At 49.0% G+C, this 94,487-nt stretch carries 84 protein-coding genes and 3 tRNA genes (1 of these 87 only partly in view); 44 read left to right on the forward strand and 43 right to left on the reverse strand.

All coding sequences use genetic code 11. From position 1 onward, the window contains the following. The 3 genes in view from ygfZ to HUX64_RS08225 are tightly spaced (at most 37 nt apart) and all read left to right on the forward strand, a layout consistent with a single transcriptional unit that may run on beyond the window. Window positions 1-90, forward strand: the 3' portion of a protein-coding gene (gene ygfZ / locus HUX64_RS08215) for a CAF17-like 4Fe-4S cluster assembly/insertion protein YgfZ (RefSeq protein ID WP_246246959.1). Its footprint begins 864 nt before the window's first position; the window shows 90 of its 954 coding nt (coding positions 865-954); its start codon lies beyond the left edge, outside the window; its stop codon occupies window positions 88-90. Between the two features lie 37 nt (window positions 91-127). After that, window positions 128-970, forward strand: coding sequence for an HDOD domain-containing protein (locus HUX64_RS08220; RefSeq protein ID WP_174625751.1), 843 nt, complete (start codon window positions 128-130; stop codon window positions 968-970). 21 nt (window positions 971-991) lie between these two features. After that, window positions 992-1,984 (forward strand): COX15/CtaA family protein, encoded by a 993-nt coding sequence (locus HUX64_RS08225; RefSeq protein WP_174625752.1) that lies wholly within the window; start codon window positions 992-994, stop codon window positions 1,982-1,984. A gap of 52 nt (window positions 1,985-2,036) precedes the next feature. Here the strand turns inward: HUX64_RS08225 and HUX64_RS08230 are convergent, their stop codons facing one another. The 3 genes from HUX64_RS08230 to HUX64_RS08240 are packed head-to-tail and all read right to left on the reverse strand — an operon-like array spanning window position 2,037 to window position 4,593. Next, window positions 2,037-2,930, reverse strand: coding sequence for a 5'-nucleotidase (locus tag HUX64_RS08230; protein WP_174625753.1), 894 nt, complete (start codon window positions 2,928-2,930; stop codon window positions 2,037-2,039). A gap of 47 nt (window positions 2,931-2,977) precedes the next feature. Next, window positions 2,978-3,163, reverse strand: a complete 186-nt coding sequence (locus HUX64_RS08235) for an SPOR domain-containing protein (protein ID WP_174625754.1) — start codon at window positions 3,161-3,163, stop codon at window positions 2,978-2,980. 5 nt (window positions 3,164-3,168) lie between these two features. Further along, window positions 3,169-4,593 carry a hypothetical protein gene (locus HUX64_RS08240; protein WP_174625755.1) on the reverse strand — a complete coding sequence of 475 codons (1,425 nt, stop codon included), beginning with the start codon at window positions 4,591-4,593 and terminating at the stop codon, window positions 3,169-3,171. A 161-nt stretch (window positions 4,594-4,754) separates the two neighbouring features. Here HUX64_RS08240 and HUX64_RS08245 point away from each other — a divergent pair, with 161 nt between their 5' ends. The 5 genes from HUX64_RS08245 to cmoA all read left to right on the forward strand — a co-directional run bounded on the left by HUX64_RS08245 (window position 4,755) and on the right by cmoA (window position 8,931). After that, complete coding sequence (locus tag HUX64_RS08245; protein WP_174625756.1) at window positions 4,755-5,279, forward strand: glycine cleavage system transcriptional repressor; 525 nt, start codon at window positions 4,755-4,757, stop codon at window positions 5,277-5,279. A gap of 7 nt (window positions 5,280-5,286) precedes the next feature. Continuing rightward, entirely contained in the window at window positions 5,287-5,763 is a 477-nt protein-coding gene (locus tag HUX64_RS08250) for a peroxiredoxin (protein WP_174625757.1), read from the forward strand. Between the two features lie 6 nt (window positions 5,764-5,769). After that, a complete protein-coding gene (locus tag HUX64_RS08255) occupies window positions 5,770-7,188 on the forward strand; it encodes a PhoH family protein (protein ID WP_174625758.1) in 1,419 nt (472 codons plus the stop codon). Between the two features lie 190 nt (window positions 7,189-7,378). Next, window positions 7,379-8,101 (forward strand): methyltransferase family protein, encoded by a 723-nt coding sequence (locus HUX64_RS08260; RefSeq protein WP_174625759.1) that lies wholly within the window; start codon window positions 7,379-7,381, stop codon window positions 8,099-8,101. Between the two features lie 89 nt (window positions 8,102-8,190). Next, window positions 8,191-8,931 carry a carboxy-S-adenosyl-L-methionine synthase CmoA gene (gene cmoA, locus HUX64_RS08265; protein WP_174625760.1) on the forward strand — a complete coding sequence of 247 codons (741 nt, stop codon included), beginning with the start codon at window positions 8,191-8,193 and terminating at the stop codon, window positions 8,929-8,931. Between the two features lie 68 nt (window positions 8,932-8,999). Here the strand turns inward: cmoA and HUX64_RS08270 are convergent, their stop codons facing one another. Together HUX64_RS08270 and HUX64_RS08275 are read right to left on the reverse strand one after the other, a co-directional pair. Then, window positions 9,000-10,100, reverse strand: coding sequence for an AI-2E family transporter (locus HUX64_RS08270; RefSeq protein WP_174625761.1), 1,101 nt, complete (start codon window positions 10,098-10,100; stop codon window positions 9,000-9,002). A 237-nt stretch (window positions 10,101-10,337) separates the two neighbouring features. Further along, window positions 10,338-10,952 (reverse strand): septal ring lytic transglycosylase RlpA family protein, encoded by a 615-nt coding sequence (locus HUX64_RS08275; protein ID WP_174625762.1) that lies wholly within the window; start codon window positions 10,950-10,952, stop codon window positions 10,338-10,340. A 463-nt stretch (window positions 10,953-11,415) separates the two neighbouring features. Between HUX64_RS08275 and HUX64_RS08280 the strand changes: the two genes are divergently transcribed. Then, window positions 11,416-12,165, forward strand: coding sequence for a Crp/Fnr family transcriptional regulator (locus HUX64_RS08280; protein ID WP_174625763.1), 750 nt, complete (start codon window positions 11,416-11,418; stop codon window positions 12,163-12,165). Between the two features lie 87 nt (window positions 12,166-12,252). Here HUX64_RS08280 and ppnN read toward each other — a convergent pair whose 3' ends face one another. Continuing rightward, window positions 12,253-13,623 carry a nucleotide 5'-monophosphate nucleosidase PpnN gene (ppnN, locus tag HUX64_RS08285; RefSeq protein WP_174625764.1) on the reverse strand — a complete coding sequence of 457 codons (1,371 nt, stop codon included), beginning with the start codon at window positions 13,621-13,623 and terminating at the stop codon, window positions 12,253-12,255. Window positions 13,624-13,790: 167 nt separating this feature from the next. Here ppnN and HUX64_RS08290 point away from each other — a divergent pair, with 167 nt between their 5' ends. Then, window positions 13,791-14,099 carry a hypothetical protein gene (locus HUX64_RS08290; protein WP_174625765.1) on the forward strand — a complete coding sequence of 103 codons (309 nt, stop codon included), beginning with the start codon at window positions 13,791-13,793 and terminating at the stop codon, window positions 14,097-14,099. A 322-nt stretch (window positions 14,100-14,421) separates the two neighbouring features. Here the strand turns inward: HUX64_RS08290 and HUX64_RS08295 are convergent, their stop codons facing one another. From HUX64_RS08295 to HUX64_RS08315, 5 genes are all read right to left on the reverse strand, one after another. Then, window positions 14,422-14,856: a GlcG/HbpS family heme-binding protein gene (locus tag HUX64_RS08295; RefSeq protein WP_174625766.1), complete on the reverse strand. Its 435-nt coding sequence runs from the start codon at window positions 14,854-14,856 to the stop codon at window positions 14,422-14,424. A gap of 182 nt (window positions 14,857-15,038) precedes the next feature. After that, window positions 15,039-15,248, reverse strand: a complete 210-nt coding sequence (locus tag HUX64_RS08300; protein WP_174625767.1) for a hypothetical protein — start codon at window positions 15,246-15,248, stop codon at window positions 15,039-15,041. A 40-nt stretch (window positions 15,249-15,288) separates the two neighbouring features. Further along, window positions 15,289-15,963, reverse strand: coding sequence for a chemotaxis protein CheB (locus HUX64_RS08305; protein WP_174625768.1), 675 nt, complete (start codon window positions 15,961-15,963; stop codon window positions 15,289-15,291). Between the two features lie 81 nt (window positions 15,964-16,044). Beyond that, window positions 16,045-16,914, reverse strand: coding sequence for an SDR family oxidoreductase (locus tag HUX64_RS08310; protein WP_174625769.1), 870 nt, complete (start codon window positions 16,912-16,914; stop codon window positions 16,045-16,047). Window positions 16,915-17,040: 126 nt separating this feature from the next. Beyond that, window positions 17,041-18,213 (reverse strand): zinc-dependent alcohol dehydrogenase, encoded by a 1,173-nt coding sequence (locus HUX64_RS08315; RefSeq protein ID WP_174625770.1) that lies wholly within the window; start codon window positions 18,211-18,213, stop codon window positions 17,041-17,043. A 527-nt stretch (window positions 18,214-18,740) separates the two neighbouring features. On the opposite strand from HUX64_RS08315, the gene HUX64_RS08320 reads away from it, so the two are divergent. From HUX64_RS08320 to HUX64_RS08410, 18 genes are all read left to right on the forward strand, one after another. Continuing rightward, window positions 18,741-19,223: a chemotaxis protein CheW gene (locus HUX64_RS08320; protein WP_217426472.1), complete on the forward strand. Its 483-nt coding sequence runs from the start codon at window positions 18,741-18,743 to the stop codon at window positions 19,221-19,223. Window positions 19,224-19,230: 7 nt separating this feature from the next. Continuing rightward, window positions 19,231-20,676: a CheR family methyltransferase gene (locus tag HUX64_RS08325; protein WP_174625772.1), complete on the forward strand. Its 1,446-nt coding sequence runs from the start codon at window positions 19,231-19,233 to the stop codon at window positions 20,674-20,676. After that, complete coding sequence (locus HUX64_RS08330) at window positions 20,673-21,338, forward strand: chemotaxis protein CheW (protein ID WP_217426473.1); 666 nt, start codon at window positions 20,673-20,675, stop codon at window positions 21,336-21,338. Before HUX64_RS08325 ends, HUX64_RS08330 begins: the two co-directional genes overlap by 4 nt. A gap of 25 nt (window positions 21,339-21,363) precedes the next feature. Then, window positions 21,364-23,373: a TOL_0244 family TonB-dependent receptor gene (locus HUX64_RS08335; protein ID WP_174625773.1), complete on the forward strand. Its 2,010-nt coding sequence runs from the start codon at window positions 21,364-21,366 to the stop codon at window positions 23,371-23,373. Then, window positions 23,361-23,957: a TOL_0243 family YfiR-like periplasmic protein gene (locus HUX64_RS08340; protein WP_174625774.1), complete on the forward strand. Its 597-nt coding sequence runs from the start codon at window positions 23,361-23,363 to the stop codon at window positions 23,955-23,957. The genes HUX64_RS08335 and HUX64_RS08340 overlap by 13 nt, the downstream gene beginning before the upstream one ends. Then, window positions 23,958-25,496, forward strand: a complete 1,539-nt coding sequence (locus HUX64_RS08345) for a methyl-accepting chemotaxis protein (protein ID WP_174625775.1) — start codon at window positions 23,958-23,960, stop codon at window positions 25,494-25,496. A gap of 33 nt (window positions 25,497-25,529) precedes the next feature. Beyond that, window positions 25,530-27,845: a hybrid sensor histidine kinase/response regulator gene (locus tag HUX64_RS08350; RefSeq protein ID WP_174625776.1), complete on the forward strand. Its 2,316-nt coding sequence runs from the start codon at window positions 25,530-25,532 to the stop codon at window positions 27,843-27,845. 17 nt (window positions 27,846-27,862) lie between these two features. Then, the gene (cheB, locus tag HUX64_RS08355; protein WP_174625777.1) at window positions 27,863-28,936 is read left to right on the forward strand and encodes a chemotaxis-specific protein-glutamate methyltransferase CheB; all 1,074 of its coding nucleotides are present in this window, start codon (window positions 27,863-27,865) and stop codon (window positions 28,934-28,936) included. A gap of 141 nt (window positions 28,937-29,077) precedes the next feature. After that, window positions 29,078-29,296, forward strand: a complete 219-nt coding sequence (locus tag HUX64_RS08360) for a hypothetical protein (protein ID WP_174625778.1) — start codon at window positions 29,078-29,080, stop codon at window positions 29,294-29,296. Next, window positions 29,281-32,628 carry an EAL domain-containing protein gene (locus HUX64_RS19205; protein ID WP_217426474.1) on the forward strand — a complete coding sequence of 1,116 codons (3,348 nt, stop codon included), beginning with the start codon at window positions 29,281-29,283 and terminating at the stop codon, window positions 32,626-32,628. Before HUX64_RS08360 ends, HUX64_RS19205 begins: the two co-directional genes overlap by 16 nt. 253 nt (window positions 32,629-32,881) lie before the next feature. Further along, entirely contained in the window at window positions 32,882-33,190 is a 309-nt protein-coding gene (locus HUX64_RS08375) for a (2Fe-2S) ferredoxin domain-containing protein (protein ID WP_174625779.1), read from the forward strand. A 718-nt stretch (window positions 33,191-33,908) separates the two neighbouring features. Then, complete coding sequence (locus HUX64_RS08380; RefSeq protein WP_174625780.1) at window positions 33,909-34,847, forward strand: EF-hand domain-containing protein; 939 nt, start codon at window positions 33,909-33,911, stop codon at window positions 34,845-34,847. Window positions 34,848-34,968: 121 nt separating this feature from the next. After that, on the forward strand, window positions 34,969-35,787 hold the full coding sequence (locus HUX64_RS08385; RefSeq protein WP_174625781.1) for a catalase: 819 nt from the start codon (window positions 34,969-34,971) through the stop codon (window positions 35,785-35,787). Window positions 35,788-35,805: 18 nt separating this feature from the next. Further along, window positions 35,806-37,134 (forward strand): cation:proton antiporter, encoded by a 1,329-nt coding sequence (locus HUX64_RS08390; RefSeq protein WP_174625782.1) that lies wholly within the window; start codon window positions 35,806-35,808, stop codon window positions 37,132-37,134. Window positions 37,135-37,351: 217 nt separating this feature from the next. After that, entirely contained in the window at window positions 37,352-37,621 is a 270-nt protein-coding gene (locus tag HUX64_RS08395; protein ID WP_174625783.1) for a glycine zipper domain-containing protein, read from the forward strand. A 9-nt stretch (window positions 37,622-37,630) separates the two neighbouring features. Next, window positions 37,631-38,062, forward strand: a complete 432-nt coding sequence (locus HUX64_RS08400) for a phage holin family protein (RefSeq protein ID WP_174625784.1) — start codon at window positions 37,631-37,633, stop codon at window positions 38,060-38,062. Next, window positions 38,062-38,466, forward strand: coding sequence for a hypothetical protein (locus tag HUX64_RS08405; RefSeq protein ID WP_174625785.1), 405 nt, complete (start codon window positions 38,062-38,064; stop codon window positions 38,464-38,466). The genes HUX64_RS08400 and HUX64_RS08405 overlap by 1 nt, the downstream gene beginning before the upstream one ends. Next, the gene (locus tag HUX64_RS08410; RefSeq protein WP_246246960.1) at window positions 38,459-39,460 is read left to right on the forward strand and encodes a YihY/virulence factor BrkB family protein; all 1,002 of its coding nucleotides are present in this window, start codon (window positions 38,459-38,461) and stop codon (window positions 39,458-39,460) included. Before HUX64_RS08405 ends, HUX64_RS08410 begins: the two co-directional genes overlap by 8 nt. A 106-nt stretch (window positions 39,461-39,566) precedes the next feature. Here the strand turns inward: HUX64_RS08410 and smbP are convergent, their stop codons facing one another. The 3 genes from smbP to HUX64_RS08425 all read right to left on the reverse strand — a co-directional run bounded on the left by smbP (window position 39,567) and on the right by HUX64_RS08425 (window position 40,646). Further along, window positions 39,567-39,911 carry a small metal-binding protein SmbP gene (gene smbP / locus HUX64_RS08415; protein ID WP_174625787.1) on the reverse strand — a complete coding sequence of 115 codons (345 nt, stop codon included), beginning with the start codon at window positions 39,909-39,911 and terminating at the stop codon, window positions 39,567-39,569. 37 nt (window positions 39,912-39,948) lie between these two features. Next, the gene (locus tag HUX64_RS08420) at window positions 39,949-40,386 is read right to left on the reverse strand and encodes a PRC-barrel domain-containing protein (protein WP_174625788.1); all 438 of its coding nucleotides are present in this window, start codon (window positions 40,384-40,386) and stop codon (window positions 39,949-39,951) included. A 71-nt stretch (window positions 40,387-40,457) separates the two neighbouring features. Further along, window positions 40,458-40,646, reverse strand: coding sequence for a CsbD family protein (locus HUX64_RS08425; RefSeq protein WP_174625789.1), 189 nt, complete (start codon window positions 40,644-40,646; stop codon window positions 40,458-40,460). 313 nt (window positions 40,647-40,959) lie between these two features. Here HUX64_RS08425 and HUX64_RS08430 point away from each other — a divergent pair, with 313 nt between their 5' ends. After that, window positions 40,960-42,243, forward strand: a complete 1,284-nt coding sequence (locus tag HUX64_RS08430) for an HDOD domain-containing protein (protein WP_174625790.1) — start codon at window positions 40,960-40,962, stop codon at window positions 42,241-42,243. A gap of 32 nt (window positions 42,244-42,275) precedes the next feature. Here HUX64_RS08430 and lptG read toward each other — a convergent pair whose 3' ends face one another. Both lptG and lptF read right to left on the reverse strand, forming a co-directional pair. Beyond that, on the reverse strand, window positions 42,276-43,343 hold the full coding sequence (gene lptG / locus HUX64_RS08435; protein ID WP_174625791.1) for an LPS export ABC transporter permease LptG: 1,068 nt from the start codon (window positions 43,341-43,343) through the stop codon (window positions 42,276-42,278). After that, window positions 43,340-44,485: an LPS export ABC transporter permease LptF gene (gene lptF / locus HUX64_RS08440; RefSeq protein WP_246246961.1), complete on the reverse strand. Its 1,146-nt coding sequence runs from the start codon at window positions 44,483-44,485 to the stop codon at window positions 43,340-43,342. Before lptF ends, lptG begins: the two co-directional genes overlap by 4 nt. Before the next feature lie 113 nt (window positions 44,486-44,598). On the opposite strand from lptF, the gene HUX64_RS08445 reads away from it, so the two are divergent. The 3 genes from HUX64_RS08445 (at window position 44,599) to HUX64_RS08455 (ending at window position 47,256) form a co-directional block, all read left to right on the forward strand. Then, the gene (locus HUX64_RS08445; RefSeq protein ID WP_174625792.1) at window positions 44,599-46,086 is read left to right on the forward strand and encodes a leucyl aminopeptidase; all 1,488 of its coding nucleotides are present in this window, start codon (window positions 44,599-44,601) and stop codon (window positions 46,084-46,086) included. After that, window positions 46,079-46,513: a DNA polymerase III subunit chi gene (locus tag HUX64_RS08450; RefSeq protein WP_174625793.1), complete on the forward strand. Its 435-nt coding sequence runs from the start codon at window positions 46,079-46,081 to the stop codon at window positions 46,511-46,513. Before HUX64_RS08445 ends, HUX64_RS08450 begins: the two co-directional genes overlap by 8 nt. Window positions 46,514-46,716: 203 nt before the next feature. Beyond that, window positions 46,717-47,256: a gamma carbonic anhydrase family protein gene (locus HUX64_RS08455; RefSeq protein ID WP_174625794.1), complete on the forward strand. Its 540-nt coding sequence runs from the start codon at window positions 46,717-46,719 to the stop codon at window positions 47,254-47,256. 15 nt (window positions 47,257-47,271) lie between these two features. Here HUX64_RS08455 and aroE read toward each other — a convergent pair whose 3' ends face one another. Together aroE and HUX64_RS08465 are read right to left on the reverse strand one after the other, a co-directional pair. After that, entirely contained in the window at window positions 47,272-48,114 is an 843-nt protein-coding gene (gene aroE, locus HUX64_RS08460; RefSeq protein ID WP_174625795.1) for a shikimate dehydrogenase, read from the reverse strand. Continuing rightward, window positions 48,114-48,644 carry a hypothetical protein gene (locus tag HUX64_RS08465; protein ID WP_174625796.1) on the reverse strand — a complete coding sequence of 177 codons (531 nt, stop codon included), beginning with the start codon at window positions 48,642-48,644 and terminating at the stop codon, window positions 48,114-48,116. Before HUX64_RS08465 ends, aroE begins: the two co-directional genes overlap by 1 nt. Before the next feature lie 310 nt (window positions 48,645-48,954). Here HUX64_RS08465 and HUX64_RS08470 point away from each other — a divergent pair, with 310 nt between their 5' ends. Continuing rightward, window positions 48,955-49,578, forward strand: a complete 624-nt coding sequence (locus tag HUX64_RS08470) for a DUF2238 domain-containing protein (protein WP_246246962.1) — start codon at window positions 48,955-48,957, stop codon at window positions 49,576-49,578. A 197-nt stretch (window positions 49,579-49,775) separates the two neighbouring features. Here the strand turns inward: HUX64_RS08470 and HUX64_RS08475 are convergent, their stop codons facing one another. From HUX64_RS08475 to HUX64_RS08520, 10 genes are all read right to left on the reverse strand, one after another. Then, on the reverse strand, window positions 49,776-50,231 hold the full coding sequence (locus HUX64_RS08475) for a DUF411 domain-containing protein (protein ID WP_174625797.1): 456 nt from the start codon (window positions 50,229-50,231) through the stop codon (window positions 49,776-49,778). 30 nt (window positions 50,232-50,261) lie between these two features. Then, window positions 50,262-51,326 (reverse strand): uroporphyrinogen decarboxylase, encoded by a 1,065-nt coding sequence (gene hemE / locus HUX64_RS08480; protein ID WP_174625798.1) that lies wholly within the window; start codon window positions 51,324-51,326, stop codon window positions 50,262-50,264. A gap of 120 nt (window positions 51,327-51,446) precedes the next feature. Then, complete coding sequence (locus HUX64_RS08485; RefSeq protein ID WP_174625799.1) at window positions 51,447-53,027, reverse strand: AAA family ATPase; 1,581 nt, start codon at window positions 53,025-53,027, stop codon at window positions 51,447-51,449. Next, window positions 53,014-54,096, reverse strand: a complete 1,083-nt coding sequence (gene aroB, locus HUX64_RS08490; RefSeq protein ID WP_174625800.1) for a 3-dehydroquinate synthase — start codon at window positions 54,094-54,096, stop codon at window positions 53,014-53,016. Before aroB ends, HUX64_RS08485 begins: the two co-directional genes overlap by 14 nt. Window positions 54,097-54,099: 3 nt before the next feature. Next, complete coding sequence (gene aroK / locus HUX64_RS19660; RefSeq protein WP_174625801.1) at window positions 54,100-54,624, reverse strand: shikimate kinase AroK; 525 nt, start codon at window positions 54,622-54,624, stop codon at window positions 54,100-54,102. A 72-nt stretch (window positions 54,625-54,696) separates the two neighbouring features. Continuing rightward, on the reverse strand, window positions 54,697-56,970 hold the full coding sequence (locus HUX64_RS08500) for a type IV pilus secretin PilQ (protein ID WP_246246963.1): 2,274 nt from the start codon (window positions 56,968-56,970) through the stop codon (window positions 54,697-54,699). Between the two features lie 41 nt (window positions 56,971-57,011). After that, complete coding sequence (locus HUX64_RS08505) at window positions 57,012-57,560, reverse strand: pilus assembly protein PilP (protein WP_174625829.1); 549 nt, start codon at window positions 57,558-57,560, stop codon at window positions 57,012-57,014. Between the two features lie 8 nt (window positions 57,561-57,568). Continuing rightward, window positions 57,569-58,189, reverse strand: a complete 621-nt coding sequence (locus tag HUX64_RS08510; RefSeq protein WP_174625830.1) for a type IV pilus inner membrane component PilO — start codon at window positions 58,187-58,189, stop codon at window positions 57,569-57,571. Further along, a complete protein-coding gene (locus HUX64_RS08515; protein ID WP_174625803.1) occupies window positions 58,170-58,760 on the reverse strand; it encodes a PilN domain-containing protein in 591 nt (196 codons plus the stop codon). Before HUX64_RS08515 ends, HUX64_RS08510 begins: the two co-directional genes overlap by 20 nt. Continuing rightward, on the reverse strand, window positions 58,760-59,821 hold the full coding sequence (locus HUX64_RS08520) for a pilus assembly protein PilM (RefSeq protein WP_174625804.1): 1,062 nt from the start codon (window positions 59,819-59,821) through the stop codon (window positions 58,760-58,762). The genes HUX64_RS08515 and HUX64_RS08520 overlap by 1 nt, the downstream gene beginning before the upstream one ends. Before the next feature lie 263 nt (window positions 59,822-60,084). Here HUX64_RS08520 and HUX64_RS08525 point away from each other — a divergent pair, with 263 nt between their 5' ends. After that, a complete protein-coding gene (locus HUX64_RS08525) occupies window positions 60,085-62,421 on the forward strand; it encodes a penicillin-binding protein 1A (RefSeq protein WP_246246964.1) in 2,337 nt (778 codons plus the stop codon). Between the two features lie 159 nt (window positions 62,422-62,580). On the opposite strand, the gene rpmE is transcribed toward HUX64_RS08525, so the two are convergent. Continuing rightward, window positions 62,581-62,781, reverse strand: coding sequence for a 50S ribosomal protein L31 (rpmE, locus tag HUX64_RS08530; RefSeq protein ID WP_174625805.1), 201 nt, complete (start codon window positions 62,779-62,781; stop codon window positions 62,581-62,583). A 793-nt stretch (window positions 62,782-63,574) separates the two neighbouring features. On the opposite strand from rpmE, the gene HUX64_RS08535 reads away from it, so the two are divergent. After that, complete coding sequence (locus HUX64_RS08535) at window positions 63,575-63,826, forward strand: hypothetical protein (RefSeq protein ID WP_174625806.1); 252 nt, start codon at window positions 63,575-63,577, stop codon at window positions 63,824-63,826. A 216-nt stretch (window positions 63,827-64,042) separates the two neighbouring features. Here HUX64_RS08535 and HUX64_RS08540 read toward each other — a convergent pair. The 5 genes from HUX64_RS08540 to cysS form a co-directional block, all read right to left on the reverse strand. Next, a tRNA-His gene (locus HUX64_RS08540) sits at window positions 64,043-64,118 on the reverse strand. Between the two features lie 22 nt (window positions 64,119-64,140). Then, window positions 64,141-64,217: transfer RNA gene (locus tag HUX64_RS08545), tRNA-Arg, on the reverse strand. Window positions 64,218-64,220: 3 nt separating this feature from the next. Further along, window positions 64,221-64,297, reverse strand: a tRNA-Pro gene (locus HUX64_RS08550). 208 nt (window positions 64,298-64,505) lie between these two features. Continuing rightward, complete coding sequence (gene fchA / locus HUX64_RS08555; RefSeq protein WP_174625807.1) at window positions 64,506-65,135, reverse strand: methenyltetrahydrofolate cyclohydrolase; 630 nt, start codon at window positions 65,133-65,135, stop codon at window positions 64,506-64,508. Between the two features lie 93 nt (window positions 65,136-65,228). Next, window positions 65,229-66,665 (reverse strand): cysteine--tRNA ligase, encoded by a 1,437-nt coding sequence (gene cysS / locus HUX64_RS08560; protein ID WP_174625808.1) that lies wholly within the window; start codon window positions 66,663-66,665, stop codon window positions 65,229-65,231. Between the two features lie 168 nt (window positions 66,666-66,833). Between cysS and HUX64_RS08565 the strand changes: the two genes are divergently transcribed. The 4 genes from HUX64_RS08565 (at window position 66,834) to HUX64_RS08580 (ending at window position 71,536) form a co-directional block, all read left to right on the forward strand. Further along, complete coding sequence (locus HUX64_RS08565; protein WP_174625809.1) at window positions 66,834-67,415, forward strand: peptidylprolyl isomerase; 582 nt, start codon at window positions 66,834-66,836, stop codon at window positions 67,413-67,415. A 70-nt stretch (window positions 67,416-67,485) separates the two neighbouring features. Next, a complete protein-coding gene (locus tag HUX64_RS08570; protein ID WP_174625810.1) occupies window positions 67,486-68,217 on the forward strand; it encodes a UDP-2,3-diacylglucosamine diphosphatase in 732 nt (243 codons plus the stop codon). A 240-nt stretch (window positions 68,218-68,457) separates the two neighbouring features. Then, window positions 68,458-70,314 carry a PQQ-dependent dehydrogenase, methanol/ethanol family gene (locus tag HUX64_RS08575; RefSeq protein WP_174625811.1) on the forward strand — a complete coding sequence of 619 codons (1,857 nt, stop codon included), beginning with the start codon at window positions 68,458-68,460 and terminating at the stop codon, window positions 70,312-70,314. Between the two features lie 352 nt (window positions 70,315-70,666). Further along, window positions 70,667-71,536 carry a quinoprotein dehydrogenase-associated putative ABC transporter substrate-binding protein gene (locus HUX64_RS08580; protein WP_174625812.1) on the forward strand — a complete coding sequence of 290 codons (870 nt, stop codon included), beginning with the start codon at window positions 70,667-70,669 and terminating at the stop codon, window positions 71,534-71,536. 59 nt (window positions 71,537-71,595) lie between these two features. On the opposite strand, the gene malQ is transcribed toward HUX64_RS08580, so the two are convergent. The 3 genes from malQ to glgC (HUX64_RS08595) are packed head-to-tail and all read right to left on the reverse strand — an operon-like array spanning window position 71,596 to window position 76,050. Then, window positions 71,596-73,074: a 4-alpha-glucanotransferase gene (gene malQ, locus HUX64_RS08585; protein ID WP_174625813.1), complete on the reverse strand. Its 1,479-nt coding sequence runs from the start codon at window positions 73,072-73,074 to the stop codon at window positions 71,596-71,598. Window positions 73,075-73,091: 17 nt separating this feature from the next. Further along, window positions 73,092-74,792 (reverse strand): glycoside hydrolase family 57 protein, encoded by a 1,701-nt coding sequence (locus HUX64_RS08590; protein ID WP_246246965.1) that lies wholly within the window; start codon window positions 74,790-74,792, stop codon window positions 73,092-73,094. After that, complete coding sequence (glgC, locus tag HUX64_RS08595; protein ID WP_174625814.1) at window positions 74,782-76,050, reverse strand: glucose-1-phosphate adenylyltransferase; 1,269 nt, start codon at window positions 76,048-76,050, stop codon at window positions 74,782-74,784. Before glgC (HUX64_RS08595) ends, HUX64_RS08590 begins: the two co-directional genes overlap by 11 nt. 332 nt (window positions 76,051-76,382) lie before the next feature. On the opposite strand from glgC (HUX64_RS08595), the gene glgB (HUX64_RS08600) reads away from it, so the two are divergent. Beyond that, window positions 76,383-78,521 (forward strand): 1,4-alpha-glucan branching protein GlgB, encoded by a 2,139-nt coding sequence (gene glgB / locus HUX64_RS08600; RefSeq protein WP_174625833.1) that lies wholly within the window; start codon window positions 76,383-76,385, stop codon window positions 78,519-78,521. A 50-nt stretch (window positions 78,522-78,571) separates the two neighbouring features. Continuing rightward, complete coding sequence (glgA, locus tag HUX64_RS08605; RefSeq protein ID WP_174625815.1) at window positions 78,572-80,005, forward strand: glycogen synthase GlgA; 1,434 nt, start codon at window positions 78,572-78,574, stop codon at window positions 80,003-80,005. Window positions 80,006-80,057: 52 nt separating this feature from the next. On the opposite strand, the gene HUX64_RS08610 is transcribed toward glgA (HUX64_RS08605), so the two are convergent. The 6 genes from HUX64_RS08610 to glgC (HUX64_RS08635) all read right to left on the reverse strand — a co-directional run bounded on the left by HUX64_RS08610 (window position 80,058) and on the right by glgC (HUX64_RS08635) (window position 89,568). Beyond that, window positions 80,058-81,650 (reverse strand): phospholipase D-like domain-containing protein, encoded by a 1,593-nt coding sequence (locus tag HUX64_RS08610; RefSeq protein ID WP_174625816.1) that lies wholly within the window; start codon window positions 81,648-81,650, stop codon window positions 80,058-80,060. Window positions 81,651-81,736: 86 nt separating this feature from the next. After that, entirely contained in the window at window positions 81,737-83,239 is a 1,503-nt protein-coding gene (locus HUX64_RS08615) for an endonuclease/exonuclease/phosphatase family protein (RefSeq protein WP_174625817.1), read from the reverse strand. 93 nt (window positions 83,240-83,332) lie between these two features. Further along, window positions 83,333-84,943, reverse strand: a complete 1,611-nt coding sequence (locus HUX64_RS08620; protein WP_174625818.1) for a glycoside hydrolase family 57 protein — start codon at window positions 84,941-84,943, stop codon at window positions 83,333-83,335. Window positions 84,944-84,955: 12 nt separating this feature from the next. Next, window positions 84,956-85,549, reverse strand: coding sequence for a DUF4912 domain-containing protein (locus tag HUX64_RS08625; RefSeq protein ID WP_217426475.1), 594 nt, complete (start codon window positions 85,547-85,549; stop codon window positions 84,956-84,958). A gap of 530 nt (window positions 85,550-86,079) precedes the next feature. Then, a complete protein-coding gene (gene glgX, locus HUX64_RS08630; RefSeq protein ID WP_174625820.1) occupies window positions 86,080-88,167 on the reverse strand; it encodes a glycogen debranching protein GlgX in 2,088 nt (695 codons plus the stop codon). A 132-nt stretch (window positions 88,168-88,299) separates the two neighbouring features. Beyond that, window positions 88,300-89,568: a glucose-1-phosphate adenylyltransferase gene (glgC, locus tag HUX64_RS08635; RefSeq protein WP_174625814.1), complete on the reverse strand. Its 1,269-nt coding sequence runs from the start codon at window positions 89,566-89,568 to the stop codon at window positions 88,300-88,302. 332 nt (window positions 89,569-89,900) lie between these two features. Between glgC (HUX64_RS08635) and glgB (HUX64_RS08640) the strand changes: the two genes are divergently transcribed. The 3 genes from glgB (HUX64_RS08640) to HUX64_RS08650 all read left to right on the forward strand — a co-directional run bounded on the left by glgB (HUX64_RS08640) (window position 89,901) and on the right by HUX64_RS08650 (window position 94,462). Then, window positions 89,901-92,039: a 1,4-alpha-glucan branching protein GlgB gene (gene glgB, locus HUX64_RS08640; protein WP_174625833.1), complete on the forward strand. Its 2,139-nt coding sequence runs from the start codon at window positions 89,901-89,903 to the stop codon at window positions 92,037-92,039. A gap of 50 nt (window positions 92,040-92,089) precedes the next feature. Beyond that, window positions 92,090-93,526 (forward strand): glycogen synthase GlgA, encoded by a 1,437-nt coding sequence (gene glgA / locus HUX64_RS08645; RefSeq protein WP_174625821.1) that lies wholly within the window; start codon window positions 92,090-92,092, stop codon window positions 93,524-93,526. A 132-nt stretch (window positions 93,527-93,658) separates the two neighbouring features. Then, complete coding sequence (locus tag HUX64_RS08650; RefSeq protein ID WP_174625834.1) at window positions 93,659-94,462, forward strand: hypothetical protein; 804 nt, start codon at window positions 93,659-93,661, stop codon at window positions 94,460-94,462. Window positions 94,463-94,487: the final 25 nt, after the last annotated feature.

The following is a 94,487-nucleotide window of genomic DNA, read 5'->3' on the forward strand; positions in this document are numbered from 1 at the left end:
CTGATTGTTCTCCAACTGTCGGAGACGAAGACATACAATCTCAAATTAATGGGTCAGAACCAGGGCAAAGTCAAGCTATTAACGCTATAATTCCAGGCCTATAATTTTCAACCCGAATTCGACAATAATGCAATTCACTTCAGTGCAGAGCTTTCTCGATCATGTTCAGGAAGAACTCGATGCAAACCGGCTGGTTTTGCCTACCTTGCCTGACATTGCTTTAAAAGTCAGGGATGCTGCATCCAGAGGCGATGCTTCGGCCAGGGAATTAGCGGAAATGATAGCGACCGACGCCTCGCTGTCGACCCGCCTGATCTATGTCGCAAACAGTCCTTTATACCGCGGCGCCACGGGAATTAATACGATACAGATGGCTGTTTTGAGGCTGGGCAATAATACTGTCGGGGCTCTGATTACCAGCCTGGCAATGAAGCAAATGTTTAAGCCGAAATCAAGGCTTTTGGAACACTATTTCAGAAAAATCTGGGAACACAGCATTAACGTGTCTTCTATCAGCCGGGCGCTGGCTGCATTTGCTCCTCATTTAAATCGCGATGAAGCCATGCTTGCAGGCCTTATCCATCAAATAGGCAAGCTTCCCATTCTGGCTCTGGCCGAGAATATTGCGGAATTCCGGGACAGTCCATCACGAATGGATATATTGCTTGAAAAAGCCCATTCGGCTATCGGCAAGCTTATAATGGACTCCTGGAATTTTCCGCAAGCATTAAAGTCCGTAGCTTCGTCTTATGTTAACTTTCGCTACGACTCAGCCGTCCATGCGGATTATGTCGATGTGGTGCAAGTCGCCTTCCTGCAGAGCATCGCGGGAAGCGATCACCCGGCCTGCCGCGTCGATTGTTCGAAGGTGCTTTCCTTCGCCAAGCTCGGGCTTGCAGCAAATACCGACGTACTGGAAATCGAAGGGATTTCCGATGACGTCGAATTAGCACGAAGCATGCTTTCATAACCGGCCAAAACCTATTTTACTATGATTGATACCCAGGCCGCCTTGCGTTTTCGACGTCTAGGCACGCTTACAATTTTCGCCGTTTATTTCGTCATTCTTGTGGGCGGGATTGTACGGGCTTCAGGCGCAGGCATGGGATGCCCGGACTGGCCGACCTGCTTCGGGCAATGGTTTCCTCCCACAGATGAATCTCAATTGCCAGCCAATTATCATGAGATTTATGCGCAGCGCGGCTATGAAAATACCCATTTTAATCCGGTAAAAACCTGGACTGAATATACCAATCGACTGGTCGGCGTAACCATCGGCTTGTTAATTTTTCTGACCGCATGGGCATCGCGCATCTACCTCAAGACCGACAAGACCATCTTTTATTTATCCGTAAGCGCTTTTTTTCTGGTGGCCTTTCAAGGCTGGCTGGGTTCGACGGTTGTCGCAAGCAACCTGAAACCCTTCATGATTACTTTACATATGCTGCTGGCTTTATTCATTGTCGCCTTGCTTATTTATACGATTGCCCGCTCGCAGCGGCATTTTATCGGTCAAATTGATACGCGTTTACTGCCCGCTAAATTTAAAGCCGTTTTAATCGTCGCCATGATCATGACCTTGCTGCAAGTCGCGATGGGCACGCAAGTCAGAGAAGCGGTGGATTTTATTGCTCACGAACACGCCTATATTGATCGCCGCTACTGGCGTGATGACTTTCCGGTAATCTTTTATATACACAGATCGTTCTCCTCCGTCATTCTGTTTACCAATCTTTGGCTGGCCTGGAAAATTTATCAGGCTGCTGACAAGAAAAGTCTGCTATTCCGGGCCGGCCTGGCCCTTGCCGCATTGATAATTATCGAGATCATCGCAGGGATTACCCTGGATAGGCTTGGCGTGCCGCCTATTGTTCAGCCTGTTCATTTATTAATGGCCAACCTGATTTTTGGCTTGCAGTTTTTTATTTTTATTTGTCTGAGTTACTCTTCAGGAACTCAGCCCCGGACTGAAGAACGAGCTTAAAACAGCCTCCGAGAAAATACTTTTACTATTCAGAATTGCATAAAAAAGTAAATTATTTTTTATTGGCAATGCCATGCGGCACATGCGCGGATGTAACATGCCTGGCCGCAGATTCACAATGCCCCTGCTGATCATCAAAGAAAATATCGGCGCCGAATGCCTTTAAAAAGGCGCCTTTAGCCATACCGCCCAAAAACAGCGCTTCATCAATGCGAATACCCCAGGTCCGCAAGGTTCTGACTACCCGCTCATGAGCGGGGGCTGCACGCGCAGTCACCAATGCTGTTCTGATCGGTGAGGACTGTGAATCAAATTGCGTTTGAATATGATGCAGGGCGCTCAAAAACTCCTTGAAAGGTCCGCCGGGCAATGGGGTTTTGGCTTCTTTACGCTCATTTTCGGTAAATACAACCAGGCCGCCTTGTTGATAAATTCTTTCCGACTCATCGGAAAACACCACGGAATCGCCGTCAAAGGCTATGCGCAACTGGCTGGCATGGCAGGTTATCGAAGAACCGCAAAGAATCGTTGCCGCAGCAAAACCGGCATTCAATGCCTTGGCGACATCATCGGCATTTATCGATAAAAACAGATGCGCACCAAATGCCGGAATATAACTGTAAGGCGATACGCCGCTGGTAAAAGCCGCGCGAGTAATATTTAAGCCGTGGTGGGCAATCGAGTTGAAAATCCTCAAGCCTGTATCAGCGCTGTTTTGCGAAAGCAGGATAATTTCCACGAGAGGATCATCCAGGCGGCTTTCATTCAAGCTCAGGAATTTTTTGACCAGCGAAAAACCGTAGCCCGGCTCCAGAATTTCATCTTCATGATCTATTTGATAGCGGCAGAAGGCCTCTTTGCCTTTGGCTTCAAATATGGCATGCGAATCATCCAGATTAAATAATGCTCTGGAAGAAACTGCCACCACGAGTTTTTGTTTTTTCATAAGGTCTTTAGGTTATGGATTTTATATATTGCCCACCCAAGTCGCACTCAGATTAAGCGCTTTTTTACCCTTGCTGAATGGGAAGTCGCTTGTTCCTTATTTCTAAAGCCGTTCACCCGCAGCCGATACCAGCTGGCGCCATCAATATTGACTGCTATAACTTCGGCAGGGATGCCTTTTTGGACAAACTCGTCCGCCTTGCTTTTGGCGTACCTTTGCTGTTTAAAAGCCACGAGATTTACCGACCAGTCCGCGCCAAGGTGTGTTTTTTTAATTTTTCCGCTTGCTTTTTTACAGGCGCGGTTTTGGCAAGCGGCCGTAGAGATTTTTTCACTGCTGCCCTTTTGGTCCTGGTATTCTGGATATCGGTTGAGTTGTTTATAGTTTCGGCTTTCGCGGCGCTAGCTGGTGTTGCATTGTTCAATAAATCAGCGGCAGCGCCGTATTTTTCCGATGATTTTCGCTTTTCCAGCACATCGATTTTAGTTTGCAGATGCTCAAGCGCTTTGGATAAGGCTTCCTGCTTCGCTATCACATTCATTATCTCATCCGTTACTCTATCTGTTGGCGACCGGGATTTTACTTGCCATTGCTCTTGCAATTCATCCACCTTCTCGTTTAACTGTTCAATGGATAAATTATTACTGTTGGCTTGCCTGGCGGCATTTTCTCCGCCACCGGCTCCCATATCTTCGGTAATAACTGCGACTAATTTCGTCAATTTTGCAACTTCAGTTTTCGCATTATAGGTAATCCATCCCAGTCTGATTGCAGCACACAGGGCAGCAATACCAAAACCCAGCGCTGCGTAAGTAAAAACCGCTGTTTTTTTAATTTTATTTTCATACTCCTTTAGCAGTTTTTCCTGTTCGGACCTGAACCGGTTCAATAAAGCATCAGTGTTATTTATAACAGCGCCATGATGAGCGGAAATTTGTTCAGGCTCAATGTCTTCGGCGGTCGCACTGATGTAGCTGTCCGCTTTTACTTCTTCCTCTATCGATTTTTCGGCCACGGCATCCTTTGCCCCTGACCCATCCTCTTCAATGTTCGGATGGATACCCATACCGGAAAGGCCGGCATCAGAAGTAATATTTAAATCAGCCAAAAGAAAATCATCATCCTGATATTCCCTTGACGATGCCTCAGTGTCCGCTGGTTGCTTTATCGGGTTAACGGGTTCAACAACATACCTATCATTCTGCGGCTCGACAAAATCATCAACAAATTCATCAATTTCCTTCCCGCCTTGATCCTCCCTCGTTAACTCGCCTGTTATTTCAGCACCTGTATCAGCAATAAAAGCGGCTTGCTGAACAGCTTTAATAAATTCCGCTGCGTCAGCGGCAATCCGGTCATCCTTTTCAACAGCCAAGGCCTGAAGTGTTTCAAGTTGCGCTGCCCTACTCTGCTGGTCAAACCCGGAAACATCATCAAATCCATCCTCTGAAATATCTTCAACAATTGCATATTTATCAGCTGCCTGCCCGGCTTCAGGCAAATCAAAGCCATCATTTCTGAGCAGTCTGTCGATAGCGTCTTCTTCATCCAGCCATTCATTTCCAGGCCTGAGGGATAAGTCTCCTTGATCGAGGATTGCATTCAAATTATCATCGTTGTTATTTTGTTTCTCTCGTGGCTTTCTATGTATGGGATCTGTCATTTGGGCTCTTGACTGGAAGTATGATAAACATAAAGCTTAGCTATGGTAGTGGTTGTATGCCGGCCTTAACACAATTTTCTTTATTTTAATGGCTGTAAAGCTTAATGTTCGTAACGAGTTATTCATTAATGATAAACTTCCAAAAAATTTAAAAAATAATAATGCAAATAACCATCACTGCCTTAGGTAACATTCAGAGTAATTTTATTGCCGAAATATTGCCGGCCATACGCGACTGTAAATGCGCGATTCTGGAAATAAGATTATCCCGGCTGGCTCAGTCTACTGCCGCCTATCTGCTTGTTCAGGGCAACTGGAATCAGGTCGCCAAGCTTGAAAACACCCTCGATTCCATCCAGAAACGCCTGGAAATCAAAATTCATACTTTCCGGCCCGAGCAAAAAGATAAAGGCAAGGAGTGCATTCCCTATTCATTGGAAACAATATCGCTGGATCGCTGCAACGTTACTGAATCCATTACCTCTTTTCTGTTTGACCGGGACATAGAGATTGAGGAAATTTCGGGCAGCTGCTACCAAGCTCCCTATATTCAAACGTCAGTATTTTCGACCAAGTTTATCATTTTAATCCCTCCCCAACTCCCGTTGCTTTCATTGCGGGAAGAATTTTTGGAATTTTGCGATCACTCCAATATAGACGCCATTCTTGAACCCATAAAACGATAAACTATTAATGACCTCAATAAATATCGGCAGTACCGTACCTGATTTTGAAGTTCCGTCCACCGGCAATAAAATAATTAAGCTGACTGAATACCTGGGCAAATACCTGATTCTTTATTTTTACCCCAAAGACAATACCTCCGGCTGTATTCAGGAAGGCCAGGGTTTTCGTGACCTTATGGAAAAGTTCGAGGCATTAAATGCGGTCATATTAGGCGTCTCTCGTGATACTGTGCGCAGCCATGAAGGCTTTAAAAGCAAACAGCAACTGCCTTTTGATCTTTTGTCAGATCAGGATGAAAAGCTGTGCCGAGCATTTGCTGTTATCAAAACGAAAAACATGTACGGCAGGCAGGTTCAGGGAATAGAGCGCAGCACCTTTCTGGTCGGCCCGGACGGCCGGCTTGTTCATGAATGGCGCAAAGTAAACGTTAAAATCCACAGTGCAGAAGTTCTGCAAGCTTTAAATAAACTCAAAGGCAACTAGATCGTGATGAATATTCAAACAACGCCGGATAAGAAGCTGTTTGTTTTAGATACCAATATCCTCATGCATGATCCTGCCGCTATTTTCCGCTTCCAGGAGCATGATATTTTTATTCCGATGATTGTTCTGGAAGAACTGGATCATTACAAAAAAGGCTTAACCGAAGTAGCCCGCAATGTAAGACAAGTCAGCCGATTCCTCGATGAATTAATCAGGGATGCGAATCAGCAAACTCTCAAGGATGGCTTGCCCTTGTCACGCCTGGACTATGGAGCGAATACCGAGGCCGCTAACAGTGCCGGACGTTTGTATTTTCAAACCAGCGTTATGACTTCGCTGCTTCCCGACAGCATGCCGGGTAATCTCGCCGATAACTCGATACTCAATGTGGTTCTGGCTCTCACCAAGGAACTGCCTGAAATAAAAGTTATTCTGGTATCCAAAGACATCAATATGCGCATCAAGGCAGCCACTTTGGAACTGCCTGCCGAAGATTATTATAATGATCAGACAATTGACGACATAGACTTGCTGTATAGCGGCGCTACAGCCCTGGACAAGGATTTCTGGAACGAGCATGGGGCAAAAACGGAATCATGGCAGGAAAAAAACCGGACTTTTTACAAGCTGGAAGACCCGGTGGTTGCCGAATGGTACCCGAACCAGTATTTATATATTGAAGATGAATCGAATTTTGAAGCCATCGTCAGATCCTGCTCGGGTCAGGTCGCCCTACTGGAACTGGCAAGGGATTATCGGACCAAATACAATAATGTCTGGGGAATTATGGCGAGAAACCGCGAGCAGAATTTCGCCCTCAATGTTCTGTTGGATCCGGAAATAGATTTTGTTACCTTGCTGGGCACCGCAGGCACTGGTAAAACCTTGCTGGCTTTGGCTTCAGGACTGACCATGACGATGGAGCATAAAATTTATCACGAAATTATCATGACCCGGGAAACCGTGCCTATCGGCGAAGATATCGGCTTTCTGCCCGGCACTGAGGAGGAAAAAATGGCGCCCTGGATGGGCGCCTTAATGGATAATCTTGAACTGCTGGGCAGCCGTTCCGGACATAATGAATGGGAGCAGGGCGCGACCAATAATATACTCATGAACCGGGTTAAAATCAGATCGCTTAATTTTATGCGCGGGCGCACTTTTCTTAATCGGTTCATGATTATTGATGAGGCCCAGAATCTGACGTCAAAGCAAATGAAAACCCTGATTACACGGGCCGGTCCCGGCACCAAAATAGTCTGCATCGGCAATCTGTCGCAAATAGACACGCCTTATCTAACTGCGACAACTTCCGGGCTAACCTATGTAGTCGATCGCTTCAAAAGCTGGCCGCATGGAGCCCATATTACTTTACGCCGGGGAGAGCGGTCACGACTGGCGGATTTTGCTTCCGGAATTCTATAACAGACTGTGTTGAGTTAACCGGGCAGGAATCCCGTCCAAGCAAAGCCAGCCAAGGCTTACAGAAAAAATTAAAGACTTGGACATAGGGTTAATAGCAACACTGGATTTGTAGCGGAAAGCGATTGGACTTCAAGCGACCCTACTTCTCGCACTAATAAAACTAACGTTTCCATAATAAAACTAAAAGCAAATGACTGATCTATTTATTCAATGGGGAAATTTTCTTTTTCATACCCGCAACGTCCTTTTTCCTGCTTTTGTTGCCGTGCTTTTGTTTATAGCGCCTCCCGTTGCAATTAATAATGTTCCCGGCATTTACTTTATGATTATCGGAATAGTAATGATCCTACTAGGGCAGGGACTGCGAATACTCACTATAGGCCTTGTTTATATTGTACGCGGTGGGCAAAAAAGACGAATTTATGCCGATCAATTAGTTACAGAGGGTATTTTTTCACACAGCAGAAACCCCTTGTATGTTGGTAATATATTGATTACTATGGGTTTTATGTTCATATCTGGCAATTTGACAGGAATTCTTGCGGGTTCAATAGGTTTTATGGCTATTTATCGACTCATAATTCTTAGCGAGGAACACTTCCTACGCCAAAAATTTGCTGATGCCTATGTCGCTTTTTGCGCACGTGTTCCTCGCTGGATACCCAGGTTTAAAGGCCTGCTGGCGACAATCAGACACTATAAATTTGATTGGTCCACCGTCGCTGTTAAGGAGTATGGCACCATAATGACTTCGTTCATGGTCCCATTAGGCCTGATAGCCTGGAAGTTGAATTTAGCGCATAAACTGGGCGATTATCAGCCCTTATTGATTGGCCTGGCCTTACTGGTAATGACCGCTTATGCCGTGGTGCGCTATTTAAAGAAAACCGAGCGTCTCAGATCGATGCGCTAAGCCGTTTGGCAGTGCTATTATTGTGCCTGCTCATCCTGTACACTTTACTCATATAACAAAAAAGTAGCTAATAACTCACAACACAGCATATGACTGAACAAGATAATATTTTTCAAAAGACAGGCCGGGCAGAGGATTTTGTTTTCGATGAGCGAGTCGCCCAGGTATTTGACAATATGGTCTCAAGGAGCGTGCCTTTTTACAATGAAATACAGCGTATTCAGGCCGATCTTATTATGGATTTTTTGCCCGACGAATGCGGCGTAGTTTGCGATTTGGGCTGTTCTACAGGGACTACAATAGAACATCTTACCAGGCATTCAAGATGCCCTGTCAATGCGCGCTTTATCGGTTATGACAACTCCGAGTCCATGCTGGATAAAGCCCGGATAAAATTATCCGGGCAAATAACGGCAGAGAGAGTATCGCTGAATTTTGCCGACCTGAGTTGTCTGCCTGAATTGCCTCATTGTCATGCGGTAATTCTTAACTGGACATTGCAGTTCGTCCGGCCCATTGACAGGGAATATTTGCTGAAAAATATTTTTGCGGCCCTGAGGCCCGGCGGCATTTTACTGTTATCGGAAAAGATTCTCGGCACTGATCCTGTTTTAAACCGCTTGTATATAGACCACTATTTACAGTTTAAAAAATCCCAGAGCGGTTATACCGATGCTGAAAATCAGCGCAAGCGCGAAGCATTGGAAAATGTCTTGATTCCTTATCGTCTCGATGAAAACTATGCATTACTGCAACGCGTCGGATTCAAGCGCATGGATACTTATTTCCAGTGGTTTAATTTTGTTTGTATTATTGCTGTCAAAGTTTAAAAGCCAAGCAGGACGATTTTTTCGCCCCTGCCAATAATTATTGGCCCCCGTGAAGCAGCCTTTTTTTATTAACAAAGCATATCAGGGCTTTTATCGCCGATTCTGGGCCAGGCAGTCAGGACTGCCTTAACCACTGTCGCCAGGGGAATGGCGAAAAATACTCCCCAGAAACCCCAAAGTCCGCCAAAAAACAGAATGGCAACGACAATTGCGATAGCATGTAAATTAACCGCTTCAGAAAATAATACCGGCACTAATATTACCCCGTCCAAGGCCTGGATAATGGAATAAGCAATGACAATATACATAAAGTTATCATTGCTTAATCCCCACTGAAAATAAGCCACTGCAAACACCGGAACAGTAACCAAAGTGGCGCCTACATACGGAATAATTACCGACAAGCCCATCAAAACCGCCAGCAGCATGGCATAGTTCAAATCCATCGTGGCGAAAGTGATATAACTGACAAACCAGAGAATGAAAACCTCGACAAATTTTCCGCGCACATAATTACTCATCTGTACATTGACCTCTTCCCAGACCCGCACGGTCAAATGCCTATCCGTGGGCATGAATTGCAAAAACCACTCTACCAGCAAGCGCTTGTCTTTTAAAAAGAAAAACACCATCATCGGCACCAGGAAAAGGTAAATCAGGGCGCTGACCAGGCCCACTACGGAGGCCGCCGAGACCGATAACATATTTTGTCCATAGGTTAACAACTCCTTTTGTACCGCAAACATTATTTCCTGAATTTTGTTCTCTGAAATAAATTGCGGATACATTTTAGGTAATCGCAGGATTTCAGTCTGCGCTCTTCTGATAATATCTGGAATCTGCTGGATAAGTTCTACAGCCTGTTGGGAAACAATCGGCATCAAATAAAATAATAAAAATATCAGACCCGTCATAAAAACTGAAAATACCAAGCATACTGCGGGCAAACGCGGTAAATTCAGTTTTTCCGCCTTAGCCACGAGGCCTTCAAGCAGATAGGCCAGAATAATGGATGCAAAAACCGGCATTAATACGCCGGACAAAGAATAAATCAGGGCAAAACTGACAATTAAAATAAATGCCAGTGAAATAGCCTGGGAGTTTGGCAAAAAACGCTTGAAGCGTTCTCTAAAAAAATGCAAATTTACAAATTCAGCTTGTGTTGACATTACTAATGAGCCATCTTTCATATGCGCTATTTTATCTCCAATAAAACCCTGTACCTATAATCATTTAAATGATTAATTTGCGTACAGGCCCACTGTCATTATGACTCATGCAAATTAATTTCTGCCGAAGCATCGGCCAAAGGTTGACTCACCGTTTTCGCTGATGGGTTTAAACTGCCCCCGCACAGAGAATATTGTCGGCCAGGAAGCAATTCGCCGGCAATGACATTTTAAAGGCTATTGGACTTTTCGGGAGCGGGCGCTGGAGGTTTTCTTCCTGGCAAGGGATTTTTTCTTGTTGACAGCCCTGGACTCAATTTTTACTTTGGCGGTGCCGTCTTTTACCATGCCCAGTTTTTTAGCCGCGGCGCGGGAAAGATCAATGGCTCGATCATCGGCGTAGGGTCCCCGATCGGTGATTGTGACACTGACTTTTTTGTCATTTTCAAGGTTGGTGACTTGGGCTTTGGTTCCCAAAGGTAATGTCGGATGTGCAGCCGTCAACTTTTTTTGGTTGAAAATTTCGCCGCTGGCTGTCTCCCGGCCATGAAATCCAGGCCCGTACCAGGAAGCCTCGCCGACTTCCTTATGGGCCGGTTTAGCAATACTGTTTTCTTTAGTTTCTTTTTGTTGCCGGGCATGATCTCCAGGCCGTTCCGAAGTGCAACTTAATAATAATAGTAGAGCGCCAGTCAGGACAAGCCGTGAATAATCGAAAAGCCGCCTCTGAAGCAGCCTTTCACGGCTGGCCCCTGACCTGATTCTCCCGCCAGGACGGTAATAAGGTGGAATGGGCGGGCATTGATTGCCCCTATACAACTCTGCATACTGATGCCTTAGTAAATATGACATGAATCTCTCCATTAAGTAAGTTTTAACGGCGTCAATTATTCTTGTAATTTTCAAAAGCCGCTCAGGTTACGAGAACACAGTCAAATAGAGCGGCGTCCTTCTGGTTGCCTTCATAAAAACACACTATCCTCGACGTAAAAAATAGGCTTGGCATAAATTTAAGCTTACTGGGTTTTTGTAAAGAATTCCACAGGCTGGGCGATTGCAGGTTGCCGGAAGTTAATTCACTGCCCAGATTAGGCGGAGCCTGTTTCAAAATTATGTTATGTAGCATAGTAAGGTTGCCTCTCTTATCTCTGTGTGCCAGCGTACAGACCTCGGCAAGTTACTACGGTAGTTTTGTTACGCAATCAAGATACAGCCATACCGTTCAACATGAGTCATTATTCGGCATAGGGATGGCGGGGGTTATCAGCCCTTATGCTTTCAACCTGGAATTTTCCAACTCCGCTGGAGGGTGCCCGTGCCATTTAGCCACTATGTCAATACTACTAATCGCCTGCTGGCGGCTCTGCCCGCTAAAGAGCGTGAGCGGCTGCTTGCGCAATGCGAGCCGGTCGAGCTCAGGTTCGCCGATATCATTAACAAGCCCGGAGAGTTTGTTCTCCACGTTTATTTCCCGATTAACAGTTCGATTTCGTTAGTGACCCCGCTTGAAGGAAGCACCAGCCTGGAAGTGGGATTAATCGGCAATGAAGGCATGCTCGGAATCCCACTCACCCTCGGCGTCGATGAATCGCCTTTTCTCGCCCTGGTCCAAAGCGCAGGCCTGGCATTACGGATGAATGGCGCAGCGTTTCTTCATGAACTTAAACGCAGCGCAGCCTTGCAACGGGAATTAAACCGCTACCTCTATGTATTAATAAGTCAAATCGCTCAAACTGCCGCTTGCAGCCGCTTTCATGTCGTAGAAGCACGCCTTGCCCGCTGGTTATTAATGACTCAGGATCGCGCGCACTCCGACAGCTTTCATGTTACGCACGTGTTTCTGGCCTATATGCTGGGCGTGCGTCGCGTCGGCGTCACCAAAGCAGCAAGTTCTTTACAGAGGCAAAAGCTTATCAGCTATCATCGAGGCGATGTTACCATTCTCGACCGCAATGGCCTGGAGGCTGCGGCCTGCCCCTGTTACCGGGCAGAGAAAGAAACCTACGAACGTTTTCTCGGCTATAACCGCGCTATCCATCATCAGAATGATCTTGCTCACAGCTAACCTTTTAAATCCGGTACGGACATAAAATTTTCCTGTCAGGCCGCTCATTGGCTTTCAGGATGAGAATTTAAAAAGCCAAGTGCCCATTTATTTAATAATGCGGTAACAGGGTGAATATTTTTTCCCGGGCAGTTTCATTCGGTGTTGCTCAACAAAAGATGTCAATAAGGCATCCATCAGCTTCATGATGTGGGGATCGCCGTATATTTCAAAATGGCCATTTTGCTGAATGGCGCGAATTCCTTCGTTTTTAACGTTGCCCGCTACAATACCTGAAAATACGCGCCGCAGATTAGCGGCAAGCAAGTGGTTATCCTGATTTTTATGCAAGGCGAGATTTCTCATATTGTCATGAGTGGGAATAAAAGGCTCTTGAAATATTTTATCGGTCTTCAACAACCAGTTGAAATAATAGGCATCGCCTGTTTCCTTGCGAAAATCACGCACCTGTTTGATGCCTGCCTGCATTGCCAAAGCCACTTTAACGGGATCGTTAATAATGATTTGGTAACGCTCCCTGGCTTTCCTGCCCAAGGTGGCGTCAATAAATTGATCAATCCCGGTAAAATAATCTGCAGCGCTGTCAGGCCCTGAAAATATCAGCGGAAACGGCATGCCTCTATTATCGGGATGCAGCAATATCCCCAGTATATAAAGGATTTCTTCAGCTGTACCCGCGCCGCCGGGAAACACGACAATGCCGTGGCCGGTGCGGACGAAGGCTTCCAGACGCTTCTCAATATCAGGCAAAATAACCAGATCATTGACAATCGGATTAGGTGATTCGGCCGCAATAATCCCCGGCTCTGTTATGCCCAGGTACTGGCCGTTTTTAATACGCTGTTTGGCGTGGCCAATGGTAGCGCCTTTCATCGGCCCTTTCATGGCGCCAGGCCCGCAGCCGGTACAAATATCCATACCGCGCAAACCCAGTTCATGGCCGACCTGTTTGGTATATTCATATTCCTTACGGCTGATCGAGTGCCCGCCCCAACACACCACCAGATTTGGATTAGCCAGCGGCCGCAAAATTTCGGCATTGCGCAGAATATGAAAAACGGCATCGGTAATTCCTGCCGAGGTCTCCATTTTGAACCTTGGATTATCATTGATTTCGTCGCTGACATAAATAATGTCCCTGAGCACTGCAAACAGATGCTCGCTTATGCCCTTGATTATTTTGCCGTCAACAAAAGCATGAGCAGGTGCATTCCTGACTTCCAGCTTGATGCCCCGCTGCTGCTGAATAAGCCGGATATCAAAGGCGGGATAACGATCCAGCAGTTCCTTGCCATCATCCATAGCACTGCTGCTATTCAAAACCGCGAGTGAAGAATTGCGAAAAACTCGATATAGACCGCCCTGGCTGGTATCCAGCAGCTTACTGACTTCAAGCTTCGATAAAACATCCAGACGGCCTTCAGGCGTAACTTGTGCATCAACTACTTGATATGTCATCGTATCCTTTAAACACCTTGTTTTTAAACTATTCATTCTATCGCAATTCATTCGACATTCAGTGTTCCCCGGATATTATCCGGTTGAAACTATAGTAGAGGAGATAACAATGAATTCATTGACTATTAAAATACTGCCTGCAGGTTTTCTGCTATTGGCGAGTGCCTGTGCCCCTTATCCTTACTATGCAAATACAGGGTTTTATGGCGGCGGCTATAGCGGCGGACACAAAAGTTATTATGGCGGTGCGCCTGATCATTATACCCCTAATTATTATCCCGGCAGATATGGCAGCCATCATCGGCATAATGGCGATAATGGAAATCGAGGCTGGAATAATAGCTGGAGACAGCCGTATCAATCTCACGGAATCCGCTCTCACGGAGGCCATCGACCGGAGTATAAGGGCGATCGCGGACATCATTGGCATTGAATACCTAAGCGATCCGGCTTCTTTATGGCCTGATACACATTGACCGCATCAGCTGCATAACGACAGACAGGGGATAAATAAAGATCAGAAGGTCTAATGCTGCAACAGTCAAAAAACAGCGCCGGGTAAAATATCGGATAGGGCGGCGTAATGAAGTCTTGCATGTCAGACACTATAAATGGCTGTCCGCAATGATCAGGAAGATTTTATGTTCTTGCACTTGCTTCGGCCCTGCTTGTACTGCTCGGACGCTGGGGTGGTATTTGTTGACTGTCCGCCCTGGCCTGAGCGCTCATGAGCGTGCTTATTGCCGCTTGATCAAACCTACTCCTTCTACAATAAGCCCGAACTGTCCTGTGACTAGTTCAGGTTCGCCAGGGATGCCGGGGCAAATCGCAAACACCCACCACCTTGACGCCAGCTTGAGCTACCAACTGGTCGTTTTCTACGGTGCCTCCACTGACGCCAATAGCGCCGATTAATACGCCCTCCTGATCTACAATCGGAAGCCCGCCCGGAAAAGTAATCAAGCCTTCATTAGAATGCTCTATGCCATAGAGAGAGCCGCCAGGCTGCGAAAGTTTGCCTATTTCGCCGGAAGGCATGGCGAAATAGCAGGCGGTTTTAGCTTTTTTTATGGCAACATCAATACTGCCGACCCAGGCGCCATTCATGCGCCGAAAGTTTTTAAGATTGGCCCCTGAATCCACAACTGCTATACAACTCGGCACGCCGGTTTCATCGGCCTTTTTAACAGCGGCATCAATAGCCTGTTGCGCTTGTTCATAAGTCACATGCATGGGTTTCTCCTTGCCGCTTTTTTATTAAATGCCTGATATTGCAGGCGCCGTTGACGCCTCATCGCTAGCCCGGGCGGAAATCAGTAAAATAGAGGCGTGTTTGAATTTTCAGTCGTTCCTTCTGCCCGCCATAAACGAGTCCGTTTATGGGTCCGGATACCCACCTTCTTTGAACTTCTGATTTAGACTTCCGGCGACGAATACGGAGGCTCTTCAACCGGTATATTGGCCGGAATCTCACTTGGCGTATCGAGAGGTTCCTCAACAGGGGTATTGGGGAGTATTTCATCGGGGCTTCGCTCCGGAACCTCGGTTGGCGCAGGATCCGGCACTTCATTGAACGAATAGGCGAATATTTCTTGGTAAGCCCTTTTTGGTAAATTAATGTTCACTTTGGTTTCTCCAGTAAATTTTTTTATCAAACGACAGCTATTAATTTTTACTCCGAAGCTCTGAATATACAGGTTTAATCTCTGGATCAGATCTGCCTTCGGACTTTTTTAGACGAGTACGCTCCTTGGCAATGGCGCATAATTTTTCGGCAATTTCAACGGGCGATAACAGAAAATCAACATAGCCGGTATTGACAGCGTGCAGCGGCATATCCGGTTGTTTTGCGGTATGAAGATCCTGGGCAATAACAATTCCACCGGCCTCCTTGATAGGCTTGAGCGCAGCTACGCCATCTGCATCCAGGCCTGACAAAATCACGGCTATGGCGTTTTTTGATTGATTAGCCGCCAGTGAATGCAAAAAAACAGAGATATTCTGCGGCCAGCCTGACTTTCTCACAAGCGGAGAGAGGCTGAACCGGTCGGCATTTAAATGAACCTGCATTCCTGAAGGCGCAATATAAACATGGTCGGGTTTCACAATCTCCCCCTCTTCCACAAGCACAACCGGCATGGCGGTGTAAGAGGAAAGAATTTCAGTCAATAGCGTTTTCCACTTCGCAGGCTGATGTTGAATAATAATAAACGCAAAGCCGGTATCGGCGGGCAATATTGAAAGAATCTTGATGTAGCTTTCCAGTCCACCTGCAGATGCACCCAAACAGACAATGGACAGTTCATTATTTTTCTGTTTGGATATTTGACTATCAGTCATTATTTTTCCATTGTTGCAATTAAGGTTAAAAGAAAAATACTCGGTTTTGGGGCAAGCCATATCCCGGTTTTACGGTCACCGCTATCCATTAACTACGGTGCCTCCATTGGGATGAATGACCTGGCCGGAAATATAGGATGCATCATCCGAAGCCAGAAAGACAAAGCAATTGGCGACTTCTTCGGGCTGCCCGGGCCGCCCCATCGGTACGTCCTGACCAAAAGATTTTACATGCTCAGGCGGAAAAGTAGAAGGAATGAGAGGCGTCCAGATCGGCCCAGGCGCGACAGCGTTGACACGGATTTTTTGTTCGGCCAGCGCCAGCGACAAGGAGCGGGTAAAAGCGACAATAGCGCCCTTCGTAGCCGAGTAATCGAGCAGCTTCGGACTGCCTTTATAAGCAGTAACCGACGTAGTATTGACAATTGTGCTGCCGGGCTGAAGGTGTTTAAGAGCTGCTTTGGTTAGATAAAACATGGAAAAGATGTTGGTGCGAAACGTCTTTTCCAACTGCTCTGAGCTTATGTCCCCAATACTTTCCTGAGGATGTTGCTCAGCAGCGTTGTTAATCAGGATGTCAAGCCGGCCCAATTCACCGAGCGTTTGCTCAACCGCCTGCCGGCAAAAATTTTCCTCACCAATATCGCCTCCGATAAGCAGGCATTTTTGACCGCACTCGCTGACCAGGCGTCTGGTTTCTTCGGCATCGTCATGCTCGTTGAGATAAACAATGGCTGAATCAGCCCCTTCCTTGGCAAAAACCACGGCTATAGCCCTTCCAATCCCCGAATCTCCGCCGGTAATAAGAGCTACTTTGCCTTTGAGCTTGCCGGAGCCTCGATAAGTTGGATCGTGGGATTGCGGTTGAGGCTGCATTTGGGATTCCCGTCCCGGTTGGTTATCCTGATTTTGAGGCGGATTGGGTGGAGTGGGATGCTCGATGTCGGCCATGAGACCTCCTGTTAAGTTTCTAGTTAAATATTAAGTTGGCAGCCTGCTTTTTCAACTTCCACGGTATCAGAAGAATTTTGAAATATGCGCAGGAGCAATATTCTAGTCTTGCTTTGACTCTGACTTTTAGGGTTTCAGCACCACCTTGATGCAGTCATCTTTTTTTTCCTTGAAAATATTATAGGCTTCAGGCGCATCATCAAGCCGCAATTCATGGGTAACGACAAAGGACGGATCGATCTCGCCTTTTTCAATTTTCTCAAACAGAAGCGGCATGTATTTCTGCACATGAGTCTGGCCGGTCCTGAAGGTAAGACCTTTATTCATGGCCGCGCCCAAGGGAATTTTATCGCCGAAGCCGATATAAACGCCGGGTATGGAAATTGTTCCACCCTTGCGGCAGCTCATAATCGCCTGTCGCAACACATGGGGACGATCAGTAGCAAGAAAAGTCGCGGTTTTCACGGTGTCCACAATTCCATCCAGGGTTCCGCCTGCATGAGCCTCGCAGCCTACGGCATCGATACAGCGGTCAGGCCCGCGTCCGCCGGTCATCTGCATTAATTGATCGTAAATGTCCACGTCATCAAAATTAACGGTCTCCGCCTTGCCTTGCTGTTCCGCCATTTTCAGACGTTCGGGCACATTGTCAATGGCAATCACGCGTCCTGCGCCGAACATCCACGCGCTTTTGATGGCAAACTGCGCCACCGGACCGCAGCCCCAGATGGCGACCGTATCGCCGGCTTCAATGCCGCAATTTTCCGCGGCCATATAGCCTGTAGGAAAAATATCCGAAAGAAACAGGACTTTTTCATCGGCAATGCCGGGGGGAATTTTAAAAGGCCCGACATCGGCAAACGGAACCCGCAAATATTCGGCTTGACCGCCGGCAAATCCCCCCAGCATATGGGAATATCCAAATATTCCGGCAGTAGCATGACCCATGGCCTTGCGCGCTAATTTTGCGCCGGGATTGGAATTGTCGCACAAGGAGTACAGTTGTTTTTGGCAAAAAAAGCATTCGCCGCAGGCAATCACAAATGGCACAACGACGCGGTCGCCGACCTTCAGTTTTTTAACGGCGCTGCCAATCTCAACAACTTCACCCATTGGCTCATGACCCAATATGTCGCCTTTTTCCATAGTAGGCAGGTAGCCGTCCAGAATATGCAAGTCAGAGCCGCAAATTGCCGTAGAAGTGATTTTAATGACGGCATCGTGCGAATTGATAATTTTAGGATCGGGCACATTTTCAACCCGGATATCGTTCGTGCCGAACCAACATAATGCTTTCATTTCAATCCCCTGATACATATCTGCCGTCTTTTTAATCAGCCCATTTTGCGCAGCTAATTGTCTATGTTTAACTTACTATCATGAGGAAAGTTCTTCTGTGGCTTAACGTACAAACAAGCGGTTTTATTTTCAGGCATTGTCAGGCCATAAGGAAATCACGCGCCGGGGATCAGTTAAACTGACAGGGACAGGCTTTTACAGCGGGAATGCCCGGAATTAATAGCCCGCAGACTTGCTTGATAGAGCAATTAGTGGCCGTGCTCTGAATTAAATGCTCTGGTCCATAATTTTTCTCCCGGCTTGCAAAATAAGTTTCTTGAACTAGTTTTAAGTAGACTTAATTTCAAATTACCAGAGGGGGAAAAGGACAATTGTGTATGCGAAGCTGCATCATCCTATTTAGTAAACTGCTGATGCCTTTTGCCCCGGTAAATTTTTTTCTTTCATATGCTGCTAGCTGTCGGCTCCGGTATATGGCAGGTCTTGCAAGTCATTCAATATGAATGATTATGTCAACTTTGTCATCTGTGAACATTACGTCCGCCCCGGTAACCGATCAAGTCAGCCACTATGTTGTCTTCTGTCTGGATGACCAACGCTATGCCCTGCCTTTGCCCTCTGTGGAAAAGGTGGTGCACATGGTAGACATAACTCCACTTATGGATGCCCCGCAAATTATTGTCGGTGTAATTAATATGCAAGGGCGGGTGCTTCCCGTCTTTAATATACGTCGGCGTTTTCAACTTACTGAACGCGACATTGCTATGGATGACCAGCTTGTCATAGCGCATGCGGCGCACCGGACTGTAGCGCTGGTGGTCGATGCAGTAGATGGCCTGGTTCAATGTCCTGAACAGGATCTGCTTGTAACAGGCGATATACTTCCCAGTCTCGAGCATGTTGAAGGCATCATAAAACTTCAGGATGGGTTGATTCTGATCCATTGCCTCGACGCGTTTCTTTCGGGCCCGGAAGAAAAGTCTTTGGACATGGCTCTGCAAACTTCCTGAAGCAAGCATGCAGCCCGGTCTTTCTCCTTTACTGCTGTCCCGCTTGAGTGAGTTTATCGCTATCCACATGGGTCTGCACTTTCCTCCGGCGCGCTGGAATGATTTGCATCGTGCGATTTCCAGCGCAGCCTATGAACTCGAGTTCACCAACGTTGAAGCTTATGTTCGCGGGTTGTTGTTCGCTCCCTGGACGAATACCACGATTAAAACCCTTGCCGGCCATTTGACTGTGGGCGAAACCTATTTTTTCCGCGATATCCGAAGTTTTGACGTGTTGGAGGACTTTATTCTGCCGCAGCTTTTGCGTTCCCGCTGCGCCCCGAAGCAGCCTTTGCGCATCTGGAGCGCCGCCTGCTGCACCGGGGAAGAACCTTATTCCATCGCCATGCTTCTGGACAGACTCATGCCGGATTCCGGAGCATTGGACATTTCCATCCTGGCTACAGATATCACGCCACAGTTTCTGCAGAAGGCGGCCGATGGCCTGTTTAATGAATGGTCATTTCGCGGGACGCCAACCTGGATACGAGATCGTTATTTCAAGAAGAGAAAAGACGGTCGCTTTGAATTAGCTCAAAAAATCCGCGATAAAGTAGCGTTTTCCTACCTCAACCTTGTTGATGATGATTATTCACTGCAAGGAAAGCATATTCCTGCAATGGATGTGATTTTTTGTAGAAATGTGCTGATGTATTTCACTCCTGAGCAGGCAAAAAAAGTAATCGAAAAACTTTATCATTCACTTGCTGATAAAGGCTGGCTGATTGTCAGCCCTGCCGAGGCTTCCCATACCTTATTCTCTTCTTTTACGCCTGTCGAACTTCCGGGTATCGTGCTTTATCAAAAGATAGCGCATTCCGAACTGACAGATTCAGCTCCCGGCTCCCCTATTCCTTCCAGTGCAGCCTCAGCTGATTTTTTATCTACGCTAGAACGCCTGTCCGCGGCGTCCTCCTCAGTGCTTCCCCAAGCCGCGCTTTTACCGGAGCCGCCTGCTATTAGTGCGGGCTCTCAACCTGACGACTGTGAAACGGTCTCACGCATAGCCCGAAATTATGCCAACCAGGGCAGGTTTACAGAAGCGGTTGAATGGGCTGAAAAGGCATTGGCCGTTGACAAGCTTAATCCGGCCCATTGTTATTTGCTCGCCACCATTCGACAGGAGCAGGGAGAGGGGAAGATCGCCATGCAGTTACTGATGCGCGCGCTCTATCTGGACCCTGATTTCCTCCTCGTACATTTTGCTCTGGCTAACATGCACCTGTCGCAGGGCCGACGTGACAAGGCTGACTGGTATTTTAACAAGGTGCTGAATTTGCTGGAGGCCTATTCGCAGGATGACATCTTGCCGGAATCGGAAGGCCTGACAGCAGGCCGGCTTGGGGAAATTGTCGTGCTTATGCAATTAAATTTACCTCGCCCGACAATGCTGTATAAAAGTGAGGCCGTATGAAGCGCAAAGAATCCATGGCAGTAAAAAAGAAAACCACCGGCATCGACTGGCAGGAGATTGGGCAGCGTATGAAAGCCGCTCGCGCCGCTATCGAGCATGACTGGTCGCCCTCCCCCGACGAAAGCAGACAGATTCTGAAGACGCGGGCGCAGCAGCTGGCCCAGGAGCCGATGCCGGCGGATAACGCCGGTGAGCGCATCGAAGTAGTGGAGTTCAGGCTGGCTTATGAGCACTATGCGGTTGAATCCCGATATGTACGCGAGGTGTGCCCTTTGGAAAACCTGACTCCCTTGCCGTGCACGCCGGCGTTCGTGCTTGGCATTGTCAATGTACGAGGAGAAATTGTTTCCGTGATTGACCTCAAAAAATTTTTCGCTCTGCCCGAGAAAGGGCTGACCGACCTTAACAAAATCATCGTACTCCAGTCCGACGCTATGGTATTCGGTATTTTAGCTAATGCGATCTGCGGCGTGCGCAGCCTGGCCCTATCTGCTCTTCAAGGATCGCTGCCCACCTTTAGCGGCCTCCGCGAAACCTATCTGAAGGGGGTAATGAGTAAAGAAGGTATAGTGATTCTTGATGCCGGCAAGCTGCTCACGGATGAGAAAATCATCGTCCGTGAACAGGTTGACGGCGCCACAGCTGATGGTTGTAAAAGCTGATGAAAAGCAATAAAGGAATCGATGAATGAATATAATCAACCGACGTCCACCGGCAATACGAAAGTTGGAATTGAATAAAAGGGCATTTATGGCCAATAAAAAGATTACGGTTCCATGCCGGCCCCTTGTCATCCCTTTGATGGCTTTGGCTATCTGGCTTGCGTTTATTTTCGTTTGCGCAGCCGCCGCGGCTGCTGATTCGGCAGAATCCATAGCGCCGGCTGATCTTTCCCGCATGAGTTTGGAAGAACTGACCAATATCGAAATATCTTCGGTATCCAAACGTGCGGAGCCGCTGATCGACGCGGCCGCCTCGGTTTATGTCATAAGCCGCGAGGACATACGCCGCTACGGCGCCACCAGTATTCCCGAAATACTGCGGCTTGCTCCAAACCTCCAGGTCGCCAAAGTGGATTCAAGCCAGTATGCGATCTCGGCGCGCGGCTTCAACAGCACCACAGCCAACAAGCTGCTCGTGCTTATCGACGGGCGCAGCGTTTATACGCCCTTGTATTCAGGCGTATTCTGGGATGTTCAGGACACCATGATCGAGGATATAGAACGTATTGAAGTGGTCAGCGGCCCCGGCGGCACTTTATGGGGCGTTAATGCAGTCAACGGCGTCATCAATATCATCACAAAATCCGCCGGCGACACCAAAGGCGGCCTTTTAAGCGCCGGCGCCGGCAATTACGAGCATGGCGGAGGCGTCCGCTACGGGGGTCAAGCGGGTGAAAATATCGCTTATCGCGTTTACGCCAAAGGCTTTGAACGGGATAATACTTTTAACCCGAAAGGCGGCAATATTGATGACTCATGGAGAAAAGGGCAACTGGGCTTTCGTCTGGACTGGGGAAAAAACAATGATACTCTAATGCTTCAGGGCGATGCGTATGAAGGATCTATCGACCAGAAAATCCTGGATGACAAGTCGCTTTCCGGCGCGCATTTGCTGGCGCGATGGGATAAAACCCTGGCGGCCGGCTCGGCTGTCCAGATTCAGGCTTATTTCGACCAGACGCGGCGCATCTATCCAGGCACTTTCGGTGAAGTGCTTAATACCTATGACATTACCGCGCAACATCGCTTCAGTCTGGGCCGGAGCCATGATATCGTCTGGGGCGGCGGCTACCGTTATGCGCGCGATGATGTCAGCAACAGCGACGTGCTGGCCTTTCTTCCCGGCCAGCGCGACCTGGCCCTGGCTAATGTTTTTGCGCAGGATACTGTTACGCTCACCGAGCAATTAAAGCTGACCCTCGGCGCGCGGCTTTCCTACAACAATTACACCGATCTGGAAGTCCAGCCCAATATACGGCTTGCCTGGAAACCTAATGAGCAGGTTCTGCTGTGGTCGGCCATTTCTCATGCCGTGCGCACGCCGTCTCGGCTGGACAGCGATTTTTTTATTCCGGGCAATCCGCCTTTCATACTTGCCCTTGCCGGCGGCCTCGATTTTCAATCCGAAAAGCTGACGGCCTTTGAGCTCGGCTACCGCATGCAGCCGACGCCGAAATCGGCGTTTTCAATCTCGGCGTTTTACAATATCTATGATGAGCTGCGCAGCCTGGAGCCCGTGAGCGCCAGCTCCTTCGTAATAGCCAATATGATGGAAGGCGATACCTACGGCCTTGAACTATGGGGCAGCTACGCGGTAAGCGACTGGTGGCAGCTTAAAGCCGGCTATACCTATCTCAGGAAGCATTTACGCCTGAAGCCCGGCAGCAACGATCCTTTCGGCGCGCCATTGGCGGGCAATGATCCTCAAAACCAGTTTTCAGCACGCTCGATCATGAATCTTTGGCATAACGTTGATCTCGATTTAGTTCTGCGCACGGTGGACAGCCTGCCTGCTCCCGCTGTTCCGGGATATGTCACGATGGATGGGCGCCTGGGCTGGAAGTTTTTAAAAAACACGGAGCTGTCGCTGTCAGGGTTCAACCTGCTCGATAATCGGCATCCGGAGTTTGGCAATGCGCCTGGACGCAGCGAAATTGACCGGACCTTCTATGTAAAAGTGCTATGGAATTTTTAACGATTCTGCAACGCATAGTGACTCGTTCCAACCGCGCCCATCTGTGGCTATTCGTCTTTATGGCGCTGACATCCGGCGCCGTTGCCACGGCCCATGCCGGCGTAGAGGAATATGCCTTGAAAGCCGCCTTCCTGTATAAGTTCGGACTATTTGTCGAATGGCCCGGCTCAGCGTTTTCATCTCCGTCCAGCCCGGTAAACCTGTGTATTGCCGGAGAAGATCCTTTCGGCGAAGCTCTTGATAAAGTGGTAGCCGGGGGGCGTATCAACGGCCGGAATGTCATGATCCACAGACTCAAAGAGATGGAACCGGATTCAAGCTGTCACATTCTTTTTATCGGCGGTTCCGACGCTGAAAGCAAAGCCAGGATGATTAAATCTGTTCGCGGCCGCAATGTGCTTACGGTAACCGATGCCGGCAACTCTGAAACGAGCGCAGCGATCATTAACTTTGTAATTGCCGATAACCGCGTACGCTTTGACATTAATGATGAAGCGGCAGCGCAAAACGGCCTGGTTCTCAGTTCCAAACTAATGAGCCTCGCGCTCAATGTCAAAAAAAGAACATCCAAGGAAAACCGATAAATGAACTGGCTGGCTGATTTACGTATCCGGGCAAAACTGACGCTGGTGACTGTGCTGACCAGCGCCATCTCACTGCTTTTGGCTAGCGCCATCATTATTGTCTATGACAATTATGCTTATCATGCTCAAAAAACCGGCGAGATTTCTGCGCAAGCCGGGGTGATAGCCGCCAGCGTGAATGCCACGCTGGAATTTAATGATCCCAAGGCAGCGCAGGAATATCTGAATCCGCTCGAAGCCAACCCGGCAATTTCTGCGGCCGGCGTATATGTGCGTGACGGCTCGCTTTTTGCCGCCTACTCCCGCTCCGGAGCCCGCCCGCCGCCAGCTTCAATCGAATCTCAGACGCAACCGCTTGAAGATAGCGAGCTTGCCGTTTTCTGGCCGGTGCAACAAGGCCAGCGACGGATTGGCACCGTTTATCTGCGCGCCAGAATTGAGCCCCTGGCAGTTCGCATCACGCGCTTTGGCGGCATTATTCTGCTAGTAATGGTAGGCTCGCTGTTGATTACGCTGCCGATTGCCATGCGTTTGAATTCAGTCATTGCGGATCCGGTGCGCGATATTGCCGAGGCTGCATCGCGCATCGCCGGCGGCGATCTCAGTGCCCGGGTCGAAGCTGTGCAACGGGCCGATGAGATTGGCGTGCTGATAAATACTTTCGCTCATATGATAGTCAATTTGCGTAACATGACTCAGGAGATCAGCGAAGTAGCCCAGGTGCTTGCCGGCACCACAGGTGAGATTCTGGCCAGCACTGCGCAGGTATCCGCCAATGCTACCGGCACAGCCGCCGCCGTAAAAGAAACGACAATCACGGTGGAAGAGGTAAAACAGACCGCTCAGGTAGCCAGCCAGAAAGCGAAATACGTTTCCGACAGCGCCCAGAAGGCGTCGCAGGTTTCCAAGACCGGACGCAAATCGGTTGATGATACCATTCAGGGCATGCACCGCATCCAGGAGCAAATGCAATACATCGCTGAAAGCATCGTGCAGCTGTCCGAACAGAGTCAGGCCATCGGCGAGATTACTGCTACTGTCAATGGCCTGGCGGAACAGTCAAACCTGCTTGCGGTCAATGCCGCTATCGAGGCGGCTAAGGCCGGCGAGCAGGGCAAGGGCTTCGGCGTGGTGGCCCAGGAAATTAAAAGTCTGGCCGAACAATCCAAGCAGGCGACGGCGCAAGTGCGCGCTATTTTAGGCGATATTCAGAAAGCCACCAGCGCCTCGGTACTCGCTGCAGAACAAGGCAACAAGGCTGTTGAGTCAGGCATGAAGCAATCCACTGAAACCGGCGAAGCCATCCGGCTGCTTGCCGACAGCATCAGTGAAGCCGCACAGGCGGCTACCCAGATTGCTGCGTCCAGCCAGCAGCAGATGGTGGGCATGGATCAGGTAGCGTTGGCAATGGAAAACATCAAGCAGGCCAGTTTTCAGAATGTCTCAGGCACCAAACAAGCGGAAGTGGCCGCTCAAAGATTGCATGAACTGGGACAGAAGCTGAAGCAACTGGCCGCGCAGTACAAGGTTTTATGCTAACTATGCGGCGACGTTTGTCAAGCTAATTGGATCATGCCCGGGCAGAGTGAGGAATTTCTAAAGAGACTGGTGCCGATTTTCCGAATCGAGGCGGATGAGCATCTTAAAATAATGACTTCGGCACTTATCGAGCTGGAAAAATCGCCGCCGGAAAATCGGCAAGCCGAAATCATTGAAACCATATACCGGGAAGCGCACAGTCTGAAAGGGGCTGCCCGCACGGTTAACTTCAGAGAGATTGAGTCGATCTGTCAAACGCTGGAAAGCGTATTTTCAGGGTTAAAAAGCAGGCGGCTGACTATCACCGGATCTTTATTTGAGCTCCTGTATCAGGTAATCGATGGCATTGCCGGCCTGCTTGCGCCGGTGCCGGATGGAAACAAGCGGGAAACGGCTGGAACGCCAGGCGCAGCGCTGGTTCGCCGGCTCGAGGATGCCCTGCGCGGAAGAGATAGCATGGCTGCAGCTGAAGAATTAATGTCACCCGATGACTCCACCTCATCCGAACAACTCCCGCATGCGCCGGCCCAGACGCGTGACGCCGATGTGATGCATACGCCCTATCAGGCATTCAGCTTTTCAGCTGACACCGTCAGGGTCTCTACAGTGAAGCTCGATGCCATGATAAGACAGGCGGAAGAGTTCCTGTCGCCGCGCTTGGCTTCAGCGCAGCGCGCCAAGGAATTAGGCGAAGTCACTGCTGCTCTGGCAAGCTGGAAAAAGCAGCGCTCTGGACTTCGCCCTGCATTGCGGCAAATCGAGCGCTATGTCAACGAAACGGGTGCCAATAATGGCGCAGCTAAAGAGCTCCAGGAGCTTCCCAAGCTGCTGGAATATATGGAAGCGGAAAAGCTTTTCCTGAAAAACCTTGACGAACAGCTACTGAGGATAAGCAAGTTAATCAGTCATGACCAGCGCATTCTTGAAAATATGACCGATAGCCTGCTGCACGATGTAAAGGCAATACATCTGCAGCCGTTTTTTTCTTTAGTCGAGATTTTCCCCCGCTTTACCCGCGAACTGGCACGGGATCAAGGCAAACAAGTGGAACTGATCATCCAGGGAGGCGAACTCAAGATCGATCGGCGTATTCTGGAAGAGATGAAGGATCCGCTGATTCACATATTGCGCAATTGCATAGATCACGGCATCGAGCCGCCCGCCCTGCGCCGGAACAAAAGCAAGCCGGCCAAGGGCACTATTACTCTTGCCATTGCTCAAACAGACAATGGCAAGGTTGAAATCCTCATTGCTGACGATGGAGCAGGCATTGAAGCCGCCAAGCTAAGGGCAGCCGCGTGTAAACTCGGCTTTGTTAGTGCCGACGAAGCCGAGCAATTAGGCGACGCCGAAGCGATGGCGCTTGTTTTTCAGTCCGGCATTTCCACCAGCCCTATTATTACCGATGTGTCGGGACGGGGACTGGGCCTTGCGATTGTGCGGGAAAAAGTCGAACGCCTGGGCGGGGCTGTATCGCTTGCGTCAAATCCTGTTACCGGCACATCCTTCAGAATTACCCTGCCGCTCACCTTGGCCACTTTCAGAGGCGTTCTTGTTTGCGCAGGCGAACAACTTTTCGTCATTCCTGCCGCCAGTGTCGAACAGGTGATGCGAATAGAGGAAAAAGACGTCCGAACGATGCAAAACCGGGAAACGATCCTGCACGATGGCCAGGCAGTTTCACTCGTATGGCTCAGCGAGGTACTGGAATTTCCTGCCAAGGCAGCCTCAGCACAGACCTGCGTGGTTATTCTCTGCCTGGGCATGATCCGGGTTGCGTATCGGGTGGAAGATATACTTGGCGAGCAGGAAGTGTTGGTTAAATCGCTGGGAAAACAACTGATGCGGGTACGCAATGTCACCGGCGCCAGCGTTCTCGGAACTGGCCAGGTAGTGCCGGTGCTGAATGTTCCTGACTTGCTGAAATCGGCCGTAAAATGCGCTAAGGGGCCCTTCATTGCCGCCAGCGAAAAACCTGAACCGGAAAAACCCTCCATTCTGGTGGTAGAGGATTCGATTACTTCAAGATCCCTGCTCAAGAATATACTGGAGGGTGCAGGTTATCAGGTTACGACTGCCGTGGATGGAGCGGATGCCTATACTGCAATAAAAGCCGGAACCTTTAATCTGGTAGTATCCGATGTGGAAATGCCGGGAATGGACGGTTTTGAGCTTACTGCCAGGATTCGCGAAAATAAACAGCTGGGAGAATTACCAGTTATATTGATAACGGCGCTGGATTCACGTGAGTATCGCGAACGGGGCATCGATGCCGGCGCCAGCGCCTATATAGTAAAAAGCAGCTTCGACCAGAGCAATTTGCTGGAAGTTATCCAGCGGCTGATTTAACCGAATCACGGAAATTTATGCTCAAAGTCCTGATTATAGAAGACTCTCCTCCGAAACGTGAATTCCTCATCCATCTCCTGGCCTCGGCCCCCGATATTCTTATTATCGGGGCGGCCAGGAACGGTGATGAGGCGCTTGAAGCGGTGCAGCGCTATCGTCCGGATGTAATCATGATAGATATTAATATGCCGAAAATGGGCGGCTTGGAAACGGCGCGCCGCATTATGGAAACCCATCCCACACCGATTGTCGTCGTTAGCGGCAGCGCTGGTTTACAGGAAGCTTTAACGACATTTCGGGCTATGGAGGCAGGCGCTTTGGCTTTAGTGGGTCTGCCCTCGGGACTCGCTGATCCGAATCACGACATTATGGCCGGAGAATTGCTGCAAACAGTGAAGCTGATGGCGGAAGTCAAAGTGGTGCGGCGCTGGCCGCAGGCCAAATATCATACGACAGCAGCCCGGCAGCCGGGAAATATAAGCCTTACTCAGGAAACTTCACGCAGCAAGGTGATTGCAATCGGCGCTTCAACCGGCGGACCGCCTGTGCTCCAGTCTATTCTCGCAGCATTGCCAAAAAATTTCTCGCTGCCATTGCTGATTGTTCAACACATGGCTCCCGGTTTTGTTCAGGGTTTTGTAGACTGGCTGAGCCAGTCATGCAGTATGCCCGTTCATGTGGCCAGACATGGCGAGTACATAATTTCCGGCCATGTCTATGTGGCTCCTGATGAATTTCAGATGAAAGTGGAATACGGCGGAAAAATCCTTCTCACCCGGGATGAACTTAAAAACGGGCTGCGTCCTTCGGTTGCGTATCTGTTCAGGTCAATTATGGAAGTTTACGGTAGCGGTAGCGTAGCCTGCCTGCTTACCGGCATGGGCCGCGATGGCGCGGAGGAATTACGGCTATTGAAGGAAACAGGCGCAATAACCCTTGCCCAGGATAAGGAAAGTTCGGTAGTACACGGCATGCCCGGCGAAGCGATTAAACTTGATGCAGCTAGGTTTGTTTTACCGCCCGAAAAAATAGCCGCATTCTTGATCGAGGCGGCGAAAAAATATGAAAAAGTTCCATTAAAAAACTTATAAACACTGATCACATCTGGAACCCAAGCCCGTTTCCTTAAATGCCGGCTATTATGTTGAAATTGACTATACTTGAAAATATTTGTTAATCAGGCTGTGCCAAGAAACCCAAAGCAAGGTTAAAAAAATCAGGTCGGAGGTTAAGTGGAAACAAAAGGCTTTACTGAGGGAAATAAACCCACAGCCAATAAGCGTGAAATTGCGTTTAAACAAATACTGCGCCACCTGGCGGTGTTTTATTATAGCTTTAACGCCGAATTTCACTGTTGGAAATCGTTAATGTTGTTTGGACCTTCTTTATTGAAATGCCTGAGCTGTATGACTATGGAGGGTGAAGGGATTAAGGCATGGACAATCACATAAGAAGAGATAATTCGAATAATAATATCGAAATCCTTATTGCCGAAGACAGCAGGACGCAAGCCGAACAACTGCGTTTTTTACTTGAGGAGCGCGGCTATAAAGTAACTGCCGCAGCTAACGGCAGGGAAGCCCTTGAGTCGGCGCATACGCGCATGCCCTGGTTGATTATCAGCGATATCATTATGCCTGAAATGAACGGCTACGAACTGTGCAAGGCAATTAAATCCGATATTACTCTGAAACAAATCCCCGTTATTCTGGTAACCACGCTGTCTGATCCAAAGGATGTAATTAGCGGTCTTGAATGCGGCGCGGACAATTTTATCCGAAAACCCTATGATGATTGCTATTTGCTCTCGCGCATTGACTATTTGCTGATGAACCTGCAAATGCGCAAAAATCAGAAAATGCAGTTGGGGGTGGAAATCGACCTTGGCGGCAGCAAGCATTTTATTACCGCCGAGCGCCAGCAAATCCTGGATCTGCTTATCTCCACCTATGAACAGGCTATTCATATCAATAGCAAGCTAAAGCAGCGTGAACAGGAACTGGCCTGTTCCAACCTGGTACTCAATGGACTGTACCGTATCGCAGAGGGTCTCAACCAGGCTTTTAGTGAACAGGACGTGGTAGAAATAGCCCTGGAAAGAACAATGCAAGTACCGGGCATAGAATACGGCTGGATTTATTTGCGCGAAGACACTGCCCATTTCCGCCTTGCCGCCACTCGTAATTTACCCATTACCCTGAGAATACCCGAGATACTGGATGAAAATTGCATCTGCTGCCGCCAGCTTGCTGCAGACCAGATTAAAGAAAATATCAAGGTCTTTACCTGCGAGAAATGTGAACTGTCGGGCAAGGCTGATGTTGCTAGGGACAAACTGTCCGGCCATGTCTGCGTGCCGCTGTGGAATGGCGGACGCATTATCGGACTGATGAATCTGGCCGGCTCACGGGACAGCTTGTACAATGAAGAGAAACTGAAGGTTCTGGACAATGTCGGCAATCAAGTAGCTGTGGCGCTTGAACGCGCGCGCTTACACGAGCACCTCGAGCAACTGGTTAAGGAAAGAACCCGGGCGCTCACGCTCGAGATAGAGGAACGCAAACGCATCCAGGAAGACCAGGCGCGTCTTGTCGCTATTATAGAGGCCACGCCCGATCTGGTGGTTACCCTAACACCCGAGGGCGGCATGCTTTATGCCAATCAGACAGGCCAGCAAATACTGGGATTAAAGAAAAATAATGACCTGTCCAGACAGTCCCTGCATGGCGGCTTTCCTGAATGGATGGGCAAGCGGGTGATGAAGGAAGGCATTCCGCATGCGATTCGGCATGGCGTCTGGAGCGGAGAAACGACCGTCTTAAGCTATGATGGCCGCGAGATGCCCTTTCTTCAAGTCATCATTGCGCACAAGGATAAGGACGGATCGCTACAATATTTATCCACTATCGGCCGCGATATTACCCAGCTTAAGGCGGACAAAGCCAGAATTGTCCGTCTAAACCGGATTTACAGTTTACTCAGCGGCATTAATACGACCATCGTACGTGTCCGCAAGGCAGAAGAACTGTTCGTTGAGGCCTGCCGCATCGCTATTGATCTGGGTAAATTTATGTTCGCCTGGATCGGGATGCTTGATAACAGCACCCTGAAAATTAAGCCCATTGCAACAGCAGGGTATGACGACGGCTATTTGGCGCAACTAAATTTAAGCGCCGCAGCCGCAAGTTCAGACGCCTGCCGCTTCGTAACAGAAGTTATTGCACAGGCAAGGCCGTTTATTTGCAACGACATTGCTACGGATGACCGTGTGCAAGCCTGGCGCAGCGCTGCATTAAAGCGGGGTTACCGCTCAGCCGCAGTGCTGCCGCTGATCCTGGAAATGCGGACGGTTGGCGTATTTGTGCTATATGCAGCGGAGGCAAATGCGTTTGACAAGGAGGAAATGGCGCTGCTAGTCGAAATGGCGGGCGATATTTCATTTTCTCTTGATCATCTTGAAAAAGAGCAACTGATCAATTATCTTGCCTGCTTTGATGCCGTTACCGGACTGCCGAACCGCGCGCTGTTTCAGGACCGCGTGGATCAGTGGATAGGTACTGCAAACCTTGATCAAAGAGAGTTTTCCTTAATCATGCTGGATCTGGAACGGTTCAGCAACATTAATGAATCTTTCGGCCGCCGAGCTGGTGATGATCTATTATGCCAGTTTACCCGGCGGCTGACTGCAATATTGGATGAAACCGATATTCTGGCGCATCTTTCAGGCGACTACTTTTGCATTGCTACCCTTCGCGGCGATAAAAGTCTCGAGGTCGCCCATATTCTTGAAATGATTTTATCGGGCATTCAAAATCAACCGTTTCGTATCTGCGAAGCCGAGTTGCGTGTTTCGGCCAGGGCAGGAATATCTTCCTATCCTGCCGATGGACAGGACATGGAGACGCTGTTACGCAATGCCGAGGCAGCTCTGAAAAAGGCTAAACGCTCGGGCGACAAATATCTGTTTTATACGCCTGAATTCAATGCGCAGGTTTCCGAGAAGCTGTCGCTGGAAAATAAATTGCGGCGGGCGCTTGAACAGGAACAACTGGTTCTGCATTACCAGCCGAAAATTGAGCTTATTAACGGCAGGATTATCGGACTTGAGGCCCTGCTGCGGTGGAATGATCCTGAAATCGGCCTGGTCCCGCCCATGAGATTCATACCTCTGCTTGAAGAAACCGGACTTATTATCGAGGCAGGACGCTGGGCACTTGAAAAAGCCGTAGCGGACTCGCTGGTCTGGCAGGCAAAAGGATTCCGCTCGCCGCGAATAGCGGTCAATGTATCGCCGATTCAGCTTCGGCAGAAGGATTTTGTCAATACAGTGGCGAGTGCCCTAAGCGGCGCCGGCAAGGGGATGGTTGAACTGGAGCTTGAAATTACGGAAAGTCTCATTATGCAGGATATCGAGGCCAATATCCAAAAACTGCGCCGCATTCGGGAGATGAATGTAGAAGTATCCATAGACGATTTTGGTACCGGCTATTCTTCTCTCAGCTATCTGTCCAAACTACCTGTAAACACCTTGAAAATTGACCGCGCCTTCATCACCCACATGAGCACTAACAGCGATGACCTGTCTATCGTCTCAACCATCATTTCCCTGGCCCACACATTAAATCTGAAGGTCGTCGCGGAGGGTGTGGAGACTGATGAACAGGCTAATCTGCTGCGACGGCTCAAATGCGACGAAATTCAGGGATTTCTGTTCAGTCCGGGCGTTCCCGCACCGCAGATCGAAAAATTTTTGCTTGAAGAAAAAGCCTTGATCAACAAATAGCTCATCAGCATTCTGTTTCCATGCAAGGAGTAAGTGGTAAATTTTTATGAGATGAAGCCGTATAATACTAACCTGAAAAATAAAAGTTATGTAAATGTCAGGCTTGGCTGTCTGATCGTTCTTCTTAGCGTAATTATTACAGGCATGGCCCTATGGAAACTTGCCGCCTTTATCCTATCGAAATTATAAATTTTATTGTAAGCTATGGACAGCTGACTCCCTGAACCGCCTGCCCAGCGGCAACCAAAATATTATGAGCTATTATAAATACCATGTGTTCTTCTGCACCAATCAGCGCCAAGACGGCAGAGCCTGTTGTGCAGATAAGGATGCCCGGGCAATGTGCGATTACGCCAAGGATCAAGTTAAGAAACTGAAACTGCACGGCCGCGGTAAATGCCGTATCAATAGCGCAGGCTGTATGGACCGATGCGGTCAAGGGCCGGTACTGGCGATTTATCCGGAAGGAGTATGGTACACCTATGCGGGCAAAGCCGATATTGATGAAATTATCGAAGAACATCTGCAGCAGGGACGCATTGTAAATCGGTTGAAAATCTGATTACCGGCTTGCTGACTAATCCGCATTAATTTAGTATGCTTTTTAGCTAAGCGCTTGCCTGAACGAAAGCACTTCCCTCCCTTTCTTCGCCGGGTTCACCACGCTATAATTTTTTATGAGCCTGTATATTTATATATTCCTCATCACCCTTAGCTTCATCTTCTAGCCGGACTCTTGCTGAAAAAATTTCAGCGGGCTTCTGGGTTTATCCACCACGGGCCTTTACCCATAAAAGATTTCCTTGATAGTTGCTTTACTATCCCCTTCGAATAATCGAATACACAGCCATTCTTTGGCCTTATTATTGCGGAAAAAAATCCTGGCCTTCTCCCCTTTCTCCTGAAGTCTGCCCAGGGCGATATGTGTGACAGCGCACCGACTAGAGTCACCCAAGCATTTTATTATAGATTTGAAAGAATTCATTAATTTCTGGAGTGGTTCTTAAACCTGATTGAGGCGAATACGGCGATAGGCTCACTCTCCATCGACCCTAGACAATAGGAGGAAATAAAGCAGGCATGACGACTGTAGCATCAAGCCGAAGATGAGCGTTATTGCCATAGTTGGGTTTTTTATTATTTCATCATTAGCTGTCCAGAGGCCTTGAGCAACTATTAACAGTTATCTCGAAATAGATTCTTCAAATTGAATTCCTGTTGGAATTATTTTCAAGATCAAATTGATCCTGGTAACCATTTTAAAATTAAAGGAATATTTTATGAAAACTAAAAAAATTATACACGAAGCAAGTAACTCTATAAAAATTGACCGGTTAGAGGTAAGAAGCCTGCAATTTTTTAAAATTTTCACTCTACCGGTATGGGTGGCTATTGTTATAACTATCGGTCTTGGTTCAATTGCCAAACCTGTACGGTCACAAACTGCCGGAACCGAAGATGTGAAGCGGAATTATCGCTATATCAAACCTCAGGGTGTAGAAAATAAAACGGAAACCGGTAACTCAGGCACCAAGAAATCCACCTCGGCAAAAACTGCTGATGAAGCTAAAAAAACAAATCAGCCAGAGCACGGAGCCACTTCAGGCACAGGCGGAACTGAGAAAAGTGCCCAGCAAGGTGCAAAGGAGAGTTCCGGCACAATGAAGGAGCCTAAGAAAGCACAGCCAGGCGAACAAACCAGAAGCTCCGGCACAGAAACCGCTCCTTTAAATTCTAAAGAGAGTTCGGCTGATAAACGCCCTGATGTTAAAAAACCCCTTTCAGGTTCTGAGAATACTGCCACAGGGGGAACTGTCGGGCAAGAACCTAAAGGATCATCTGCTGCAACAGTCAAAGAACCCAGCGGTCAAACACCGCCATCAGCCAACCCGCCTGCTACTACCGGCCAAAACCCTCCGCCAATAACGCCCCCAGCTAAGCAAACAAAAGCCGCAAGCTCAACTTCTGAGGATCAAAAACCCCAAATTGATCATAAAATTGATCCGGTCAGTAACGCTGCAGAAGGTGAAAAGGCATTCCTCACCTTCGATAAGGCAGATAAAAACGGCGATCACTATGTAACTAAAGATGAAATCCAGGATTTCCCGGAGTTGCTGGAAGTATTCGACAAGGTAGATGCGGGCAAGGACGGCAAACTGGAACAACATGAATACCAAAATTTGGGTATGGAAACCAAACGTGAAGGAGAAATTCCCTAACGAATGAGTATGAGGCGGCCTGCTGCGCTTACCGTAGTTTAAATAAGCGAGTCATAGGAAATATATATACCGTTAATTACTAACATGCCGCATTTACAAGTGTTTTAGCGAAGGAATAATCATGAGCACAACAGATGGCAGCTACGGTCTTAAAGAAGCTTCGGGCCGAATGGAAAGCTTGGAACCTTTTAAATCCCAGACCAGTGTATGTCTGGCTATAAATCGGGGATTACACATCCTGGGTAATCAAAACTGCCTGAAATCCGGAACTCGGATACCTACGCTGCCAGATAATTTTATTGTGCCGAGAAAAATAGCCCGCTTCGCCGGTAAAGGCAGCTCTGAATGCCTGGAGCATGCGAGTGACGAAGCGGCTGTTCAGTGCTGTCAGGTTTATCGCTCGAAAGTACTTTATACCAAGGCTAAATCGGCAAAATCTGTTCAATATTCCGCTAATAAAACGCCCGTGTTTGGGCGTTTTTTTGCGGTTATTGCTCTGGATTCAGCCGGTACGATACATCAGGGCAGGCGTTTGGCCGTCAAGTTCTATACCGGGAATGAAGCCACTGCGCTTAAAATCGTAATTTTTGCTGCCGCATGGATAGGTATAGAAGCTTTTTTAATAATGAAGTCCACGCTGGAGAAAGTCGGCGTTGCAACTAAAATAGCGTCCCCCAGTCTGGGTAAAGTATTCGATGCCCAGAGCAAGAGCCTAGCTGTCGACCAGGCTGAAGATTTTTTACTGAAGATGGGCATTAAAACTAACAAAACTTCTATGCCTTCAGAAATAATTATAGGCAGCAAGACTGCTATGCCGGCAAGCTTGGCGGAGAATTTTATAGCCGCAATTGCTGCGTACCGGCAGGGGGAGCGGTTTGCGCTAACCCGAGTTAATGAAGCAACTACTATAATTAGAGCCGTTCTGCAGAGAGAAGCTTAAGCGGCCGTTTCAGAGGCTATGTCATTCGCAATTTGGGCTCTTATTATCGGCGCGCTGCTTATAGTCGCAGCTTTGTCGAATACTTTGCTGAAAAGGCTTCCTGTCAGTACTGCCATGGTTTATCTGGCAGTAGGTTACGGACTGGGGCCGGCAGGACTGAGACTCATGGAGCCCAATCCGCTCACCTATTCCATACTTCTGGAAAGAATGGCGGAAGCTGCAGTGCTTATATCACTTTTCGCTGTGGGCCTGAAATTGGGGCTTCCCCTATCCAACAAAGTTTGGCGTCTGCCCGTGCGATTGGCCGTTATCTCTATGGTGGTAACCATAGGACTGATCGCTATAATCGGAATTTTGGCTTTCAGTCTCCCTTTGGGCGCGGCAATTCTGCTAGGCGCCATTTTGGCGCCGACCGATCCGGTTCTGGCTTCCGATGTGCAGGTCGAAGAAGCAAATGATCAGGACCGGTTGCGCATAAGTTTGACTGGCGAAGGGGCATTGAATGACAGCTCCGCTTTTCCTTTTGTAATGTTGGGCCTGGGCTTACTGGGTTTACACGATTTAGGCATAGGGGGCGGGCGCTGGCTATTAGTTGATGTGCTTTGGGCCGCGGCAGGCGGTCTGCTTATAGGAACCGTCCTGGGCTCCTTGATCGGGCGCCTGGTCGTTTATATGCGCAGCCATCACAAAGAGTCAGTGGGTCTCGATGAATTCCTTACCCTGGGTCTTATCGCCTTTACCTATGGAGTAGCCGTCCTCAGCTATACCTATGGTTTTTTGGCTGTTTTCGCCGCCGGCTTTGCTCTGCAGCGAATAAAGCAGCCCGGCAAAATCGATCCTGCCTCATCTGTATCCATTGAAGCCACCTATTTGCAGAGCAAACAGGTTCAGGAAGAGTTGGCAACCCATTCGGAATATGCAGGTCTTTATATGATGCATGAAGTGCAGGGCTTTAACGAACGCCTGGAACGCATTGCTGAAGTGGCGATTGTGCTAATAGTAGGGGCGATGTTGCCATTTATTTCTATTGCGTCTGGCTCAGTATGGTTTCTTGCAGTATTGTTTCTGCTAATACGCCCTCTTTCAGTATGGGTTGGACTGCGCGGTAATGCTATAGACCAGGATCAATGGATTTTAATGTCATGGTTCGGGATTCGGGGAATCGGTTCAATTTATTACTTGATGTATTCAATTAACCATGGCCTGCCACCTGCGATAGCCCACGAAATTACTTCCCTGACAATTACAACGGTAGCGGTTTCGATTGTACTTCATGGCATATCAGTAACGCCGCTAATGAGTCTTTATGCCAAAAGAAAAGCTCGAAGATCTCAGGCAAAAATTTAACAATTTTTGGATAGTTTACTAATTGGGACATGAAAAATAATTAAGTGCGCTACCGCACTGACTAAAACCGCTTGATTTGATATTCTTTTTTTAAATTGTGAATAATTTTTCTGTTACACAATGAAAAAGCCAAGCTGAAAAATATTCTGTATATTTGAATTGTTCTTTAAATCGAAGTAAATAGCTCTTGTTACTACTTTCAATCGAGGATACACCTATGACCGCATCTAGTGCAGAACAACTATCCAAAGCCGCCGGCAAGACTGTCGAGCGCGTTAAAGCCGATGCCCATGAAGCGGTGGAAACCGCCGCGAACGTCTCCCGCCAGGCCGCCAAAGTTATGGGTGAAAAAGGCGAGCAAATGAAACACCTGGAAGAGCAATTTGTCGAAAATTGCCGCAACTATGTCCATGACAAGCCGGTGACCTCTCTCGGCGTTGCCGTAGCTCTGGGTTTTTTACTTAGCCGCTTGGTTAGCACACGCTAACCTTGCGTCATGATATCTTCTTCTGTAGATAAAAGCCCGCCCCGGCCCGCCTCTGCGGGCGACGGACTGGGAGCGGACGATTTGATCCGGGATGCGGGAGCGCTTTGGCGCGAGCTAACCGGACTGGCGCATGAGCAGATGGAACTGGCTTCGCTTGAAACCCGACAGGCAGGCAAAAGCTTGGTCAGGTTGCTCATTTTTGCCGTCCTTTTAGCAGTCTTTTTGTTGGGAGCGTGGTTGGGTTTGCTGGGCGCAAGTGTAGTCTGGCTGCATGAACAGGGACTGCCGGTTAGCTTAGCCTTGGCGGCCGGTGTTGGTCTGAATTTGCTGGGGGCATTACTAATTTACGGAATGATCGGTTACCACAGCAGGCGTTTGCAATTTTCCGCTACCCGTCGCAGTCTGCAGGCCTTGTCAACACAGCTTAGGGGAAGCCGCTAATGGCTGGACCGTTGGCTAAAGCACCGCCCTTTCGTTCTTTAGCCGCGCATATCCGCTATCACGAGCAGCGGCTGGATGAGCGGCGGCAGGTGTTGCGGATGCATGCTTCCACTTGGGCCGGCAAGCTTCGCTACACATTCAGACAACCTTCTTCGTTGCTATGTGGAGTGGCTGCAGGCTTTATTGCAGGAGAGTTAACAAGAAGGCCTACGAACTCGGCTAAAAATGCCTCTCCTCCGCGCGTTAAACGGCCTACGGCTTTGGAGCAGGTTATGAAAGTCATTACTCTTGCCCAGACCGTATCCGCCGGGTGGCCTTGGCTGGCCCCTTCTCCTGCTTCAACAGAGCCTGACGCGGCGGTTAAGGTCAACTCCGATGCCGGCGGATACGCGCCGATTGACTAAGGCTGTGGAAACCTCCGCACGATTCAGCAAGCAGGCCCTAATTTGGCTAAAAGAAGCGTTGCCCCTATGGCAGCGCCGCAGCGCCGCCATAGGGGCACAGGCGATACGCGAACTGCCCCGCTGGAGGCGCTGCGGCGCTGCCTTGTTGTCCCAGTCGGTACGGGAATGGATGGCCCATAGGGCGATTAGTAAAGGCGCGGCAGTGGCCTTTTACGCATTGTTTTCTTTAACCCCCATTCTGGTGCTTGCAATTGCCGTGGCAGGCTATTTTTTTGGCGCCGAGGCCGCGCAGGGGCGAATCATTGCCCAGATGCAGGCATTAATCGGGCCTAATGGTGCCCAAGCCGTTAATGCCTTGCTGGCGGCAGCGCGTAACACCGAGTCTGGCATTATTGCTTCGGCTGTGGCTACGGGGCTGTTGCTAGTCGGCGCTACTAGCGTGTTCGTAGAAGTCAAAGACAGCCTGGATGAAATGTGGGGTACGAATAAACCGGAGGCCTCGCCGCTTGGCATGGTTTTAAAAACCCGCCTGCTGTGCTTCGGCCTGGTGCTGGTGCTGGCGTTTTTACTGCTGGTATCGCTGGTCATCAGTGCTATCCTGGGCGTACTTCATGATTATGTAGGCGGACTCTGGCAGGTGGCCGCGCTGCTGTTATCGCCGTTGGCCTCGCTGCTTTCCTTTGCTGTCATTGCCAGCCTGTTTGCGGTGATTTATAAAATGTTGCCGGAAGCGCCGTTGACCTGGAAAGAAGCCTGGTGGGGGGCGGCTTTCACGGCGCTGTTGTTCAGCCTTGGAAAATACGCCATTGGCGCCTACCTGGGCAACAGCGGCGTAACTTCCAGTTTTGGGGCCGCCGGCTCGGTGATTGCTTTGTTGTTGTGGGTTTATTATTCGGCGCAGATCTTCTTTTTTGGCGCCGAGTTCACGCGCCAGTTGGCCGTGCAGATCGGCAGTCTGCAGCCTGCGCATCAACCTGCGCCCGAAAGCGCCTGATCCGGACCGGACGGGCAAAAAAAACCCTCGTTAAACGAGGGGTTGCAGCCTTGCGAAGAGGAGGTTTTCTACCCCGGCGGCTGATAACGCCGGGGTAGTGCAGCTATCAGTCATTGACGGCTTTCAGATGCATCCTGGCTTCATCAGCGGCTTTTTTGGCCCTATCGCCCTGGCCGAGCTTGCCCTGCTCAATGGCGCTGCCCAGACTCTTGATGGCGGCATCCAGATGCTCATCGGCGGTTTGGGCATGGCTTCTGGCCAGATGCTCATCGGCGGTTTGGGCATGGCTTCTGGCCAGCTCGGCATGCTTGGCAATACTCGGGCCATCGTCGGCAGCGGCGGCTTCTTTCACATGTTTCATGGCTTCATCCAGATGCTCTTCGTCAGCGGCCTGGACGGCAGGGCCTGCGCCTAGCGCCGCGCTTAACAGCAGTAAACTAAGTACTCTCATAGTCATGCCTCCTGAGGTTGAAGAGGAAAACAGCAGCCTAGCGGATCTCGGCTTGCTCGCGGCCCGTTTCGCCTTCGCTCAGACCGCTGCCGTAGAAGGTACTGATCTGTTCCTGCCAGGCCGGATCGTTCATATCCGGCCAGTGATCCTTGTCAAAGCCCGGGGCTGTTTCCAGGCGCTCTTTGGCGACATTGAGCACAAAGCGCTTGTTAACCGTATCCAGGGTCAAGGCCTTCCAGGGCACGGCGAACAGCTTGTCGCCCATGCCTAAAAAGCCGCCGTAGGAGAGCACCGCATAGGCGACCGTGCCGCTGCGCACATGCAGCATGATTTCCTTGATATTGCCCAGGTCCTCGTCAAGGTGGTTGGCCACATCATTGCCGATCAGGGTGTCAGCGCCCATCAGTTCAGGGCCGGGGCCTTCATTGTCGAGGTCTTTGTAAATGCCATAGGTATCTTTGTCGGTATAATTCATGGAAGTTGCTCCTGTGTAAAAGGTGAGAGCGGGCGGCCAAGGCTGCTGGTTCTAGCCCGGCCGCCTTGGGATTAAGTGTTCTTGTCAATCTTGCGTTTGACGTCGGCAGCGGCATCGCCGGCTCCGGCGCGGGCCTTGCCGACATTCTTCTGAACCTTGCCTTCCAGTTCTGTAGAGCTGTCATCGGCGGCATCGCCGAGTTCTTCCTTGACCTTGCCCTTGGCTTGTTCAACGCGGCCTTTCACTTGTTCTTTGTTCATCTTAAATTCCTCGCTTGGCGATTAATAAATGGCAGGGCGAATGCCCATGCCATGAGCTTATCCTAGCCGCTTTCCTGCACAAGGTCGGTGCGATGACGCACATAGAAGTGAATTCCTGCAGCTACTAAAGAGAGACGCTCTAAACGATATCCTCCGAAAGCAGTTATTCATAGGGTTTAATTTTCAGCTTTTTCGATAGGGGTAACTTTCAATTTGCTATACTCAAGGAGTAATCGGGTTTAGCATTACAGCTTCATAGAAAATTGAAATGCTGAGCTTTTAGTTTGATCTTTATCTGTTTTAGGAAATAAACATGTCTTTTCTTAATCCTTTTTTTAAAGGCAAGAAAAATGTATCGTCCATATGCAGCCTTGTTCCTGAAAAGATTTCAGTAGAGCTTTTAAAAGAGCTCATTCCTATCAGAAATTTCAGCAATGAAAAACTTCTGGCTTTTGCCACCAATCACTCATCAGAAGTTTTTCCGGCGCAAACTACCTTGTTTAAACTGGGCAGTCGGGCTGACTCCGCGCTCTACCTGTTAAGAGGCATTATTACTTTGTCCGATGACAGCGGTACATCGTATGAAGTCGATGCCGGAACTGCAAAAGCAAAATTCCCCCTTTCGAGTGGTGCCCTGCACACAACCACCGCGATAGCCAAAACTGATGTAAGCATTTTGCGGGTTTCGCAAAAAATCATGATTGCCAAGACTGCCCCGTCATCACCTTTATCAGAACTGAATATCCCAGATTACCTGAATGACAATCGTTTGTTACAGACATTTTCACAGTATTATACAAGTGAAGAACTTGAACTGCCTTCTCTGCCGGACATTGCATTCAAGCTGCGTAAAGCTATGCAGCAGGATATCGGTATTGCCGATGCGGTAAAAATTATTCAGCTTGATCCGATAATTTCAGCCAAGCTTATTGAAGTAGCCAATTGTGCTCTCTATATGAGTGCTGTCCCTGCAAAAAGCTGTTTTACAGCAGTTAGCCGCATCGGTTTAAATGCGGTCCGCAATCTGGTTATTGGTTTAAGTATTAACCATATTTTTAAAAGCAATTCGCCGCTGATAAAAAGACAGCTTGATAGAATATGGAAACAAAGTTTATACATTTCCACTCTCAGTTATGTTTTGGCTGCGGTTACCAGGCAGGCTAATCCTGAAGAAGCACTGCTTGCCGGACTAATTTGCGACATAGGAGCCGTGCCATTTTTGAATTATGCGGCTAACCTTCCGAAAGACTATTATTCTGAATCAGATATCGCTCTCGCCTTGCATCATGTTAAAGGCCCGATAGGCTATAAAATTTTGCTGGACTGGGGATTTAGTGAGGAATTCGTTAAAATTCCTATTTTCTCTCAGGACTGGTATCAAAATAGCAGCGAAGAGCTTAACTTGACCGACATCGTTGTGCTCTCCCGTTTACACAGCTACATAGGGCAGGCGGACAGGTCTGAATTGCCTGCCATTACCTCTATTCCCGCTGCCAGCAAATTGAAGAATTTTTCACTTTCACCCGAACATTCACTGAATTTATTGCACGAAGCCAAACAGCAAATTAATGACGCCTTGAAAGCCTTTCACAGCTAGTTCATAGGGTAAAAAAGCTCATGCTGCTTTAGCTACTGCAGCCGGCTCACGGTAAACAGAGCCAGACCTAAAACTGTCAGGCTCGGCAATATAGCCATCAGCGCCGGATTCAGTTCATAAATTAATCCGATATGGCCGACAATTTTGTCGATTATGTTAAAGCTCATCCCGATAATAATACCTATCATCATCCTGCCGCCAACGCTGACGCCTCGTTTAATGCCGATAACAAACGGCGCGGAAACCAGCAGCATGATAAAAATGATGAGCGGATTGACCAGGCGTCCCCAAAAAGCCAGCTCAAACACGTGGGACTTCTGATGATTTTCCTTTAAAAAATCAATATAGTTCGCCAGGTCGACTATCGATAGGTCATCAGGACTTACTACAACAATTTTCAGCAGATCCGGGGCAATAGAGGATTTCCAAATCTGCTGATCCTGATATGCGGCGGCCATTTGCCCGCTTGAAATTTCTGATTGGCTGATATGCATTAATTTCCATTGTTGCTTCCCCAGATAGACAGCCTGCTCTGCATGTCTGGCCAGACGCAGATGATGATCGTCATCTAGTTCATAAATGCTGATATCGGCCAAGTTCCCGCCGTCCTTTATCTGCCTGACATTAATGAATTTTTTGCCTTCGCGCAGCCATAATCCGTAGCGGGTTCCCGCAACCACCTGTTCATTTTGGGCAGTGACTTTAATAACCTGCGCCTTTCGTTCAGCCAAGGGCGCGATAAATTCGCCAATACAGAGGGAAACAAGGGCCAAAATGGCACCTGCCAGCAGCACCGCTTTAATAATACCGAAAATCGATAAACCGGCCGCACGCATGGCAATCAGTTCACGATGATTACCCATGGCGCCCAATATGAACAGGCTGCCCAGCAATGCCGAGGAAGGCACTAGCTCATAAAGAACGCGCGGCGAAGTCAAGGCCAGGTAATAAAAAATTTCTCTCAAACCATAATGCCCCTTGCCCAGCTCTTTTAATTCATCAGTAAAAGTAAATAAATTAAATAATGTCAATAATAATAAAAGCGCAATAAATGACCCTTTTAAAACTTCTTTGACGATATAGCCTGTTAAAACATTCATAATGCAGCCTTTTCCCTGAGCTTCGAAATAATCCATGTCCACCCATACAATCTTGCCAGCAGAAATCCCCCGGCCAATAGCAACAGCAAATTGACTCCTATGGCCCCAAGCCATGCCGGAACTGTTTCATTCATGACCCAGCTTTCACTCACACGAGAAAGATTTCCGTAGCTGAAATAAATTAAAAAACCGGTCAGCATATTTCCATAAACTCCGCCGCGCGGCGAAATCTGGGCTAAAGGTACGGCAATGAAACTTAACAATATCATTCCAAGGGGCGTTGAAAAGCGGCGCTGCAATTCAGCAATATCCCGCATGGAGTCGGACATCCATAACCTGTCCGCAGGAACCGCGGCGCGATCAAAATCGATAGCGCCAGTTTTTTCCTCGATTCTCACGCCATACTCCGCAAATTTTTCAATGATATAATTTAAATTTCCCGGCAGACCCTGTATGCGTTCTCCATGGTCGAGAATTATATAACGTCCGTCAGTCAACTCCTGCACTATGCCTGATTCGGCCGTAATAAGCGCCAGGCCGCCGGTTTGCCTGCTTTGTACAAAAACCTTGTGCATTTTTTTATCGGCAGTTATGGTCTCCACATACACAACAACATCGCCCTGGCTATAATATTCGCTGAATTTTCCGGCACCGATGCCCCTGAGGTTGGTAGATTGAGTATCCTCATGCATGAGTTGCTCAATCCTGGCTTCGGCCCAGGGCGCAATATACATGGACAGACCAATTGCCAGCACACTCAAGGGAAAAACCAGCAAAAATAAGGCCCGGTAAATTGTCCCTGAACCGCCCCCCGCTGAAGAAATGGCGGCCATTTCCTGATCTCTGTACATTCTGCCCAGTACCATCAATACCGTCATAAACAGTGACGCCGGCAAAAAAGAGACGCTCGCAACAACAATTTTCAACGCCAGAATAGTCAGCAATGCTTCATTCGATACCAGCCCTTCCAGGGCCTTATCCAGAATCCTGATAAACTGCCGGCTAACGATAATCACCACTATCACCGTCAACACCGCCAACAGCGTTCTCATCACATCCTGCATAATCATTTTATCCAGGACGGTAAGCAGCGGACGCCGTCCGATGTTGTAGCCTTTTGGCCAATTTGCTTCCAAGCTCATCTCCTCAATTAAAATTAATATTTGTGTTGTATAATTAAATTCAAACAGTTTATCCGAAAGCTTGATTTATAACTCCGGTAACTATTCCACTCAGCAAACAAGCAATAAAAATTATGGACTATTCTATAGAAAGCACCTCATTAGAAAAACTGCAATGCGATTGTATTATTGTCGGCATTTATGAAGATCAGCAGCTTTGCCCATCCGCAACAGCTCTCGACAACCTGACGCAAGGAATGATCAGCAAAATTGTCGGCCGCGGCGATAGCAGCGGAAAAAATGGCGAAACGGTATTAATAAACATCATCCCTGACAGCCGTATCGAGAGTATTTTGCTGGTCGGCCTTGGTAAAAAAGAACCTTTATCCGGTAAAAACTACAGAAAAGCTCTATTCGCTGCAATTAACAGCCTTAAAAAGCCGCAAATAAAATCCATCGCCTGCACTTTAGCCGAGTGTGAAGTCACAACGGGCGGCTGGCAGTGGAAAACCCGGCAGATCATTGAAGTTTTTAATGATGGCATTTATCAATTTACCGCACAAAAATCAGATAAAACCACGGAAAGCAAGCTTCAGAAAATAGCTGTTCTAGCTCCGGAAAGTGAAACTGCTTCAGCTCAAACAGGCCTTTTGCAGGGACAAGCAATTGCCGAAGGTATAAATTTGACCAAACTTCTGGGCGATTTACCCGGCAATATCTGCACCCCCGCCTATCTTGCCGGGCAAGCTATCGAACTGGGCAAAAAGCACGAAAAATTAACTGTTAAGGTTCTCGAAGAATCCGATATGGCCGAATTAGGCATGGGGGCGCTTCTTTCAGTCTCGCGGGGCAGCCGCCAGCCGGCCAAATTAATCACCCTTGCTTATCAAGGCGGCGAAAAAAACGCCAGGCCCATTGTGCTGATCGGCAAAGGCCTGACCTTTGACGCCGGCGGTATTTCATTAAAGCCCAGCCTGGGCATGGATGAAATGAAATATGACATGTGCGGCGGAGCCGCCGTATTGGGAACCTTGCTGGCCGCGGCTCAAATGCAGCTGCCCCTGAATATCGTCGGTCTGATTCCCTCTTCCGAAAACATGCCCGACGGTAATGCCAATAAACCCGGCGATATTATTACCAGCATGTCCGGCAAAACTATCGAGGTGTTGAATACCGATGCCGAAGGCCGATTAATTCTTTGCGACACCTTAACCTATGCAGAGAGATATAACCCGGAAGTGGTTATTGATCTTGCCACTCTTACCGGCGCTTGCCTGGTGGCTCTGGGGCGCGTCGCCAGCGGCTTGCTTGGCAATGATGACGGTTTGTGCAATGATCTGCTTGGGGCCAGTGAAGCGGCCAATGACAGCCTCTGGCGCTTACCCTTGTGGGAAGAATATCAGGAACTGCTCAAATCCAATTTTGCAGACCTGGCCAATATCGGCGGCAAGGATGCCGGAACCATAACCGCCGCCTGTTTTCTGTCGAGTTTTGCCGAGAACTACCGCTGGGCCCATCTGGATATTGCCGGTACTGCCTGGCGCACCGGCCAGACCAAAGGCGCCACTGGTCGCCCTGTTTCCCTGTTAAGTCAATATCTGATTAACCGGGCGAATGCCTGAAGTCACCTTTTATATACTACAGTCACAATCAAGAAACGATCGCTATCTATTTGCCTGCAAACTTATTGAAAAGGCCTACCGCAGCGGTCATTTCTGTTATGTACTGACCGATTCCGACGAGCAAAGCCAAATCATTGACGACCTGCTCTGGACTTTCAGGGCAGGCAGTTTTATTCCGCATCAGCGCTATAGCGGCGAACCACCCGCCGTTGAAAATGTTGTTTTAATAGGCTGCCTGGCTGCCCCGCCAAACTGGCAAAAAACCCTGATTAACCTGTCTTCCGAATATCCGCAGAATTTCAAGCTGGCCGAACGCATCCTTGAAATACTCGCCGACTGCGACGATACCAAAGAAGCAGGCAGAAACCGCTACCGTCGCTATCAGCAGGCTGGAGCAAACTTGACTACTCACCAAATAAAGAAATAAATTAAAGGCAGAAAAAGATCGGCTCCTAGCGTTATTATCGGGATTTTTCGATGTTTCGATAGCAGCCAGAACCGGGAAAAGTTTTATATTGAAAAATAACCTGACAATTTTTTGGCAATTCGTAAAAGCCAACCAGGCCGGAAAATAAAAGTCAGCTAATGCCTTTAATAATTTTCAGGATTAAAATCAATTAAGGAGGTCTTATGTCCGTAAGAACTTTTAACACTATACAGCCCAAAATCGGCCGCTCGGTATATATCGATGACAGCGCCGTGGTCATTGGCAATGTGACTATCGAAGATGACGTATCCATATGGCCTACCGTTGTAATCAGAGGAGATGTGGAAAGCGTTAAAATTGGCGAAGGCACCAATGTTCAGGATGGTTCCATATTGCATGTGACACATTATGGCGACTTTACGGACAAAGGCTACCCTTTAAGCATAGGAAAAGGTGTGACTATTGGCCACAGAGCCGTAGTCCATGCCTGCACAATAGGCGATTATTGTCTGGTTGGAATGGGCGCGATTATTATGGATGACGCTGTTCTTGAAGATCATGTCATGCTGGGGGCGGGTGCGCTGGTGGCGCCGGGGAAAAAGCTGAATAGCGGCTATCTTTATATCGGCTCGCCAGCCCGGCAGGCCAGACCTTTAACAGAGTCTGAAAAAAAATTTCTGGAATATTCCTATCAGCATTATATTATTTTGAAAAATGAATATCTAAAGCAGGAGAATAAATAAGACCGGCTTTTGCTTTCAGGGTTGATTTTCACCTCTCTGGAAATTAAGCAGTTCAATAACCGGCCGGGTCTCAGGATGAACGCCTCGCCAGATATAAAAAGCTTCCGCCGCCTGCTCCACCAGCATGCCAAGTCCATCCAGGCTTTTAAACGCATGATTTTCACGTCCCCAGCGCACAAAGGCAGTCGGTGCATCGCCATAGGCGAGATCGTAACAGACGCCATTTTCAGCCAGCAAGCCTGCTTCCAAGGGCGGCAGTCGGCCGCTTAAACTGGCGGAGGTTGCGTTTAAAATCAAATCAAATTGCGAATGGTTTAAGGCATTAAATCCACAGCCTGCGATAGCACCACGGTCTTGAAATTCGCCGGCCAGATCGATAGCTTTGGAAACGGTGCGGTTGGCGATCACTATGGATCGTGGGGACTGTTCAAGCAACGGCGCTATAATTCCCCGGCTGGCCCCGCCGGCCCCCAGAATCAAAATCCGGGCTCCTGTTAACATTAGGGCATGATTGATGAGTAAATCTCTTACCAGGCCGCAGCCGTCAGTATTATCGCCCAGAACCGAGCCATCCGCCTGAACAGAGAGCGTATTGACTGCCTTACCGAGTCGGGCCCGCTCCGTTTTACAGTCAGCAAAAGCCCAGGCGAGCTCCTTCAGGGGCACGGTACAATTTAAACCCTTGCCGCCTTCTGCAAAAAATGTTTCGGCAGCGCTGGAAAATAATTCAGCAGAAACCTCATGCGCCTCATAGTCCAGAGACTGGCCGGTCTGTTGGGCAAAAATTTGATGGATTAGAGGTGACTTGCTGTGAGCGATGGGTTGGCCAAAAACAGCATAACGATCTTTTAAATTCATTAGTATGCTTTTTTTGCCTGCCAGACTTCCCATACAATTGTTGCCAGCACAATAAGAAGGGCAATAAGCAGCTCTATCCAGAGAAAATGTTCGGTATAGACGGCTATGACGGCAGAAACTCCAAGAAAAATTCCAACCAGACTAAAACGCCATCCTACCCGCAAGCCATCAAGGATGGTGGATAATGATAAAATCAGCAAAATGACAAGGCCAATATCATCAGTTTGAATGCGGCCTGATTTTTGTATTAAAAATGCGCCGCCGACTATCATTAAGGAGGTAAACCAGTGTATCGATTGCTCACGTAATATTTTCTTAAAATCAACCGAACGATGTTTGGATTGCCGCCAGCCAATAATTATTGCAGACAACGCAAACACGAACATCATAATAATCCAGTATCCATAACCGTCAGAGGGAGAAAAATCGGTAATTCCAATCCCAACCAGCGACAGAATAAGCAGCAAAATCAAAAGCGCTTCTTCAATGTGAAATCTTTTTTTAGGGATAATTATGGCGTCTTCTGACATGCGACAAGCTCCTTTCCGGGCAGGGTTAAAGGATAGATTATTAAAAATACCAGGTTAAGCGTCAAGACAACAATTATATTAACTTTCGCTGAATACCCTAGTCTTGTTTTTAATGAAATATTTTACCTCAACAATGATTCCTGACAGATATTCCGGCATTCCCACATCCCGGCCTGAATAAATCAGGACAAGTATTCTTTGATAAGATTCTATTTTAATTTTAATTCAGCATAAACTGCTGTATAAACTCTGGAATTTACTAATTTAAAGCAGTTTCGCCAATGGCTTTAAGGAAAAAATTTAATTGGGAATGCAAAAGATTTTATCGATGAATAAAATGGAAACAGGCTTGGGTATATTTTTTTTGGTACTGCTGTGGTCGGTTATAAATCCCAAAGATTACTTAACCTGGATACTGGAAACGGCTCCCGCACTGATCGCTGTTATTGTTCTGATAATAACGCGTCGGCAATTTCCGTTGACCAGTCTGGCTTATATTCTGATTTTGATTCACAGCATTATTTTGATAATAGGAGCCCACTACACCTATGCAGAAGTTCCCCTGTTCAACTGGTTAAAAGAAGCGTTTAATCTGGAACGCAATAACTACGATAAAATCGGCCATTTTGCACAAGGCTTTGTGCCGGCTATAATTGCGCGGGAAATCATCATCAGGAAGCAGATTCTTAGGAATATTAACTGGCTAAATTTCTTTATTATCTGTATTTGTTTGGCAATCAGCGCTTTTTACGAGCTAATTGAATGGTGCGTGGCGCTGGTTAGCGAGCAAGCGGCGCAAGCATTTCTAGGAACCCAGGGTTATATCTGGGATACTCAGTCAGACATGGCTTTTGCATTATTCGGCGCCATTGCTGCACTTGTAACATTAAGTCAATTGCACAACCGCCAGATTAGCCAATTAAAGAGTGGATAACTGTAATCTTGCTAATCAAGGTAATATTTTTGTCCTGACTACAATCCTAAATTGTCCCATTAAGCCAGCGGCAGGTCTTCCGATTGGATCATTTTTATCCGCTTCTGATTCTGTTGCCGTGTAATTTGAAAAACTGATTAATATACTGCTTGCCTTCAGTCATAAATAGCCGGTATTGTCTTGAGCAGCGAAAATCATCAATCTCCCTTGTAACTATTAAATATCCGATAATGATTTTCCTTGTCGAAACTCATAACGTTATAGGCCTCTTTTTTACCGCCCATTTCCATACCGGGCGTACCGGCCGGCATGCCCGGAACCGCCAGGCCAACTACCTCGGGTTTGGCCTTTAACAGCGCCACAATATCTTGCGCGGGCACATGGCCTTCAATAATATAATTGTCGGCTTTCGCGGTATGGCAGGAAGCCATTGCTTTTGAAACGCCGTATTTGACCTTTATTGCCTCGACTTCATTGGTAACGATGTCTTTTACATTAAAGTTATTTTCTTTCAAATGTGCCAGCCATTTAGCGCAGCAGCCACAGGCCGGGCTTCTATATACCACAATATCAACAGGCTGTATTGCTTGAATACTCTCAGCTTTAACGCCGGTTACAAGCAAACTTATTGCCAGAAACTTTAATATCTTCATAATTATTGCCTCGCCTGGGTTACTTATTGTTCAGGATTGATGATAGGCCGGACTGTATTTATGCACGGCATCAACCATTGCTTTAACATGATCCGGCTTAACGTCAGGCAGAATACCGTGGCCTAAATTGAATACATGACCGCTGCCTGAGCCGAATTTATGCAAAATGGATTTCACTTTTTCAATGATAATTTCAGGCTGAGCGTAAAGCGAAACAGGGTCCATATTGCCCTGCAAAGCGACTTGATCGCCGACTCTTGCGCGAGCTTTTTCCATATCGGTCTGCCAATCCAGACCCAAGGCGTCATAGCCTGAGGCGGCCATGGCTTCCAGCCAGAGCCCGCCGCCTTTCGTGAACAGAATGGCTGGAATCTGCCGGCCGTCTCTATGGGTTTTAAGCAATGCTTTGACTTGTCTGGAATAATAGAGAGAAAATTCGCTGTAATCTTCAGATGTTAATATGCCGCCCCAGGTATCAAATACCATTACGGCCTGAGCGCCCGCCTCAATCTGGGCATTTAAATAAGCCGCTACTGACTGAGCCAGTTTATTCAGCATGACATGCATTAACCTGGGCTGCTCAAACATCAAACCTTTAACTTTTTGAAAACTCTTGCTGCTGCCTCCCTCAACCATATAAGTAGCAAGCGTCCACGGGCTTCCGGAAAAACCGATTAACGGCACCCTGCCGTGCAAGGTTCTTTTGATTAACCGGACTGCATCCATTACATAAGCCAAATCGGTTTCAGGATCGGGAATCGGTAACTTATTGATATCCGCCACCGTTCGCACCGGGTGTTCAAATGCAGGGCCTTCTCCTTCGGTAAAATTAAGCCCCAAGCCCATCGCATCCGGAATCGTCAGGATATCAGAAAACAGAATTGCGGCATCAAAATCAAAGCGCCGCAATGGCTGCATCGTCACTTCACAGGCAAGCTCCGGATTCGTACACAGCTTTAAAAAGCTGCCCGCCTGCTCCCTGACCTTTCTATATTCCGGCAAATACCTTCCCGCCTGCCGCATCATCCATACCGGCGTTCGTTCAACAGGTTGTTTTAGCAGAGCTCTAATGATGGTGTCGTTTTTTAATACCATGACTTTGATTATAAGACTTAAGCGAGTAAATTTGACGGCGAATAACTGCCCTTTCAAACGGCAAAAATAATCAACGCCAGCCATATCACACGGATGGCCATTATACCTGTGATTCTACGATTATTTCATCGCACTGATTTTTCTGGGATATGAATTCTGGAACTCGCGGGGCAGAGACTGACGGCTTTTATTGGCTAAAGCGGCGCTGGCAAATGAACCATAAAACACTATTAATCTTTCCTTGCCGTTAGTCACCGTCCTGATATATTTAATATCTTTCCCTGGCAATGGATGTTTTTCCAGAATATCCGCTATCGACTGCGGTTTTGATAATACCATGAGCTGTAGCGTGTAATTATCAGCAGGTTGCGCCATCAGCCATTTCCTGCCATCGCTTTCAGTAATTGCAGATTTTATTGGCTTCTCTTCAGGGACGGCGATCTGTTTTACCGGTTTTTGCTGCGGCTGAATCATTTCAGGCTTTTCAGGTACGGATGGCTGTACCGTAGTACGATCTATCTCGGGTTGGCCTGGCTTCTTATTGTCAAAGCCCAGAGGCTCAGCAGCTTTCTGCTCACTGGCGTTATGAAACCTGTCCTTCAACGACTGATCAATGCCAATGGTATTCACGGCTTCAGGATTATTTTTAGCGACTGGCAGAGGCCCTGCATCAACTGAATCATCTGTAGCACCCTCTGCTTCATACTGCTCTGAATTCCCGTTATTACCCTGCTTCCGCTCTGAAAGCGGCGCCTCATGTTTAATTTCCGCTGATCGCTCGCCAGGATTAATTGCCGGCGCTGAAGACGGAGGGATCAGCAGGGGTTGTGCAGGGCCGGTATTGATCGCTTTCTGATCAACTGCAGCAGGGGGTATTTTTTCTTTTTCAGGATTTTTTGATAAAGTGAACCACTGAAAGCCAAGTGCTATAGCAACCAGTACGGCAACGGCCGGCCCAAGAAAACGGATTGAATTTTCGTCAGGTTTATTTTCTGGCAAATCCAGCAATCTGGAGATAATTCTTCCCGGGATGCCATGGGTTGTTCGATAAATAGTTTCTACCCTACTGTCAGTAATGGCATTTAAAGCCAGATGCGACCAGGGCTGTGTCGATAAATGCTGCAAAAATTCACCACATTGTTTTTCCGATAAGGATGGGATTTCAATTAAATGGCAATCATCAATAGCCCGGTCCGACTGGTTTTTTAGATATAATTCATCATGGGTTAACGCAAAAATCACTCTTAAAACAGGATTTGCGGCCGCATGCTGAATAATTGCCGTTATCAGTCCGGGCACTAAAGCGCCTGCATCATCGATTATTAAAACTATTTTTTTATTTGGACGGGCAAACTGATGCAAAGTCCTGGTCAAAGAGTGACTCTGTGGATAAGCTTCATGCTGATTGCTGACCCTGGCCAGGGTCGCCTGAATCTCTTCGAAACTGAGCTCAGTATTACCCTGTATCAGGCAATAAAGCCATGATGTAGCCTCGCGCTCCTGCAAAATTTTCAGCAGCGTCGTTTTGCCAATTCCCGTCGGCCCGCAGATAACCAGGGTTTGTGTCAGATTTGAAATCAGATGAATTAATAATTCAAGTTTCTGAGTCCGCTCCTGTGTTATCAGGGAATGAACTGTCGTATTTGTTTGATCATGTGCCGACTTCTTCGCCTGACAGGTTAAGGTATCATGTTCTGCCATAGCTCTTAAGCGTCGCTTCCAATAGTTCTTGAGGTATGTTTACAGGCAAAGTCGCCGCACCTATCTGTTTTAACAGGATCAGTCTGATTTGACCGTCGCTATTTTTTTTGTCGACAGCCATTAACTCCAAAAATCGGCCAGCATTAATTTCTTTTGGCGGAGTGACGGGCAGTCCGGCTTTTTTAAATAAATGAATAATTCTTTTCACATCCGCATCATTTAACCAGCCCTGTCTTCTGGAAATATCCGCCGCCTGACAGGTTCCAATGGCTACAGCCTCGCCATGAAGATAGACGCCGTAACCGGCCCCGGTTTCGATGGCATGACCGAAGGTATGGCCTAAATTCAAGGTAGCCCTGACGTCGGCCTCGGTTTCGTCTTCAGCGACAAGCTCCGCTTTATTCCGGCATGAACGCTCAATGGCGAAGGCTAAAGCCTGTTTATCACGAGCCAGTAATGCATCGATATTGTTTTCCAGCCAGTTGAAAAAGCCGGCATCCCTGATCAGACCATATTTTATAACTTCGGCAAGACCGGCCGCTAATTGCCTGTCATCCAGGGTATCCAGAACATCGGCATCGGCGATAACGCATTGAGGCTGATAAAAGGCGCCAATCATGTTTTTCCCCAAGGGATGATTGACTCCCGTTTTGCCGCCCACGGAAGAGTCCACTTGCGCTAGTAAGGTGGTTGGTATTTGCAGAAAAGCAATGCCGCGCTGGTAGCAGGCAGCTGCGAAGCCGCCCATATCGCCGACAACACCGCCGCCCAAAGCGATTAAGGTGGCATTACGGCTGAACTTGCAGGTCAGCAATTTATCAAAAATTCCAGAGACAATGTCTAAAGTCTTGAATTGCTCGCCATCGGGCAATATGACCTGTTCGGCAATATAGCCCTGTATATTTTTCAACACCCGATCCAGATATAAAGGCGCAATGGTTTCATTGGTGACGACAATGACTTGTCTGGACTTGATATGCTGCGTCAGCAACCCAGCCTGATCAAGCAAGCCCGAACCTATATAAATGGGATAACTACGCTCTCCTAGTTCTACAAGTAATTTTTTCATGGTTCAGCGATTCACCGAACGGTATTCTTCCAGGATATGGTTAACCGCCGCTTTGCTTTGCAAGACGCCTGTGTCAATTTTATAATCGGCGCAAGCCAGATAGAGAGGCTCGCGCTGGGCAAACAAGGTCTCTATCCGTTGCCGGGGATTAATTGTTTTTAGCAAGGGCCGTTGCGTGTCGCGGCGCGTGCGCTCCAGAATTCTTGCTACCGAGCATTGCAAATACACGATAAAGCCATTTTCTTTTAATAATTTGCGATTTTCTTCCCGTAAAATAGCGCCGCCGCCGGTCGCCAGCACAATCCCCTTCATTTGCGTCAGCTGCTGAATCATTTTCTGTTCGCGGTCCCGGAAGCCTTCTTCGCCTTCGAATTCAAAAATGGTGGGAATATCCACGCCGGTGCTTTCTTCAATCGCCTTGTCGCTGTCATAAAAAGGCACAGACAAAGCTCTCGCTAGCTGCCGTCCTATGGTGGTTTTTCCGGCACCCATGAGGCCAATTAAGTATATATTCTCTGCTTGCATCATGAGTTATTCTGTCTATGTTAAGTCAATAAAAAGGAGGCATTATGCCTCCTTTTTGCTCCGGGTAGAAGCTGTTCAATAAGTGGCTACGTTATCTGTGATAATTTTTGGGGTTACGAAAATCAACAGTTCCCTTTTATCATCCTGCTTGAAAGTTCTCTTGAATAAAAACCCTATGCCGGGCAAATCACCAAAAAAAGGCACTTTATTAGTGTTATTGTTTTGCGTCCCTTCAAACACCCCACCCAGCACAACGGTTTCTCCATCCTTCACTTGTACACTGGTTTTAATTTCCCGCTTGTCGATCTGGCGGTCGCCATTACCGGTCACTACATCGCCTAAAGTGTTTCTGGTAATATATAAACCCATAATCACATTTCCATTCGGAGTGATTTGAGGCAATACGCCCAATTGCAGTACAGCATCAATAAATACAGTATTTGTTCCCGCATTACCGCTTGAAGACAGGTATGGAATTTTAGCTCCCTGTTGAATAAATGCCAGACAGCGGTCAGAAGTCATGACTCTTGGATTGGAAACCAGCTCGCCACGATTTTGATCTTGCAAAGCTGATATTTCAAGGTTAAGCACATAATCAGCGCCTCTTGCCAAGGTCATGCCCAGTGCGCCATAAGGATTTCGAGAGGTGCCGAGGTCAACCAGCGCATCATTTACAATTGCTGTTCCATTGATGCTGCCCACTGTACCGCCATCTCCATTTACTGAGCCCACGGCCCCCGAGCTGGTTCCAAAGTTAACATTATTTCCTGCTACCCCAAACCTGACACCCAGCTCTCTCGCAAAGGTATTGGAAGCAATGACTATCCTTGACTCAATCATAACCTGGCGTACCGGAATATCCAGCTGGTGTATCAGCTTCTTTATTTCTTCCAGGCGTTTTGCTGTTTCGCGCACGATCAGGGTATTTGTTCTTGAATCGACTACTGCAGAACCTCGATCGGAAAGCAAGATAAGTCTATCCTTGTCTGCCTCTGAATTATCTCCTGAACTACTACTACCCTGGTTTTGGTTTTGATTTTGACCTTGGCCTGGCATCTGGTATTGTGACTGCGCCAGTGCCGTTCCAGATTGTCCGCTAGATGAAGAAAAGTCAGACGCACTTACCTTGGCACAACTGCCTATAGCACTGGCATCTCGTCCATACATCAAGTTTCTAAAATCTTCTGCCTTGGCATAATTAATTTTAATGTATTCAGTCAGCAATGGATCCAACTGCTCAACCACTGCCGCTGTTTCCTGCTGTTTCTTCTTATATTCTTTAATTTTATCCAGTGGTGAAATCAATGTGACATTGCCAGACTCATACTTACCCAGATCCTTGGTCATCATGATAAAGTCCAGCGCTTCATCCCAGGGCACATCGTCCAGTTTTAAGGTAATGTTGCCGGTCACGTCATCGCCGGCAACGATATTCTGACCGGTAAACTCCGCCAGGATCGCAATAACGCTGCGTATTTCTATATCCTGAAAGTTCAATGTCAGCCTTTTCAGGCCACTGGGTCTGTTACTATCCAGAACCTCTTTTTCCGCGCTGGTTAAAGGCCGGAACTCAACCGTCAGTAAGCCATCGGACTGAAACAGCGAGTAATCATAAAGGCTGTTTTGCGGCACGATGGTAACAGTCGTTTCCAGCCTTGAGGCGACGGCTTCAATAAATTTTACCGGCGTTCCAAATTCGGAAACATCCAGCCTTTTAGCCAGTTTTTCAGGCAGCCGGGTATTGAGAAAACTCAAGATGACTTTTCCGCCTTCTTCTTTGGTATTAACTACCGTATTGGGATTTGCCAGGGAAACCAGCAAGCGTCCTTCGCCATTATCGCCGCGCTTGAAGTCAAAGCCGCTGATCGCCTGTTGGGGCAGTAATACCGGGATCACTGAAGTTGTTGATTTTTCACTAACAGGACCTGATGCAACAGGCATTAAGGGTTTTGCACGGCTTAATGTCAGCAATACCTTATTGCCCGCAACTTTGGTTTCAAAGGGGGCTGATTCGATAAGATTGACCACGATGCGCACGCGGTTGCCAGCTTCGGCCACATAGATACTGCTGGCGGTGCCCTGATTTACGGGGTACATTTTTTTATCCAGGGCATTCTTTACGCCGGGAAAATCCAGCGCAATTCGCGCCGGGTTGTCCGTGTGAAATACTTTCGGCGTGATGGCTGGACCGGTCATTTCCAACTGAATCTGCAGCTTATCCCCCGCCAGTGTGGCAATGTCGATTCCTGAAATAGCCAGATCACCGGCTTTGACTGAGGCAATCTGGAAAATAAAAAGTAATAAACCCAAGCCAAGCACCCACAAAGATGGCTCCCTTTTATCTAACATAACTCTACCACCTTGTTTATTATTCATCATTTATCCTCAAATCACTCTGCCAAGGCTAATGACGCTTGCTGTTCGCGCCATAATCCGGGTTTATCGGGCACTATTTCCATTAATTCAATTTTGTCGCTGCCGATGCGTATAATTTTTCCGTAATTTTTTCCCATATAATTGCCAACCTGAACGCGATAGATTATTCCGTCGCTGGCTTTTACCAATCCCCACAAGTTCTGTTGCATGGCAACAGTGCCCACCATTCTGAGGCCGTCCAACGGATAATTTTCCAGATCTTCCTTGCGTCGGGAGGTATCGGGCCTTATACCGCTGCCCGTCGTGTTGTCGTTTTTTCCATTCTGTTCCGGCTGCTCCAGCGCTTTAAAGGGATCACGCAAACCTTCCGGTGCAAAAATAAAGGGTTCAATAACCTTGATGGCGGGCAAAGGCTCGATCGGCTCTTTCGGTCTGGCTTTAACTTCCGAGATAAATTGATTTAAATCCGAGAAATCGTCATTACCGCAGCCGGCTAACAATGCCAAAATAACCGCATAACCTAGCCGCAACTTTTTCCCTCTGCGGCTTGAAAACAGCAGCATGAATGGTCTCACGATTTTTTCCTTTTTTTCCTGGCGGCTGCGTTCTCTGTAGCGCCATCTGAACCTTCATTGTAGGTTTTCACGGTAGCATTCATCAGCATAGCCCCGCTTTTCTCTTCGGGAGACATGTTGACATCATGTACAGTTACAATGCGTGGCAATGAGGCGAGGCCGCTCACGAATAAACCCAGTTCCTCATATTTTCCTGTTACCTGAATGCTGATCGGCAGCTCCGAGTAGAACTCTTTAACAACCGGAGCGGCGGGTTTGAATAGTTTAAATTCCAGTCCGCTTGCCAATCCTGTCTGCGAAATATCAACCAGCAAGCTTGCAACTTCTTCTTCCGTAGGCATTTGCCGGATCATTTCCTCCAGCGAGGCTTCTATTTGCACCAGTTGATCATGATAATCCTGAAGATTTACGGCTTTCTTTTGTTTTGTCTCAAACGCGAGTTTTAATTCCTGCTCTTTCCGCTCAGAAGCTTCAAGCTCCGCTAACTGATCAAGCGTAATCAGATAAATCCCTGCGCCAGCTACTACCGTGCATATAATCAGGATTATTGCAGACTTAAGGGGTAGCGGCCACGTGCCTGCCGCGTTAATATCCCAATTAATTTCCGACAGATTCATGCGCGCTTTCATTTTCTGCTTCCTTCTCTTGCTTGCCCTGCTTGGCATGCAGGGTAAAATCACTTAACTGATCGGCGCTCGCTTGAGCCGGGGTCTGAATGACATCCAGCGTTGGCTTTTGCAGCCAGGGGGATGCCTCTATTGCTTGCATAAAGGCGGAAACCCGCGCATTTGATTGTGATTTGCCGGTAAATGCCAGCTCCGTTCCCGTTTGAATGACTTTGGTTAGAAAAACCCCGTCCGGCGTAGTTTTTGGAATTTCATCAAACAAATGCACAATTTCCGGACGGCTTTTCTGAAGTTTTTGAAGCAGTTCTATTTTGGCCAGCAATTTACTTTTCTTTTCCTCAATGCTTTTTATTTCTACGATTTTTTTGTCCACCAGTGCTATTTCGTCCTGCAGCAGTTTGTTTCTTTGTTCCTGATACTCTTCAAGTCCTTCAATGTACATATAAACCATGCCCAAAACGGCGATAGTCATTAATACGGCTAAGCCAATCGCATTTAGAAAAATCTGCTTTTTTTGCTTGCGTAGCTCTTCGCGCCAGGGAAGCAGATTGATTTTCGCCATCAGTCAAAACTCCTTAAAGCCAAGCCGCAGGCAATCATCATGCCCGGTGCGTCATTGCTCAGCGCTTGAGGCTTGACTTTATTGGACAAGGCCATATTTACAAAGGGATTAGCTACATAAACGGGGACTCCCACGCTTTGTTGAACCAGTTTCTCGATACCCGGTATCGAGGCGCAACCGCCCGCCAGAACGACGCTGTCAATACTTCTATTTGCGCTCGATGATACAAAAAACTGTAATGAGCGTTGAATTTGTTGCACCATTGCCTTTTTAAAGGGGTCAAGCACATCAGAGCTATAATTATCCGGTAATCCGCCATGTCTTTTTGCCAGGCCAGCCTCTTCATAAGAGAGTCCGTACCGGCGCTGAATTTCTTCAGTCAACTGTTTACCGCCAAAGCCCTGCTCTCGGCTATAGATTGTCCGGAAATCATATAAAACATTCAGAGTTGCTATGGTTGCCCCTATATCTGCAATGGCAATAGTCTGGCCTTCCAGGGAATCCGGCAATTGAGCCGCCAGTAATGTGAAGGCATTTTCCATGGCGAATGCTTCTACATCCACAATCCGGGCCTTTAACCCGGCTATTGTTAAAGCTTCAACCCTGTCATCAACATTTTCTTTTCTGGAGGCTGCCAGCAGAACATCAACCATTTCAGCATTGGTTTCATTAGTGCGCTGTACTTCAAAATCAAAATTAACTTCATCAAGCGAATAAGGCACATATTGATCTGCTTCGACCAGGATTTGTTCTTCCATTTCATCCTCGGTTAAATTAGCAGGCATCTTTATAATTTTGGTCATGACGGCTGATCCGGCTACGGCCACCGAAGCTTGTTTTTGCTTTGATCCGGATTGTTTCAGTGCAACTTTAATTGTCTCAGCTATGACATTGACATTGGCAATCCTCTTATCTATAACGGCATCTTGAGGCAAAGGCGCTACGGCATAACTTTCAACTCGATAACGTGCGCCCGCCCTGCTTAATTCCAGTAATTTTACCGCTGCCGTACTGATATCAATGCCGAGAACTATATTCTGATTTTTATTAAACCAGCTCACGGAATACCTTTAAAAGTTTGCTCATTAATTTATATCCAGGGGCGATGTCTGTGGTTGGAATCGTTAAAGTCGAACTTATCAAGTTAAAAAAGTATAGTTATGTTTTTTAATTTGACGCTGAAAATTATTAAATTTATTTGTTTGCAGCGTTGGTCTATACTCCACAACCCAGCTTATTTCTATCGGTATTAAACTGACAAAGCGCTTGTTTATTCTTGAATTACGGTTTTGGTCTTTTCCGTATAATCTTCGGAGAATTACTTGTGGCTGAAAAAGGACTACTCAAACGACTTTTAAAATGGATGGCTATTTTTTTTATACTGATCAGCACGGGCGTACTGATCAGCAGTTACGTTTTATATACTCATCTGATAGCTGATCTGCCCGATATTAATAGCCTGCGTAATGTTAAATACCAGATTCCTCTAAGTGTTTACAGCAGGGACAATCTTCTGATTGCACAGTTTGGAGAGAAGAAACGCATACCGGTCGCTATAGAAGATGTCCCTCATCAACTTGTGCAGGCATTCCTTGCTGCGGAAGATGGCAGGTTTTTTGAACACCCTGGCGTTAATTATAAAGGTCTGCTTCGAGCCGGCGTTCAATTGGCTGTGTCGGGCAAAAAAAAACAGGGCGGGAGCACCATCACTATGCAGGTAGCTCGCAATTTCCTGCTAACTAACGAAAAAACCTATACGCGTAAAATAAAAGAAATCATCCTGGCTTTAAGAATAGAAGCCGAATACTCCAAAGATAAAATTCTTGAGCTTTATTTTAATCAGATTTATATGGGCCATAGAGCCTACGGCATAGCCGCAGCAGCGCAGACTTATTACGGCAAATCCCTGCATGACCTGACCCTGGCCGAATGCGCCATGATTGCCGGCTTGCCTAAAGCACCGTCGGCCTATAATCCGATTACCAATGAGACGCGAGCCATTCAACGACGTAATTATGTGCTGCACCGAATGCTTGAGCTTAACTACATAAAAAAGGATGATTATGACGCCGCGCTCAAGCAATCTTCTACAGCTAAACTACACTATCAACTTCCTGAATTTTCCGCCCCTTATGCGGCGGAAATGGCAAGGCAAACACTTTACGATCAATACGGCGAACAGGTATACACTTCAGGATTCAAAGTCTATACAACGATAAGCCGAGTGCTGCAAACAGCGGCGGATCAGGCGCTTAGAAATACTTTACATGCTTACGACGAGCGTCATGGCTACCGCTCAAGTGCTGATTCCAACTCTGGCCAGGCTACTGAATTTATGGCTATTCCCATTATTGGCGATACCTTGCCCGCCTATGTGTTAAGCCTGACCGATAGCAGCGCCACTGCCCGGCTTCAGAATAAAGCCGTCATTAAAATACCGTGGGAAAATATTAAATGGAATGGCAAATCCGTTGATAAGATTATGAAAATTGGTTCTGTCATTCGTGTTCGTCAATTAAAAAACAAGACATGGGCTTTAACTCAGGTTCCTGAAGCTGAAGGGGCGTTTGTTTCCCTAAATCCCGCCAATGGGGCGATTTTAGCCTTGACCGGCGGCTTTGATTTTTTACGCAATAAATACAACCGCGCAACGCAGGCAAAAAGACAGCCGGGCTCAGGTTTCAAACCCATTATTTATACCACGGCCTTAGAAGAAGGCTACACTGCTGCCAGTGTAATTAATGACGCTCCCTTGATCATTGACGATGCCAGCCAGCAGGAAAATGAGTGGCGCCCTGAAAATTACAACCGGAAATTTCTTGGGCCGACAAGTCTCAGATCAGCTTTGACGCATTCTCGAAATATCATCTCCATACGCTTATTAAAGGAAATAGGTGTCGATAAAGCCATCTCAACCGGGCTGCGCTTTGGCTTTACTCAGGAACAATTACCCAAAAGCCTGTCTTTAGCATTAGGCAGCGGCTATGCCTCGCCGCTACAAATGGCAAGGGTTTACGCTACCTTCGCCAACGGCGGATTTCTCGTTAATCCTTATTTTATCGAGCGTATTGAATCCAGCGAGGGCAACTTAATTTATCAGGCCAAACCCAGGCTTGCCTGCCGTTTATGCGACAGCAGCAAGGAGGCAATGAATCGTTATGCCCCGAGAATTATTTCGCCAGCGATTAATTTTCTTATGAATTCCTTATTAAGGGATGTCGTGCAACATGGCACAGCAACGGCTGCGCAGGTATTAAATCGACAGGATATAGCGGGTAAAACAGGTACGACAAATGATCAAAGAGATGCCTGGTTTAATGGCTATACGCCTTCAATTGTGGCAACTGCCTGGGTTGGATTTGACAATTTCGCGCCTCTTGGCGTTCTTGAGACCGGAGGAAAGGCGGCATTGCCAATGTGGATAGAGTTTATGCAGACGGCTTTAAAAAATATACCGGAAGCTCCATTTGAAATGCCTGGCGGTATAGTTAAAGCCTTTATTAATCCTCAAACGGGTCTTTTAGCACCCGCTGAAAGTAAAGCGGGTATGTGGGAGTTTTTTCAGGCTGAACATGTACCCACCCGCTTCTCTTCTCCTTTCGATGAGTCCACAGTAGATGAGGATGAGGTTACTGCAAAACCGGTTGAAGCGCTGTTTTAGAGATTGCCGAAAAATACAAGCTTGTCCAAAGACAATTCAACAGTTGCTTGTTATTTATCTTCGGCTTGCACGATTAGTCGCCTGGAATAACAGCTTTATTTAAGCTGAAGAGCGCAACCTGTTGCAGATAACGGCTCTTCGCGCAAAAACCTGACAAATTTATTTGCCGTATTTTTTACGGAACTTATCAACCCGGCCTGCTGTGTCAACTACCCGCTGCTTACCTGTATAAAAAGGATGGCAGGACGAACACACCTCAATCTGCAAATCCTTACCTAATACAGAACCGGTCACAAAGGAATTACCGCAACCGCATGTCACAGTAATCTGTTTATATTGAGGATGAATTTCTGGCTTCATATCACTTCCACATTACCCTTGAGCGGGCTACCTGCTATTAAAGAACTGCATATGATACTTTCGCTATAAAAAAACCGCAACACTTCTTATATTTATACGCATTATTATTTTCCATGCAAACAGCATGCGCTCGATCGGCTGCATGTAAAGGTTTTTTCATCTGGATGCAGATGCTTATGGCCATTTGCGCGTGTGCTTGCGGGCTCAAAATATTTTTTATAAGGCTCCATTCTCAATCAGTTAGCTCGCTTTCGTAGGCTTTTTTAACTTTTAATAAAAAATACCTGTTTTTTTAGAAGTTGTTTTGCAAGACAGCTTCTCAATATCTAGAGACTTCCAACAGACGCCGATCCGGCGACTTCTGGACATTTCTACCCAGAGCGATTATCCGAATTGCCATAATTCAATCTGCACCCGCAAAATATCCACGAGCCTGCAAGTAAGGTCAATCTTACCAAGTGAACAATCGGCCTGGTTAGAAAGTACCGCGATGAGCTGAGCGAAGAGCCGCCAGTCGAGCTAATAAAGAACCGGCTTACATCAAGCGGATTTTCAGTTGGGCATATGAGTATGAAATGATCAAAACCAACCCAGCCACTGACGTTAAAAAGGGGTTAGTTAAAGCGCGCCAACATTATGCCGAGGACGAAGACTACCAAATCATGTTAAAAATTGCGGCTGCTTCACCTTAAGTATGCACCCCCTGCCTCGAAAGCGATCATCTAGGCCGCATGCGTTATAAGAAATGTTAGATATGCCGGCTCCCGGTGGACCGCCCATTGGGTTACTAATAATGCGGCGCAAAGGTTTACGGGGTAACATTATCGCGTGGAACGACCGACTAAAGGCCGCCGGCAAACTGCGGGAACAATCCCAATCAGATAATGAACAGGCGCAGACAACCACATCCGTTCAGAGCGGAGAACCATTTTTGATTACCTCAGAACGAACCCGCGATGGCATCCAGTTATCGAGTTTGAAAACGGCCCTCGGTAGAATTACGACCACAGCGCAAGCGGAAGCAGATCAATTAGATATTCAGTGAACGCGCTTCACTTGCCACGATTTAAAACCCCAAGCTGTGAGTGATGTAACCGGCAATAAACAGGACGCGAGCGGACATAGAAACGCATCGATGTTAAATATTTATGACGTGAGATTAAAGACTGTCGAACCCTCTGGCGAGTAAACTGGTTTGTTACCAGCTTTGTTACCAGGGATTATTTTTAGCAGTAACTTTAGCATAAGTTGCTGATTTTAATGGGGTGAACGACGGGGCTCGAACCCGCGACAACCGGAATCACAATCCGGGACTCTACCAACTGAGCTACGCTCACCATAGTATGGGATATTTAGAAATGGCGCGCTTGGCAGGACTCGAACCTGCGACCCCCGGCTTAGAAGGCCGGTGCTCTATCCGGTTGAGCTACAAGCGCTTATGGTCGGGGTAGAGGGATTCGAACCCCCGACATCCTGCTCCCAAAGCAGGCGCGCTACCAAACTGCGCTATACCCCGACAAGCTTCTTTTTAATGGCTTGTTTATACCTCTTCAACCATGTTGGAAGAGCTCAATATAATAGCGGCGCATCCTGTTAACGTCAATTGTTTTTTATGGCTACGATGATTTTAACCAAATCAACACAGCAGCTATGGGTTTTTAAGAAATTTATGACTCGAACTTACTGCCGGCAGCAAGTGTTTAGCTTAGCCAGAGCGCTGGTAATTACAGTTTGGCCTTAACAATCTTATAAACTTCTTCTACGCCTTTATCCACTCCCTTCAAAATTGCTTCCAGTTCAGCCAGTTTTGCATCGGCGAATGCCCGATCTTTGAGAGCCGCCGCATTCGTATAAACATTTAGCGCTGCACTTTTCAACCCGCCATAGCCCGCCAATACCGCCACACCGGCATCGCTGACAACGCCGGAGTTGCCTTTATCGGCGGCAATTCGGCTTAATGCAATCGCTTCAGCACAGGCGCGGGCACAATTTAGAGGCACCTCTGTCGCTTCTTTTAATACTGATTGGATTGCCTCGCTACGCGCCGTCTTTTCTTCATCTGTGGTCTTCGGCAAGCTGTAGGTAGCCATTAAGCGGTTAAATACATCGACATCGGCTTTTATCATATCGGTCAGTGTTTTTCGCAGCGCTTCTGATTTTTGCAGCAAGGTCTGCATTTCGGCTTCGACCTCTGCGTACCTGGGTTTACCAATAGTCAAATTACACATCATACTGGTTAACGCAGCCGATTGCGCGCCCATGAGCGCCGCTACGCTACCCCCGCCCGGCGTAGCATTTTTACTGGCTAATTCATCAAGAAATATCTGAATTGACTGGTCTTTTATTTCATTCATGGCGCCACTTCGCTGTTATTAATATTCACTACGATTGCCGGGGTTCGCTGCGCTAATCCCGCCTATACACTCTTGCTATCTAGACAGGTTAAGCTATTCTCGTCGCCAACGGGTAGTGCGGTTGGGGGTATCTTCCAGAATCACGCCTTGTTCTTTGAGCTCATTGCGGATTTGATCTGCTAAAGCCCAGTTTTTAGCTTTTTTGGCATCTAAACGGGCTTGGATTTTCTGCTCAATACTTTCTTCAGAGACATAACTTACTGTCACTGCAGGACTAAAAAACGTATTGCTGTTAGTAAATAGGCTTAGCTCAATCGTTTGTTTCAGCCAGGCATCCGGCTCAGACTGCAATATTCCTAACAAACCGCCTAAAAATTTAAGGCTGGACGCCAATTCCCTGGCTTTTGCCGTCTTATTTTCCTTGGCTTTATTCAGCTCCCTGGCCAAATCGAATAATACTGACAGTGCGACTGGCGTATTAAAATCGTCATCCATCGCCTGTTTAAAACGGGTTTTATAGCCAGTTTCAATAGATGCTTCTTCAATTTTATCAAAACCTCGCAAAGCCAGGTAAAAGCGATCCAAAGCGACTTTTGCATCATTCAGCTGTTCGTCCGAATAATTCAACGGACTGCGGTAATGGCTGGAAAGAATAAAAAAACGTATTATTTCAGGCTTATACTGCTTCAATACTTCGCGCACGGTAAAAAAATTACCGAGCGACTTGGACATTTTCTCATCATCAACGCGCACAAAACCGTTGTGCATCCAGATATTAACAAATTTCTCGCCGGTTGCGCCTTCGGACTGGGCGATTTCATTTTCATGATGCGGAAACTGTAAATCCATGCCGCCGCCATGAATATCAAAATGATTACCGAGGCAGGAGGTAGACATGGCCGAACATTCAATATGCCAGCCAGGACGCCCCAAGCCCCAAGGCGATTCCCATGCCGGTTCATCGGCTTTTGCCATTTTCCATAAAACAAAATCCAGCGGATTGCGCTTGGCCTGATCAATATCTACTCGCTCACCGGCCTGTAAATCGTCCGGATTTTTGCCCGATAATTGACCGTAATTTTTGAATTTGTCTACCGCATAAAACACATCGCCATTATTGCCCACATAAGCAAGGTCTTGGGCTATCAAAGCTGCAATCATGGCAATAATCTCAGCAATAGATTGCGTGGCTCTCGGTTCGATATCAGGCGGCAGCACGGAAAGCGCCCGTTCATCTTCATGCATGGCGTCAATAAACCGCCCGGTCAATTTACGAAAATCTTCGCCGTTTTCATGAGCGCGCTGAATGATTTTGTCATCAATATCGGTAATATTGCGCACATAGGTCAGCTTATAACCTGAATAGCGTAAATAACGCGCTACCGTATCAAATACCACCATGACCCGCGCATGACCGATATGGCAGTGATCATAAACCGTCATGCCGCATACATACATACCGATTTTGCCCGGTTCACGCGGCTGAAACAGGTCTTTTTTTCGGGTCAGGGTATTGTATATTTTCAGCATGGATTTTTACAATAAAAGCAACTGGACACACAGTTCATAATAGCAAGCGGATTACCTGGACGATAAATTTTAGTAATAGAACTAAACAATTTATCAAGATTAATGCTTCTCTTTCAAGATAAAAACACCTAGAATTTATTTTTTGCATTACCTAGATAAGGATAATCAATGCGTATACTCATCCTTCCCATAATGCTGTTTTTAACGGCGACACTCTCTTTTGCAACGGAAAATAAAATGTCTGACAAAGCCACGAAAGTTAAATTAACGACCACGCTTGGGGAAATTATTATTCAGCTGAATACTGAAAAAGCCCCGGTTTCATCGGCAAATTTTTTGACCTATGTTAATGAGGGATTTTACAACGGCACTATTTTTCACCGGGTAATCCCCGGCTTCATGGCGCAAGGCGGCGGCTTTGATACCAATTTCAGTCAGAAAGCCGTGCACGATTCTATAAAAAATGAAGCCGACAACGGCTTGCTTAACAAGCGCGGCACTCTAGCCATGGCCCGCACATCCGATCCCCATTCCGCAACGGCGCAGTTTTTTATCAATTACAAAGACAATGCCTTCCTCGATCATACCAGCCCGACTGCCAATGGCTGGGGCTATGCCGTATTTGGCGAAGTGGTGGAAGGGATGGATGTTGTCGATGCGATGGCAAAACAACCGACAGGCAGCCGCGGCGGCCATCAGGACGTACCCAAAACGGACATCATTATTGAAAAAGCTGAAGTTGTAGAATAAGGAAAAAAGCGCACCTTTAAAGGCTTCTTTTAACTTTTCGCCGTCCTTAGTACTAATCAGCAAAGCCGCTTTGAGCAACGAAATTCTGTTTATTTCCGATTTGCATATTTCCCTGGAAAAACCTGATATCACCCGCCGGTTTCTTTCATTTCTGGAAAATCGGGCCGCCAAGGCCAGCGCTGTTTATATATTAGGCGATCTTTTTGATGCCTGGGTAGGCGATGACGATCCCACTCCCCCGACTCATAAGATCAGAAAACAGCTTAAGCGATTGACCGGTTCAGGCACTAAAGTTTATTTGCAGCAGGGCAATCGCGACTTCCTGTTGGGCAATAAATTTTGCGAAGATACCGGTGTTATCCTTATTGATGAATTTGTCGTAATCGATCTGTGCGGCGTGCCTACTCTGCTTACCCACGGCGACTTGCTGTGCACCGATGACCTGTTATACCAGGCCTTTCGCGCCAGGTCCCATACGCCCGAATGGAAAAACCAGGTGCTGTCCAAGCCGCTGCTGCTGCGCTTGCTGGCGGCGCGCTGGTATCGCTTTCGCAGTTATTTCCATAAACGCAACAAGACCCTGGAAATTATGGATGTTAATCAGGATAGTGTAGTAAAGGTCATGCGCGATCATAATTGTTTGCGCCTGATTCATGGCCATACTCACCGCCCCGCCCTTCATCACTTTGAAATAAACGGCCAGCCTGTCCAGCGCTTTGTACTTGCCGCCTGGAGCAAAGAGAGAGCTGAAATATTGTGCTGGAACAGCGCCGGTCATAGTATTGAGGTTTTAGTAAATTAATCAGGCGCACAGCAAAAAACCACCGTCTGAAATACTGCATCAATGACGCGATTGGCCTTGTACCTTCTGTTTTTGGCTTATTAACAGTTGACTTTTTAAGCAAAATCATTAAATCTAGTAGCTTGGCGTGAACAATTCCTGTACTTAAGAAATCAAGAAAATCAGCCAAAACTAATATTAGTCTTAAAAAAATCATAATCAGTATTTTGTCTAATTAACAAAATACCAGGAGAAAAATATATGAAGAAGCCTTTAAAAAGTTGGCTGCTTGCTTCAAGCGTGGCTGCTTTATTAGCCGCGCCAGCAGTTTCAACTGCTAACACCGATGTTGAACAACTATCTAAAAACCCGGCTAACTGGGCAACTTGGGGCGGTAACTACGCAGGCACTCGTTACAGCGAATTGGATGAGATCAACGTTAGTAACGTAAAAAACCTGCAACCTGCATGGTCTTTCTCTACAGGCGTATTACGCGGGCATGAAGGCGGCCCATTGGTAATTAACGATGCTCTTTACATCCATACACCTTTTCCTAATACTGTTTACGCGATCGATCAAAAAACCCAATCGATCATTTGGGAATTCACTCCCACGCAAGATGCGGACGTAACTATTCCGGTTATGTGTTGCGATACGGTTAACCGCGGGCTGGCCTATGCCAACGGCAAAATCTTTGTACAACAATCCGACACTGTTTTAACTGCCCTGGACGCAAAAACCGGCAAGCGTATCTGGAGCGTGCAAAATGGCGATCCCAAGCTGGGCATGACCAACACCGCCTCGCCTGTGGTAGTTAAAAACAATGTTCTCACCGGTATTTCCGGAGGAGAATTCGGGGTTCGCGGGTTCCTGGCAGCTTATGATATCAATACCGGTGAGTTGGCATGGAAAGGCTACAGCCTGGGACCTGATAAAGACATGCTGATTGATCCCAAGAAAACAACTACCTGGAAAGATGGGAAAGTAACTCCTGTCGGCGCTAATTCAAGCCTGAGCACCTGGCAAGGCGACCAATGGAAAATCGGCGGCGGCACAACCTGGGGCTGGACCAGCTACGACCCTGACTTGAATATGATCTATTACGGTTCAGGCAACCCTTCTACATGGAATCCGGTGCAACGTCCCGGCGACAACAAATGGTCCATGTCAATCTGGGCTCGTAATGCCGATACCGGCGCCGTTAAATGGGTTTACCAGATGACCCCGCATGATGAATGGGATTATGACGGCATCAATGAAACCGTTCTGGTTGACCAGGAAGTCAAAGGTAAAATGCATAAAACCCTGGTGCATTTCGATCGTAACGGTTTTGGCTATACATTAGATCGCGAAACCGGCGAACTGCTTGTCGCCGAAAAATTCGACAAGTCAGTCAACTGGGCCACCCATGTTGATATGAATACCGGACGTCCGCAAGTCGTTTCCAAATACAGTACCGAACAAAACGGTGAAGACGTCAATACCAAAGGCGTTTGCCCTGCGGCATTAGGCAGTAAAAACCAGCAGCCTGTTTCTTACTCTCCGCAAACCGGCTTGTTCTATATTTCCGGCAATCATCTATGCATGGACTACGAGCCCTTCGAAGTGGCATACACAGCGGGCCAGCCTTATGTGGGCGCTACAGTTACCATGATGCCGGCGGGCGCGGATGTGCTGACAGGCAAGCCTGACAATACCCATAACCTCGGTCAATTTACTGCTTTCGATGCCAAGACAGGTAAAATCGTCTGGTCTAATTCCGAACCTTTTTCGGTGTGGTCCGGTTCGTTGTCTACTGCGGGCGGCATAGTATTCTATGGAACGCTGGAAGGTTATCTGAAAGCGGTAGATGCCAAGACCGGTAAGGAACTGTACCGATTCAAAACCCCTTCCGGCATTATCGGCAATGTCAATACCTGGAGGTATAACGGCAAACAATACATTGGCGTACTTTCCGGCATAGGCGGCTGGGCGGGCATCGGTATTGCAGCAGGCCTCGATACTGGCACAGAAGAATCAAATTCTGAAGGTTTAGGCGCTGTTGGCGCTTACCGAAGCCTTAACTCTTACACGAAACTGGGCGGCACTCTGACTGTGTTTGCCTTACCTGATAAATAAGCCAATCGGGTAAACAGCTTGGAGCAATAATGAAACTGCTTTCAGGATCAAGCCAATGATCGGAGCGAGGGCTGTGCTCTGCCTCAATCCAAGCCGGGGAAGGCAATGACGCTTCGCCGGCGGCAGGCACTCCGTGGCCTTGGCAGAGACTTGAAACCGGTAAGTTGATGTGATTAAAAAGCAGGCCCTGGCCATTGAACGGCCAGGGCTTTTTTATGTCCAGGGAAAATACATCCGATCAAGTTAACCTATTTCATTTTTATTTCTTTTGCAAAGTTAAACTTTTAATTTAAATAGCATCTTTTTGCAGTAAACTGTGCGTTTTATTTTCTATATCTGCAAGGAGGATTTGATGAGGGCCGCACGCCGACTTACTACTCTACTCGCAAGCTTATGCTTGGCTGCATTAACATTTTCAGTCTCCGCCGAAGACAAATTCAAGGTCTGCGCTGATCCCCTTAACCCTCCCTATTCGACAAAAAACAAAGACGGTTTTGAAAATAAAATTGCTGAACTGTTTGCTGGACAACTTGGACAAACCGTCGAGTATACCTGGTTTCCGCAGCGTATCGGCTTTATCCGCAAGACCTTAACCGCACCGCTCAAAGACAGCGACATAGACAGTCAGGAGTTCAAATGCGATATCGTTATGGGCGTTCCTGCAGGTTATGACCTTACCCTTACCACGACGCCTTACTACCAGTCGACTTATGTACTTTTAATAGCCAAAGGCCGCGGCTGGGATGATATCAAGGATGCCGGACAGTTAGCCAGGCTGCCGCTGCAAAGACAGGAAACATTAAAAATTGCCATGTTTGACCGGGGGCCAGGCACTGCCTGGCTGCAAAAAAACGGACTGCTCGGTCAGGGCATTCCTTACCAGAGCATGACCGGCGATGATAAAAATAATGTGGCCATGCAGATATTAAAAGATCTTAAAGCCCGTGAAATTGACATGGTGATTTTATGGGGACCTATGGCAGGTTATGTCATCTCGAAAAGCCCAAAGAACAGCTATCTGATGATTCCCATGCGCTCATCTCCTGAAATCAAGTTTGATTTTGCAATAGCGATGGGGGTTAGAAAGGGCGATAAAGCCAGAAAAGAGACTCTTGACAGGCTGATTGCCGCTAATGCCAATAAAATCCAATCTATCATGAAAAATTATAATATCCCTTTATTACCGATATCAAAGCCAGCTGCCCGCAGCGATGATGATTAAAATATCCCTTGGGTTTGTTCAGCCGGCGCTGACCGGCTGCACCCAGAATTCCTTAAATATCATCCATTACGATTAAATAGCTGAATCAGTTGCGCTAACTTGGCCGTCCGCTCCGGCGCTAGTTGCTGCCACTGAAAACGCCAGTTCCAGTTGCCTTCGGTGGTACCGGGAGTATTCATGCGATGTTCAGAACCCAGTTCCAAAATATCCTGCATGGGAATTATCGCCAGATTTGCAATAGAGGCCAGCGCAGCTTGTATTAGCGCGCAATGTAACGGCATTGATGGGTGCCCAAGATAGTCATAAATATAGTGTCTCTGCCCTTCATTAAGTTTTTCGCACCATCCCAAGGTCGTATCGTTATCATGGGTGCCGGTATAAACAACGCTATTTTTAGTATAATTGTTGGGCAAATAGGGGTTATCGGGACCGCTGTCAAAAGCAAATTGCAGGATTTTCATGCCGGGCAAATTAAACTCATCCCTTAATTGCTCGACTTCATGCGTAATTACACCCAGATCTTCCGCTATCAATGGAATTGATCCCAATCCTGTTTTTATAGCGTTCAATAATGCTTTTCCAGGCGCCTTAGCCCATACGCCATTTATTGCGGTATCTTCATTTGCCGGTATCTCCCACGCCGCTTCCAGCCCTCTAAAGTGATCTATACGAAGGATGTCAAAAAGCTCCAGCTGAGTGCGCATTCTTTCAAGCCACCAGGCAAAGCCAGTCTTTTCCAAATAAGTCCAGTCATAATGCGGGTTGCCCCAACGCTGGCCCGTTTCTGAAAAGTAATCCGGCGGCACGCCCGCCACCACCAACATTTCCCCTGCTTCATCGAGCTTGAAGACGTCGCGATTAGTCCAGACATCAGCACTGTCGTAAGACACAAAAATAGGAATGTCTCCCAAAAGAAGAACGCCCTGCTGCAATGCATAAGCCTTTAATTCCAGCCATTGCCGGAAAAAGACATATTGGGTAAATTTAATGCTTTGAATTTCCGGCTTTAGCCGGCGGCGAACTTCCCTGATGGCTTTGGCATCCCTTTCTTTGAGAAGCTCAGGCCATTGATTCCAGCATACCTGATTGAACACGTTTCTAAGGGCTATGAATAACGAAAAATCATTGAGCCAGAACCCTTGCGCCAGACAAAAATGCTCAAAGCTGTCTTTATCCTGTTCATCGGCCTGCGCTAAAAAGCCGGAAAAAGCACGGTTTAGCAACCCGCTTTTATTTGCTTTTAATGTAATCTGAGCCTCTTCATTATTATCAGGCAGCTGCAGCCAACCCTGACTGACTAACCATTCGATATTAATCAACGCCGGATTGCCGGCATGCGCAGACAGGCATTGATAAGGAGATCCGTCCGCATGAGGCGCGGTCAAGGGCAATGTTTGCCAAACGGTAATCCCGGCATCATGCAGAAAATTTATAAAATGATAAGCTTCCCGTCCTAAATCACCTTTATCACCGGCGCCCGGCAGTGAAGTAATATGCAGCAGGATACCGGCACGGCGCTTGTCCAAAATATCGCTCATCTTATCGGTCCTGGTTGCTATTCAATGCCGGGCCGCATTGCTCCACCCATGGCCGGAGCACCAGAACCCTGGGTAAATGACATCGCCAGATAAGCCGGCGGCTCTTCGCCCAATAATCTGTACAGATTGGCCAGGTTTAGCCGGAACTGTCTTTCAAAGTTACTGACGGCCTCACCGGGATTATAATCCCCAAACCACCAGAACCAGTCGGAACCCTCGCAAACCGCTAACTGAAATTCAGCCTCCTGCACTTGCTTATCAGTTAATCGCTTACTTGCTAAAGCTTTATCGAATGCCCATTTGACGTCGCCCAGCATATCCCAGCCGCGGTTTTTGTCGGCATCTCCTATCCAGGTTGAAAAATTACCATATACCCAGCTTCCTGCAACCAGGCGGGATAAAGGTTTAACATCAGCCTTGGTTTTCAAACATTCGGAAAAAGTTGTTAACTCAATGCGGGAATGAGTAGTCAATCGCTGATAGAGAGCACTCAGAAAAAAATAACCATTATCCGGATAATATTCCCAGGCGTTCTCGCCATCAAGAATAATAGTGACTACAGTGTCGCCGAGTTCATTGGAAGCCATATTTTCAAGATGATGTATCAAGTCATTCACCGCATCGTCGGCATGCCACTTCGAATATTCAAAACCTATAAGATCGGATAAGCCGTCATCGCGGAAAAAACAGGCTATATCAGTTCCATCAAGCCGGTAAGGATGATGAATTCCCGGTGGTCTTTTGTTTACCGGCAAATGAAAACTATGATGCAGGACCGAGCCGCCGCTAGCGGTCCAGTCAAAGCCAAAATCGCCGAGTATTTTTAGCGTCTGCTCGCTAATACTGCCTTCTGAAGGCCAGCATCCTTTAGGCGTGAAACCGAAAAAGCGCTTAAAAGTCTGCACGCCTTTTTCAAGATGCCATACTACGCGCTCTTCACCGCCTGGATAGGCCTCCAGTTCCGGTAAAGGCGCAGTGAGCATGGCTTCATGCGCCGACTTTAAATCCAGAAGCAAGGGCATAATAGGATGGGCATAAGGTGTGACGGAAAGTTCAATTTGCCCTTTTCTGGCTAATACCTTATATCTGAGAATAACGCTGGAAAGCTGTTCGCCTATCACTTCCAGCACTTCAATCCGGTCATGCAGGGTGTAACATGAACCTTTCTCGATTAATGATTTGATTCTGCTGTCTGTTAATTTTACTGTTTCTCCCGTCCAGGCCAAATGATACCAGACCAGGATATCGGCAATAAACTGGGAATTAACATAATTTAAGGATTCATAGTGATGCTCAAGCCAGTCGGCCATATCAGCCAGTTTGCGGAACGCGGCATACCGGTTTATTTGTCTTTCCCGGTTGGCCCGCAGGCAATCTTTAATCAGTTTCAGACGGCTTTCAGGATCGGCAGGAATGCTTGGGGCAACGAGCGCGGCCAGCAAAGGATCGGTTATTGCTATCCGGTCATTTAAATAACAGCTGACTTGTCTTGCATATTCCTCGATTTGTTCCAGCAGAATAGGCACAAAATTTACCACTGCTTTTGCCTGGGGCACGGCTTCCAGATGCGCAACCATATCTATATAGTCTTTAATGACATGCAGATAAGTCCAGGGCAGCTGATATTCGCCGGTATTCAGATCCCGGTATTCGGGCTGGTGCATATGCCAGCACAGCACCAGTTTGAGTTTCTTTTGAGCCGGTTTTCTACCGAACATAATGGAGTCTCTGGCCGAGCATGTCGGGGGTGACCAGGACCACGCCGCCGGGGCTGACATGAAAGCGCCTGGCATCGTCCTGGGGATGCTCGCCGATCACCGTGCCTTCGGGCACATTGCAGCCGCGCTCGATAATCGCCTTGCTGATGCGGCAGTGCCGGGCGATGTTGACCTCGGGCAAGACGATCGAGTCCTGTACGGTGCTGTAGGAGTTGACCCGGACATCGGTAAACAGCAGCGAATGGCGGATTTTGGCCCCGGAAATCACGCAGCCCCCCGACACCATCGAATCGACGGCCAGGCCGCGGCGCTGGTCATTGTCAAAGACAAACTTGGCGGGCGGGGTTTGCGCCTGATAGGTCCAGATCGGCCAGGTCTTGTCGTACAGGTTCAGGTCCGGCTTGACGCCGATCAGCTCCATGTTGGCGGCCCAGTAGGCGTCGATGGTGCCGACATCGCGCCAGTAGCTCTGCGCGCCGCTTTGCAGGTCCAGGAAGGGGTAGGCGTTGACCAGGTATTTTTTAATCACCGCCGGAATGATGTCCTTGCCGAAATCATGGCCGGAGCTTTTGGTGTCGGCATCCTTGATCAGCTGCTCAAACAGAAAATAGGCGTTGAAGATGTAAATGCCCATCGAGGCCAGGGCGGTGTCGGTGCGCCCGGGCATCAGCGGCGGCTGTTGGGGCTTTTCGACAAAGCTTTGCACGCGCCGGCTGGCGTCGACATCCATGACCCCGAAGGCGCTGGCTTCGGCCAGCGACACTTCAATGCAGCCGATGGTCAGGTCGGCTTTTTTCTCGACATGATCGGCGAGCATGGCGCCGTAATCCATTTTATAGATGTGATCGCCGGCCAGCACCAGCACATGCTCGGGGTCGCGCGAGCGCAGGATGTCGATGTTCTGGAACACGGCATCGGCGGTGCCCTTGTACCAGGAGTCCTGGCCGTGGCGCTGCTGGGCCGGCATCAGATCCACGTATTCGCCGAATTCGCCGCGCAAAAAGCCCCAGCCCTGCTGGATATGGCGGATCAGCGAGTCGGCCTTGTACTGGGTCAGAATGCCGATCTTGCGGATCCCCGAGTTGACGCAGTTGGACAAGGGAAAGTCAATAATGCGGAACTTGCCGCCGAACGGCACCGCCGGCTTGGCCCGCCAGTCGGTCATGTTCATCAGGCGCGAGCCCCGGCCGCCGGCCAGGATCAGGGCGATAGTGTTGCGCGTTAACTGGCTGATAAAGCGGTCATGGTGGTTAGGCATTTTTATCTTCCTGGGAATTGACTCACGATTCGGGCTGAATTTTGGTACACTGGGCTGCTTGCGCATTCTACTATAATGAGGCACTTTAAGTGAAAAAGCATTCTAAAAATCCGCTTGACTCTGATGCCCCAAAAAGCACTGAGGCAAACCCGCTTCAAGCCGAGCCGGCCGCCTCCCTGAAGGCCGGCCCGGAAAACAGCGCTGAAGCCGTCGCTAAAAAAAGCCTAAGCCCTGCCGCCGCGGCCGTTGATCCTGTCAGAAAGCTCCAGGCCGAGCGCCAGGCGCCGGCCGCGGCCGCCCTCAAATCAGCCCCGGCGCTGGAGCCGGAGGCGATGAAAATCGCCGAGGCCCGCCATCACGACCCGTTTGCCGTGCTGGGCCGTCATCCGGCCGGCCCTGGACAGGCGCGCATTACGGTCTACCTGCCCTATGCCGAAAGCGTGCGCCTGGGCCCTGACGGGGCGGCGTTTACGCGCCGGCCGGGCAGCGATTTTTTTGACTATAGCGGCCCGGCCAGGGACTTGCCTGAACATTATCAACTGCGCTGGCTCGATAAGGACGGCTACACCCGCGAGCATTATGACCCCTACGATTTCGCCCCGCAACTGCCGGAATTTGACCAGCATTTGTTCGGCGAAGGCAAGCACTGGCATATTTACCAGAAGCTCGGCGCCCATCTGCACCGCATCGACGGCATTGACGGCGTGCTGTTTGCGCTGTGGGCGCCCAATGCCGGGCGGGTCAGCGTGGTCGGCGATTTCAACCGCTGGGACGGGCGCTGCCAGCCGCTGCGCAGTCTGGGCGGCGGCGGGCTTTGGGAGCTGTTCGTGCCGGGCCTGACAGCCGGCTGCGTGTATAAATTCGAACTGCGCAACCGCTACAGCGGCGAATTGCTAATCAAGACCGACCCCTACGGGCAGGCCTTTGAACTGCGCCCGGACACCGCCGCGATTGTGGTCAGGGAAGACCGCTACCGCTGGCAGGATCAGGCCTGGATGACGCAGCGCGCCGGCCATGACTGGCTGCATGAGCCGATGGCCGTTTACGAGGTGCATCTGGGCTCCTGGCGGCGCGACAAGCTCGGCAATTTCCTGAACTACCGCGCCCTGGCCGTGGAGCTGGTCGCCTATGTCAAGCAGCTGGGCTTTACCCATATTGAACTGCTGCCGGTCACCGAGCATCCGCTCGATGCCTCCTGGGGCTATCAGACCACAGGTTATTTCGCGCCCACCAGCCGCCACGGCAGCCCCGATGACTTCCGCTTTTTTATCGATGCCTGTCATCAAAATAACATTGGCGTACTCCTGGACTGGGTGCCGGCGCATTTCCCGAAGGACGCCTTTGCCCTGGCCCGCTTTGACGGCAGCGCCCTGTACGAGCATGCCGACCCGCGCCAGGGCGAGCACCGGGACTGGGGCACCTTGATCTATAATCTGGGCCGCAATGAGGTGAAAAACTTCCTGTTGGCCAGCGCCGTGTTCTGGCTCGAGGAGTTTCATCTGGACGGCCTGCGCGTTGACGCCGTGGCCTCGATGCTGTATCTGGACTACTCGCGCGAGGCCCATGACTGGCTGCCGAACCGCTACGGCGGCAACGAGAACCTGGAGGCGATCGCGTTCTTCCGGGAGCTCAATACCGTGACCCATCAGCAGTATCCGGGCATTGTCATGATGGCCGAGGAGTCCACGGCCTGGCCGCAGGTGACGCGCCCGACCTGGACCGGGGGTTTGGGCTTTTCGATGAAGTGGAACATGGGCTGGATGCATGACACCTTGGCCTATATGAGCCAGGAGCCGATCCACCGCAAGTATCATCACGATCAGCTGACCTTCGGCATGCTCTACGCCTTTACCGAAAACTTCATCCTGCCGTTCTCGCATGATGAAGTGGTGCATGGCAAACAGTCGCTGCTCAATAAAATGCCCGGCGATAACTGGCAGAAGTTCGCCAATCTGCGGCTCTTGTATACCTATATGTTCACCTATCCGGGCAAAAAGCTGCTGTTCATGGGCTGCGAGTTCGGCCAGGGCGTGGAGTGGAATTTTAACCAGGCGCTCGACTGGTATGTGCTCGACTACCCCGCCCATCAGGGCGTTCAGGCTCTGGTCAGCGATCTCAACCGCCTGTATAAAACCCACCCGGCCTTGTTCAGCCATGACTTTGATGCGCAGGGCTTTGCCTGGATTGACTGCCATGACGTGCAGCAGTCGGTGATCAGCTACCGGCGCGCCAATAAGTTCGATGAGCTGATCGTGGTGCTGAACTTTACGCCGGTGCCGCGGCCGGGCTATCGCATCGGCGTGCCCGAGCCCGGCGTCTATACGGAAATCTTCAATTCCGATTCCGGCTATTACGGCGGCAGCAATACCGGCAGCGGCGCCGCCGCCGCCGAGCCTATAGCCTGGATGAACCAGCCCTGGTCGCTCAGTCTGACCTTGCCGCCCTTGGGCGCGGTGATCCTGAAGCTGTAAGGCTGAAGCGCTGCCGCCTGACAAAACCCTAGTAACACTAACACCGGCCCATGCATAAAATCCTGTTCGTCACCCCCGAGGCCCAGCCTTTGATCAAGACCGGCGGCCTCGGCGATGTCGCCGGCAGCCTGCCCAAGGCGCTGGCGGCCCTGGGGCACGATGTCAAAGTGCTGCTGCCCCGCTATCAGGCCTTAAAAACCCAGGGCGAGGTGCGCTTTCTGTGTTCGCTGCGCGTGGACAACCGCAATGTCAATATGCTCGAAACCCGGCTGCCGGACAGCAGGGCCAGCGTCTGGCTGGTCGATTATCCGGCCTATTTCAATTACCCCGGCAATCCTTATGTGGATGAGCGCGGCACGGCCTGGCCTGACAATGCCGAGCGCTTTGCGCTGTTGTGCAAAGTGGCGGTGGAAATTGCGCTGAACCGGGGCTATCTGGACTGGCAGCCCGATATCGTGCACTGCAATGACTGGCAAACCGGGCTGGTGCCGGCCTTGCTGGCGCTGGAAAGCCGGCGCCCCGCGACCCTGTTCACGATCCATAATCTGGCCTATCAGGGCCTGTTTCCGGCCAGCACGGCAGCGCTGCTGAAGCTGCCGGGCCAGCTGTTAAAGCCGGAAGGGTTGGAATTTCACGGCCGGCTGTCTTTTATCAAGGGCGGCCTGGTGTATGCTGATCGTATTACCACGGTCAGTCCGACCTATGCCCGGGAAATCCAAACGCCGGCCTTCGGCTATGGCCTGGAAGGGCTGCTGCGCCACCGGCAAGCGGTATTAACGGGCATTCTTAACGGCATTGATCTTGAGCAGTGGAATCCTGACACCGACCGCTTTATTGCCCAGCCCTTTAATGCCGCCTCGTTAACTAAAAAGCCGATCAACAAGGCCGCCTTGCAAGCCCGGCTGGGGCTGCCCTTGAACGCCTCAATTCCCCTGTTTGGCATGATCAGCCGGCTGGTCGAGCAAAAAGGCATCGATCTCGTGCTGGACTGTCTGCCCCAGCTGCTGAAGCTGCCCTTGCAGCTGGCGGTGCTGGGCAGCGGCGACAAGGGCCTGGAACGGCAGCTGGCTGAGTTTGCCGGCGCCCATCCTGAGCAGCTGGCGGTGGTGATGGGCTATGATGAAGCCCTGGCGCATCTGATCGAGGCCGGCGCCGACAGTTTCCTGATGCCGTCGCGGTTTGAGCCCTGCGGCCTGAACCAGATGTACAGCCAGCGCTACGGCACCGTGCCCCTGGTCAGAAACACCGGCGGCCTCGCCGATACCGTGGCGGATGCCTTGCCCGGGACCCTGGCTGATAACACGGCTACCGGCATTGTCTTTAACGAGGCTGCGCCGGGGGCGCTGCTGGAAGCGGTCAAGCGCGCGCTTATCCTGTACAGCCAGCCGGACCTGTGGAGAAAGCTGCAAGCCAGCGCCATGCGCAAGGACTTCTCCTGGCAGCACAGCGCACAGCAATACCTGGCTTTGTATGAACAGCTATAGCAAGGCTTCGCAGCCGGTTTTCAGCTGCCCTAACCCAACCCTGCACACTAAATCAATAATATACCCTGAAAGAATGCTGGATTTGCTCAAATTCATAAAGATAAGGCTGCGCCACGTCGCGATTGGCGGCCACTACCAGGAGATCATGGGAAAAAACAGAAGTGTTGTACCAGTTAAAACTACCTTCCAGGACAATATAATCATCAATAATGCAGTACTTGGAATGAATGGGCGAATAAGGCACCGGGTGATCATCCTGGCCATACACCAGCCCTGCCGGAATACCGGCGGATTTCAGTCTTTGCACGGCCGGCAGTAAGGGCCGGGTAAGCTCTTCGGCCATGGATCGTTCCACGCCGATGCGTCCTTCTCTGGCCAGATGCCCGTTAAAAAGAATATGCACATAAACGCCTCTGTTTTTGGCGTGAATCAAGGCGTTAATGACGCTGTCATGATGATCTCCGAGCAGCTCGCCAATCAAAAACAAGGATATCTTGATGGAATGCCGGGCGCGGTTGATTTCAGCCAGGATGGCATGATGGGGACGGTAATAGTGTCCATTGTGCATGCTATGCCTGCCGAAGGTATAGAGTAAATTGAAATGGCTCAAGGGGTCGATGCCGTATTTTTGATTCACTCCTCCGCGTTGACTCTGGAATATATTGTCAAGCAGGCGGCATACGCCTTTGGAATGAAACGTCATTCCCGATTCCCAGTTAGCCCACCAGCGGTCGAAGGTGATATTGAATGAGCCCAGTATGCAGTCCTCGTCATTAAAAATAATAAATTTGGTATGCATATCCGGCTCAACTTCTATGAGATGATGCCGGGGACTGCAGAATACGCCCAGCAATTCAATTCCGGAGCGCTTTAGCCGGGCATAATTTTGACTGTTGGTCAGCGTCATCTTGCGCCAATCGACAACACATTGTACCCAGACGCCCTGCTCTTTTGCATGAAGCAAATGATTGATGAAATCGGCATCATCAATACAATCGACGCTTACCTTGATGGTGCAAAAGCGCTCAGGATTTTCCCATTTAGTTCGTATAACCTTGTCTATGAGATCATGAATATAGCGTTTGGGATGATACGGATGATGCTGCTGCCCTTTGGTAAACTTGGGAACAAGCTGCAGTGAGTCAAAATGCTGGTTATACCAATCCACATCGCCCTGTAATTCAGCGGCATTCAGTTCATAGGTGCGATAGTTGTTGAGGGTTGCCCAGTCATGGCTAATTCTCCGGTACTGGGGATGCTCATCCTGGAGTTGATGCCAATCCATGAAAATATAATCATTTTGCGAAGGAATGGAATGCTCATCCAGATGCACAATAAAAGAAAACTTTATGCAGTTAATCCGGCCGAAGTTATTAGAAAGCGGGTGTATATAAAAATCCCGCGTGCAGCGCTTGTGGCGGTTCCATTCGACATCATATTCATCCGTATCGACAAAATAGGTTTCGCAGATATGGTCGCGATAAACTTTCAGGATGACTTTTAAATTGGCCTGCACTCCAAAGGACAGATCAAAGTCTATTTTTCCCCAGCGAACATAAAATTTATCATTAAAATCATTGACGCGTTGAAAAGAGCTGCCCAGGTTTCCATGAAGGGGCGTAGCGTAATGCTCAGCTAACTGCATATCTTTATCTCGTACAAAAAAATTATTTCAAAGATCGGCTTATAATGGGACAGCCGCCTGGCTAATTCAATGCCCCCGCTGCCCGCTTACTTGGGCTCAAATGTCATAAAATAACCAAAATGATCGGAAACTCTTCCATAGTCCTGATCTGTAAACACTACACTTCCTGAAATTGCCTGGAGGCTGCCTGATTTATTCATAAAAATAAAATCAATACGGCAGTCATCGACAAGATACTGCTGCCAGTAAGGATCATTAACCTTAAAGATTTTTTCAAAGACCAGGGGCGAATTAACCGCCAGATACTGATCCTCATATTGATGGGAATCGACCACCAGGCTGTAGCCGCTCGAGCCCGCCGCTACATTAAAATCCCCGCACAATAATGTTCCTCTAACCTGGGCGGACTGCCTGCTTTCCGCCCACTCGCGCAAACGGTTAAATTGTTTCTGAAAGCCATCTTCCCACCAGCTTAAGTGTGCGGAAAAAACATTAATCAAACCCATATAGGGAATATTTATTTGCGCCATGACAACTTTTCTGGAATGTATATTATAAGGATCATGACTATCCGAGACATAGCGGGACTCTTCATTTGACAAGGGATATCTGCTCAAGATTGCAACGCCTTCGCGATAACGGTCAAAACCCAGATGCGCCCAGTCTGTATAGATATGATAAGGAGTTTCAAGACGATCATTAATTATTTTCGCCGAATTTGAATCCCAATCACCTTCGCCGTTATTCCAGAGCTCTGCTACTTCCTGAAGGCAGACAATATCCGCGTCCAGCTCGTTAATTGCTTTGGCTATCTGGGAAAATTTGTAATCCTGGTTATCTTCCTGGTAACAATGCAGATTAAGGATCAGGATTTTAAGCGCCTCATGACTAATGACGTAATTATGGCCACAGTTATTATCCCATATAGTCTGTCCCTTGCTTTCGCAGCAAATGCTGTACTGCACTCTAAAGGCATTACGGATCTTGAGCCAGCCTTTCCAGACCTGGCAACCGTATTGATTCGGATTCCTGGCGTTACTGAGCAACTCCTTATCCCAGTAGTTGGTTTTAAAGTAACAGGGCGTTTTATGCGTGTGCTTCCAATTGTCCGCAGTCCAGTGCACAGTGACTTTTTCAGCATCAAGAGACCGGTCTACTGCTACAGTAATGGGGACAAATTTCTGGTTGTCTTTTAAGCTGTTTGCAAAGCCGGTATTCAAAACCGGAACATTATGGGCTACCTTGATGCCTGAATCGGCTTGACTGGAATAATTCAAGCCCTGGTTATTATCCCAGTACTCTGCACCCAAAGCCTGGCAGCGCAGTCCGAACTGAATATTGCCGGGCAGCGACTTATTTGCCGACAGCTGAAATTCTGCCAGAGCCTGCCAGTATTCCTTACCGGGCTCCGCTTGGCTGTGATGCCTGGCCGGCAAAGTTTGCCATACGCCGTCTTCACCGGACCAGAGCACGTCGATCTGCTTGTCATAGCTGGCATTTTCCACCCGCATAAAAAAAGACAGTTGCTGCTGTACTCCTTTTTTTCGGGTAATCACGTTTTCTACATACAGCAGCTGGATTTTATCCATTTTTAGCCGCCACAATTATTATTTTGAGGCATAGGAAAGGTTACAGGCTTAGATTAAAGAAGAATTGCACTTGAAAGCGATTCAGAAGACATGTCAGGTTACAGTCAATAACTTTGCAGGATTGTAATCGCGAAAATTAATAGTCGGAAAAATATTATCCATAGTCTCCAGCGCGATCAGGTAGCGTTCGCTGATTTTGTTCTTTCGGATACACTCGTGTAAATAGTTAAATCTTGCCAGATGGTCGGTTATGCGTTTTCGGGCATATTCGCTGTTTGTTCCTGATTTCAGGATAAACGGCCAATCCGAAGCTTGCGCCAGTAAAACCGATCTGGCGGCCTGATTCAAAGCCCGCTCCTGTAACGGGTTGACAGCCAGCCCCTGGAGATCAAGCGCTAATTTTTCCAGTTCTTCCTCGGCTTTGTGAAGAAAGGGATAAATCCAGTCATTTTCCTCATTAATCCAGTAACTGTAATAGCCCTGATCGCCCCAGCTTGATGCCGAGGGCGTAGCAAGCTGGGAAGGCAACTGTAAACTTAAATAATCACTGCAGGTGACTGACTGGATGCCATTGGTATTTTCGCCTGCCAAGCGCAGTACGTGCTCCAGCCAATGCGGGCCTTCAAACCACCAATGACCGAAAAGTTCGGCATCGTAAGGCGCCACGATTATCGGCGGCCTGTCCATACCAGCGCTCAGCATGTCAATTTGCTGTTGACGTTTAGTAATAAAGTCCCGGGCATGCTGCTGCGCTTTCGCCAGCGCTTTTTCCGGCTGGTAAATTTCTTTTGGCCGATTCGCGCCCGTCACGCGGTGATATTTGATGCCGGTATTAATACGGGTTTTGCCGTCAAGAATATAGGGAGCGATATAATCGAAATCAAGATCGAAACCAATGTCACTGTAGTATTCGCGGTAATCGAAATCGCCAGGGTAGCCTTCCTGTGCGCTCCAGACCTGTCTGGATGAATCAGGATCCCGGCCGAATGCCGCAACGCCGTTGCCGCAATCCAGCGGCGCATAGATGCCATAATGCGGGGTTTCGCTGGCATTCAGGATGCCGTGGGTATCGACAAAAAAATAGTTAATGCCGGCTTCGCCAAGTAGTGTTTCCAGGCCCGGATAGTAGGCGCATTCAGGCAGCCAGAAACCTGATGGATCATGGCCCAGATTCAATCTAAACGTTTCAATTCCTGTCTTGATCTGGTTACGGACGGCAGTTTCGCTGACATTGAGCAAGGGCAAAAAACCGTGGGTCGCAGCAGATGTTATCAATTCAAGATGGCCGGCGGCGTGATGTTTTTTGAAGGCCGACAGCAAATCGCAATGATATTGCTTTTGATAGATGTCCAGCATTTTCAGGAAAAAACGCCGGTATAAGCGCGCCAGTTTTTGATATTCAGGTAATTTACGCGTTCTGAAGACTTCCTTTTCAGCCAGTTCCAGCAATCTGTTGAGATGCTTCAGATAGCGCGTTTTTAACAATTCATCGCGCAGCATCGAAATGAGCGGCGGCGACAGCGAAAGCGTCATACGGTAATTTACGCTATCTTCCTGCAGACGATCGAGGACGCCAATTAAGGGTAGATAGCATTCGGTCATGGCTTCGAACAGCCAATTCTCCTCAAAAAAACTATCATATTCCGGATGCCGCACATAGGGAAGGTGGGCGTGAAGAATAATGCCAAGGAAGCCTTTTTCCATTATTTCCAGTTATTATTTACCCTGGCCGGAAGTATTTTTACTCGGGTAATGGGATGATTCCTGACTGGCTGCCAGAGCCTGGAGCATAGGCTCGGGAAATATCGCGACTTTGCCGCTTTGATAAGGCCCCCTGCTGAGGCCGGGAACCTGAACAGGGCCGGCTGTTGCCAACACTTCCAAACAGTCATCCGCACAGCGTTCGCCGATAGCCGCTGAATAGGCGCTGGCCTTGCCCTGCCTTGGCAAAAACACTTTTTGCTGCTTGCGGGAGTTATCGATAACAACATCGAACCATGATTTTATTGTCCTGGTACTTTCGTCCGGCTGCGGATAAATTCTTAAGACGATTTCACGGCAATCGTCGGGGGACGCTGAGGCTATTCTTGCTCGACCAGGCTGCCAGTAGGCATACAGATGTTCCGGATCAACAGGCAACAGAACGAGATTAGGCGTATCAGTAAAAATTTTCGGCCTGTACTGCCGGCTGATTTCTTCGCTTATCTCAAGAATTTCTGGGGGCGAAAGTCTGATTCCAGCAGTAAGCCGCGGTGTATTTACTGAAGCAGCCGGGGCGTAATTCCGGCTGATTTCCTGACTTATTTCCAATAATTCCCGCGGTGACAGCCTGATCGGGAAAATAGATACTGAAGACGAAAACATCATTACCAGCTTTAAACCGTTACCATAAATAGTTAGATAAATAACTTTAAAAATTAGTAACTTATTTAAGAATATTTCAATGACTTGCATAATCTGAACTACTCAAGTAATTAGCTGACTCTTTATATCGACCTCTAAATTCCTCCTCCACTCCATGCCAATGGATCCAGCGCCTGTTTGTCTCTCTGCTGTATGCGTATGACTGATTTTGAAAAAAGGCACAGCCATCAAGAATACCCGGCAAGCTCAAGAAATGAGCTGATTAACTGGTCTGACTTTAACCTTTGTCCCTGGTTATTGCAAGCAAAATCAACGGCAACCTTAAAGCTTAAAAGCCATTTCTTACCGGGCCGAAAACACCTGACCTAAACAACGCCTGTCCTGCAAGGCCCAAAAAAGTTCAAAAAGCGGGTTCTGCTCACACGGTCCCGTCTCGGCCCTGAAATGCCAGAGGGCTAAAATCCCGAAGCCTCAGATCAGGCTTTGACATTTTCCAAAACCACTACAGTTTTGTTATTTACCAGATAGAGAGGACTTTCTACCTGCTTTTGATCTTGCGGAGGTAAAATATCCTGAAAGGATGGGAGCGACGTATCCAAAGCCAGACGCCATTGTTTGCCGCTGATTACCGGCAGTTCTACCTCCGCCTTTTCATCCGACATATTCATTACTATATGCAAGTCGGACTCATGGACTTCGCAGCCCGCCAGCGTAAAAGCCAATAGCCTGGCTTCAGGATCATGCCATTGCGGTTTATCAAGCCGGGCGCTATGCCAGGAAATGTCGGGCATATTTTTTCCTTCAATGACTTTCCCTGTCAAAAAGCGCCGGCGCATAATTGATGGATGCCTTTTGCGCAGCGCTATCATTTGTTGAACAAAACGCAGCATATCGGCATTTTCAGCGGCTCTGTTCCAGTCCAGCCAGGTTAATTCATTGTCCTGGCAATAAGCATTATTGTTTCCCTGCTGCGTATTTAAAAATTCATCGCCGGCGAGCAGCATCGGAACTCCCTGACTAAGCAGTAAAATGGCAAAAACATTTTTTGCCTGTTTTCTGCGCATCTGGAAAATACCCGGATTTTCAGTTTCCCCTTCAACTCCGCAATTGAAGCTGAAATTTTCATTTGATCCATCCCGGTTATTTTCGCCATTGGCGATATTATGCTTGTTGTTGTAACTGAACAAATCGTACAACGTAAAGCCGTCATGGCAGGTTACAAAGTTAATGCTGCTGATAGGCAGGCGCCCCTCATGCTCATAGAGATCGCTGCTGCCGCAGATGCGCGTCGCCAGCTCCGGTATCAGGCCTTTATCGCCGCGCACAAAGCGGCGGATAACATCCCGATATCTTCCGTTCCATTCGGCCCAGCGGTAGCCGGGGAAACTGCCTACCTGATAAAGTCCTGCCGCGTCCCATGCCTCGGCAATCAGTTTGGTTTTAATCAGCTGTTCCGACAGTTCAATGCTCCACAATACCGGCGGGTCATCAAGAACTGTGCCGCCGTCCCCTCTCGCCAAAGCGCTGGCTAAATCAAAACGGAAGCCGTCGACATGCATTTCTCTCACCCAATATTCAAGACAACTGACGATAAAGCGGGCTACCAATGGATGATTGGCATTTACCGTGTTGCCGCAGCCGGTGTAATCAAGGAAAATACTTTTATCAAATTTGTCAAGATGATAAAACAACTTGCCGCCAATGCCTTTAAAATTAATAACTGGGCCTTGCGCGCCGGCCTCTGCCGTATGATTGAAAACGACATCGATAATGACGCCGATGCCGGCTTTGTGCAGCGCTTTTACAAGATCGCGAAACTCTTCTATATGAGTCCCCTGCTCCGGCGTGACGCAATAACCGGGATGCGGGCTGAAAAAACTGTGCGTGCTGTATCCCCAGTAGTTTTTTAGTCCGCGATCAGCGGTATTATGAGGCACATCCTGTTCGTCGAAAGCCATGACCGGCAATAGCTCGACATGGGTAATGCCCAATTGCTGAAGATAAGGAATTTTTTCAATCAAGCCGGCGAAAGTACCGGCATGGGCCACCTTTGCAGAGGCATGGCGAGTGAAGCCGCCCACATGCAATTCATAAATAATGGATTTTTCGCTGCTGATCCGCAGCGGCGTGTCACCCTCCCAATCATACCGGTCATCCACTACGCAGCAGCGCATGGCAGTCAGACCGTTATTGCCTGGCAAACAGGCCGCCTTGCGGCTCCAGTACTTCTGGCTGACTGCCCGCGCCCACGGGTCCAGCAGCTGCTTTTCCTTGTCAAAATTGAAGCCGTATTCGCGGCTTAGATTGGGGCCGTCAATGCGCCAGGTGTACCAGATGCCTGCCGGCAATCCCACAATATAAATGTGCCAGTAAAAAAATGTCCGGTTTATTTCCTTTTGCAAGGGTATTATTTGGAAAGGTTCCTGGCTTTCTGCCGAGTCGAAAAGTAAAAGTTCCACCTGTGTGGCATAGCGGCTGAAAATGGAAAAATTAACGCCTCCGCCGTTGGGCTTGCAGCCGGAAGGGTAAGAATTGCCCGGTTTTAATTTATATTCCTTTTTCATATCTTCAGTTTTTGATCAATAAAGTTTGCAACTCGAGTTAATAGTCATAAAACATTACTGACTGATATTTTATGGTTCCGCTTTAAAAGTATGCTATTAATTTATGTTAATTCAGTAAGTTATCATTCCGGATCAGCGAACATAATGGAGTCTCTGGCCGAGCATGTCGGGGGTGACCAGGACCACGCCGCCGGGGCTGACATGAAAGCGCCTGGCATCGTCCTGGGGATGCTCGCCGATCACCGTGCCTTCGGGCACATTGCAGCCGCGCTCGATAATCGCCTTGCTGATGCGGCAGTGCCGGGCGATGTTGACCTCGGGCAAGACGATCGAGTCCTGTACGGTGCTGTAGGAGTTGACCCGGACATCGGTAAACAGCAGCGAATGGCGGATTTTGGCCCCGGAAATCACGCAGCCCCCCGACACCATCGAATCGACGGCCAGGCCGCGGCGCTGGTCATTGTCAAAGACAAACTTGGCGGGCGGGGTTTGCGCCTGATAGGTCCAGATCGGCCAGGTCTTGTCGTACAGGTTCAGGTCCGGCTTGACGCCGATCAGCTCCATGTTGGCGGCCCAGTAGGCGTCGATGGTGCCGACATCGCGCCAGTAGCTCTGCGCGCCGCTTTGCAGGTCCAGGAAGGGGTAGGCGTTGACCAGGTATTTTTTAATCACCGCCGGAATGATGTCCTTGCCGAAATCATGGCCGGAGCTTTTGGTGTCGGCATCCTTGATCAGCTGCTCAAACAGAAAATAGGCGTTGAAGATGTAAATGCCCATCGAGGCCAGGGCGGTGTCGGTGCGCCCGGGCATCAGCGGCGGCTGTTGGGGCTTTTCGACAAAGCTTTGCACGCGCCGGCTGGCGTCGACATCCATGACCCCGAAGGCGCTGGCTTCGGCCAGCGACACTTCAATGCAGCCGATGGTCAGGTCGGCTTTTTTCTCGACATGATCGGCGAGCATGGCGCCGTAATCCATTTTATAGATGTGATCGCCGGCCAGCACCAGCACATGCTCGGGGTCGCGCGAGCGCAGGATGTCGATGTTCTGGAACACGGCATCGGCGGTGCCCTTGTACCAGGAGTCCTGGCCGTGGCGCTGCTGGGCCGGCATCAGATCCACGTATTCGCCGAATTCGCCGCGCAAAAAGCCCCAGCCCTGCTGGATATGGCGGATCAGCGAGTCGGCCTTGTACTGGGTCAGAATGCCGATCTTGCGGATCCCCGAGTTGACGCAGTTGGACAAGGGAAAGTCAATAATGCGGAACTTGCCGCCGAACGGCACCGCCGGCTTGGCCCGCCAGTCGGTCATGTTCATCAGGCGCGAGCCCCGGCCGCCGGCCAGGATCAGGGCGATAGTGTTGCGCGTTAACTGGCTGATAAAGCGGTCATGGTGGTTAGGCATTTTTATCTTCCTGGGAATTGACTCACGATTCGGGCTGAATTTTGGTACACTGGGCTGCTTGCGCATTCTACTATAATGAGGCACTTTAAGTGAAAAAGCATTCTAAAAATCCGCTTGACTCTGATGCCCCAAAAAGCACTGAGGCAAACCCGCTTCAAGCCGAGCCGGCCGCCTCCCTGAAGGCCGGCCCGGAAAACAGCGCTGAAGCCGTCGCTAAAAAAAGCCTAAGCCCTGCCGCCGCGGCCGTTGATCCTGTCAGAAAGCTCCAGGCCGAGCGCCAGGCGCCGGCCGCGGCCGCCCTCAAATCAGCCCCGGCGCTGGAGCCGGAGGCGATGAAAATCGCCGAGGCCCGCCATCACGACCCGTTTGCCGTGCTGGGCCGTCATCCGGCCGGCCCTGGACAGGCGCGCATTACGGTCTACCTGCCCTATGCCGAAAGCGTGCGCCTGGGCCCTGACGGGGCGGCGTTTACGCGCCGGCCGGGCAGCGATTTTTTTGACTATAGCGGCCCGGCCAGGGACTTGCCTGAACATTATCAACTGCGCTGGCTCGATAAGGACGGCTACACCCGCGAGCATTATGACCCCTACGATTTCGCCCCGCAACTGCCGGAATTTGACCAGCATTTGTTCGGCGAAGGCAAGCACTGGCATATTTACCAGAAGCTCGGCGCCCATCTGCACCGCATCGACGGCATTGACGGCGTGCTGTTTGCGCTGTGGGCGCCCAATGCCGGGCGGGTCAGCGTGGTCGGCGATTTCAACCGCTGGGACGGGCGCTGCCAGCCGCTGCGCAGTCTGGGCGGCGGCGGGCTTTGGGAGCTGTTCGTGCCGGGCCTGACAGCCGGCTGCGTGTATAAATTCGAACTGCGCAACCGCTACAGCGGCGAATTGCTAATCAAGACCGACCCCTACGGGCAGGCCTTTGAACTGCGCCCGGACACCGCCGCGATTGTGGTCAGGGAAGACCGCTACCGCTGGCAGGATCAGGCCTGGATGACGCAGCGCGCCGGCCATGACTGGCTGCATGAGCCGATGGCCGTTTACGAGGTGCATCTGGGCTCCTGGCGGCGCGACAAGCTCGGCAATTTCCTGAACTACCGCGCCCTGGCCGTGGAGCTGGTCGCCTATGTCAAGCAGCTGGGCTTTACCCATATTGAACTGCTGCCGGTCACCGAGCATCCGCTCGATGCCTCCTGGGGCTATCAGACCACAGGTTATTTCGCGCCCACCAGCCGCCACGGCAGCCCCGATGACTTCCGCTTTTTTATCGATGCCTGTCATCAAAATAACATTGGCGTACTCCTGGACTGGGTGCCGGCGCATTTCCCGAAGGACGCCTTTGCCCTGGCCCGCTTTGACGGCAGCGCCCTGTACGAGCATGCCGACCCGCGCCAGGGCGAGCACCGGGACTGGGGCACCTTGATCTATAATCTGGGCCGCAATGAGGTGAAAAACTTCCTGTTGGCCAGCGCCGTGTTCTGGCTCGAGGAGTTTCATCTGGACGGCCTGCGCGTTGACGCCGTGGCCTCGATGCTGTATCTGGACTACTCGCGCGAGGCCCATGACTGGCTGCCGAACCGCTACGGCGGCAACGAGAACCTGGAGGCGATCGCGTTCTTCCGGGAGCTCAATACCGTGACCCATCAGCAGTATCCGGGCATTGTCATGATGGCCGAGGAGTCCACGGCCTGGCCGCAGGTGACGCGCCCGACCTGGACCGGGGGTTTGGGCTTTTCGATGAAGTGGAACATGGGCTGGATGCATGACACCTTGGCCTATATGAGCCAGGAGCCGATCCACCGCAAGTATCATCACGATCAGCTGACCTTCGGCATGCTCTACGCCTTTACCGAAAACTTCATCCTGCCGTTCTCGCATGATGAAGTGGTGCATGGCAAACAGTCGCTGCTCAATAAAATGCCCGGCGATAACTGGCAGAAGTTCGCCAATCTGCGGCTCTTGTATACCTATATGTTCACCTATCCGGGCAAAAAGCTGCTGTTCATGGGCTGCGAGTTCGGCCAGGGCGTGGAGTGGAATTTTAACCAGGCGCTCGACTGGTATGTGCTCGACTACCCCGCCCATCAGGGCGTTCAGGCTCTGGTCAGCGATCTCAACCGCCTGTATAAAACCCACCCGGCCTTGTTCAGCCATGACTTTGATGCGCAGGGCTTTGCCTGGATTGACTGCCATGACGTGCAGCAGTCGGTGATCAGCTACCGGCGCGCCAATAAGTTCGATGAGCTGATCGTGGTGCTGAACTTTACGCCGGTGCCGCGGCCGGGCTATCGCATCGGCGTGCCCGAGCCCGGCGTCTATACGGAAATCTTCAATTCCGATTCCGGCTATTACGGCGGCAGCAATACCGGCAGCGGCGCCGCCGCCGCCGAGCCTATAGCCTGGATGAACCAGCCCTGGTCGCTCAGTCTGACCTTGCCGCCCTTGGGCGCGGTGATCCTGAAGCTGTAAGGCTGAAGCGCTGCCGCCTGACAAAACCCTAGTAACACTAACACCGGCCCATGCATAAAATCCTGTTCGTCACCCCCGAGGCCCAGCCTTTGATCAAGACCGGCGGCCTCGGCGATGTCGCCGGCAGCCTGCCCAAGGCGCTGGCGGCCCTGGGGCACGATGTCAAAGTGCTGCTGCCCCGCTATCAGGCCTTAAAAACCCAGGGCGAGGTGCGCTTTCTGTGTTCGCTGCGCGTGGACAACCGCAATGTCAATATGCTCGAAACCCGGCTGCCGGACAGCAGGGCCAGCGTCTGGCTGGTCGATTATCCGGCCTATTTCAATTACCCCGGCAATCCTTATGTGGATGAGCGCGGCACGGCCTGGCCTGACAATGCCGAGCGCTTTGCGCTGTTGTGCAAAGTGGCGGTGGAAATTGCGCTGAACCGGGGCTATCTGGACTGGCAGCCCGATATCGTGCACTGCAATGACTGGCAAACCGGGCTGGTGCCGGCCTTGCTGGCGCTGGAAAGCCGGCGCCCCGCGACCCTGTTCACGATCCATAATCTGGCCTATCAGGGCCTGTTTCCGGCCAGCACGGCAGCGCTGCTGAAGCTGCCGGGCCAGCTGTTAAAGCCGGAAGGGTTGGAATTTCACGGCCGGCTGTCTTTTATCAAGGGCGGCCTGGTGTATGCTGATCGTATTACCACGGTCAGTCCGACCTATGCCCGGGAAATCCAAACGCCGGCCTTCGGCTATGGCCTGGAAGGGCTGCTGCGCCACCGGCAAGCGGTATTAACGGGCATTCTTAACGGCATTGATCTTGAGCAGTGGAATCCTGACACCGACCGCTTTATTGCCCAGCCCTTTAATGCCGCCTCGTTAACTAAAAAGCCGATCAACAAGGCCGCCTTGCAAGCCCGGCTGGGGCTGCCCTTGAACGCCTCAATTCCCCTGTTTGGCATGATCAGCCGGCTGGTCGAGCAAAAAGGCATCGATCTCGTGCTGGACTGTCTGCCCCAGCTGCTGAAGCTGCCCTTGCAGCTGGCGGTGCTGGGCAGCGGCGACAAGGGCCTGGAACGGCAGCTGGCTGAGTTTGCCGGCGCCCATCCTGAGCAGCTGGCGGTGGTGATGGGCTATGATGAAGCCCTGGCGCATCTGATCGAGGCCGGCGCCGACAGTTTCCTGATGCCGTCGCGGTTTGAGCCCTGCGGCCTGAACCAGATGTACAGCCAGCGCTACGGCACCGTGCCCCTGGTCAGAAACACCGGCGGCCTCGCCGATACCGTGGCGGATGCCTTGCCCGGGACCCTGGCTGATAACACGGCTACCGGCATTGTCTTTAACGAGGCTGCGCCGGGGGCGCTGCTGGAAGCGGTCAAGCGCGCGCTTATCCTGTACAGCCAGCCGGACCTGTGGAGAAAGCTGCAAGCCAGCGCCATGCGCAAGGACTTCTCCTGGCAGCACAGCGCACAGCAATATCTGGCTTTATACCAGAGCATTTTATAAAAATTATTAATGTTCTCTTCAAGGCTTTAACAGCTCGGGGCAAAGCCTTCGGTATTTGCAAGAGGCAGCAAAAAACGGAACTAGATAACGCAATTAAACGATCTCTGCATCAGGAGGTTTATATTGAAACACATGCTTTTATTAATGCTCTTCATAACCCTGTTCAGCAATAGGTTATTTGGCGCAGAAACGATTATTGAAGTTGTTCCCTTGCACAACCGCCCCGCATCAGAAATACAACCGCTGCTCGCGCCATTGCTTGAAAATAGCGACCGGCTTATTGACAATGGTTCCAGTTTGCTGGTCAAGACGACGCCTGAGCGGTTGGCTGAAATCAAATCGCTGATCAATAAGCTCGATACCGGGCTGAATAATCTGGTAATTACCGTGATGCAGAGCAGTCATGCCACGGCCGATGAACTCAATGCCGCCGCCGGAATTCGCCTTAATAGTCCAATTGCCGAGCCATCGAAAGCCAGTGGAAAAATAGCCGGCCGCATTTATCAAACCCAGGATCAGGATGCTCATGAAAGCATGCAAACGATAAGAACAATGGAAGGCAACACCGCTTTTATAAAAGCCGGCCGCACCTATCCGATCACTACCACCCAAAGTTATTATTCCGCTTATGGGTATCCTGATGGCTCGACTAACACGGAATTTATTGACGCTACCGCCGGCTTTGCCGTCACGCCCAGGCTGGCGGGAGAACAAGCCGTTCTGGATATATCGCCCTGGTCAGACAGTATGAACGCGCGGAACCAGATACAGACCCAAAACGCCCAGTCCCGCCTGAGAATTAAGCTTGGCGAATGGATAGAACTGGGCGGAATTGATGAAAACAGTCAAAGCGGCAGTGACGGACATTTTTCACGCAGGCGGCAAACCGATGAAAGCCGGTTGCGCATTCTGATAAAAGTTGATAAAACAGACTAATCTGAAACCTGACCCTGGGCATGGA

Origin of the sequence: Candidatus Methylobacter favarea, assembly GCF_902806695.1 — a bacterium.
GTDB lineage: Bacteria > Pseudomonadota > Gammaproteobacteria > Methylococcales > Methylomonadaceae > Methylobacter_B > Methylobacter_B favarea.

What these genes read in the sequence shown, in the direction of transcription:
- HUX64_RS08220 (WP_174625751.1), top strand. Translation starts at nt 128, where the DNA reads ATGCAATTCACTTCAGTGCAGAGCTTTCTCGATCATGTTCAGGAAGAA.
- HUX64_RS08225 (WP_174625752.1), top strand. Translation starts at nt 992, where the DNA reads ATGATTGATACCCAGGCCGCCTTGCGTTTTCGACGTCTAGGCACGCTT.
- HUX64_RS08230 (WP_174625753.1), bottom strand. Translation starts at nt 2,930, where the DNA reads ATGAAAAAACAAAAACTCGTGGTGGCAGTTTCTTCCAGAGCATTATTT.
- HUX64_RS08240 (WP_174625755.1), bottom strand. Translation starts at nt 4,593, where the DNA reads ATGACAGATCCCATACATAGAAAGCCACGAGAGAAACAAAATAACAAC.
- HUX64_RS08245 (WP_174625756.1), top strand. Translation starts at nt 4,755, where the DNA reads ATGCAAATAACCATCACTGCCTTAGGTAACATTCAGAGTAATTTTATT.
- HUX64_RS08250 (WP_174625757.1), top strand. Translation starts at nt 5,287, where the DNA reads ATGACCTCAATAAATATCGGCAGTACCGTACCTGATTTTGAAGTTCCG.
- HUX64_RS08255 (WP_174625758.1), top strand. Translation starts at nt 5,770, where the DNA reads ATGAATATTCAAACAACGCCGGATAAGAAGCTGTTTGTTTTAGATACC.
- HUX64_RS08260 (WP_174625759.1), top strand. Translation starts at nt 7,379, where the DNA reads ATGACTGATCTATTTATTCAATGGGGAAATTTTCTTTTTCATACCCGC.
- cmoA (WP_174625760.1), top strand. Translation starts at nt 8,191, where the DNA reads ATGACTGAACAAGATAATATTTTTCAAAAGACAGGCCGGGCAGAGGAT.
- HUX64_RS08270 (WP_174625761.1), bottom strand. Translation starts at nt 10,100, where the DNA reads ATGTCAACACAAGCTGAATTTGTAAATTTGCATTTTTTTAGAGAACGC.
- HUX64_RS08275 (WP_174625762.1), bottom strand. Translation starts at nt 10,952, where the DNA reads ATGTCATATTTACTAAGGCATCAGTATGCAGAGTTGTATAGGGGCAAT.
- ppnN (WP_174625764.1), bottom strand. Translation starts at nt 13,623, where the DNA reads ATGACATATCAAGTAGTTGATGCACAAGTTACGCCTGAAGGCCGTCTG.
- HUX64_RS08295 (WP_174625766.1), bottom strand. Translation starts at nt 14,856, where the DNA reads ATGCATGTGACTTATGAACAAGCGCAACAGGCTATTGATGCCGCTGTT.
- HUX64_RS08305 (WP_174625768.1), bottom strand. Translation starts at nt 15,963, where the DNA reads ATGACTGATAGTCAAATATCCAAACAGAAAAATAATGAACTGTCCATT.
- HUX64_RS08310 (WP_174625769.1), bottom strand. Translation starts at nt 16,914, where the DNA reads ATGGCCGACATCGAGCATCCCACTCCACCCAATCCGCCTCAAAATCAG.
- HUX64_RS08315 (WP_174625770.1), bottom strand. Translation starts at nt 18,213, where the DNA reads ATGAAAGCATTATGTTGGTTCGGCACGAACGATATCCGGGTTGAAAAT.
- HUX64_RS08325 (WP_174625772.1), top strand. Translation starts at nt 19,231, where the DNA reads ATGCAGCCCGGTCTTTCTCCTTTACTGCTGTCCCGCTTGAGTGAGTTT.
- HUX64_RS08330 (WP_217426473.1), top strand. Translation starts at nt 20,673, where the DNA reads ATGAAGCGCAAAGAATCCATGGCAGTAAAAAAGAAAACCACCGGCATC.
- HUX64_RS08335 (WP_174625773.1), top strand. Translation starts at nt 21,364, where the DNA reads ATGAATATAATCAACCGACGTCCACCGGCAATACGAAAGTTGGAATTG.
- HUX64_RS08340 (WP_174625774.1), top strand. Translation starts at nt 23,361, where the DNA reads ATGGAATTTTTAACGATTCTGCAACGCATAGTGACTCGTTCCAACCGC.
- HUX64_RS08345 (WP_174625775.1), top strand. Translation starts at nt 23,958, where the DNA reads ATGAACTGGCTGGCTGATTTACGTATCCGGGCAAAACTGACGCTGGTG.
- HUX64_RS08350 (WP_174625776.1), top strand. Translation starts at nt 25,530, where the DNA reads ATGCCCGGGCAGAGTGAGGAATTTCTAAAGAGACTGGTGCCGATTTTC.
- cheB (WP_174625777.1), top strand. Translation starts at nt 27,863, where the DNA reads ATGCTCAAAGTCCTGATTATAGAAGACTCTCCTCCGAAACGTGAATTC.
- HUX64_RS19205 (WP_217426474.1), top strand. Translation starts at nt 29,281, where the DNA reads ATGGACAATCACATAAGAAGAGATAATTCGAATAATAATATCGAAATC.
- HUX64_RS08375 (WP_174625779.1), top strand. Translation starts at nt 32,882, where the DNA reads ATGAGCTATTATAAATACCATGTGTTCTTCTGCACCAATCAGCGCCAA.
- HUX64_RS08380 (WP_174625780.1), top strand. Translation starts at nt 33,909, where the DNA reads ATGAAAACTAAAAAAATTATACACGAAGCAAGTAACTCTATAAAAATT.
- HUX64_RS08385 (WP_174625781.1), top strand. Translation starts at nt 34,969, where the DNA reads ATGAGCACAACAGATGGCAGCTACGGTCTTAAAGAAGCTTCGGGCCGA.
- HUX64_RS08390 (WP_174625782.1), top strand. Translation starts at nt 35,806, where the DNA reads ATGTCATTCGCAATTTGGGCTCTTATTATCGGCGCGCTGCTTATAGTC.
- HUX64_RS08395 (WP_174625783.1), top strand. Translation starts at nt 37,352, where the DNA reads ATGACCGCATCTAGTGCAGAACAACTATCCAAAGCCGCCGGCAAGACT.
- HUX64_RS08400 (WP_174625784.1), top strand. Translation starts at nt 37,631, where the DNA reads ATGATATCTTCTTCTGTAGATAAAAGCCCGCCCCGGCCCGCCTCTGCG.
- HUX64_RS08405 (WP_174625785.1), top strand. Translation starts at nt 38,062, where the DNA reads ATGGCTGGACCGTTGGCTAAAGCACCGCCCTTTCGTTCTTTAGCCGCG.
- smbP (WP_174625787.1), bottom strand. Translation starts at nt 39,911, where the DNA reads ATGAGAGTACTTAGTTTACTGCTGTTAAGCGCGGCGCTAGGCGCAGGC.
- HUX64_RS08420 (WP_174625788.1), bottom strand. Translation starts at nt 40,386, where the DNA reads ATGAATTATACCGACAAAGATACCTATGGCATTTACAAAGACCTCGAC.
- HUX64_RS08425 (WP_174625789.1), bottom strand. Translation starts at nt 40,646, where the DNA reads ATGAACAAAGAACAAGTGAAAGGCCGCGTTGAACAAGCCAAGGGCAAG.
- HUX64_RS08430 (WP_174625790.1), top strand. Translation starts at nt 40,960, where the DNA reads ATGTCTTTTCTTAATCCTTTTTTTAAAGGCAAGAAAAATGTATCGTCC.
- lptG (WP_174625791.1), bottom strand. Translation starts at nt 43,343, where the DNA reads ATGAATGTTTTAACAGGCTATATCGTCAAAGAAGTTTTAAAAGGGTCA.
- lptF (WP_246246961.1), bottom strand. Translation starts at nt 44,485, where the DNA reads ATGAGCTTGGAAGCAAATTGGCCAAAAGGCTACAACATCGGACGGCGT.
- HUX64_RS08445 (WP_174625792.1), top strand. Translation starts at nt 44,599, where the DNA reads ATGGACTATTCTATAGAAAGCACCTCATTAGAAAAACTGCAATGCGAT.
- HUX64_RS08450 (WP_174625793.1), top strand. Translation starts at nt 46,079, where the DNA reads ATGCCTGAAGTCACCTTTTATATACTACAGTCACAATCAAGAAACGAT.
- HUX64_RS08455 (WP_174625794.1), top strand. Translation starts at nt 46,717, where the DNA reads ATGTCCGTAAGAACTTTTAACACTATACAGCCCAAAATCGGCCGCTCG.
- aroE (WP_174625795.1), bottom strand. Translation starts at nt 48,114, where the DNA reads ATGAATTTAAAAGATCGTTATGCTGTTTTTGGCCAACCCATCGCTCAC.
- HUX64_RS08465 (WP_174625796.1), bottom strand. Translation starts at nt 48,644, where the DNA reads ATGTCAGAAGACGCCATAATTATCCCTAAAAAAAGATTTCACATTGAA.
- HUX64_RS08470 (WP_246246962.1), top strand. Translation starts at nt 48,955, where the DNA reads ATGCAAAAGATTTTATCGATGAATAAAATGGAAACAGGCTTGGGTATA.
- HUX64_RS08475 (WP_174625797.1), bottom strand. Translation starts at nt 50,231, where the DNA reads ATGAAGATATTAAAGTTTCTGGCAATAAGTTTGCTTGTAACCGGCGTT.
- hemE (WP_174625798.1), bottom strand. Translation starts at nt 51,326, where the DNA reads ATGGTATTAAAAAACGACACCATCATTAGAGCTCTGCTAAAACAACCT.
- HUX64_RS08485 (WP_174625799.1), bottom strand. Translation starts at nt 53,027, where the DNA reads ATGGCAGAACATGATACCTTAACCTGTCAGGCGAAGAAGTCGGCACAT.
- aroB (WP_174625800.1), bottom strand. Translation starts at nt 54,096, where the DNA reads ATGAAAAAATTACTTGTAGAACTAGGAGAGCGTAGTTATCCCATTTAT.
- aroK (WP_174625801.1), bottom strand. Translation starts at nt 54,624, where the DNA reads ATGATGCAAGCAGAGAATATATACTTAATTGGCCTCATGGGTGCCGGA.
- HUX64_RS08500 (WP_246246963.1), bottom strand. Translation starts at nt 56,970, where the DNA reads ATGTTAGATAAAAGGGAGCCATCTTTGTGGGTGCTTGGCTTGGGTTTA.
- HUX64_RS08505 (WP_174625829.1), bottom strand. Translation starts at nt 57,560, where the DNA reads ATGCTGCTGTTTTCAAGCCGCAGAGGGAAAAAGTTGCGGCTAGGTTAT.
- HUX64_RS08510 (WP_174625830.1), bottom strand. Translation starts at nt 58,189, where the DNA reads ATGAATCTGTCGGAAATTAATTGGGATATTAACGCGGCAGGCACGTGG.
- HUX64_RS08515 (WP_174625803.1), bottom strand. Translation starts at nt 58,760, where the DNA reads ATGGCGAAAATCAATCTGCTTCCCTGGCGCGAAGAGCTACGCAAGCAA.
- rpmE (WP_174625805.1), bottom strand. Translation starts at nt 62,781, where the DNA reads ATGAAGCCAGAAATTCATCCTCAATATAAACAGATTACTGTGACATGC.
- HUX64_RS08535 (WP_174625806.1), top strand. Translation starts at nt 63,575, where the DNA reads ATGCGGCGCAAAGGTTTACGGGGTAACATTATCGCGTGGAACGACCGA.
- fchA (WP_174625807.1), bottom strand. Translation starts at nt 65,135, where the DNA reads ATGAATGAAATAAAAGACCAGTCAATTCAGATATTTCTTGATGAATTA.
- cysS (WP_174625808.1), bottom strand. Translation starts at nt 66,665, where the DNA reads ATGCTGAAAATATACAATACCCTGACCCGAAAAAAAGACCTGTTTCAG.
- HUX64_RS08565 (WP_174625809.1), top strand. Translation starts at nt 66,834, where the DNA reads ATGCGTATACTCATCCTTCCCATAATGCTGTTTTTAACGGCGACACTC.
- HUX64_RS08575 (WP_174625811.1), top strand. Translation starts at nt 68,458, where the DNA reads ATGAAGAAGCCTTTAAAAAGTTGGCTGCTTGCTTCAAGCGTGGCTGCT.
- HUX64_RS08580 (WP_174625812.1), top strand. Translation starts at nt 70,667, where the DNA reads ATGAGGGCCGCACGCCGACTTACTACTCTACTCGCAAGCTTATGCTTG.
- malQ (WP_174625813.1), bottom strand. Translation starts at nt 73,074, where the DNA reads ATGAGCGATATTTTGGACAAGCGCCGTGCCGGTATCCTGCTGCATATT.
- HUX64_RS08590 (WP_246246965.1), bottom strand. Translation starts at nt 74,792, where the DNA reads ATGTTCGGTAGAAAACCGGCTCAAAAGAAACTCAAACTGGTGCTGTGC.
- glgC (WP_174625814.1), bottom strand. Translation starts at nt 76,050, where the DNA reads ATGCCTAACCACCATGACCGCTTTATCAGCCAGTTAACGCGCAACACT.
- glgB (WP_174625833.1), top strand. Translation starts at nt 76,383, where the DNA reads ATGAAAATCGCCGAGGCCCGCCATCACGACCCGTTTGCCGTGCTGGGC.
- glgA (WP_174625815.1), top strand. Translation starts at nt 78,572, where the DNA reads ATGCATAAAATCCTGTTCGTCACCCCCGAGGCCCAGCCTTTGATCAAG.
- HUX64_RS08610 (WP_174625816.1), bottom strand. Translation starts at nt 81,650, where the DNA reads ATGCAGTTAGCTGAGCATTACGCTACGCCCCTTCATGGAAACCTGGGC.
- HUX64_RS08615 (WP_174625817.1), bottom strand. Translation starts at nt 83,239, where the DNA reads ATGGATAAAATCCAGCTGCTGTATGTAGAAAACGTGATTACCCGAAAA.
- HUX64_RS08620 (WP_174625818.1), bottom strand. Translation starts at nt 84,943, where the DNA reads ATGGAAAAAGGCTTCCTTGGCATTATTCTTCACGCCCACCTTCCCTAT.
- glgX (WP_174625820.1), bottom strand. Translation starts at nt 88,167, where the DNA reads ATGAAAAAGGAATATAAATTAAAACCGGGCAATTCTTACCCTTCCGGC.
- glgC (WP_174625814.1), bottom strand. Translation starts at nt 89,568, where the DNA reads ATGCCTAACCACCATGACCGCTTTATCAGCCAGTTAACGCGCAACACT.
- glgB (WP_174625833.1), top strand. Translation starts at nt 89,901, where the DNA reads ATGAAAATCGCCGAGGCCCGCCATCACGACCCGTTTGCCGTGCTGGGC.
- glgA (WP_174625821.1), top strand. Translation starts at nt 92,090, where the DNA reads ATGCATAAAATCCTGTTCGTCACCCCCGAGGCCCAGCCTTTGATCAAG.
- HUX64_RS08650 (WP_174625834.1), top strand. Translation starts at nt 93,659, where the DNA reads ATGCTTTTATTAATGCTCTTCATAACCCTGTTCAGCAATAGGTTATTT.